Annotated in this window: 109 protein-coding genes, 3 tRNA genes and 1 pseudogene (1 of these 113 only partly in view); 60 read left to right on the top strand and 53 right to left on the bottom strand. The window is 67.0% G+C overall.

Annotation, left to right across the window (positions count from 1 at the left end):
- The 12 genes from GIY56_RS02490 to mdh form a co-directional block, all read right to left on the bottom strand.
- Positions 1-209: the 5' portion of an MAPEG family protein gene (locus tag GIY56_RS02490; protein ID WP_154763222.1), read on the bottom strand. It extends 181 nt beyond the left edge of the window; 209 of the gene's 390 nt are visible here — the first part of the coding sequence; the start codon lies at positions 207-209; its stop codon lies beyond the left edge, outside the window.
- Entirely contained in the window at positions 209-463 is a 255-nt protein-coding gene (locus GIY56_RS02485) for a hypothetical protein (protein ID WP_154763221.1), read from the bottom strand. The genes GIY56_RS02490 and GIY56_RS02485 overlap by 1 nt, the downstream gene beginning before the upstream one ends.
- Before the next feature lie 55 nt (positions 464-518).
- Entirely contained in the window at positions 519-2,132 is a 1,614-nt protein-coding gene (odhB, locus tag GIY56_RS02480; protein WP_154763220.1) for a 2-oxoglutarate dehydrogenase complex dihydrolipoyllysine-residue succinyltransferase, read from the bottom strand.
- 4 nt (positions 2,133-2,136) lie between these two features.
- Positions 2,137-5,103 (bottom strand): 2-oxoglutarate dehydrogenase E1 component, encoded by a 2,967-nt coding sequence (locus GIY56_RS02475; protein ID WP_154763219.1) that lies wholly within the window; start codon positions 5,101-5,103, stop codon positions 2,137-2,139.
- 41 nt (positions 5,104-5,144) lie between these two features.
- The gene (locus GIY56_RS02470; protein WP_196053520.1) at positions 5,145-5,582 is read right to left on the bottom strand and encodes a hypothetical protein; all 438 of its coding nucleotides are present in this window, start codon (positions 5,580-5,582) and stop codon (positions 5,145-5,147) included.
- Positions 5,583-5,619: 37 nt separating this feature from the next.
- A complete protein-coding gene (locus tag GIY56_RS02465; RefSeq protein ID WP_154763217.1) occupies positions 5,620-6,015 on the bottom strand; it encodes a hypothetical protein in 396 nt (131 codons plus the stop codon).
- 63 nt (positions 6,016-6,078) lie between these two features.
- A complete protein-coding gene (locus tag GIY56_RS02460; protein ID WP_154763216.1) occupies positions 6,079-6,426 on the bottom strand; it encodes a hypothetical protein in 348 nt (115 codons plus the stop codon).
- A 72-nt stretch (positions 6,427-6,498) separates the two neighbouring features.
- Positions 6,499-7,383 carry a succinate--CoA ligase subunit alpha gene (sucD, locus tag GIY56_RS02455; protein WP_154763215.1) on the bottom strand — a complete coding sequence of 295 codons (885 nt, stop codon included), beginning with the start codon at positions 7,381-7,383 and terminating at the stop codon, positions 6,499-6,501.
- A gap of 27 nt (positions 7,384-7,410) precedes the next feature.
- Positions 7,411-7,728, bottom strand: coding sequence for a hypothetical protein (locus GIY56_RS02450; protein WP_154763214.1), 318 nt, complete (start codon positions 7,726-7,728; stop codon positions 7,411-7,413).
- 32 nt (positions 7,729-7,760) lie between these two features.
- The gene (gene sucC, locus GIY56_RS02445) at positions 7,761-8,954 is read right to left on the bottom strand and encodes an ADP-forming succinate--CoA ligase subunit beta (protein ID WP_154763213.1); all 1,194 of its coding nucleotides are present in this window, start codon (positions 8,952-8,954) and stop codon (positions 7,761-7,763) included.
- Positions 8,955-9,126: 172 nt separating this feature from the next.
- Entirely contained in the window at positions 9,127-9,462 is a 336-nt protein-coding gene (locus GIY56_RS02440; protein ID WP_154763212.1) for a hypothetical protein, read from the bottom strand.
- A gap of 113 nt (positions 9,463-9,575) precedes the next feature.
- Positions 9,576-10,538 carry a malate dehydrogenase gene (mdh, locus tag GIY56_RS02435; RefSeq protein ID WP_154763211.1) on the bottom strand — a complete coding sequence of 321 codons (963 nt, stop codon included), beginning with the start codon at positions 10,536-10,538 and terminating at the stop codon, positions 9,576-9,578.
- Between the two features lie 138 nt (positions 10,539-10,676).
- Between mdh and GIY56_RS02430 the strand changes: the two genes are divergently transcribed.
- The 12 genes from GIY56_RS02430 to GIY56_RS02375 all read left to right on the top strand — a co-directional run bounded on the left by GIY56_RS02430 (position 10,677) and on the right by GIY56_RS02375 (position 19,325).
- On the top strand, positions 10,677-11,423 hold the full coding sequence (locus tag GIY56_RS02430; protein WP_328288410.1) for a sulfite exporter TauE/SafE family protein: 747 nt from the start codon (positions 10,677-10,679) through the stop codon (positions 11,421-11,423).
- Between the two features lie 81 nt (positions 11,424-11,504).
- Positions 11,505-12,347, top strand: a complete 843-nt coding sequence (locus GIY56_RS02425) for an HpcH/HpaI aldolase/citrate lyase family protein (RefSeq protein ID WP_154763210.1) — start codon at positions 11,505-11,507, stop codon at positions 12,345-12,347.
- 42 nt (positions 12,348-12,389) lie between these two features.
- Positions 12,390-12,938, top strand: a complete 549-nt coding sequence (locus GIY56_RS02420) for an NnrU family protein (RefSeq protein ID WP_154763209.1) — start codon at positions 12,390-12,392, stop codon at positions 12,936-12,938.
- A 1-nt stretch (position 12,939) separates the two neighbouring features.
- Positions 12,940-13,146, top strand: coding sequence for a DUF1737 domain-containing protein (locus tag GIY56_RS02415; protein ID WP_328288409.1), 207 nt, complete (start codon positions 12,940-12,942; stop codon positions 13,144-13,146).
- Positions 13,143-14,177: a MaoC family dehydratase gene (locus GIY56_RS02410; RefSeq protein ID WP_154763208.1), complete on the top strand. Its 1,035-nt coding sequence runs from the start codon at positions 13,143-13,145 to the stop codon at positions 14,175-14,177. The genes GIY56_RS02415 and GIY56_RS02410 overlap by 4 nt, the downstream gene beginning before the upstream one ends.
- 216 nt (positions 14,178-14,393) lie before the next feature.
- Positions 14,394-14,786, top strand: coding sequence for a succinate dehydrogenase, cytochrome b556 subunit (sdhC, locus tag GIY56_RS02405; RefSeq protein WP_154763207.1), 393 nt, complete (start codon positions 14,394-14,396; stop codon positions 14,784-14,786).
- Positions 14,787-14,799: 13 nt separating this feature from the next.
- Positions 14,800-15,186 (top strand): succinate dehydrogenase, hydrophobic membrane anchor protein, encoded by a 387-nt coding sequence (locus GIY56_RS02400; RefSeq protein ID WP_154763206.1) that lies wholly within the window; start codon positions 14,800-14,802, stop codon positions 15,184-15,186.
- Between the two features lie 8 nt (positions 15,187-15,194).
- A complete protein-coding gene (gene sdhA, locus GIY56_RS02395) occupies positions 15,195-16,997 on the top strand; it encodes a succinate dehydrogenase flavoprotein subunit (protein ID WP_154763205.1) in 1,803 nt (600 codons plus the stop codon).
- The gene (locus tag GIY56_RS02390) at positions 16,997-17,362 is read left to right on the top strand and encodes a hypothetical protein (protein ID WP_196053519.1); all 366 of its coding nucleotides are present in this window, start codon (positions 16,997-16,999) and stop codon (positions 17,360-17,362) included. The genes sdhA and GIY56_RS02390 overlap by 1 nt, the downstream gene beginning before the upstream one ends.
- Before the next feature lie 25 nt (positions 17,363-17,387).
- Complete coding sequence (locus GIY56_RS02385; RefSeq protein ID WP_230312225.1) at positions 17,388-17,687, top strand: hypothetical protein; 300 nt, start codon at positions 17,388-17,390, stop codon at positions 17,685-17,687.
- Between the two features lie 3 nt (positions 17,688-17,690).
- A complete protein-coding gene (locus GIY56_RS02380; protein ID WP_154763204.1) occupies positions 17,691-18,533 on the top strand; it encodes a hypothetical protein in 843 nt (280 codons plus the stop codon).
- Between the two features lie 12 nt (positions 18,534-18,545).
- Complete coding sequence (locus GIY56_RS02375; RefSeq protein ID WP_154763203.1) at positions 18,546-19,325, top strand: succinate dehydrogenase iron-sulfur subunit; 780 nt, start codon at positions 18,546-18,548, stop codon at positions 19,323-19,325.
- A 154-nt stretch (positions 19,326-19,479) separates the two neighbouring features.
- On the opposite strand, the gene glyS is transcribed toward GIY56_RS02375, so the two are convergent.
- Genes glyS through GIY56_RS02360 form a run of 3 tightly spaced genes read right to left on the bottom strand, consistent with a single transcriptional unit; the run spans position 19,480 to position 23,191 of the window.
- Positions 19,480-21,813, bottom strand: a complete 2,334-nt coding sequence (glyS, locus tag GIY56_RS02370; protein WP_154763202.1) for a glycine--tRNA ligase subunit beta — start codon at positions 21,811-21,813, stop codon at positions 19,480-19,482.
- Positions 21,813-22,277 carry a DUF6446 family protein gene (locus GIY56_RS02365; RefSeq protein WP_154763201.1) on the bottom strand — a complete coding sequence of 155 codons (465 nt, stop codon included), beginning with the start codon at positions 22,275-22,277 and terminating at the stop codon, positions 21,813-21,815. The genes glyS and GIY56_RS02365 overlap by 1 nt, the downstream gene beginning before the upstream one ends.
- Positions 22,274-23,191 (bottom strand): glycine--tRNA ligase subunit alpha, encoded by a 918-nt coding sequence (locus tag GIY56_RS02360; RefSeq protein WP_154763200.1) that lies wholly within the window; start codon positions 23,189-23,191, stop codon positions 22,274-22,276. Before GIY56_RS02360 ends, GIY56_RS02365 begins: the two co-directional genes overlap by 4 nt.
- 93 nt (positions 23,192-23,284) lie before the next feature.
- Here GIY56_RS02360 and GIY56_RS02355 point away from each other — a divergent pair, with 93 nt between their 5' ends.
- Together GIY56_RS02355 and GIY56_RS02350 are read left to right on the top strand one after the other, a co-directional pair.
- Entirely contained in the window at positions 23,285-24,601 is a 1,317-nt protein-coding gene (locus GIY56_RS02355; RefSeq protein ID WP_154763199.1) for a peptidoglycan-binding domain-containing protein, read from the top strand.
- Positions 24,598-25,113, top strand: coding sequence for a GNAT family N-acetyltransferase (locus GIY56_RS02350; RefSeq protein WP_154763198.1), 516 nt, complete (start codon positions 24,598-24,600; stop codon positions 25,111-25,113). The genes GIY56_RS02355 and GIY56_RS02350 overlap by 4 nt, the downstream gene beginning before the upstream one ends.
- Here the strand turns inward: GIY56_RS02350 and GIY56_RS02345 are convergent.
- Positions 25,110-26,561: a TrkH family potassium uptake protein gene (locus GIY56_RS02345; RefSeq protein WP_154763197.1), complete on the bottom strand. Its 1,452-nt coding sequence runs from the start codon at positions 26,559-26,561 to the stop codon at positions 25,110-25,112. The two genes, GIY56_RS02350 and GIY56_RS02345, sit on opposite strands and share 4 nt — an antisense overlap.
- Before the next feature lie 32 nt (positions 26,562-26,593).
- The gene (locus tag GIY56_RS02340) at positions 26,594-28,081 is read right to left on the bottom strand and encodes an MFS transporter (protein WP_154763196.1); all 1,488 of its coding nucleotides are present in this window, start codon (positions 28,079-28,081) and stop codon (positions 26,594-26,596) included.
- An 82-nt stretch (positions 28,082-28,163) separates the two neighbouring features.
- Between GIY56_RS02340 and GIY56_RS02335 the strand changes: the two genes are divergently transcribed.
- Positions 28,164-28,721 (top strand): TetR/AcrR family transcriptional regulator, encoded by a 558-nt coding sequence (locus GIY56_RS02335; RefSeq protein ID WP_154763195.1) that lies wholly within the window; start codon positions 28,164-28,166, stop codon positions 28,719-28,721.
- A 225-nt stretch (positions 28,722-28,946) separates the two neighbouring features.
- Here the strand turns inward: GIY56_RS02335 and ccmE are convergent, their stop codons facing one another.
- The 3 genes from ccmE to GIY56_RS02320 all read right to left on the bottom strand — a co-directional run bounded on the left by ccmE (position 28,947) and on the right by GIY56_RS02320 (position 33,706).
- Positions 28,947-29,396 carry a cytochrome c maturation protein CcmE gene (ccmE, locus tag GIY56_RS02330; RefSeq protein ID WP_154763194.1) on the bottom strand — a complete coding sequence of 150 codons (450 nt, stop codon included), beginning with the start codon at positions 29,394-29,396 and terminating at the stop codon, positions 28,947-28,949.
- Positions 29,397-29,415: 19 nt separating this feature from the next.
- Positions 29,416-30,228 carry a glutamate racemase gene (locus tag GIY56_RS02325; RefSeq protein WP_154763193.1) on the bottom strand — a complete coding sequence of 271 codons (813 nt, stop codon included), beginning with the start codon at positions 30,226-30,228 and terminating at the stop codon, positions 29,416-29,418.
- An 88-nt stretch (positions 30,229-30,316) separates the two neighbouring features.
- Positions 30,317-33,706, bottom strand: coding sequence for an indolepyruvate ferredoxin oxidoreductase family protein (locus GIY56_RS02320; protein WP_154763192.1), 3,390 nt, complete (start codon positions 33,704-33,706; stop codon positions 30,317-30,319).
- A gap of 150 nt (positions 33,707-33,856) precedes the next feature.
- On the opposite strand from GIY56_RS02320, the gene GIY56_RS02315 reads away from it, so the two are divergent.
- From GIY56_RS02315 to GIY56_RS02270, 10 genes are all read left to right on the top strand, one after another.
- On the top strand, positions 33,857-34,762 hold the full coding sequence (locus GIY56_RS02315; protein ID WP_154763191.1) for a LysR family transcriptional regulator: 906 nt from the start codon (positions 33,857-33,859) through the stop codon (positions 34,760-34,762).
- A 288-nt stretch (positions 34,763-35,050) separates the two neighbouring features.
- Positions 35,051-37,231: a phosphoribosylformylglycinamidine synthase subunit PurL gene (purL, locus tag GIY56_RS02310; RefSeq protein ID WP_154763190.1), complete on the top strand. Its 2,181-nt coding sequence runs from the start codon at positions 35,051-35,053 to the stop codon at positions 37,229-37,231.
- Complete coding sequence (locus GIY56_RS02305) at positions 37,228-38,367, top strand: bifunctional 2-C-methyl-D-erythritol 4-phosphate cytidylyltransferase/2-C-methyl-D-erythritol 2,4-cyclodiphosphate synthase (protein ID WP_154763189.1); 1,140 nt, start codon at positions 37,228-37,230, stop codon at positions 38,365-38,367. Before purL ends, GIY56_RS02305 begins: the two co-directional genes overlap by 4 nt.
- A 4-nt stretch (positions 38,368-38,371) precedes the next feature.
- Positions 38,372-38,860 carry a phosphatidylglycerophosphatase A family protein gene (locus GIY56_RS02300; RefSeq protein WP_154763188.1) on the top strand — a complete coding sequence of 163 codons (489 nt, stop codon included), beginning with the start codon at positions 38,372-38,374 and terminating at the stop codon, positions 38,858-38,860.
- On the top strand, positions 38,857-39,327 hold the full coding sequence (locus GIY56_RS02295) for a CinA family protein (protein WP_154763187.1): 471 nt from the start codon (positions 38,857-38,859) through the stop codon (positions 39,325-39,327). Before GIY56_RS02300 ends, GIY56_RS02295 begins: the two co-directional genes overlap by 4 nt.
- 75 nt (positions 39,328-39,402) lie before the next feature.
- Positions 39,403-40,014, top strand: a complete 612-nt coding sequence (locus GIY56_RS02290) for a holin-associated N-acetylmuramidase (RefSeq protein ID WP_154763186.1) — start codon at positions 39,403-39,405, stop codon at positions 40,012-40,014.
- Positions 40,005-40,526, top strand: a complete 522-nt coding sequence (locus tag GIY56_RS02285) for a holin family protein (RefSeq protein WP_154763185.1) — start codon at positions 40,005-40,007, stop codon at positions 40,524-40,526. The genes GIY56_RS02290 and GIY56_RS02285 overlap by 10 nt, the downstream gene beginning before the upstream one ends.
- 101 nt (positions 40,527-40,627) lie before the next feature.
- A complete protein-coding gene (locus GIY56_RS02280) occupies positions 40,628-42,589 on the top strand; it encodes a heme lyase CcmF/NrfE family subunit (protein WP_154763184.1) in 1,962 nt (653 codons plus the stop codon).
- Positions 42,586-43,041, top strand: coding sequence for a cytochrome c-type biogenesis protein (locus GIY56_RS02275; protein WP_154763183.1), 456 nt, complete (start codon positions 42,586-42,588; stop codon positions 43,039-43,041). The genes GIY56_RS02280 and GIY56_RS02275 overlap by 4 nt, the downstream gene beginning before the upstream one ends.
- Before the next feature lie 60 nt (positions 43,042-43,101).
- Positions 43,102-43,872: an enoyl-CoA hydratase-related protein gene (locus GIY56_RS02270; RefSeq protein WP_154763182.1), complete on the top strand. Its 771-nt coding sequence runs from the start codon at positions 43,102-43,104 to the stop codon at positions 43,870-43,872.
- Between the two features lie 2 nt (positions 43,873-43,874).
- Here the strand turns inward: GIY56_RS02270 and GIY56_RS02265 are convergent, their stop codons facing one another.
- The 3 genes from GIY56_RS02265 to GIY56_RS02255 all read right to left on the bottom strand — a co-directional run bounded on the left by GIY56_RS02265 (position 43,875) and on the right by GIY56_RS02255 (position 46,451).
- Positions 43,875-44,612 (bottom strand): NUDIX hydrolase, encoded by a 738-nt coding sequence (locus tag GIY56_RS02265; protein WP_196053518.1) that lies wholly within the window; start codon positions 44,610-44,612, stop codon positions 43,875-43,877.
- On the bottom strand, positions 44,558-44,968 hold the full coding sequence (locus tag GIY56_RS02260; protein WP_154763181.1) for a DUF983 domain-containing protein: 411 nt from the start codon (positions 44,966-44,968) through the stop codon (positions 44,558-44,560). Before GIY56_RS02260 ends, GIY56_RS02265 begins: the two co-directional genes overlap by 55 nt.
- Before the next feature lie 97 nt (positions 44,969-45,065).
- On the bottom strand, positions 45,066-46,451 hold the full coding sequence (locus GIY56_RS02255; protein ID WP_154763180.1) for a diguanylate cyclase: 1,386 nt from the start codon (positions 46,449-46,451) through the stop codon (positions 45,066-45,068).
- Between the two features lie 100 nt (positions 46,452-46,551).
- Here GIY56_RS02255 and GIY56_RS02250 point away from each other — a divergent pair, with 100 nt between their 5' ends.
- Genes GIY56_RS02250 through GIY56_RS02240 form a run of 3 tightly spaced genes read left to right on the top strand, consistent with a single transcriptional unit; the run spans position 46,552 to position 48,407 of the window.
- Positions 46,552-46,839: a DUF3572 domain-containing protein gene (locus tag GIY56_RS02250; RefSeq protein WP_154763179.1), complete on the top strand. Its 288-nt coding sequence runs from the start codon at positions 46,552-46,554 to the stop codon at positions 46,837-46,839.
- 51 nt (positions 46,840-46,890) lie between these two features.
- Positions 46,891-47,403 (top strand): heme NO-binding domain-containing protein, encoded by a 513-nt coding sequence (locus tag GIY56_RS02245; protein WP_154763178.1) that lies wholly within the window; start codon positions 46,891-46,893, stop codon positions 47,401-47,403.
- The gene (locus tag GIY56_RS02240; RefSeq protein ID WP_154763177.1) at positions 47,400-48,407 is read left to right on the top strand and encodes a GGDEF domain-containing protein; all 1,008 of its coding nucleotides are present in this window, start codon (positions 47,400-47,402) and stop codon (positions 48,405-48,407) included. Before GIY56_RS02245 ends, GIY56_RS02240 begins: the two co-directional genes overlap by 4 nt.
- Here the strand turns inward: GIY56_RS02240 and tpiA are convergent.
- The 3 genes from tpiA to GIY56_RS02225 all read right to left on the bottom strand — a co-directional run bounded on the left by tpiA (position 48,382) and on the right by GIY56_RS02225 (position 50,069).
- Entirely contained in the window at positions 48,382-49,125 is a 744-nt protein-coding gene (gene tpiA, locus GIY56_RS02235; protein ID WP_154763176.1) for a triose-phosphate isomerase, read from the bottom strand. The two genes, GIY56_RS02240 and tpiA, sit on opposite strands and share 26 nt — an antisense overlap.
- An 82-nt stretch (positions 49,126-49,207) precedes the next feature.
- Positions 49,208-49,579 (bottom strand): HesB/IscA family protein, encoded by a 372-nt coding sequence (locus tag GIY56_RS02230; RefSeq protein WP_154763175.1) that lies wholly within the window; start codon positions 49,577-49,579, stop codon positions 49,208-49,210.
- Between the two features lie 136 nt (positions 49,580-49,715).
- Entirely contained in the window at positions 49,716-50,069 is a 354-nt protein-coding gene (locus GIY56_RS02225; protein ID WP_154763174.1) for an SUF system Fe-S cluster assembly protein, read from the bottom strand.
- A 123-nt stretch (positions 50,070-50,192) separates the two neighbouring features.
- Between GIY56_RS02225 and tgt the strand changes: the two genes are divergently transcribed.
- The 3 genes from tgt to GIY56_RS02210 all read left to right on the top strand — a co-directional run bounded on the left by tgt (position 50,193) and on the right by GIY56_RS02210 (position 53,590).
- Positions 50,193-51,323, top strand: a complete 1,131-nt coding sequence (gene tgt / locus GIY56_RS02220; RefSeq protein WP_154763173.1) for a tRNA guanosine(34) transglycosylase Tgt — start codon at positions 50,193-50,195, stop codon at positions 51,321-51,323.
- Between the two features lie 108 nt (positions 51,324-51,431).
- Positions 51,432-52,601, top strand: a complete 1,170-nt coding sequence (gene rnd, locus GIY56_RS02215) for a ribonuclease D (protein WP_328288423.1) — start codon at positions 51,432-51,434, stop codon at positions 52,599-52,601.
- A 5-nt stretch (positions 52,602-52,606) separates the two neighbouring features.
- The gene (locus GIY56_RS02210; protein WP_154763171.1) at positions 52,607-53,590 is read left to right on the top strand and encodes a GNAT family N-acetyltransferase; all 984 of its coding nucleotides are present in this window, start codon (positions 52,607-52,609) and stop codon (positions 53,588-53,590) included.
- On the opposite strand, the gene GIY56_RS02205 is transcribed toward GIY56_RS02210, so the two are convergent.
- Positions 53,587-54,396 carry a PAS domain-containing protein gene (locus GIY56_RS02205; RefSeq protein ID WP_154763170.1) on the bottom strand — a complete coding sequence of 270 codons (810 nt, stop codon included), beginning with the start codon at positions 54,394-54,396 and terminating at the stop codon, positions 53,587-53,589. The two genes, GIY56_RS02210 and GIY56_RS02205, sit on opposite strands and share 4 nt — an antisense overlap.
- A 177-nt stretch (positions 54,397-54,573) precedes the next feature.
- Between GIY56_RS02205 and gmk the strand changes: the two genes are divergently transcribed.
- The 10 genes from gmk (at position 54,574) to GIY56_RS02155 (ending at position 64,280) form a co-directional block, all read left to right on the top strand.
- Positions 54,574-55,203: a guanylate kinase gene (gmk, locus tag GIY56_RS02200; RefSeq protein ID WP_154763169.1), complete on the top strand. Its 630-nt coding sequence runs from the start codon at positions 54,574-54,576 to the stop codon at positions 55,201-55,203.
- Positions 55,200-55,721: a gamma carbonic anhydrase family protein gene (locus GIY56_RS02195; RefSeq protein ID WP_154763168.1), complete on the top strand. Its 522-nt coding sequence runs from the start codon at positions 55,200-55,202 to the stop codon at positions 55,719-55,721. The genes gmk and GIY56_RS02195 overlap by 4 nt, the downstream gene beginning before the upstream one ends.
- Positions 55,718-56,830 (top strand): sensor histidine kinase, encoded by a 1,113-nt coding sequence (locus GIY56_RS02190; RefSeq protein ID WP_154763167.1) that lies wholly within the window; start codon positions 55,718-55,720, stop codon positions 56,828-56,830. The genes GIY56_RS02195 and GIY56_RS02190 overlap by 4 nt, the downstream gene beginning before the upstream one ends.
- Positions 56,831-56,896: 66 nt before the next feature.
- A complete protein-coding gene (gene rpiA / locus GIY56_RS02185) occupies positions 56,897-57,658 on the top strand; it encodes a ribose-5-phosphate isomerase RpiA (RefSeq protein ID WP_154763166.1) in 762 nt (253 codons plus the stop codon).
- On the top strand, positions 57,655-59,052 hold the full coding sequence (gene gorA / locus GIY56_RS02180) for a glutathione-disulfide reductase (protein WP_154763165.1): 1,398 nt from the start codon (positions 57,655-57,657) through the stop codon (positions 59,050-59,052). Before rpiA ends, gorA begins: the two co-directional genes overlap by 4 nt.
- 105 nt (positions 59,053-59,157) lie before the next feature.
- Positions 59,158-60,366: an FtsH protease activity modulator HflK gene (hflK, locus tag GIY56_RS02175; RefSeq protein WP_154763164.1), complete on the top strand. Its 1,209-nt coding sequence runs from the start codon at positions 59,158-59,160 to the stop codon at positions 60,364-60,366.
- Positions 60,367-60,380: 14 nt separating this feature from the next.
- Complete coding sequence (hflC, locus tag GIY56_RS02170) at positions 60,381-61,568, top strand: protease modulator HflC (RefSeq protein ID WP_328288422.1); 1,188 nt, start codon at positions 60,381-60,383, stop codon at positions 61,566-61,568.
- Between the two features lie 172 nt (positions 61,569-61,740).
- On the top strand, positions 61,741-63,297 hold the full coding sequence (locus GIY56_RS02165) for a Do family serine endopeptidase (protein ID WP_154763162.1): 1,557 nt from the start codon (positions 61,741-61,743) through the stop codon (positions 63,295-63,297).
- 76 nt (positions 63,298-63,373) lie between these two features.
- Positions 63,374-63,886, top strand: a complete 513-nt coding sequence (locus GIY56_RS02160; protein WP_154763161.1) for a 2'-5' RNA ligase family protein — start codon at positions 63,374-63,376, stop codon at positions 63,884-63,886.
- 70 nt (positions 63,887-63,956) lie between these two features.
- A complete protein-coding gene (locus tag GIY56_RS02155; RefSeq protein ID WP_154763160.1) occupies positions 63,957-64,280 on the top strand; it encodes a 2Fe-2S iron-sulfur cluster-binding protein in 324 nt (107 codons plus the stop codon).
- Here the strand turns inward: GIY56_RS02155 and hisA are convergent, their stop codons facing one another.
- Positions 64,281-64,997, bottom strand: a complete 717-nt coding sequence (gene hisA / locus GIY56_RS02150; RefSeq protein ID WP_154763159.1) for a 1-(5-phosphoribosyl)-5-[(5-phosphoribosylamino)methylideneamino]imidazole-4-carboxamide isomerase — start codon at positions 64,995-64,997, stop codon at positions 64,281-64,283.
- Positions 64,998-65,134: 137 nt separating this feature from the next.
- Between hisA and GIY56_RS02145 the strand changes: the two genes are divergently transcribed.
- Together GIY56_RS02145 and GIY56_RS02140 are read left to right on the top strand one after the other, a co-directional pair.
- Positions 65,135-65,518: a DUF2147 domain-containing protein gene (locus GIY56_RS02145; protein ID WP_154763158.1), complete on the top strand. Its 384-nt coding sequence runs from the start codon at positions 65,135-65,137 to the stop codon at positions 65,516-65,518.
- Positions 65,519-65,672: 154 nt separating this feature from the next.
- Entirely contained in the window at positions 65,673-66,464 is a 792-nt protein-coding gene (locus GIY56_RS02140; protein ID WP_230312223.1) for a M48 family metallopeptidase, read from the top strand.
- A 36-nt stretch (positions 66,465-66,500) separates the two neighbouring features.
- Here GIY56_RS02140 and GIY56_RS02135 read toward each other — a convergent pair whose 3' ends face one another.
- The 3 genes from GIY56_RS02135 to GIY56_RS02125 form a co-directional block, all read right to left on the bottom strand.
- Positions 66,501-67,664, bottom strand: a complete 1,164-nt coding sequence (locus tag GIY56_RS02135; RefSeq protein WP_154763156.1) for an NAD-dependent epimerase/dehydratase family protein — start codon at positions 67,662-67,664, stop codon at positions 66,501-66,503.
- Between the two features lie 106 nt (positions 67,665-67,770).
- Positions 67,771-68,436 (bottom strand): ABC transporter ATP-binding protein, encoded by a 666-nt coding sequence (locus GIY56_RS02130; RefSeq protein WP_154763155.1) that lies wholly within the window; start codon positions 68,434-68,436, stop codon positions 67,771-67,773.
- The gene (locus GIY56_RS02125) at positions 68,433-69,854 is read right to left on the bottom strand and encodes a hypothetical protein (protein WP_154763154.1); all 1,422 of its coding nucleotides are present in this window, start codon (positions 69,852-69,854) and stop codon (positions 68,433-68,435) included. Before GIY56_RS02125 ends, GIY56_RS02130 begins: the two co-directional genes overlap by 4 nt.
- Positions 69,855-69,966: 112 nt before the next feature.
- On the opposite strand from GIY56_RS02125, the gene GIY56_RS02120 reads away from it, so the two are divergent.
- On the top strand, positions 69,967-70,806 hold the full coding sequence (locus tag GIY56_RS02120) for an ABC transporter permease (protein ID WP_154763153.1): 840 nt from the start codon (positions 69,967-69,969) through the stop codon (positions 70,804-70,806).
- Here the strand turns inward: GIY56_RS02120 and choV are convergent, their stop codons facing one another.
- Genes choV through choX form a run of 3 tightly spaced genes read right to left on the bottom strand, consistent with a single transcriptional unit; the run spans position 70,807 to position 73,670 of the window.
- A complete protein-coding gene (choV, locus tag GIY56_RS02115; RefSeq protein WP_154763152.1) occupies positions 70,807-71,835 on the bottom strand; it encodes a choline ABC transporter ATP-binding protein in 1,029 nt (342 codons plus the stop codon). It abuts the gene before it with no gap.
- A complete protein-coding gene (gene choW / locus GIY56_RS02110) occupies positions 71,832-72,680 on the bottom strand; it encodes a choline ABC transporter permease subunit (protein ID WP_154763151.1) in 849 nt (282 codons plus the stop codon). Before choW ends, choV begins: the two co-directional genes overlap by 4 nt.
- 48 nt (positions 72,681-72,728) lie before the next feature.
- A complete protein-coding gene (gene choX, locus GIY56_RS02105; RefSeq protein ID WP_154763150.1) occupies positions 72,729-73,670 on the bottom strand; it encodes a choline ABC transporter substrate-binding protein in 942 nt (313 codons plus the stop codon).
- A gap of 85 nt (positions 73,671-73,755) precedes the next feature.
- On the opposite strand from choX, the gene betI reads away from it, so the two are divergent.
- The 3 genes from betI to betA are packed head-to-tail and all read left to right on the top strand — an operon-like array spanning position 73,756 to position 77,392.
- The gene (betI, locus tag GIY56_RS02100; RefSeq protein ID WP_154763149.1) at positions 73,756-74,322 is read left to right on the top strand and encodes a choline-binding transcriptional repressor BetI; all 567 of its coding nucleotides are present in this window, start codon (positions 73,756-73,758) and stop codon (positions 74,320-74,322) included.
- Positions 74,319-75,764, top strand: a complete 1,446-nt coding sequence (gene betB, locus GIY56_RS02095; RefSeq protein WP_154763148.1) for a betaine-aldehyde dehydrogenase — start codon at positions 74,319-74,321, stop codon at positions 75,762-75,764. Before betI ends, betB begins: the two co-directional genes overlap by 4 nt.
- A gap of 11 nt (positions 75,765-75,775) precedes the next feature.
- Positions 75,776-77,392 (top strand): choline dehydrogenase, encoded by a 1,617-nt coding sequence (betA, locus tag GIY56_RS02090; RefSeq protein ID WP_154763147.1) that lies wholly within the window; start codon positions 75,776-75,778, stop codon positions 77,390-77,392.
- Between the two features lie 59 nt (positions 77,393-77,451).
- Here betA and GIY56_RS02085 read toward each other — a convergent pair whose 3' ends face one another.
- Positions 77,452-78,192, bottom strand: a complete 741-nt coding sequence (locus GIY56_RS02085) for a DsbA family protein (protein ID WP_154763146.1) — start codon at positions 78,190-78,192, stop codon at positions 77,452-77,454.
- Between the two features lie 154 nt (positions 78,193-78,346).
- Here GIY56_RS02085 and GIY56_RS02080 point away from each other — a divergent pair, with 154 nt between their 5' ends.
- From GIY56_RS02080 to GIY56_RS02050, 8 genes and pseudogenes are all read left to right on the top strand, one after another.
- Positions 78,347-79,483 (top strand): pyridoxal phosphate-dependent aminotransferase, encoded by a 1,137-nt coding sequence (locus GIY56_RS02080; RefSeq protein WP_154763145.1) that lies wholly within the window; start codon positions 78,347-78,349, stop codon positions 79,481-79,483.
- A complete protein-coding gene (locus tag GIY56_RS02075) occupies positions 79,480-80,676 on the top strand; it encodes an N-acetylmuramoyl-L-alanine amidase (RefSeq protein WP_154763144.1) in 1,197 nt (398 codons plus the stop codon). Before GIY56_RS02080 ends, GIY56_RS02075 begins: the two co-directional genes overlap by 4 nt.
- 81 nt (positions 80,677-80,757) lie before the next feature.
- Complete coding sequence (locus GIY56_RS02070; RefSeq protein WP_154763143.1) at positions 80,758-83,307, top strand: penicillin-binding protein 1A; 2,550 nt, start codon at positions 80,758-80,760, stop codon at positions 83,305-83,307.
- A 110-nt stretch (positions 83,308-83,417) separates the two neighbouring features.
- Positions 83,418-84,545, top strand: coding sequence for a peptide chain release factor 2 (gene prfB / locus GIY56_RS02065; RefSeq protein ID WP_154763142.1), 1,128 nt, complete (start codon positions 83,418-83,420; stop codon positions 84,543-84,545).
- A gap of 60 nt (positions 84,546-84,605) precedes the next feature.
- Positions 84,606-85,673: a patatin-like phospholipase family protein gene (locus GIY56_RS02060; protein WP_154763141.1), complete on the top strand. Its 1,068-nt coding sequence runs from the start codon at positions 84,606-84,608 to the stop codon at positions 85,671-85,673.
- A gap of 55 nt (positions 85,674-85,728) precedes the next feature.
- Positions 85,729-85,804 (top strand) — tRNA-Val (locus tag GIY56_RS02055).
- Between the two features lie 66 nt (positions 85,805-85,870).
- Positions 85,871-86,047: pseudogene (locus tag GIY56_RS18915) on the top strand (DUF6538 domain-containing protein); the annotation flags it as partial.
- A gap of 27 nt (positions 86,048-86,074) precedes the next feature.
- A complete protein-coding gene (locus tag GIY56_RS02050) occupies positions 86,075-87,502 on the top strand; it encodes a site-specific integrase (RefSeq protein WP_196053517.1) in 1,428 nt (475 codons plus the stop codon).
- A 48-nt stretch (positions 87,503-87,550) separates the two neighbouring features.
- Here the strand turns inward: GIY56_RS02050 and GIY56_RS02045 are convergent, their stop codons facing one another.
- The 5 genes from GIY56_RS02045 to GIY56_RS02025 form a co-directional block, all read right to left on the bottom strand.
- The gene (locus GIY56_RS02045; RefSeq protein ID WP_154763139.1) at positions 87,551-88,045 is read right to left on the bottom strand and encodes a hypothetical protein; all 495 of its coding nucleotides are present in this window, start codon (positions 88,043-88,045) and stop codon (positions 87,551-87,553) included.
- 1 nt (position 88,046) lies between these two features.
- Entirely contained in the window at positions 88,047-88,934 is an 888-nt protein-coding gene (locus GIY56_RS02040) for a hypothetical protein (protein ID WP_154763138.1), read from the bottom strand.
- 730 nt (positions 88,935-89,664) lie between these two features.
- Entirely contained in the window at positions 89,665-91,014 is a 1,350-nt protein-coding gene (locus GIY56_RS02035) for a hypothetical protein (RefSeq protein ID WP_154763137.1), read from the bottom strand.
- Positions 91,011-91,670: a recombinase family protein gene (locus tag GIY56_RS02030; protein WP_154763136.1), complete on the bottom strand. Its 660-nt coding sequence runs from the start codon at positions 91,668-91,670 to the stop codon at positions 91,011-91,013. Before GIY56_RS02030 ends, GIY56_RS02035 begins: the two co-directional genes overlap by 4 nt.
- A gap of 287 nt (positions 91,671-91,957) precedes the next feature.
- Positions 91,958-92,341, bottom strand: coding sequence for a hypothetical protein (locus GIY56_RS02025; RefSeq protein WP_154763135.1), 384 nt, complete (start codon positions 92,339-92,341; stop codon positions 91,958-91,960).
- A 402-nt stretch (positions 92,342-92,743) separates the two neighbouring features.
- On the opposite strand from GIY56_RS02025, the gene GIY56_RS02020 reads away from it, so the two are divergent.
- Positions 92,744-92,819: transfer RNA gene (locus GIY56_RS02020), tRNA-Ala, on the top strand.
- A gap of 132 nt (positions 92,820-92,951) precedes the next feature.
- Here GIY56_RS02020 and lon read toward each other — a convergent pair.
- Together lon and GIY56_RS02010 are read right to left on the bottom strand one after the other, a co-directional pair.
- On the bottom strand, positions 92,952-95,369 hold the full coding sequence (lon, locus tag GIY56_RS02015) for an endopeptidase La (RefSeq protein ID WP_154763134.1): 2,418 nt from the start codon (positions 95,367-95,369) through the stop codon (positions 92,952-92,954).
- A 151-nt stretch (positions 95,370-95,520) separates the two neighbouring features.
- Positions 95,521-96,864 (bottom strand): ATP-binding protein, encoded by a 1,344-nt coding sequence (locus tag GIY56_RS02010; protein WP_154763133.1) that lies wholly within the window; start codon positions 96,862-96,864, stop codon positions 95,521-95,523.
- Positions 96,865-96,898: 34 nt separating this feature from the next.
- On the opposite strand from GIY56_RS02010, the gene GIY56_RS02005 reads away from it, so the two are divergent.
- The 3 genes from GIY56_RS02005 (at position 96,899) to GIY56_RS01995 (ending at position 99,473) form a co-directional block, all read left to right on the top strand.
- On the top strand, positions 96,899-97,759 hold the full coding sequence (locus GIY56_RS02005; RefSeq protein WP_154763132.1) for an MBL fold metallo-hydrolase: 861 nt from the start codon (positions 96,899-96,901) through the stop codon (positions 97,757-97,759).
- Between the two features lie 59 nt (positions 97,760-97,818).
- A tRNA-Asn gene (locus GIY56_RS02000) sits at positions 97,819-97,893 on the top strand.
- 521 nt (positions 97,894-98,414) lie between these two features.
- Positions 98,415-99,473, top strand: coding sequence for a DUF475 domain-containing protein (locus GIY56_RS01995; RefSeq protein ID WP_154763131.1), 1,059 nt, complete (start codon positions 98,415-98,417; stop codon positions 99,471-99,473).
- Positions 99,474-99,622: 149 nt separating this feature from the next.
- Here GIY56_RS01995 and GIY56_RS01990 read toward each other — a convergent pair whose 3' ends face one another.
- The 9 genes from GIY56_RS01990 to GIY56_RS01950 all read right to left on the bottom strand — a co-directional run bounded on the left by GIY56_RS01990 (position 99,623) and on the right by GIY56_RS01950 (position 109,474).
- A complete protein-coding gene (locus GIY56_RS01990; RefSeq protein WP_154763130.1) occupies positions 99,623-99,904 on the bottom strand; it encodes a protealysin inhibitor emfourin in 282 nt (93 codons plus the stop codon).
- 35 nt (positions 99,905-99,939) lie between these two features.
- A complete protein-coding gene (locus GIY56_RS01985; protein ID WP_154763129.1) occupies positions 99,940-101,040 on the bottom strand; it encodes a M4 family metallopeptidase in 1,101 nt (366 codons plus the stop codon).
- A 67-nt stretch (positions 101,041-101,107) separates the two neighbouring features.
- The gene (locus tag GIY56_RS01980) at positions 101,108-102,091 is read right to left on the bottom strand and encodes a DUF808 domain-containing protein (protein WP_154763128.1); all 984 of its coding nucleotides are present in this window, start codon (positions 102,089-102,091) and stop codon (positions 101,108-101,110) included.
- Between the two features lie 77 nt (positions 102,092-102,168).
- Positions 102,169-103,125, bottom strand: a complete 957-nt coding sequence (locus tag GIY56_RS01975; protein ID WP_230312222.1) for a Bug family tripartite tricarboxylate transporter substrate binding protein — start codon at positions 103,123-103,125, stop codon at positions 102,169-102,171.
- Between the two features lie 18 nt (positions 103,126-103,143).
- On the bottom strand, positions 103,144-104,652 hold the full coding sequence (locus tag GIY56_RS01970) for a tripartite tricarboxylate transporter permease (RefSeq protein ID WP_154763126.1): 1,509 nt from the start codon (positions 104,650-104,652) through the stop codon (positions 103,144-103,146).
- A gap of 10 nt (positions 104,653-104,662) precedes the next feature.
- Positions 104,663-105,127, bottom strand: a complete 465-nt coding sequence (locus GIY56_RS01965; RefSeq protein ID WP_154763125.1) for a tripartite tricarboxylate transporter TctB family protein — start codon at positions 105,125-105,127, stop codon at positions 104,663-104,665.
- 51 nt (positions 105,128-105,178) lie between these two features.
- Complete coding sequence (locus GIY56_RS01960) at positions 105,179-106,153, bottom strand: tripartite tricarboxylate transporter substrate-binding protein (RefSeq protein ID WP_154763124.1); 975 nt, start codon at positions 106,151-106,153, stop codon at positions 105,179-105,181.
- Between the two features lie 151 nt (positions 106,154-106,304).
- A complete protein-coding gene (locus GIY56_RS01955; RefSeq protein WP_230312220.1) occupies positions 106,305-108,257 on the bottom strand; it encodes a MacB family efflux pump subunit in 1,953 nt (650 codons plus the stop codon).
- On the bottom strand, positions 108,257-109,474 hold the full coding sequence (locus GIY56_RS01950; RefSeq protein WP_196053516.1) for an efflux RND transporter periplasmic adaptor subunit: 1,218 nt from the start codon (positions 109,472-109,474) through the stop codon (positions 108,257-108,259). Before GIY56_RS01950 ends, GIY56_RS01955 begins: the two co-directional genes overlap by 1 nt.
- A 379-nt stretch (positions 109,475-109,853) precedes the next feature.
- Between GIY56_RS01950 and GIY56_RS01945 the strand changes: the two genes are divergently transcribed.
- Positions 109,854-110,084 carry a hypothetical protein gene (locus GIY56_RS01945; RefSeq protein ID WP_154763122.1) on the top strand — a complete coding sequence of 77 codons (231 nt, stop codon included), beginning with the start codon at positions 109,854-109,856 and terminating at the stop codon, positions 110,082-110,084.
- Between the two features lie 110 nt (positions 110,085-110,194).
- Here GIY56_RS01945 and xylB read toward each other — a convergent pair whose 3' ends face one another.
- Together xylB and GIY56_RS01935 are read right to left on the bottom strand one after the other, a co-directional pair.
- Positions 110,195-111,646: a xylulokinase gene (gene xylB / locus GIY56_RS01940; protein ID WP_154763121.1), complete on the bottom strand. Its 1,452-nt coding sequence runs from the start codon at positions 111,644-111,646 to the stop codon at positions 110,195-110,197.
- Between the two features lie 49 nt (positions 111,647-111,695).
- Positions 111,696-112,391: an HAD family hydrolase gene (locus tag GIY56_RS01935; RefSeq protein WP_154763120.1), complete on the bottom strand. Its 696-nt coding sequence runs from the start codon at positions 112,389-112,391 to the stop codon at positions 111,696-111,698.
- Positions 112,392-112,484: the final 93 nt, after the last annotated feature.

The following is a 112,484-nucleotide window of genomic DNA, read 5'->3' as shown; positions in this document are numbered from 1 at the left end:
ACGGCCAGCGTGAACAGGATCAGCCCCTCGAAATGGTTGTTCAGCGCCCGTTGCAGCCGGCCCGCGGTGCCCTTCAGCGGGGGAACATTGTCGCGCGGACCCATGGCGACCTTGGGACCGACCTGAAGGTTGGCGGTGATGGAAAAGGCCGCGAACTGGACGGCCTGCAACAGGCCCGCAAGCGCCAGGACGGTCAGTTCGGTGGTCATCATGCGGTTTCGACAAAATGATGGCTGGCGGCAGTCACCCCGGCCTGGCTGTTGAACACCCCGGCCGCGCCTTCGAGATAAGCCCGTGCAGCCCTGGCGTCGCTGACGCTGAACAGCGCCCAGGCCGAGCCGGCGTTCTCTCGCCACAGCTGCAGCAGGGACAGGCCATTGGCGCCGCGATCCTCGGCATCGGCGTCGAAGGCTGCCTTGAAGGCGGGATAGTCGTTCACGCTGTAATGGGCGATCAGTTGCATGGCCTGTCCTTTCCGAAAGGATGGCACCGCCGTGCGGGCGGCGGTGCCGGCGATCCTACAAATCCATCAGCAGGCGGCGCGGGTCCTCCAGCGCCTCCTTGACGCGCACGAGGAAGGTCACCGCGCCCTTGCCGTCCACGATCCGGTGGTCATAGGACAGCGCCAGATACATCATCGGGCGGATGACGATCTGCCCGCCCACGACCATCGGGCGGTCTTGGATCTTGTGCATCCCCAGGATCCCCGACTGCGGCGGGTTCAGGATGGGCGAGGACATCAAGGATCCGTAAACCCCGCCGTTCGAGATGGTGAAGGTGCCGCCCTGCATTTCCTGCATGGTCAGCTTGCCGTCGCGGCCCTTGGCGCCCAGTTCGGCGATTTCCTTCTCGATCGCGGCAAAGCCCTTTTGGTCGGCATCGCGCACGACCGGGACGACCAAGCCGGAGGGCGTGCCCACGGCCACGCCCATGTTGACATAGTTCTTGTACACCACGTCGGTGCCGTCGATTTCCGCGTTGACCTCGGGCACCTCTTTCAGGGCATGGCAGCAGGCCTTCACGAAGAAGGACATGAAGCCCAGCTTGACCTTGTGCTTCTTCTCGAAGGCGTCCTTGTATTCGTTGCGCAGACCCATGATGCCGGACATGTCGGCCTCGTTATAGGTCGTCAGCATCGCCGCCGTGTTCTGCGCGTCCTTCAGGCGCCGCGCGATGGTCTGGCGCAGGCGGGTCATCTTGACGCGCTCCTCGCGGGCGGCGTCCTGGGCCGGGCGGGTGGCTGCGGGGGTCGGGGCGGGGGCGGGCTTCGGCGCGGGCTGCGCGCGGGCCACGTCCTCCTTCATCACGCGGCCGTCGCGGCCCGAACCCGTCACCTGGTCGCGGCTGACGCCCTTTTCGGCCATGGCCTTGCGGGCCGAGGGCGCGTCCTCGACATCCGTGCGCAGCTTCTGGTCCTCGGGACCGGCGCCGGGCGATCCGACCTGGCCCGCCGTGACGCCATCCTCTCCGCCCGAGGCCGAGCCGACCGGGGTCTCGGCGTTGCCATAGGCGCCCTTGTGATCGGCCGCGCCGCTGGCGGGCTGCGCGGGCGAGGAACCCGCCGTGCCGGCAGCGCCCTCGACGATGATCGCAAGGCGCGCCTTGGCGTCCACGGTCGCGCCTTCCTCGGCCAGGATATCGGCCAGGACGCCCGCGGCAGGACTGGGCACCTCGACCGAGACCTTGTCGGTTTCCAGCTCGCACAGCATCTCGTCCACGGCCACGCTGTCGCCCGGCTTCTTGAACCAGGTGGCGACGGTCGCCTCGGTCACGCTTTCGCCAAGCGCGGGCACCATCACGTCCACGGATTTGCCGCTCATGTTCTTCTGTCCTTCCGGGGTCTTCTGGGCCGACGGGGGCGCGGCCTGCGGTTGTTCTTTGGGGGTATCAACGCCGGCCTCGGTGATCTGGGCCAGCAGGGCGTCGGGACCGACCGTCTCGCCTTCCAGGGCGACGATCTGGGCCAGGGTGCCCGCCGCGGGGCTTGGCACCTCGACCGTGACCTTGTCGGTTTCCAGCTCGCACAGCATCTCGTCCACCGCGACCGCGTCACCCGGTTTCTTGAACCAGGTGGCGACGGTCGCTTCGGTGACGGATTCGCCCAGGGGCGGCACGCGGACTTCGGTGGGCATCGACTTATCCTTCAAGCGACAAGGCCTCGTTCACCAGCGCCTCCTGTTCGGCCTTGTGGCGCGATCCAAGGCCCGTGGCGACCGACGCGGCGGCATTGCGGCCGACATAGCGGGCGCGATTGTGGCGCGCGCCCAGCCGGTCCAGCGACCATTCCAGGTAAGGCTCGACAAAGCTCCACCCGCCCTGGTTCTTGGGTTCCTCCTGGCACCAGATGATTTCCGCGTCCTTGAAGCGGGCCAGTTCCCTGACCATCGACTGCGCCGGGAAGGGATAGAACTGTTCCAGGCGCATCAGGTAGATGTCGTCGATCCCGGCCTCGTCCCGCGCCTTCAGCAGGTCGTAATACACCTTGCCCGAACAGATCACCACGCGGCGGATGCGGTGGTCGGGGACCAGCGTGATCTCGGAGGCGCCGCGCTGCGCATCGTCCCACAGCACGCGGTGGAAGGTCGAACCGGTCTGGAAATCCTCGGCCTTGCTGACGGCGCGCGGATGGCGCAGCAGCGATTTCGGCGTCATCAGCACCAGCGGCTTGCGGAACCGGCGGTGCATCTGGCGGCGCAGGATGTGGAAATAGTTGGCGGGCGTCGTGCAGTTGGCGACGATCCAGTTGTCCTCGGCGCACATCTGCAAAAAGCGTTCCAGGCGGGCCGAGCTATGCTCCGGTCCCTGGCCCTCGAACCCGTGGGGCAGCAGCATCACCAGGCCCGACATGCGCAGCCATTTCTTCTCGCCGGACGAGATGAACTGGTCGAACATGATCTGCGCGCCGTTGGCAAAGTCGCCGAACTGGGCTTCCCACAGCACCAGGGCATTGGGTTCGGCCAGCGAATAGCCGTATTCAAAGCCCAGCACCGCGTATTCCGACAGCATCGAATCGATGACCTCGTAATGCGCCTGGCCTTCCGCGATGTGGTTCAGGGGGTAATAGCGATCCTCGGTCTTCTGGTCGATGAAGGCCGAATGACGCTGGCTGAAGGTGCCGCGCGTGCTGTCCTGGCCCGCCAGGCGCACCGTCTTGCCCTCTACCAGCAGCGAGCCGAAGGCCAGCGCCTCGCCCGTGGCCCAGTCGAAGCCCTCGCCCGTCTCGAACATCTGGCGCTTGGCGTCCAGAAGGCGGCCCACGGTCTTGTGCAGGGTGTGGCCTTCGGGAACCGTGGTCAGCGCGCGGCCGATCTGGGCCATCACCGACGGCTCGATCCCGGTTTCGCCGGACACGTATTCGGCGCCCTCGCGGTCCAGGCCCGACCACTTGCCGTCCAGCCAGTCGGCCTTGTTCGGCTTGAAGGCCTTGCCCACCTCAAACTCCTCGTTCAGGTGGTTCTGGAAGGCGGCCTTCATGTCCTCGATCTCGCCCTCGGGGATCAGGCCGTCGGCGACCAGGCGTTCGGTGTAAAGTTGCAGCGTGGTCTTGTGGCCCTTGATGCGGTTGTACATCGCCGGGTTGGTGAACATCGGCTCGTCGCCTTCGTTGTGACCGAAGCGGCGATAGCAGAAGATGTCCAGCACCACGTCCTTGTGGAACTTCTGGCGGAACTCGGTCGCGACCTTGGCGGCATGGACCACGGCCTCAGGGTCGTCGCCGTTCACGTGGAAGATCGGCGCCTCGACCATCAGGGCGATGTCGGTCGGATAGGGCGAGGTGCGGCTGAAATGCGGCGCGGTGGTGAAGCCGATCTGGTTGTTCACCACAATATGGATGCAGCCGCCGGTGCGATGGCCGCGGATCCCCGACAGTTGCAGGCATTCGGCCACGACGCCTTGGCCCGCGAAGGCCGCGTCGCCATGCAGCAGGATCGGCAGGACCGAGGTCCGGTCATGCGTGTCGCCCAGTTGGTCGGATTTCGCCCGCGCCTTGCCCAGCACGACCGGGTTCACGGCCTCGAGATGCGAGGGGTTGGCGGTCAGCGACAGGTGGACGGAATTGCCGTCGAATTCCCGGTCGCTGGACGCGCCCAGGTGGTATTTCACGTCGCCGGATCCGTCCACGTCCTCGGGCTTGAAGCTGCCGCCCTGGAATTCGTGGAAGATCGCGCGATAGGGTTTCGACAGCACGTTGGCCAGCACCGACAACCGGCCCCGGTGCGGCATCCCGATGACGATTTCCCTGATCCCCAAGGCGCCGCCGCGCTTGATGATCTGTTCCATCGCCGGGATCAGCGCCTCGCCCCCGTCAAGGCCGAACCGCTTGGTGCCCATGTATTTCACGTGCAGGAACTTCTCGAATCCCTCGGCCTCGACCAGCTTGTTCAGGATGGCGCGGCGGCCTTCGCGGGTGAACTGGATTTCCTTGCCGTACCCCTCGATCCGTTCCTTCAGCCAACCGGCTTCCTCGGGGTTGGAAATATGCATGAACTGGATCGCGAAGGTGCCGCAATAGGTCCGCTGCATCAGGTCGGTGATCTGGCGGATGGATGCGATCTCCAGCCCCAGCACGTTGTCGATGAAGATCGGCCGGTCCATGTCGCCGGGACCGAAGCCATAGGTTTCGGGGTTCAGCTCGCCATGGTCGGGCACGTCGCGCAAGCCAAGGGGATCCAGGTTCGCGTGCAGGTGGCCCCGGATGCGATAGGCCCGGATCAGCATCAGCGCACGGATCGAATCCAGCACCGCCTGGCGCATCTTCTCCTCGGTCAGGCTGACGCCCTTTTCCTCGGCCTTGGCGGCGATCTTCTTCATCGCGGCGGCGGCCTCGGTCTTGGACGCCATCGGCCATTCGCCGGTCAGGGCGGCGGTGTTCTCGTCCGAGGGAACCGGCGGCCAGTCGGCGCGCTTCCAGCTGGCGCCGCTGGCCTCGCGCGCGGCGTCCTCTCCGGCATCGCCCAGGCTGCGGAAGAAGGCGTCCCATGCGGCATCGAACGCGCCCGGGTTCTGCGCCCACTGGCCATAGAGCTGTTCGATATAGGCGGCGTTGTGACCCTGCAGGAAGGACGAGTCGTGGAAGTCGGCGTTGTTGGGTTGGTCGGTCATGGGATCTCGCGTCCTTGACGCAATGGGGGATGGGTGCGGCGTCAGGCGGCGCTGCAGGTGACGATCATCATCTGGACGCCGGGCATGGCGCTGCCCGCGCCCGGCTTGTTGGTGCGGCTGTCTTCCAGGCCGCGGCCCGCCCCGCGGCAAAGCTGCGCGGGCGCGGCGTCGATCTTCGCGGCGTCGGTCTGGGCGGGGCGGAACAGCACGGTGAAGCGGCTGTCGGCATCGCCCGTCACGGAAATCAGCGAGGCCTGGTGCAGCCCGGTGCGGCCATCGACCGGCCCGCTGGGGGCGGCAGGGGCGGCGGGCGCGGCAACGGGCGGTGCTGTGGGCGCCACCGGCGCGACCACGCGCGGCGCGACAGGGACCGGGACCGGCGGGGCGGCAGGGACCTGCGGCGCGGGGGCCGCGACGGGTGCCATGCAGCCCGTCAGCGCGCAGACGGCAAGAAGGGCCGACAGGCGGGACAGGGTCACGATGGGGGTGGGTGGTGTTCTGGATGTCATGACCGCCTCAGGCACAGATGATGTCGATGATGGCCGCGCCGGGATCGGCCGTGGGATCGAGGCGCGGCAAACGCTCGATCCGGGCGACGCGCCGCCGCTCCAGCCCGCAAAGCGCGCGGGCCGCGCCCTGGTCGGCGCCCACAGGCGCGCCGGCCGGGTGATAGATCAGCCGCCAGCCGAAATCCCGCCGGGCCACGGTGCGGACCGACTCGGGGGGCAGGGTGCTGGCCTGGTGCAGGTCCGTCATGGCGGGGATGCCGCCGCGCAGGATGTCGTCGGTGGGCGCGCGCCCGCAGGCGGTCAGCGCCATCAGGGACACCAGCGACAAGGGCGCGATGCAGCGGCGGACGCGGGCGGAAACCCGGTCCGTCGGAAAGCTTGCGGCGCGTTGCGGCTGGTTCACGTCATTCCCCTGGTCTTGCCAGTGCCCCCATAGGTAGGCCGGGGGCACGGCTTTTCAAATGCGTCACGAACAGGTGACGGTCATGCGCTGCACGCCGCTGCCGAATTGCGGCGCCGTGGTGTCCACCGGAGTCGCGCTGAACACGGTCGATGCGGTGTTGGCGCAGATCGTGCGCGGCGCATCCGCCAGTTGTTCGGCGGTGACGCCTTCCTCGCGATAGAAGACCACATACTGGTTGTCGGTGCGCGTCACGCCCAGGACCGCATCGGCGGGCAGGCCGGTCGCCGCCCCCAACGCCTGGGTATCGACCGGGCTGGTCGTGACGGTGGTTTCCACGCGCGTGATCGGTTCGGGCGCGCAGGCCCCCAGCACGACAGTCGAGGCGATGATGGTCGCGGAAAGCATCTTCATCTTCATTCTCCTGTGGTTACAGAGCGTTCGCTCTCGCTGGGGAAACGCGCGCGCCTTGGGCCGGGTTCAGTGTCAGCCCTTGATGGCCTTCAGCACGGCCTCTCCCAATCCCGCCGGGCTGTCGGCCACGACGATGCCCGCGCGCTTCATCGCCTCGATCTTGGACTCCGCGTCGCCCTTGCCGCCCGAGACGATGGCCCCCGCATGGCCCATCCGCCGGCCCGGAGGGGCGGTGCGGCCCGCGATGAAGCCTGCGGTGGGCTTCCAGACGCCCTTCTTCTTCTGCTCGGCCAGGAACTCGGCCGCTTCTTCCTCGGCCGAACCGCCGATCTCGCCGATCATGATGATGGATTCGGTCTCGGGGTCGTCCAGGAACATGCGCAGCACGTCGATATGCTCCATCCCCTTGATCGGGTCGCCGCCGATGCCCACCGCGCTGGACTGGCCCAAGCCCACGTCCGAGGTCTGCTTGACCGCCTCATAGGTCAGCGTCCCGGACCGGCTGACCACGCCGACCGAGCCGCGGCGGAAGATGCTGCCCGGCATGATGCCGATCTTGCATTCGTCGGGCGTCATGATGCCGGGGCAGTTCGGCCCGATCAGGCGCGAGTTCGACCCCTGCAAGGCGCGCTTGACGCGCATCATGTCCAGCACCGGAATGCCTTCGGTGATGCAGACGATCAGCGGGATTTCCGCGTCGATGGCTTCCAGGATCGAATCCGCCGCGAAGGGGGGCGGCACATAGATCGCGCTGGCATTGGCCCCGGTTTTCGCCACGGCCTCGTGGACCGAGTTGAAGACTGGCAGGCCCAGATGCTCGCTGCCGCCCTTGCCGGGCGTCACGCCGCCGGCCATCCGCGTGCCATAGGCGATCGCCTGTTCGGTGTGGAAGGTGCCCTGGGATCCGGTGATCCCCTGGCAAATGACTTTGGTGTCTTTGTTGACGAGAACGGCCATAAAGCGGCTACTCCTTGGAAATTGCATCTAGCCTGCGCGCAAGGCGCGGCATCGGATATAAGCAAGACGGGCGGCCAGTGCGGGCCAGATCCCCAGGATGGGCAAAAGGAACGGTGCCGCATGGCGCCGTGTGGGCAAGGGAAGATCGGGATAGCGGCCGATAAGGGCCAGGAACCAGAGCAGCAGGACGGTCAATGCAAGCAGCAGCGAAAGCAGGCGCACGGCGTTCCAGCGACCCAGCAGCGCCGGAATGGCGATAACCATCCCGGTTGCGAAGATCGACAGCGCCGACCAGACCGCAAGCACCACGAAAGCCCACAGGCTCAACATCAGGATATCGGCCATTTGGGATCCGCACCCCCGCCCCGGTCACACGATTACCCCTTCACCGCCTTCACGATCTTCTCCGCCGCGTCCGACAGGTCGTCCGCCGCGATCACGTTCAGGCCGGACTTCGCGATGATGTCCTTGCCCAGATCCACGTTCGTGCCCTCAAGCCGCACGACCAGCGGAACCTGCAACCCGACCTCCTTCACCGCGGCGATGATGCCTTCCGCGATGATGTCGCAGCGCATGATGCCGCCGAAGATGTTGACCAGGATGCCTTTGACGTTCGGATCCGAGGTGATGATCTTGAAGGCTTCCGTCACCTTTTCCTTGGTCGCGCCGCCGCCCACGTCCAGGAAGTTCGCGGGTTCCGCGCCGTAAAGCTTGATGATGTCCATCGTGGCCATCGCCAGGCCCGCGCCGTTCACCATGCAGCCGATCTCGCCATCCAGGGCGATATAGTTTAGGTCGAACTTCGACGCGGCCAGTTCCTTGGGGTCTTCTTCGGTTTCGTCGCGCAGGGCCATGATGTCGGGCTGACGATAGAGCGCGTTGTTGTCGAAGCCCATCTTCGCGTCCAGGCACTTGATCTGGCCTTCGGGGGTGACGATCAGGGGGTTGATCTCCAGCATCTCCATGTCGCGCTCGATGAACATGCGATACAGGTTTTTCACCAGCGCCACGCATTGCTTGACCTGGCTACCCTCCAGGCCCAGGGCGAAGGCCACGCGGCGGCCGTGGAAATCGGACAGGCCGGATGCGGGATCGACGCTGAAGTTGACGATCTTTTCGGGCGTGTGGGCGGCCACTTCCTCGATGTCCATGCCGCCTTCGGTCGAGGCGACGAAGCTGACGCGAGAGGTCTGGCGGTCCACCAGCAGGGCCAGATACAGTTCGCGCGCGATGTCGGAACCGTCCTCGATATAGATGCGGTTGACCTGCTTGCCCGACGGGCCGGTCTGGTGGGTGACAAGGGTGCGGCCCAGCATCTGGCGGGTCAGTTCCTCGGCTTCCTCGACCGACTTGGCCAGGCGGACGCCGCCCTTTTCACCGGCCTCGGCCTCCTTGAAGCTGCCCTTGCCGCGGCCGCCGGCATGGATCTGGGCCTTGACCACCCACAGAGGGCCGTCCATCTCGCTGGCGCAGGTCTTGGCCTCGTCCGCCTTCATCACGATCCGGCCGTCGCTGACCGGCGCGCCGTACTGACGCAGCAGCGCCTTGGCCTGGTATTCGTGGATATTCATCCTGACCCCCTTTTTCGGTTCGACAGATTTGCCGGGGGTCTTGCCACAACCGCAAGCAGCCGGGAAACGATTTTCCCGTAAAATGCCGGAAAGCCGCAAGAAGTCGCGGATTGTGATCACGGCTGGAAATGCCGTGATCACAAAGCCGGAAACGACAGGATTCGCTTAACGATCAGCCTGCCACGCGGGAACACTCGAAGCTGTCGCCGGTGCTTTGGGACAGCCAGACGATCCGGTTGTCGTTCTGCGACTGCACCTGGATCACCGCGCCGTCGGCCAGCGTCATGGTCGTCACGCGGTTCTGGGTCGAGAAGCTGCGGATCCTGATCGGGGCCGCGTCGTTCGAGGGCAGATAGGATGTGGGCGTAAAGGTCATGGTCGTGATGCCGCAATCCCAGCTGCCCATGAAGGGCAGTTGATCCGTGGGGCGGGGGGATGTGGGCGGGGCCTGGCAGGCGGTCAGCAGCAGCAGGGGCAAAAGGGCAGCAGGCAGGACGGTCCGGTTCATGGTCGCCTCCGGTTCATGGAACGGGGCGATGATAAAACGAAAGCCGAAAAACGCATAACATCAAATGCAAAGGCGCGCCCCGGGGGACGCGCCTTGCCATTCTGCGGGACGGATCAGGCCAGCGAGGCGTCAATGCCCTTGCAGGCCTCGACCAGGCCCTTCACCGCATCGACCGACTTGGTGAACATCGCCTGTTCGTCGCCGTCCAGGGTGATGTCGATGACCTTTTCCACGCCGCCCGCGCCGATCACGGTGGGCACGCCCACATACATGCCGTTCAGGCCATAGGCGCCGTCCACATAGGCCGCGCAGGGCAGGACGCGCTTCTGGTCCTTGAGATAGGCTTCCGCCATCTCGATCGCGCTGGTCGCGGGGGCATAGAAGGCGCTGCCGGTCTTCAGCAGCCCGACGATTTCCGCGCCGCCGTCCCGGGTGCGCTGCACGATCTGGTCCAGCTTGTCCTGCGTGGTCCAGCCCATCTTGACCAGATCGGGCAGCGGGATGCCCCCCACGGTCGAATAACGCACCAGCGGCACCATGGTGTCGCCATGGCCGCCCAGCACGAAGGCGGTCACGTCCTTCATCGAGACGCCGAATTCCAGCGACAGGAAGTGGCGGAAGCGCGCCGAGTCCAGCACGCCCGCCATGCCGCAGACCTTTTCGTGCGGCAGGCCGGAAAACTCGCGCAGCGCCCAGACCATCGCGTCCAGCGGGTTGGTGATGCAGATGACGAAGGCGTCGGGCGCGTGCCTGGCGATGCCCTCGCCCACCGACTTCATGACCTTGAGGTTGATGCCCAGAAGGTCGTCGCGGCTCATCCCGGGCTTGCGCGGCACGCCGGCGGTGACGATGCAGACATCGGCGCCCGCGATGTCGGCGTAATCGTTTGTGCCTTTCAGCGCGGCGTCAAAGCCCTCGGACGGGCCGGATTCGGCGATGTCCAGTGCCTTGCCCTGGGGCGTGCCCTCGGCGATGTCGAACAGGACAACGTCGCCCAGTTCCTTCATCGCGGCCAGATGCGCCAGCGTGCCGCCGATCTGCCCCGCACCGATCAGTGCGATTTTGGGTCGGGCCATGGATAACCTCCGATCAATGGGATGATTGTTGCGGGGTTGGTTACGGGGTCGCGGATGAAATCGCAAGCCACTGTTGGCGCTGACACTTGCCAAAGGCGGCAGGGGGACGCATTCCTGCCGGACGGACAGGGGGTGGCGATGCCGGATTTGACCGTTTGGGGATGGGTTCTGGCGGCGATCGCGGCGGCCTCGGTCGGGGTGGCCAAGGGCGGGCTGGCGATGGTGGGGATGATCTCGGTTCCGGTGCTGTCGCTGGTCATGTCGCCGGTCCAGGCGGCGGGGCTGATGCTGCCCATCTACGTGGTGTCCGACATCGGCGGGCTGATCGCCTTTCGCCGTCATTTCGACATGCGGGTGCTGGCGACCGCGCTGCCCGGCGCCATTGCCGGGATCGGCATCGGCTGGGCCGGGGCGCATGTGGTGCCGGCGGAGGGCGTGACCTTCATCGTCGGCGCGGTCGGGCTGATCTTCGCGCTGAACGCGCTGATGCGGCCTCAGCTGTCGGGCGGGCAACGCCAGCCCTCGGCCGCGCGCGGGACGTTCTGGGGGGTGCTGTCGGGATACACCAGCTTCGTCAGCCATGCCGGCGCGCCGCCGTGGCAGGTTTACGTGCAGCCGCTGCGGCTATCCGCGCTGACCTATGCCGGAACGACGACCTGGTTCTTTGCCGTCTGCAACTGGGTCAAGCTGGTCCCCTATGCCGCGCTTGGGCAGTTGTCGCCCGGCAACCTGAAGGCCGCCGCCGTGCTGATGCCGGTCGCGCTGGTGGCGGTCTGGGCCGGGCTGCGGCTGGTCAGGATCATCCCCGAGGCGCTGTTCTACAAGCTGATCACCTGGGGCCTGCTGGCCGTGTCGCTGCGGCTGATCTGGCAGGCCGTGGCGTGACGCCGCAGCGCAGCAATTTTGCGCTTGCCAAATCTGACATCAGCGGGCAGCGTCACGCAAGATTGTTGCGAGGAGGATCTGATGGCGCGCCCTTATCGTTCGGTTCTGTATATCCCTGCCGCCAATGCGCGGGCGATGGAAAAGGCGCAGACGCTGCCCGCCGACGCGATCATCTTCGATCTGGAGGATGCGGTGGCGCCGGGCGAAAAGGTCGCCGCGCGCGATGCCCTGGCGGCGGCGCTGGCAAATGATTACGGCGCTCGGGCAAGGATCGTGCGGATCAACGGGCTGGCGACCGAATGGGGCGCGGAGGATGCGCGGTTCTGCGCGACCCTGCCCGCGGATGCCGTGCTGATCCCCAAGGTGGACAGCGCCGCCGCCCTGGACCAGGTGGCCGCGCTGATCCCTGACACGCCCCTGTGGGCGATGATGGAAACGCCGCTGGGGATGCTGAACGCTGCCGCCATCGCCGCCCATCCCCGGCTGGAGGGGATGGTGATGGGCACCAACGACCTGGCCAAGGAACTCAACAGCCGCTTCCGCCCTGACCGGCTGCCGATGCAGGCGGGGCTTGGCCTGTGCCTGCTGGCCGCCAAGGCTTACGGCAAGGTGATCGTGGACGGCGTGTTCAACGCCTTCAAGGACGAAGACGGCTTGCGCGCCGAATGCGAACAGGGCCGCGACATGGGCTTTGACGGCAAGACGCTGATCCACCCCGCCCAGCTTGCCGTTGCCAACGCGGCCTTCGCGCCGACCGAGGCCGAGATCGACCTCGCCCGCCGCCAGATCGACGCCTTCCAGGCCGCCGCCGCCGAGGGCAAGGGCGTGGCCGTCGTGGACGGCAAGATCGTGGAAAACCTGCATGTCGAGACCGCGCGCAAGACGCTGGACCGGGCCAAGGCGATTGCGGCGGTGGCCGGATAAGGGCAGGGTGCCGCCCATGACATCCAGCGAAAGGAAAGCCAGATGGTTCTGCTGATTTCGGGCGTGGCCCTGTGGTGGGCGGCGCATCTGTTCAAGCGCGTGGCCCCTGGACCCCGCGCCGCCCTGGGCGACAAGGGCAAGGGGCTGGTCGCGGTCCTGCTGATCGTCTCGGTGTTCCTGATGGCGCGGGGCTATGGGCAGGCCGACGGCCCGTTCTGGTGGGGACCGTCGCCCGCGCTTGTGGGCATCAACAACCTGCTGGTTCTGCTGGCCTTTTACCTTTACGCCGCCGACGGCATGGGCACGCGCGTCACGGCCTGGATCCATCATCCGCAGCTGACCGGGTTTTCGCTGTGGGCCTTTGCCCACCTGCTGACGAACGGCGACCTGCCGTCGTTCATCCTGTTCGGCGGGCTGCTGGCCTGGGCGCTGGTCGAGATCGTGTTGCTGAACCGCGCCGGCGCCTGGAAACGGCGGACCGGCCCGTTCCCCGTCCGCAAGGAAATCATGGCCGCCGCGGGCGCGGTCGTCGTCACCCTGGTCGTGGGCCTGATCCACGGCTGGATCGGACCCTGGCCCTTCGGAGGCTGACGTGACCACCCTTTACCGCTGCATCACCGAGGACGACACCTCGCAGTTCTGCCACCGCGTCAGCGAGGCGCTGTCCAAGGGCTGGTCCCTGCACGGCAGCCCCTCGATGGCCTTTGATCCCGTCAAGGGCGTGATGCGGATGGGCCAGGCCGTCACCAAGCAGATCGAGGCCGACTATCATCCCGACATGAAGCTGGGGCAACAATGACCAAGACCGATCCGGGCCGCTTCTTCGAGGATTACCGCCTGGGCCAGGTGATCCGCCACGCCGTTCCCCGCACCGTGGCCGAGGGGGAAAGGGCGCTTTATCACGCGCTTTATCCCGCGCGCCATGCGCTGTATTCCAGCGACGAATTCGCGACGAACTGCGGGCTGGAGGGCAGTCCGATGGACGACCTGCTGGCCTTTCATGTCGTGTTCGGCAAGACGGTGCCGGATGTCAGCCTGAACGCGGTGGCGAACCTGGGCTATGCGCAGGGCCGCTGGCTGGCGCCGGTCTGGCCGGGCGACACGCTGCGGTCGGAATCGCAGGTGATCGGGCTGAAGCAGAACTCGAACGGCACGTCGGGCGTGGTCTGGGTGCGCACCCAGGGGCTGAACCAGATGGACGAGCCGGTGCTGGATTACGTCCGCTGGGTGATGGTGCGCAAGCGCGACGCGGACGCGCCCGCGCCGGAAACCGTGGTGCCGGATCTGGCCCCGGTCGTGGCACCCGGCGATCTGGTGATCCCCGAAGGGCTGGATTTCTCGGACTACGACTTCGACCTGGCGGGCGAGCCGCATCGCTGGGGCGATTACCAGATCGGCGAGAAGATCGACCATGTGGACGGCGTGACCATCGAGGAAGCCGAGCACATGCTGGCGACCCGCCTGTGGCAGAACACCGCCAAGGTCCATTTCGACGCCACCAACCGCGACGATGGGCGGCGGCTGATCTATGGCGGGCATGTCATCAGCATGGCCCGCGCGCTGTCCTTCAACGGGCTTGCCAACGCGCAGATGATCGTCGCGCTGAATGCGGGCGCCCATGCCAACCCGTGCTTCGCGGGCGACACCGTGCGCGCCTGGTCCGAGGTTCTGGACAAGGCGGACACGGACGCGCCGGGCGTGGGCGCGATCCGGCTGCGGCTGGTCGCGACCAAGGGCGACAGCGCGGCCTTGGCCTTGAAGGACAACGAAGGCCGCTACCTGCCCGAGGTACTGCTGGATCTGGACTGCTGGGCGCTGATGCCGGAGTGACCCCCGAGTCGCCCTCTCGCATCCGCAGCATGGGTTGTGATCACGGCTTTGCAGGTCGTGATCACAAAGTCTGCGTTGGGCGGAAAATCCGCCGGAACTCTGTTGTATGCCGATGACAGAGGAAACAAATCACGACAGTAACGCGTCAATCGCCAGCCCGCGAGGCCAGCCGTGCCTGCGCCGGGTCGAGCCAACCGTTTGAAGGAGCGCCGCATCATGGCCGATGTGAACCGGGGCAACCGGCCGCTTTCCCCCCATATGCAAGTCTATCGCCTGCCCATGGCGGCCGTGACCTCGATCATGACGCGGATCACGGGGCACGCGCTTGTCGCGGGCATCCTGCTGCTGGTCTGGTGGCTGGTGGCCGCCGTCAGCGGGCCGCGCGCCTTTGCCGCCGCCGACTGGGTGGTGCGGTCCTGGATCGGCTTCATCGTGCTGACCGGATCGGCCTGGGCGCTGTGGTTCCACACGCTGGCGGGCATCCGGCACCTGTTCTACGACGCGGGCCAGTTGCTGCGGATCGAGGAGGCCGAGCGTGCAAGCTGGGCCATCATCATCGGGTCCGTGGTGCTGACGCTGCTGTCCCTGATCCTGTTCTTCTTCGCATAAGGGCAAGGCAACCATGCGCTATATCACCCCCCGCAAGGCGGCCATGGGCCTGGGTTCCGCCCACAGCGGTACCGCCGACCACTGGTTCCTGACCGTCACGTCCTGCGCCCTCGTGCTGCTGGTCCCGGCCTTCATGCTGGTGATCGCCAACGCGATCGGCCTGCCGCATCCCGAACTGGTGGCCTATTTCGGCCGTCCCTATCCGGCGCTGATCACGGCGCTGTTCATCGTCGTGGGCATGGCCCATTTCATCCGGGGCACCCGGATCATGATCGACGACTATTTCCAACACACGGCGCGCAAGGTGGCGATCATCGTCTCGGTGGTCTTTTCCTGGGCGGTCATCGCGGCGGCAATCTTTGCCCTGGCCAAGATGACCCTTGTCACCGTCGCGATCTGAGGGGCATCATGGCAGCTTACGACATTCATACGCATGATTACGACGTGGTCGTGGTGGGCGCGGGCGGTGCGGGCCTGCGCGCGACGCTGGGCATGGCCGAACAGGGGCTGCGCACGGCCTGCGTGACCAAGGTGTTCCCCACGCGGTCGCACACCGTCGCGGCGCAGGGCGGCATCGCGGCGTCGCTGTCGAACATGGGACCGGACAGCTGGCAATGGCACATGTACGACACCGTCAAGGGGTCCGACTGGCTGGGCGACACCGACGCCATGGAATACCTGGCGCGCGAAGCGCCCAAGGCCGTCTATGAGCTGGAACATTACGGCGTGCCGTTTTCCCGGACCGAGGAAGGCAAGATCTACCAGCGGCCCTTCGGCGGCCACACCACCGAATACGGCGAAGGCCCCCCCGTGCAGCGCACCTGCGCCGCCGCCGACCGCACCGGCCACGCGATCCTGCACACGCTTTACGGCCAGTCGCTGAAGAACAACGCGGAATTCTTCATCGAATACTTCGCCATCGACCTGATCGTCACGGACGGCGCCTGCACCGGCGTCGTCTGCTGGAAGCTGGACGATGGCACGATCCATGTCTTCAACGCCAAGATGGTGGTGCTGGCGACCGGCGGCTATGGCCGCGCCTATTTCAGCGCGACAAGCGCCCATACCTGCACCGGCGACGGCGGCGGCATGGTGGCGCGCGCGGGCCTGCCTTTGCAGGACATGGAATTCGTGCAGTTCCACCCGACCGGCATCTACGGCTCGGGCTGCCTGATCACCGAGGGCGCGCGGGGCGAGGGGGGCTATCTGACGAACTCCGAAGGCGAGCGGTTCATGGAACGCTACGCGCCCACCTACAAGGATCTGGCGTCGCGTGACGTGGTGTCCCGCTGCATCACCATCGAGATCCGCGAAGGCCGCGGGGTGGGTCCCGACAAGGACCACATGTATCTGAACCTGATGCATCTGCCGCCCGAGGCCCTGGCCGAACGGCTGCCCGGCATCAGCGAATCGGCCAAGATCTTTGCAGGCGTCGATGTGACCAAGCAGCCGATCCCGATCCTGCCCACGGTCCATTACAACATGGGCGGCATCCCCACGAACTATTGGGGCGAGGTTCTGGCGCCCACTACTGATGACCCCGACGCGATCTTTCCCGGCCTTATGGCCGTGGGCGAGGCGGGCTGCGCGTCCGTCCATGGCGCGAACCGGCTGGGGTCGAACAGCCTGATCGACCTTGTGGTGTTCGGCCGCGCCGCCGCGATCCGCGCAGGCCAGGTGATCGACCGCGAAGGGCATATCCCCGAAACGAACCAGGCCCAGGTGGACAAGGCGCTGTCCCGTTTCGACGGCTTGCGCCATGCCAACGGCACGATGGGCACGGCGGAACTGCGGCTGGAGATGCAGCGCACCATGCAGGCCGACGCGGCGGTGTTCCGCACCGACAAGACTCTGGCCGAGGGCGCCGAGAAGATGACCGCCATCGCGTCCAAGATGGACGACATCCGCGTCACCGACCGGGGCCTGATCTGGAACAGCGACCTGATGGAAACGCTGGAGCTGACCAACCTGATGCCGAACGCCCTGGCGACCATCGTCGCGGCCGAGGCGAGGAAGGAAAGCCGGGGCGCCCATGCCCACGAGGACTGGCCCGAGCGGGACGACGCCAACTGGCGCAAGCACTCGCTTGCATGGGTGGACGGAAACGCGGTTAAACTGGATTACCGCCCCGTTCATCTGGACCCCCTGACGACGGAAGCAGATGGCGGGATCGACCTGAAGAAGATTGCTCCGAAAAAGAGGGTTTACTGATGCGTTTCCAGACTTTCGCCGCCCTTGGCCTTGCCGCCGCCACGCTGGCGGGCTGCGTGGCGCCCGTGCCGCCTGCGACGACCGTCACCACCCCGCCCGCCGTCGTCACCGCGCCGACGGTGCTGGACGCGGCCTCGCGACAGGTGGCCCGGACGGTGATCAACGCGGAAATGGAAAAGCGCCTGCCCGGCGCCAATGTCGCGCCCTATACCGATTGCGTGGTCAACAACGCCACCACGGCGGAACTGATCGACATCGCCCAGGCCTCGCGCGCAGGCGTGACGGGCACGGCGGACAGCGTGGCGGCGATCGTCTCGCGGCCCGCCACCACGCAGTGCATCGCCGCTGCGGCACGCACGGCGTGACATGATGCGCGCGCGGGCGGGAGTGATGGTCGCGATACCGCTGCTGGCGGCCTTGTCCGCCTGCGGCCCGGTGCCGGTCGAGCAGGCCGAAGTGACCTGCCTGCGCGACGCCGAACTGGCCGTGCGCCCGCGCACCAATGTCGCGGTGGGCATCGGCACCGGCTTTGACGGCGACACGCGCGGCTTCGGCAGCGTGTCGGTGGATCTGTCGGGCGATTACCTGATGGGGCGCGATCCCGCGCAGGTTTATGACCGCTGCGTGCAGCGCCGGTCGGGCCAGCCGCCGCGCCGCCCGCTGGCGGACCAGCCGGGCTGGACGGGCTGAACCATGGCGGGCACGGGACGGAAAGGGCAGGGGGCGCGGCGCCTGATCGTTCATCTGGGCGTTCAGAAGACCGGCAGCACCTCGATCCAGCGGCATCTGCGCCGCAATGCCGACGCGCTGTCCGGGCATCTGGTCGTCCGCACGCCCGAGGAGGGATCGCCCATGCGCCCCCTGGGCCGGGCGGCCATCGGCTTCAGCCTGAACCCGTCGGACGACGGGGCCAAGGCCCTGCGGCTGGCCTTTCGCGAGGTGCTGGACACGCTGCCTGCGAACGACATTCCCGCCTTGATCAGCCACGAGAACCTGGCGGGCGCCATGCCCGGCAATGGTGGCGAGACGCGGCTTTATCCGGCCCTGCCGCAGATCGCCGCGCTGCTGCTGGCCGAGGCGCGCGATTTCGCCCCGGACTTCGTGATCTACACCCGCAACCAGAAGTCGTGGCGCCCCTCGGTCTGGGCGCAGGCGGTGCGGACCGACGGTTATCAGCGCAGCCTGCTTGAATTCGAGGCCGAGACTGCCGATCTTCCAGGCTGGGGCGACCTGATCCGCCGCCTGGGGACCGAGGTCGGCGGGCGCCTGACCCGCTTCAAGCTGGAGGACGAGGCCGACCCCCTGCGTCCCGGCCGCCAGCTTCTGCGCCATGCCGGTCTGGACGACGCGCGGATCGACGCGCTGGAGCCGCTGGACGGGCCGACCAACGGCCGCCTGAGCGAGGGCGCCACCGAATTCCTGCGCAGGCTGAACGGCCTTGCGCTTCATCCCCATGCGCGTGGCCGGATCGCCGACCTTGTGGCGCGCAACGAACATCTGTTCACGGCCACCGCGCCGTCCGAAGGCACTTCCTGAGAGGAGCACCCAATGGTCCAGTTCACCCTGCCCAAGAACAGCCAGATCCGGGTCGGCAAGACCTGGCCCCGCCCCGAGGGCGCGGCCAACGTCCGCAAGTTCACGATCTATCGCTGGGATCCGAACACCGGCGAAAACCCGCGCCTGGACACCTATTTCGTCGACACCGACAAATGCGGGCCGATGATCCTGGACGCGCTGATCAAGATCAAGAACGACATCGACCCGACGCTGTCCTTCCGCCGGTCCTGCCGTGAGGGGATCTGCGGATCCTGCGCGATGAACATCGACGGTGGCAACCACCTGGCCTGCATCTACGGCATCGACGAGGTGAAGGGCGACATTTCCATCTATCCCCTGCCGCACATGCCGGTGGTCAAGGATCTGGTCCCGGATCTGACGCATTTCTATGCCCAGCACGCTTCGGTGAACCCCTACCTGATCACCAAGTCGCCCACGCCCGGCAAGGAATGGAAGCAGTCCATCGAGGACCGCAAGAAGCTGGACGGGCTTTACGAGTGCATCCTCTGCGCCTCCTGTTCCACCGCCTGCCCGTCCTATTGGTGGAACGGCGACCGTTACCTTGGCCCCGCCGCGCTGTTGAATGCCTATCGCTGGATTATCGACAGCCGCGACGAGGCGACGGGCGAGCGGCTGGACGAGTTGGAGGATCCCTTCAAGCTCTATCGCTGCCACACGATCATGAACTGCACCAACACCTGCCCCAAGGGGCTGAACCCGGCCAAGGCGATCGCGTCGATCAAGCACATGATGGTTGACCGGATGGTGTGATTTTGCGTCCCGCGACAGCCGGGGGCCAGCCCCCGGACCCCGGGATATTTGTGCAAAGGTGAAAAGGGCTGGAGGGTTGTCCTCTGGCCCTTTCGCCTGCGCTTCGCGCGTTCGTCACTGAAAAAGGTTCACTGGACCTTTTTCCGGGCGTTCCTCAGCCTTCGACCTTGGTGAAATCCGCGATCTGCTGGCCTGCGGCGCGGATGCGGTGCAGCAGGTTCAGGCGGTTGCGGCGCACGATTTGGTGGTCGGTGTTGACCTGCACCGTGTCGAAGAAGGCGTCGATGGGGGAGCGCAGGCGCGCGATGGCGGTCATGGCGGCGGGGAAGTCTTCCGCCGCGATGGCCTGCTTGATCGCGGGTTCCGCGGTGTCGAGGGCGGCGAACAGGGCGCGTTCCTCCTTGGTTTCCGCGAACTTCACGTCCGCGCCGAAGCTGTATTCGACGCCGTCCTTGTCCTCGGCCTGCGCCAGGATGTTCCCGGCGCGCTTGAGGCCCTGGGTCAGGTTCCGGCCATCCTCGGTTTGCAGCATGGCGTTCAGCGCGGTGGCGCGACGCGCGACCAGCACGAGGTCGTCGTTGCCGAGCTGCGCCAGCACGGCGTCGATGATGTCGTGGCGGATGCCCTGGTCGCGGAGATGGACCTTGAGGCGGTCGTGGAGGAAGGAGAGGAGGTCGGCAGGAGCCGCAGCAAGGCGTGCAAGCACGTTGTCACGATGTGCAACTGCTTCTTCAGCCTCGGCCTTCAGCGTCATAAGTTCGGCTTCAGCATCGCTTCGCGAAGCCAACCCGGAGCCAAGAAGCGTGGGATGCCAGTTCAGATCTGCAAGTTTGCGTTCTAAGGAATCAACCTTGGCGCTTTCATTCTGACCAAGGGTTTGCGCAGGTGGAATAAACTCTCGCAAAATGGTTTGCTCAACTACCTCTTTCGTCGAAAGTCTAACTTTATTTCCCAGCACCAGCCGAATAACCCCCAATGCCGCCCGACGCAGCGCATAGGGATCCTTCGACCCTGTGGGCTTCTCATCAATTGCCCAAAACCCCGTCAGCGTATCGATCTTGTCAGCCAAAGCCACTGCCACCGACACCGGCGCAGTCGGCACATCATCCGACGGGCCAAGCGGCGAGTAGTGGTCGCGGGCGGCGTCGGCCACAGCCTCGGGTTGGCCTGCGGCAAGCGCGTAATATCGGCCCATGGTGCCTTGCAGTTCGGGGAACTCGCCCACCATGGCGCTGCGCAGGTCCAGTTTCGCCAAGCGCGCGGCCTGTTCGGCCTGGTCCGCATCGGCGCCGACCAGAGGCGCGATCTCTCGCGCCAAGGCGGCGATGCGCTCGATCCGGTCAGCCTGGCTGCCCAGCTTGTTGTGGAACGTCACCGATTTCAGACCTTCGGCCCAAGCCCCCATCCCCGCCTTCGCCTCGCGCAGGTCGTTTTCCCAGAAGAACGCCGCGTCCGACAGGCGCGCTGCCAGAACCCGCTGGTTCCCGGCCAGGATCGTCGCGCCGTCGTCCGGGGTCTCGATGTTGGCGACGGTGACGAAGCCTTCGATGCGGCCGGTCTTGGGGTTTCGGGCCGAGAAGAACTTCTGGTGTTCCTTCATCGAGGTTTGCAGGACCTCGGGCGGCAGGTCCAGGAAACGCTGCTCGATCACGCCCATCAGGGGGACGGGCCATTCGACGAGGCCGGCGACCTCGGACAGCAGGGTGTCGTCGGGGACGATCTGCCAGCCGCGCGCGAAGGCGAGGTTTTCGGCGCCCTGGCGGATGGCTTCCTCGCGCTCGTGGCTGTCGAGAATCACATGGGCGCGGCGGAGTTTCGCGGCATAGTCGTCAAAGCCCGTGACGGTGAAGGCGTCGGGGGACAGGAAGCGGTGGCCGCGCGTGGTGTTGCCCGCCGCGATGCCCTCGACGGTCAGGGGGACGACGGTGGCGCCCGCCTCGTCCGACAGCAGGCAGAGGATGGAGTGCAGCGGGCGCACCCAGCGGAGCGACCCCGCGCCCCACCGCATCGACTTGGGCCAGGGGAAGTTGCGGATGGTGGCGTCCAGCACCTCGGCCACGATCTCGGCGGCCGGGCGGCCGGGATACTCAAAACCAGCAAATAGGAAGCGCTTTCCTTTTTGCTCCCCTACTCTCACAAGTACATAGTCGCTAGTTAAAACATTTCCGTCTCGTAGTGATTGGATCCGCTCAGCATACCATTTCGGCTCTGCTTCAAATCCTGCGCCACGTAGAAATCCGATAATTGCTTCGTCTCTGCCGTCAATCGGCGGCCCCTTTTTTTCCTCTCGGAGAACTGCACTCTGTGCCGTTAGTCCCTCGATTGCCAGGGTCAGGCGGCGGGGGGTGCTGAAGGCACCGGCGGACGCATAGGTCAGTCCGGCGTTCACCAGGCCGTCGGTCACAAGCTTCTTCAGATCCTCGCGGGCGCGGGCCTGCATCCGGGCGGGGATTTCCTCGGAGAACAGTTCGATCAGCAAGTCGGGCATCAGTCCATCACTCCGCGTTCCGGGGTCTTGTCGTTGTATTGGTGCCAGCCATAGACGCGGCCGTCGGGATAGATCGCCAGCACGCGGTCCACGTCGGGGCGGATCTCGGCCTGGCCCAGGACGGCGCGCGCCGCGCCCGAGGCGAGATCCGTTGTCAACTGCCCGTGGTCGAAGCAGTCGAACCAGCCGGGCGCGCCCAAGGGCGTCGCGCCGTCGAAGGGGACGGGGTCGGCGGGCTGTTCGGACAGCACCGCGCAGGCCCGCCAGCGCAGGGGCGAGCTGTCGGCGTCGATGCCCTGGAAGTCGGTCACCGGGACCGTGGCGGGGCCGGCGGCGGTCTGCACGATCATCGTGTCAGTGGCGGGGATGCGGTCGTAGAAATGGTATTCCTGCAGATACCACATGCCGCCGCCCGCGACCGCGCCGATGACCAGCAACCCGATGCCGACGATCTTGCCGTTCATGCCTGGGCCGCGTCCGTGGTCACGAACAGGTCGGCGCAGGCTTTCGCCAGCGCGCGCACCCGGCCGATATAGGCCTGCCGTTCCGTGACCGAGATCACCCCGCGCGCGTCCAGCAGGTTGAAGATGTGGCTGGCCTTGATCGCCTGGTCATAGGCCGGGTGCGCCATGGGGATCGTGCGGCCCGCGCCGTCCACCGGGTCGGCGGACAGGATGCGGGCGCATTCGGCCTCGGCGTCCTTGAAGTGCTGGAACAGGGTGTCGGTGTCGGCCACGTCGAAGTTCCAGCGGGAATATTCGCGCTCGGTCTGGCGGAAGATGTCGCCATAGGTCAGCGGGATCGGTGCCTCGGGGTCGTTGAAGGGCATGTCCATCACATGTTCCACCCCCAGGACATACATCGCCAGACGCTCCAGCCCATAGGTCAGCTCGCCCGACACCGGGCGGCAGTCGTGGCCGCCGACCTGCTGGAAATAGGTGAACTGGCTGACCTCCATCCCGTCGCACCAGACCTCCCACCCAAGGCCCCATGCGCCGAGGGTCGGGGACTCCCAGTCGTCCTCGACGAAGCGGACATCGTGGATCATGGGGTCCAGGCCGATGGCACGCAGGCTGCCCAGATACAGATCCTGCAGGTTCGCGGGGCTTGGCTTGATGATCACCTGATACTGGTAATAATGCTGCAGGCGGTTGGGGTTCTCGCCATAGCGCCCGTCGGTCGGGCGGCGCGAGGGCTGGACATAGGCGGCAGCCCAGGACCGCCCGCCCAGGGCGCGCAGCGTGGTGGCGGGGTGAAAGGTGCCCGCGCCGACCTCCATGTCATAGGGTTGCAGGACGGCGCAGCCCTGGGCGGCCCAGTAATTCTGCAACCGCAGGATGATTTCCTGGAAGCTGCGGGGTCGGTTGGGGCTGGTCATCGGGGCCGTCCTTTGCATAGATCAGCACATGCTTGCGCGCCTTCTAGGCGGGGCGGGGAACAGGGTCAATAAAGGCCAACAAGGGGGACGGGGATGCGGCGTTGGGCTTTGGTGGTGATGGCGGCAGGGTTGCCGCTGGCGGGCTTTGCACAGGATGCCGTCATCCGCATCGAATCCAAGCACGATGCCGAGGCGGCAGGGGCCGCCGCCCGCTGGGCCGGCCAGTTCAACGACGTGGTGACGTTCCCCCTGCCGCGCGGCTGGACCGCCATCGCCATCGGTCCCCTGACGCCCGAGGAGGCGGGCGCGCGGATCGAGGCGCTGAAGAAGGCAGGGCAGATCCCGCAAGACAGCTTCGTTACCGTGCCGGAAGGCGACGTGGTGCTGACACCTGTGGGCGATCCGGCGTCCCAGGCCGATGCGCCGGTTGCCGAGGTTGCCGAACCCGCCGCCCTGCCGCCCGATCTGCCCGCGCCGGGCGCCTATCTGCGCCTGCAATCGGTGCAGGCGCGCGCGGAGGCCGACGCCGCCCTGGCCGAATGGCGCAAGACCTTCCCCGAGGCCGGGCTGGCGCAGCTTCCGAACGGCTGGTTCGGGGTGGTGCTGGGACCTGTGGACCGCGCCGCCGCCGATGCCTGGCTGGATGTCTTCAAGGACGGCGATCTGGTCCCCGACGACGCCTTCGTGTCGGATGCCGCCGAGCTTGGATCGGTGATTGAGGCGGGCGAGGCCCCCGACCTGCCCGCGCCGCCCACGGCGCCCGCCGAGATGCCGCCGCTGGATCAGGTGCAGCGCGCGCTGCGATGGGCGGGCGTTTATGATGGCGAGATCGACGGCAAGACCGGTCCCCGCACCCGCGACGCGATCAAGGCCGCGATCCTGGCGAACCGCCTGCCGCCCGATCCCGGCGCGGCCATGCGCGAGTTGATCGCCCGCCGCGATGCCTGGCGGGCCGAGGTCGGGCTGGTGACGCTGGAGGACGCGGCCACGGGCCTGTCGGTCCTGGCGCCCATGGACCGGCTGCAATTCGACCGGACCGAACGCGCGCTGTCGATCTATGGCCCCAGGGACGGGTCGGGCGCGGCGCTGATCCTGTTCAGCCAGCCCGGCGGGCAACAGGAACTGCTGGATCTGTCGGGGCTGGTGACGGCCCTTGGCTGGGTGCCGCAGCCCGTCCGCGACATCAAGCCCGGCCATGTCCTGCTGGAAGGCGCGAACGACGCCCATGTCGGCCGCGCCGAAGGCTGGGTCCGCGACGGCCGGGCCGAGGGGTTTGTCCTGATCTGGCCCGCGGCGGACGCGCAGGGTCAGGCGCGGATCGCGGCCGAGATGTCGGACAGCTTTGCGCGCAAGGGTCCGGGGGCGAATGAGGGGGCGACAGGCAAAGCGGCCATGCCGACCCAGCCTTGAGTGGCGATGGAAAGACTGGCCCGTCCGGTCTTCCGGCGGCTGCAAGGATCGCGCCAGCCGATCCTCGCGACGCTGCGGCCCGTGATTGCCTGCGCCAGTATTACGACGAACTCGCGCGGCGGTTTCCGCAGGGATTTGACGTGTCCCTGTCCCGTGATCCCGAGGCGGACGACATGGTGCCGCCGCGCGGGGTGTTTCTGATCGCATGGTCGGGCGATCTGCCGATAGGCTGCGCCGGACTGAAGGGGCTTGGCCGGGGCGAGGCCGAGGTCAAGCGTGTCTGGGTCGCGCCGGCTGCGCGCGGCCATGGCCTATCCCGGCGCCTGATGGACGAGATCGAGGCACGGGCCGTGGACCTTGGCATTCATCGGCTGATGCTGGACACCAACAGCACCCTGGCCGAAGCGGTGGCCCTTTATCGCAAGACCGGCTGGACACGGATCGACCGCTTCAACGACGATCCTTACCCGGACATGTTTTTTGAAAAGCAACTCCAGATGCGCCGCCCCTAACCCCGCCAGAACCGCGGGATCAGCAGGACCAGGACCGACACCAGCTCCAGCCGGCCCAGATACATGCCCAGGATCATCAGCCACTTGGCCGCTTCGGGAAAGCGGACGACGGAACCGTTGGCGGTGATCTCGGGTCCCCAGACGGGACCGATGTTGGCGATGGCGGTCCAGGCGGCGGTCAGCGCGGTGCGGGGGTGCAGGCCGGTCAGCGACAGGCCCACGATCAGCAACCCGAAGGTCAGCATGAACAGCGTGAAGAAGGCCATGACCGAATCGATCACGTCCTGATCCAGCGGGCGGCCCTCGTAGCGCAGGGCATAGACGCGGTGCGGCGAATGCATCCGGCGCAGCTGCGCGCGCACGGCCTGGAACAGCACCAGATAGCGGAACACCTTGACCGAGCAGGCGGTCGATCCCGTGCAGCCGCCGATCAGGCCGCAGATGATCAGCACCGCGATGGGCAGGTGGCCCCATTCCAGGACATTGGCCGAAAAGAACCCGGTGCCCGAAAAGGTGGACACGGTGTTGAACACGGTTTCCCGCAGGATGTCGAAGACATTGCCCGGGTGCCGCAGGACCATCAACCGATAGGCCACGATAATCGCGCAGGCATACAGGATCCAGCGCAAATAGGCGCGAACCTGCATGTCCTGCCAGATCGGCGTGAAATGCCCGCGCATTCCCTGGACCAGCCGGATGAAGGGCAGGGACGCCAGCACCATGAAGACCGACGCCGCCCATTCCAGCGGACCCAGGAAGGCCCCGAAGCTGGCGTCATAGTTGGAAAAGCCCCCGGTGGACACCGTGCCGAAGGCCTGCACGATGGCGTCGAACCCGTTCATGCCCAAGAGCAGATAGGTCACGGTGCAGAAACCCGTCAGCATGACGTAGATGCGCGTCATCTCGGCCGCGATCTCGCCCGCGCGGGGCATGATCTTGCCCAGGGTGTCGAAGCCCTCGGACCGGAAGAACTGCATCCCGCCGACCTTCATGACCGGCAGGAACACCATCGCCACGACGACGATCCCCAGGCCGCCGATCCAGTGCAGGATGGCGCGCCACAGATGCGTGCCGCGCGGCAGGATGTCCAGTTCCGGGAAGGCCGTGGTGCCGGTGGTGGTGACGCCCGACATGGCCTCGAAATAGGCGTCCGTGAAGCCGGCATGGGGCTGGCCCAGCATGAAGGGCAGGGCGCCGAACAGGGGCAGCACCGCCCAGAGGCCGGAGGTCAGCAGGAACGCCTGGTGGATCGACAGGCTGCGGTAATCGCCCCAGGTCGCGACCGAGACCAGCGTGCCGGCCACCATCGTCAGCACGCCACATTGCAGGAAGATTTCCCAATGCGGATTGCCGTGCCACCAGTCCACCAGCATGGGCGCCAGCATCGCAACCCCCAGGGTCACGATGATCTTGCCGATCGGATGGGCCACGGGGCGAATGTCGATCATGGCCTTGTGCTTGCCCCGCCCCCGGGCAGGCGTCAAGCGCCCTGCTGAACCGCCTTGCCCGCACGGTCGATCCGGCCCACCCAGAACGCCGCCCCCAGCAGCGTCAGCCCCGCCGTCAGCGCGACCACGCCCGTGGCCCGGTCGAAGGCGGCATTGGCGATGTCCAGCAAGCGGCCGGCCTGGGGCGCGGGCAGGGTCGCGGCCAGGGCCAGGGCGCCGTCGAGCGAATCCGTGGCCTCAGGTCCCCAACCGCCCGCGGCGGCAAGGTTGGCGCTGTAGATCCCGGCCATCAGGCTGCCCAGCATGGCGATGCCAAGCGCGCCGCCCAGTTCATAGGACACTTCCTCGACCGAGGCCGCCATGCCCGCGCGGTCAGTGGGCGCGTTCAGCATGATGGCGGACGATGCCGCCGTCATGGCCGCGCCGATGCCCGCGCCCATCAGGGTAAAGCTCAGAAGCTCGACCCCCCGATGGCCGAAGCCCGCCGCGTAGATCAGGATGCCCGCCCCGCTGATCCCCAGGGTCGCAGCCAGCAGGCGGCCCGCGCCCAGGCGGCCCAGCATCAGGCCCGCGACCGGCCCGGCGACGAAGGACGCCAGCGGAATGGGCAGGACGAACAGCCCGGCTTGCAGCGGCGACAGCCCTTGGACCAGTTGCAGGCGCTGCGTGATGGCAAGCTGCACCCCCAGCAGGGCCGCGGCCGAGACGACCGCGCCGATCACGCCCCCCGCAAAGCGCGGATCGCGGAACAGCGTCAGGTCGATCATCGGGTTGGCCTGGCGGCGCAGGCGGCGGAAGAACAGCGTCAGCGCGGCCAGGCCCACCCCGGCGGACAGGACCAGCACCCATCCCGACGGATCGGGCCTGGCGATTTCCTTGATGGCCAGCGTCACGCCGACCAGGCCCACCAGGATTTGCAGCGATCCCGCCGGGTCGAAGGGGTGATGCCCGTGGCCCTTCCCTGCGGGCACGAAGGCGGCCGTCATCGCCAGCGCCGCCAGCACCACCGGCAGGTTGACCAAAAACACCGCGCCCCAATGGAAATGTTCCAGCAGCGCGCCGCCGATCACCGGCCCAAGCGCGGCCCCGCCCGACGCGACCGCCGCCCAGATGCCGATGGCAAAGGCACGCTGGTCGGGATCCTCGAAGGTGTGGCGGATGATCGACAGGGTCGCGGGCATCATCGCCGCCGCGCCCACGGCCAGCAGGGCGCGCGCCGCGATCAGCAGGGCGGACGAGGGCGCGAACCCCGCCGCCAGCGAGGCCGCGCCAAAGATCACCAGCCCGATCATGAACATCCGCCGGTGGCCGTAACGGTCGCCAAGCGCCCCCGCGCCGGGCAGCAGCCCCGCCACGACCAGCGAATAGGCATTGACGATCCACAGCTTTTCCGTGGCCGAGGCCCCCAGGTCGCGCGTCAGCGTCGGCAGCGCGGTATAAAGCACCGTCATGTCGATGACGATCAGGAACAGCGCGCTGGAAACGACGGCCAGGACAAGCCAGGGGGAACGGGCGGGCATGGTTCACCTGAAATTGCGGCGCGACCCGGTGGCGAGTCGCCGGGGATCAGTTTAAATACGATCGTATGGAAATGGAGGCCTCATGGCAAGACCGCGCAGTATCGACCGCGAGAAGCTGCTGGACGCGGCCGAGGATCTGGTCCGCAACCGGGGCGCGGCCGCGCTGACCATCGACGCGCTGGCCCGCGCCTGCGGGATCACCAAGGGGGGCGTGCAATATGCCTTCGGGACCAAGGACGACATCATCGACGCGATGTTCGCGCGGTGGAACCGGGATTATGACGCGAAATTCGCGGCGGTGGCCGGGCCGGACGCGGACGGGGTGCAGCGGATCCGCGCGCATCTGGCGGCCACGCGAGAGGCGGACGAGGTGTCGATGACCAAGGCCGCCAGCCTGATGGCCGGGCTGATGCAGACGCCGGAGCATCTGGGTTCGACCCAGGAGTGGTATCGGGACCGGCTGACGGGACTGGATGCGCATACGCCCGAGGGCCGCCGCGCCCGGTTGGCGTTCCTGGCCTGCGAGGGGGCGTTCCTGCTGCATTTCCTGCGCTTCATGCCGCTGGAAGATGCGGAATGGCAGGAGGTGTTTGGGGATATCGCGGGATTGCTGGAGGGCGCGCGCCCCCTCGACGGTTGACTGGCGAAGGCCATCGCCTTCGCCACGCGCTGCGGGCGACGTTGAACCGGACGGGCCTCAAAGGCCCGGCCAGCGCCCGCCCCGCCCCAGGCGGGCGCTTCACGCCCACCAGGTCGGGCGCTGGCCTCTCGTGGTCACACGCTCGATCCGTCTCTGATGGCACTGTCATGCGAAGGGCGGGGGAAACGCAATGCGTTTCCTTTTCCCGCCCTGGCAATGTCGCCCTTAGCTGTTCGGATCCTGGTACACGCCGCTTTCCTTCAGCGTGTCCACCACCTCTTTCGGCATGTATGTCTCGTCATGCTTGGCCAGCAGGTCGCGGGCCTCGAAGCGGCCGTCGCGATAGTATCCCTTGGCGATGGTGCCTTGGCCCTCGGTGAACAGATCCGGGCGCGGGTCGCGGCCGACATAGCTGACGGGGACTTCCACCGTGCCGTCGGTGATGACGAAATCGAACTGGACCCCGTCGCGGTTGACGATGGAGCCTTCCTTGACCAAGCCGCCCAGCTGGAAATATTCGTCCGGTTCCGGCGCGGCCTCGACCACCTGCGCGGGCGAGCGGTACAGGTTGATGCCGTCGCGGAAGCCATAGCCGATCAGGCCGACCGCGATCAGCAGCGCCACGGCGGCCGCGACGATCACCTGGATGCGGCGGCGTTTCTTCAGGGATTTCATGCCTGCCATGGATGTGACCTCATGCTGCCTCGAAGTGGATCGGACGGCGCAGGAATTGCGTAGCCTTGCTGGACACGCGCACCGGATCGCCTGTCGTCAGGTTCTTCGATTCCGTGCCCGATCCCAGGAATTCGGGCCTGCGTTGCAGATAATCAGCCAGGCTTTCCGCCACCAGCCCCGCCTGGCTGAAAACCTTGACATCGGGACCGAGCGCCTTCTGGAACGCGTCCTGGACCAGCGGATAATGGGTGCAGCCCAGCACCGCGGCCTCGGGGTGGGGCATCCGGCGCAGCAACGCCTCGACATGGGACGCCACAAGCGCCTCGGCCAGGATTTCGTCGCCCATTTCAATGGCATCGACCACGCCGCCGCAGGGCTGCGCCTCGACATCGACGCCCACGGCGCGGAAGGCCAGTTCCCGCTGAAAGGCGCGGCTGGCGACCGTGGCCGGGGTGGCGAACAGGGCCACGTGCTTGACCGCGACTTCCCGGGGCGGCGAATTGTCGCCCCAGCGGCGTTCGGTCAGCGCCTCGATCAGGGGCACGAAGACGCCCAGCACGCGCTTGTCCGATGGCAGCCATGTTTCCTGCATCCGCTTCAGCGCGGCGGCGGATGCGGTGTTGCAGGCCAGGATCACCAGGTCGCAGCCTTCGGCCCACAGCCGCTCGACGCCCGCGCAGGTCAGGTCGAAGATGTCGTCCGCGGTGCGGGTGCCATAGGGGGTGTGGGCGTTGTCGCCCAGATAGACCAGCGGCAGGTCGGGCAGGCGCGCGGCGATGGCCTCATGGACCGTCAGCCCGCCAAGACCCGAATCGAAAACGCCTACCGCCATTGATGCCACCCTTTTCCTGTCGCGAGGCGCTTTTTACGGCGCATCGCGCATCTTGGAAATGACCTAGATCAGGTCGCCCGCCGAACCGTCATTCGGCGGCCTGCTGCAAGGGCGCCTGGCCGCTGCGGAACTGCGCCAGCAACTCCGTTCGCCGGATGGCGGCCGCCGCCTCGGCCTGGGCCTTGACCGGGCCATAGCCGCGCACGGTCAGGGGCAGTTCGGCCAGCTCGATGGCTATGGGCATGGAGGCGTCGGTGACATTCGCCAGAACCTCGCGCATGTCGGCCTCGTACTCGCGGATGGCGGCGCGTTCGTGGCGGCGTTCCGCCATGTAGCCGAAGGGATCGAAGGGCGTGCCGCGCAGGACCTTCATGCGCGCCAGAACCTTGAAGCCCGTCAGCATCCATTCGCCGTATTCGCGTTTCCTCGGACGCCCGTCCGCCCCCTTGCCGCCCAGCATCGGCGGGGCGAGGTGCAAGGTCAGCTTCGTGTCCCCGTCCCATTGTTGCGCGATCTGTTCGGCGGTGGTCAGGTGCAGCCGCGCGACCTCGTATTCGTCCTTGTAGGCCAAGAGCTTGTAATACCCGCGCGCGACGCTTTCGCGCAGGGGGGCAGGGGCCGCGTCCACCAGCTTGCGGAAGCGTTTCGCCAGCCGCTTGTTCTGGTAACCGACCAGTCGCGCCTCGCGATAGGCGATGGGGTCGGGGGGCAGTTGCGTCACCTCGGCGGGCCTTGCCGTCTGATCCGGGAAGGCCATGGCCCAGCGGCCGATCTGGAAGGCCCGCTGGTTTTCCGCGACCTTGGCGCCGTTCAGTTCGATCGCCTGCATGATCGCCTCCAGCGACAAGGGCAGCAGCCCCTGCTGCCAGGCGGCGCCCAGCACCAGCATGTTGGAATAGATCGAATCGCCCAGCATCCGCAGCGCCAGATCGTTGGCGTCGAAGAAGGCCACGCGGTCGCGCAGCCGCGCTTGCAGCGAGACCTTCAACTGGTCGGACGGCACGCGGAAATCGCGAAGGCGGGTGAAATCGCCGGTGATGATCTCGTGATCGTTGACGACAGCGCCGGTGCGGCCTGTGGTCATCAGCCCGATGGTCTTGGCCCCCGCCGTCACCACCAGGTCGCCGCCGATGATGCAGTCGGCCTCTCCCACCGCCACCCGGATGGCGCTGATGTCGGCGGGGCGGTTGGCGAGGCGCAGGTGGATGTGGACCGCGCCGCCCTTTTGCGCCAGGCCCGCCATTTCCATCATGCCGGCGCCCTTGCCGTCGATATGGGCGGCCTGGGCCAGCACCGCGCCCAGGGTCACGACCCCGGTGCCGCCGACGCCGGTGATGACGACGTTATGGGTGCCGCTGATCGCGGGCAGGGCGGGGGTTGGCAGGTCGGGGATGTCGAAGGCCTCGGCCTTGGGCTTGCGCAGCTTGCCGCCCTGGACGGTGACGAAGCTGGGGCAGAAGCCCTTGACGCAGCTGAAATCCTTGTTGCAGCTGGACTGGTCGATCTGGCGCTTGCGGCCCAGTTCCGTGTCCAGCGGCACGATGGACACGCAGTTCGACTGCACGCCGCAATCGCCGCAGCCTTCGCAAACCTCGGGGTTGATCCACACGCGGCGGTCGGGATCAGGGAAAGTGCCCTTCTTGCGGCGGCGGCGCTTTTCGGCGGCGCAGGTCTGGATATACAGGATCGCGCTGACGCCCGGCACCTCGGCCAGTTCGCGCTGCACGGCCATCAGTTCGGCGCGTTCCTCGAACCGCAGGCCCGCGGGGAACTGCTTGGGATCCACGTCTTCTTTCTCGTCATAGACGACGACCAAGGGCTTCACGCCCATCGCCACCAGTTCGGCGGCGATCTGCTGGGCGGTCAGCCCGCCTTCGTTCGGCTGGCCGCCGGTCATGGCGACGGCGTCGTTGAACAGGATCTTGTAGGTGATCGTGGTGCCCGCCGCGATGGCCGCGCGGATCGCCAGGGAACCCGAATGGTTATAGGTGCCGTCGCCCAGGTTCTGGAACACGTGCCTGGTCTTGCTGAACGGCGCCTCGCCCACCCAGTTCACGCCCTCGCCGCCCATATGGGTGAAGCCGGTGGTTTCCCGGTCCATCCATTGCACCATGTAGTGACAGCCGATCCCCGCATAGGCGCGGCTGCCGTCCGGCACCCTGGTCGAGGTGTTGTGCGGGCAGCCCGAGCAGAACCAGGGCGTACGGGTCGCGATCTCGGGGGCGTTGTCGGCGCGGCGCACTTCGGACAAACGGGTCAGGCCCGCCTTGATGTGGTCGGTGCCGCGGCCTTCCTCGATCAGGATCTCGCCGATCTTCTGGGCGATCATCACGGGGTCGAGGGCATAGCGGGTGGGGAACAGTTCGGCGCCGGTGCGGTCATGCTTCCAGCCGTGGACGCGGCGGCCGTGGCGGTTGTCAAAGATCGCCTCTTTCAGTTGCACCTCGATCAGCTTGCGCTTTTCCTCGACGCAGACGATCAGTTCCAGGTTTTCCGACCATTCCTGCATGGACTTCATGTCCAGCGGCCAGGTCTGGCCCACCTTGTAGGTGGTCAGGCCCAGGCGTTCGGCCTCGGCCTCGTCGATGCCCAGCAGGGACAGGGCATGGACCAGATCCAGCCAGTTCTTGCCCGCCGCGACGAAGCCGATCTTGGCGCCCGGCTTGCCCCAGACCTTGTGGTCGATCTTGTTGGCGCGGCTGAACGCCTCGGCCGCCCAGCGTTTGTAGTCGATCATCCGCGCCTCGGACGCGACGGGCGTGTCGTGCAGGCGGATGTTCAGCCCGCCTTCGGGCATCTGGAAATCGGGCGCGACAAAGGACAGCCGGAACGGATCGCCGTTGACGACCGAGGTCGCCTCGACCGTGTCCTTCATGGTCTTGAGGCCGGTCCAGACGCCTGCAAAGCGCGACAGCGCAAAGGCGTAAAGGCCATAGTCCAGGATTTCCTGCACGCCCGCAGGCGACAGCACCGGGATATAGCGGTCGATCATCGCCCAGTCGGACTGGTGCAGGACCGAACTGCTTTCGCCGGTGTGATCGTCGCCCATGGCCATCACGACGCCGCCATGCGGGGATGTGCCCGCCATGTTGGCGTGCCGCATCACGTCGCCCGACCGGTCCACGCCCGGCCCCTTGCCGTACCACAGCGCGAAGACGCCGTCGTATTTGCCCTCCCCGCGCAGTTCGGCCTGCTGGCTGCCCCAGATGGCGGTGGCGGCCAGATCCTCGTTCAGGCCGGGCTGGAACAGGATGTTCCGTTCGGACAGCCGCTTGCCTTCGCGCATCATCGCCAGATCGACGCCCCCCAGCGGCGACCCGCGATAGCCGGTGACGAACCCCGCCGTGTTCAGCCCCGCCGCCCTGTCGCGCGCGGCCTGCATCAGCATCAGCCGCACCAGAGCCTGCGTGCCGTTCAGCAGCACCTGGGGCTTCGTCAGGTCGAACCGGTCGGCCAACGAGAATTCCTGCTTGCTCATTCCAATGACTCCTCCACCGGCCTACAGTATAGGTCAGCTTTGCTGACCGACCAAAGGAAAAATGCAGGCTGCGGCTTTCTCTTGCCGGGGCGGGGCATTCGGGATAGGTCTGCAAAAAACGCATGGCAGACACGGCAGGATTGTAACAGCATGGACTGGGACAAGCTCAGAATCTTTCACGCCGTTGCCGACGCGGGCAGCCTGACCCATGCCGGCGACACGCTGCACCTGTCGCAATCCGCCGTCAGCCGGCAGATTCGCGCGCTGGAAGAATCGCTCGGGACGACGCTGTTCCACCGCCACGCGCGCGGCCTGATTCTGACGGAACAGGGGGAACTCCTGTTCGAGGCCACCTCGGCCATGGCGCGCAAGCTGGACACGGCCTCGGCCCGCATCCGCGACAGCGAGGAGCATGTCTTCGGCGAATTGCGCGTCACCGCCGCCGTGGGCTTCGGGACGCTGTGGCTGGCCCCCCGGCTGGTCAAGCTTTACGAGAAATATCCCGACCTCAAGATCGACCTGATGCTGGAGGAACGGCTGCTGGACCTGCCCATGCGCGAGGCCGACGTGGCCATCCGCATGAAGGAACCCAGCCAGTCCGACCTGATCCGGCGGCGGCTTCTGAACATCCGGATGCGGCTTTACGCGACCCAGGATTACCTGGACAAGGCAGGCGTTCCCCGGACCATGGCGGACCTGTCCCCGCACCGGCTGATCTGCCAGAAGCCCGACCAGCCGCAGGTCGCGGCAGGCGCGCGCCTGGTCCAGGAAATCATGGCCCAGAACATCGGCTCGACCCTGACGGTGAACAACTATTTCGGCGTGTTGCAGGCCGTTCTGGCGAACCTGGGCATCGGCGTCCTGCCGGATTACCTGACCGCCGATCACAAGCAGCTGGTCCGCGTCCTGCCCGATGTCGAATCCGGCGAGGTTCCGGTGTTCCTGGCCTATCCCGAGGAGCTGCGCCAAACCCGCCGCGTCGCCGTCTTCCGCGATTTCGTGCTGGAGGAAATCCAGGATTACCGCCGCCGGCAGAGCGAGGCGATCCTTGCCTGACCGGCCTTGCCGCCAAATCTGCAACCTTAACGTGTAACTATTCGGCAACTGCATGTCTGCTATGCTGCGGTTGCGGCATGATCCCCCTTGAACCGTTAACAACCTGCCCATAAATCGGGCTGCGAAGGCGATGGTCAGCGTAATCGCTCATCACCTTCTACCTCCCTGTTGGACTTGGGCCGGGCCTCGTGCCCGGCTTTTTTTTGCCCGCGTCCTTTGGGCGGTCCCTTCCCATGCCGCGCGTCCCGTCCTAGAAGGCGCGAAACCTCTTGGCAGGAAGGCACCACGATGCAGGAACCGACGATCACCCCCGACCTGATCGCCGCGCACGGGCTGAAGTCTGATGAATACGACCGCATCCTGGACATCATCGGCCGAGAGCCGACCTTTACCGAGCTTGGCATCTTCAGCGCCATGTGGAACGAGCATTGTTCCTATAAATCATCCAAGAAATGGCTGCGCACCCTGCCCACCACCGGTCCGCAGGTGATCTGCGGCCCCGGAGAGAACGCGGGCGTGGTGGACATCGGGGACGGGCAGGCCGTGGTCTTCAAGATGGAAAGCCACAACCATCCTAGCTACATCGAGCCGCACCAGGGCGCCGCGACCGGCGTGGGCGGCATCCTGCGCGACGTGTTCACCATGGGCGCGCGCCCCATTGCCGCCATGGACGCGCTGTCCTTCGGCCGCCCCGAGCATCCCAAGACCCCGCATCTGGTCAAGGGCGTGGTCGAAGGCATCGGCGCCTATGGCAATGCCTTCGGCGTCCCAAACGTGGGCGGGGAAGTCCGCTTCCACCGCAGCTATGACGGCAACTGCCTGGTCAATGCCTTTGCCGCAGGCCTGGCCGATGCAGACAAGATCTTCTATTCGGCGGCGTCCGGCATCGGGATGCCGGTCGTCTATCTGGGCGCCAAGACCGGCCGCGACGGGGTGGGCGGCGCGACCATGGCCAGCGCCGAGTTCGACGACACCATCGAGGAAAAGCGCCCCACGGTTCAGGTGGGCGACCCTTTCACCGAGAAATGCCTGCTGGAAGCCTGCCTTGAGCTGATGCAGACGGATTCCGTCATCTCCATCCAGGACATGGGCGCGGCGGGCCTGACCTGTTCCGCCGTCGAGATGGGCGACAAGGGCGGGCTTGGCATCAAGCTGATCCTGGACGCCGTGCCGCAGCGCGAAACCGGCATGACGGCATACGAGATGATGCTGTCGGAATCCCAGGAACGGATGCTGATGGTTCTCAAGCCCGAGAAGGAGGCCGAGGCCCGCGCCATCTTCGAGAAGTGGGATCTGGACTTCGCCATCGTGGGCGAGACGATTGCCGAGGACCGCTTCCTGATCCTGCACGGGAACGAGGTCAAGGCCGACCTGCCGCTGTCCAAGCTGTCCTCCTCCGCCCCGGAATACGACCGCCCCTGGGTGGAAACGCCTGCCGCCGGACCTGCGCCCGATCTACCAGCGATCACCCCGATCCAAGCCTTGCGGGCGCTGATCGGCAGTCCGTCCTACGCCCACAAGGGTTGGGTTTGGGAACAATACGACACCCAGGTCGGCGCCGACACGATCCGCCGCCCGGGCCAGGGCGCGGGCGTGGTCCGCGTCCACGGCACGAACAAGGCGCTGGCCTTCACCAGCGACGTGACGCCGCGATACGTCAAGGCCAACCCCTATGAGGGCGGCAAGCAGGCCGTGGCCGAGGCTTACCGCAACCTGTCCGCCGTGGGCGCGCGGCCCTTGGCCACGACCGACAACCTCAACTTCGGCAACCCCGAAAAGCCCGAGATCATGGGCCAGCTGGTGGGCGCCATCAAGGGCATCGGCGCGGCCTGCGCGGCGCTGGATTTCCCCATCGTGTCGGGCAACGTGTCGCTGTATAACGAGACCGACGGCAAGGGCATCCTGCCCACCCCCACCATCGGCGGGGTGGGCCTGATCGATGACCTGTCGAACCTGATCGCGGGCCTGCCGTCCGAAGGCGACGTGGCGATCCTGATCGGGGAAACGCGCGGCCACCTGGGCCAGTCGGCCCTTGTCGCCGAGGCCTTCGGGATCGAGGAAGGCGACGCGCCCCCTGTCGATCTGGCGGCGGAACGCAAGCACGGCGAATTCCTGCGCGCCAACCGCGCCCATGTCAAATCCGCGACCGACCTGTCCGACGGCGGCCTGGCCCTTGCCGCCTTCGAGATGGCCGAGGCGGCGGGCATCGGCATCCGCCTGGATTCGGGCGACATCGCGCAACTGTTCGGAGAGGATCAGGCCCGCTATCTGGTCGCCTGCGATGCGGCGGGCGCGGACGCCCTGCTGAAGGCCGCCGATGCCGCGGGCGTTCCTGCGGTTCAGGTCGGCGTTTTCGGTGGCCTGGCCGTGCAGATGGGCAGTGATGCGGGCGATCTGGCGGACCTGTCGCGGCTCTATCGCACCGCCTTCGCGCAGGCGATCCGGGGCGACATGCCGGACCACGCATGACGGTCAAGGCTCCGGCAGGTTACGCCGCCATCGTCACCGCAGCAGGCCGCGGCACCCGCGCGGGCGGCGAGCCGAAGCAATGGCGCGATCTGGCAGGCCGCAGCGTCCTGGCCCGGTCGCTGGACGCCTTCGCGGGCTTCGACCGCGTGGTGCTGGTGGTCCACCCTGACGACATGGGCCGCGCCATCCGCGATTTCGCAGGGGGCGTGACAATCGTCACGGGGGGCGAGACCCGCGCCGCCAGCGTCAGGGCCGGGCTGCAGGCCCTGGAAGGCCAGGCCACCCATGTCCTGATCCACGACGGCGCGCGGCCCCTGGTCAGCGAGGCGGTGATCCAGGGCGTCATCGACGCGCTGCAAGCGGGCGCGCCCGCCGCCGCCCCGGCGCTGCCCGTGACCGACGCGCTGTGGCGGGGGCAGGGCACCGTCACCGGCATTGCCCCCCGCGACGGGTTGTTCCGCGCGCAAACCCCGCAGGGTTTTGCCTTGGACCAAATATCCAATGCGCACCGCCTCCACCCGGACAACGCCGCCGACGATGTGGAACTGGCCCTTGCGGCCGGGATCCCGGTTGCGATCACCCCGGGGTCCGCCGACAATCTGAAGATCACCTTTCCCGCCGATTTCGCGCGGGCCGAACGGATATTGGGGACCGCAATGGATATTCGCCTTGGCAACGGCTACGACGTTCATGCCTTCGGGCCGGGCGATCACGTTTGGCTGTGCGGCGTCAAGATCGCGCATGAGGCCGGTCTGGTCGGCCATTCCGACGCCGATGTGGGGATGCACGCCCTGACCGACGCGATCTATGGCGCGCTGGCCGAGGGCGACATCGGCCGCCATTTCCCGCCCAGCGACCCGCAATGGAAAGGCGCCGACAGTGCCATCTTCCTGGCGCACGCCGCCGATCTGGCCCGCAGCCGCGGCTTCACGCTCGGCAACGCCGACGTGACGCTGGTCTGCGAGGCCCCGAAGATCGGTCCCCACGCGCAGGCCATGCAGGCCCGCCTGGCCGCCATCATGGACGTTGACCCCGCCCGCATCAGCGTCAAGGCCACCACCTCGGAACGGCTGGGCTTCACCGGGCGGCGCGAAGGCATCGCTGCCATCGCCACCGCCCTGCTGATGAAGGCCTGACCCCATGATCGCCATGATTACCACCGTCTTCGGCATCGGCCACCTGCGCCCCGCGCCCGGCACCTGGGGATCCGCCGCCGCCGTCCTGCTGGCGGTCCTGGTCTATCAGGCCGGGGGCGCGCTGCTGATCCCTCTGGGCGCAGTCCTCGCCGCCCTGATCGGCTTCTGGGCCGTGCCGCAGGCCCTGCGCATGACCACCGACGAAGACCCGTCCTGGATCGTCATCGACGAGGTGGCGGGCCAATGGCTCGCCATGTCCTTCACCGTGATCCCGCTGTGGCGACACGGGATCTCGATCCTGGACGCCTGGCCGGGCTTCGTGGTGCCCTTCCTGCTGTTCCGCCTGTTCGACATCTGGAAGCCCTGGCTGGTGGGCCGCGCCGACCGGCAGGGCGGGGCCGTGGGGGTGATGATGGACGACCTCTGGGCCGGGCTGTTCGCGGGCATCGGCTCGGTCATCCTGGCCGGGATTTACCATGGGTTGCTGCAATGACCCTTGCCTCTGACGTGCTGGACGCCGCCCGCGCGCGCGGGGTGATGATCGCCACCGCCGAGAGCTGCACCGGCGGGCTGATCGCGGGGGCGCTGACCGAGGTGCCGGGATCCTCGGACGCCGTGGACCGGGGCTTCGTCACCTATTCCAACGCCGCCAAGCGGCAGATGCTGGGCGTCCGCGCCGAGACGCTGGATGCACATGGCGCCGTCAGCGAACAGGTCGCGGCGGAAATGGCATCCGGCGCCCTGCGCCATTCTGACGCGGGCATCGCGGTTTCCGTCACCGGCATCGCCGGTCCCGGCGGGTCCGAGCACAAGCCCGAGGGCCGCGTCTGCTTCGCCGTCGCCCAACCCTTCGGCACCCGCACCGAAACCGTCGAATTCGGTGCCATCGGGCGCCGCCAGGTCCGCGCCGCGACCGTGGACCATGCGCTGCAGATGCTGCTGGACGCGTTGCGCCCATAGCAACGCGCGGCGGGTTAACAGCCTCTTAATGCGGCCCCGCCACCCTTGTGCCTCATTTGCAGGACGGGGGTATCCATGCCAAGCGTTGAAGACATCGCGGCCCAGATCGTCGCACGGGAAGGCGGCTACGTGAACGATCCCGACGATCCGGGCGGGGCCACGAATTACGGCGTCACCGTGGGCACGATGAAGTCCCTGGGCCTGGACCTGAACGGGGACGGACGCGTGGATGCCGCCGACGTGCGGATGCTGACCCGCGCGCAGGCCCAGCAGATCTTCGTGGACCATTACTTCCGCCGCCCGCGCTTGGCCGAATTGCCCGACGCCGTGCAGGCCAGCGTCTTCGACATGTATGTGAACGCGGGCACCAATGCGGTGAAGATCCTGCAACGGCTGGTCGCGCGCATGGGCTTTGCGGCATCCGCCGATGGCGTGGTCGGCCCGCGGACCATCGCGGCGGCCCATGACGCGGCGGCGGCGGCGCCGGATCATTTCGCCGACGCCTATGGGATCGCGCGGCGCAATTACTACTATGCCCTGGCCGATCAGCGCCCCGCCAGCCGCAAATATGCCCGTGCCAAGTCTGGCGGCAAGGGCGGCTGGATCACCCGGGCCGAGGAGTTCATCAGCCCCCGTTACCACCTGACCGAGGCCGAGCATCGCGAAAGGACCGCCAGATGGGCATGATCGACCGCTTCATCGGGTTGGGCCAGGGCGTCACCGCCCTTGGCAGCGCCGCCACCGGCATGGCCGAGGTCTTCACCCAGAACGCCACCCGCAAGATGGAGCTTGAGGAGGAGGCCTATGCCCGCGCCATCGGCGAGCTTGGCCAGGAATTCGCCACGGTTCGGCCGGGCTTCTTTGACAGCTTCGTCAACGGCTTGAACCGCCTTCCCCGGCCGCTTCTGGCCCTGGGCACCATCGGCCTGTTCGTCTATGCCATGGCCGAGCCGGAGGGCTTTGGCCTGCGCATGATGGGCTTGCAGCAGGTGCCCGAACCCTTGTGGTGGCTGCTGGGCGCCATTGTCGGCTTCTACTTCGGCGCGCGCGAGGCGCATCATTTCCGCCACCGCGTCTGGCCCGCAAGCCAGGTGCAGGCCAGCGTGACCACGACGCAGAACCTCGCGGCGGTCCAGCCGAACGACGATTTCGCCGACAATGCCGCCCTGCGCGACTGGATGGCGAGCCTGCGCGAATAGGCCGCACGCGCCGACACGCAAAACTGATGGTACCGGCCAAGGAGGGACTTTTCCCCCCTTTGGCATGGCCCTATGTTGGGCGGAACCCAAAGGATCCCGCCATGATTGCAGAATTCGGCCATTTCGCCCTGATCCTCGCCTTTGCGGTGGCGCTGTTCCAGATGGTGGTGCCGATGGTCGGGGCATCGAAAGGCTGGGGGGGATGGATGGACAGCGCCCGCCCCGCCGCCGTGGCGCAGTTCCTGCTGGTGGGGCTTGCCTTTGCGGCGCTGACGGTGGGTTTCGTCACCTCGGACTTCTCGCTGAAGCTGGTCTACGAGAATTCGCATACCGCCAAGCCCATGCTTTACAAGATCAGCGGGGTCTGGGGGAACCACGAAGGGTCGATGCTGCTGTGGGTGCTGATCCTGTCGCTGTTCGGGGCAACGGCCGCGGCCTTCGGCGACAACCTGCCGCCCGCGCTGCGGGCGCGCGTCTTGGCGGTGCAGGCCTCCATCGGGGCGGCGTTTTACGCCTTCATCATCTTCACCTCGAACCCGTTCCTGCGGCTGGCAAGCCCGCCCTTCGACGGGCGCGACCTGAACCCGCTGCTGCAGGATCCGGGCCTCGCGTTCCATCCGCCGTTCCTTTACCTCGGCTATGTCGGCCTCTCGATGGCGTTCAGCTTCGCCGTCGCCGCCCTGATCGAGGGGCGCGTGGACGCCGCCTGGGCGCGGTGGGTGCGGCCCTGGACGCTGGCCGCCTGGATGTTCCTGACGGTCGGCATCGCGCTGGGTTCCTGGTGGGCCTATTACGAGCTTGGCTGGGGCGGCTTCTGGTTCTGGGATCCGGTGGAAAACGCCAGCTTCATGCCCTGGCTGCTGGCCGCCGCCCTGCTGCATTCCGCCATCGTGGTCGAAAAGCGAGAGGCGCTGAAAAGCTGGACGATCCTGCTGGCGATCATGGCCTTTGGATTTTCCATGATCGGCACGTTCATCGTCCGCTCGGGCGTCATCACGTCCGTCCACAGCTTCGCCAGCGATCCGGCGCGGGGCGTGTTCATCCTGGGCATCCTGGTCGTGTTCACCGGCGGGGCGCTGACGCTTTATGCTGCGCGGGCGGGGCAGATGACGGCCAAGGGGATCTTCGCGCCCGTGTCGCGCGAAGGGGCGCTGGTCCTGAACAACGTGCTGTTGGCGGTCGCGGCCTTCGTGGTCTTCATCGGCACGATGTGGCCGTTGATCGCGGAACTGCTGTGGGACCGCAAGCTGTCGGTGGGCGCGCCCTTCTTCAACAAGGCCTTCACGCCCTTCATGATCGCGCTGGCCATCGCGCTGCCCCTGGGGTCGATCCTGCCGTGGAAGCGCGCGACCCTGGGCCGGGCGATGCGGCCCCTGTGGCCCGCCCTGGGCCTGGCGGCGGCAGTCATGGCGCTGGTCTGGGCCGTGTCCACCGGGCGGTCGGCCATGGCCGTCATCGGCGCGGGCTTGGGCGCCTGGATCATCTTCGGCGCCGCCGCCGAACTGGTCCACCGCACCGGCCAGTCGGGCCTGTCGCGCCTGTTGCGCCTGCCGCGCGCCGATTGGGGCAAGGCCACGGCGCACGCGGGCCTGGGCGTCACCTTCATCGGCATCGCGCTGCTGACCGCCTGGCAGGTCGAGGACATCCGCGTGGCCCAGGTCGGCCAGCCGTTTCGGGTGGCCGACTACGACATCACGCTTGCCAGCGTGGAGGAGGTCGAGGGGCCGAACTACATCTCGACCACGGCCACGATGGAGGTCGCGCGGAACGGCCGCCCCGTCGCCACCCTGCATCCTGAAAAGCGCGTCTATCCCGTCCAGGCCATGCCCACGACCGAGGCCGCCATCGACAACGGCATCTTCCGCGACATCTATCTGGTGATCGGCGACGCGCAGGCGGATGGCGGATGGGCAGTGCGCATCTACATCAAGCCCTTTGCCAACTGGATCTGGGCAGGCGCCCTGCTGATGGCGCTTGGCGGGATCGTCAGCCTGTCCGACCGCCGTTACCGCGTGGCTGCGGGCGCCCGACGCGCGCCGGCCAAGGCGGTGCCTGCGGAATGAGACGGCTTGTCCTTCTGATCGCCCTGCTGCTGCCTATGGCGTCTTTCGCCGTGCAGCCGAATGAGGTTCTGCCGGATGCCGCGCAAGAGGCACGGGCGCGCGAGATCTCGCAAAAGCTGCGCTGCCCGGTTTGCCAGGGCGAGAACATCGACGAATCGAACGCGCCGATCAGCCGCGACCTGCGGCTGTATGTGCGCGAACGGATCGTGGCGGGCGACAGCAACGATCAGGTGATCGACGCGGTAGTGGACCGTTTCGGCGAATTCGTGCTGTTCGAGCCGCGCGCCCGGGGCGGCAACCTGGTGCTGTGGCTGGCGGGGCCTTTCATGCTGCTGGTCGCGCTGCTGGGGGCCTGGCGCTTCCTGCGCAATCGCGCGACAGCCCGCCCCGAGGAGGCGCAGGCACTGAGCCAGGCTGAGCGTGACCGCCTGGACCAGATCATGCGCGACTGACGCCGGGTCGCGCTTTCCCCCGGGCCGTTTTGCGTCATGATGCCCCGCAAGGGGGACATCATGATCTATGAAACCATTGAATTCGCTGTCAGCGATGGCGTCGCCACGCTGACCCTGAACCGCCCGCAGGTGATGAACGCGCTGAGCAGCCGGATGCGGGCCGAGATCACGGATGCCGTCCAGACCTTGCCGTCCGAGGCGCGCTGCCTGGTCATCACCGGGGCGGGGCGCGGCTTCTGTTCGGGCCAGGATCTGACCGACCGGGCCGCCGCCGCCGATCTGGAAGGCACGCTGCGCGACGAATACGAACCCATGCTGCGCGCGATCCGCGCCTGCCGCGCGCCGGTGATCGCGGCGGTCAATGGCGTGGCGGCGGGAGCGGGGGCGAACCTGGCGCTTGCCGCGGACGTGGTGATCGCCGCCGAAAGCGCGACCTTCATCCAGGCCTTTGCACGGATCGGCCTGGTCCCCGACGCGGGCGGCACGTTCGTCATTCCGCGCGCCGTGGGGATGGCGCGGGCCATGGGCGCCATGCTGTTCGCCGAACCCGTCAGCGCCCGCCAGGCCGCCGATTGGGGGTTGATCTGGGAGGCGCTGCCGGACGACCGCTTTGTCGATGGCGTTGCCGCCCGCGCCCGGCAACTGGCGCAAGGCCCGACCGCCGCCTATCTGGCGATCCGGCAAGCCGTGCAGGCATCCACCCAGAACGACCTGGACGCGCAGCTTGCGCTGGAGGCGCGGCTGCAAGGCGCGGCGGGGCGGACGGCGGATTTCGTCGAAGGCGTGACGGCCTTCCTGGAAAAGCGCCCGGCGCGGTTCACCGGGCGCTGATCTCAGGCGATCTGCGCGAAGCGCGGGGCCGGGGTGCGGTTGTCGAAGAACGGCACCGTGTCCGGCACCGGCAGGGGCGCGTCGGGGGGCAGGCCCGCCACCAGGTCGGCCAGTTCGGCCAGCACCACCTCGGTGATGAAGGGCAGGTCCAGGGCGCGGGCATCAGCCAAGGGCACCCAGTGCAGGTGGGAAAGCTCGTCGCAGGCGCGGCTGAAATCGTCGGGATCGGTGGCAAGGCTGGCGGCATCGGCCAGGAAGAAATGCGCATCGAACCGGCGCGGGCGGCCCGGCGGCGTGATCGCGCGGAACAGATAGGTCAGGCTTGATGCATCGGGGCAAAGGCCCGCCTCGGCAAAGCCCGGCCAATCGCTGCGGCCGGGGCGGCCGATCAGCTGGCCGGTTTCCTCGGCCAATTCGCGCAGGGCGGCGGCGGCAATCGCGTCGGGATCGGGGATGGATCCGGGCCGGGGCTGCTGGAGAAGGCGGCCGCGATGCGGCTCGGGCAGCGGCGCGGCCAGCGGCGCGGTGGCATCAGTGGCATCGACGGCGCCGCCGGGAAAGACGTATTTCGACGGCATGAAGACCGCCCCCGCGCCGCGCATCCCCATCAGCACGGACACGCCCGCGCCCGTCCTGCGCAGCAGGATGATCGTCGCGGCGTCACGGATGGGCGGGCCGTCCTGCGTCACGAGGCGGCCGAAGGGCCAGGGGTGCCGAAGCCATGCATCCGCCGCGCCCATTGCAGCCCGACCATCGCCCCCTTGATGCGCGGCAACAGCAGCAGCGACAGGATGATCGCGCCCGCGCCGAAGGTCCAGATCATCGTCATGGCCGAAGGCCGCCAGGCGATGAAGCAGGCCAGCAGCAAGGGCGCGCCCAGATGCGAGACCAGCAGGATGGTCAGATAGGCCGGGCCGTCGTCGGCGCGCTGGTGATGCAGCGCCTCGTTGCAGGCGGGGCAATGATCGGCGACCTTCAGGAAGGACCGGAACAGCCTGCCCTTGCCGCAGGCCGGGCAGCGGCCCATGGCCCCGCGCAGCATGGCCTGCCCGGTCGGGCGTTCGGACGAATCGCCGGGGGCGAGGTTTCGGGACATGGCAATCTCCGGGGCGGTGCGGAACCAATGTAGGCGCTGCCCTTCCGTCCTGCCAGTCCCGGGATCGGCAAAAGGCTGCATCCTTGGTCGCGGATCGTCAGTGGACGGGCTGCATCGGCGCCATCAGCACGCGGTTGCGGCCCAGCGATTTCGCCGCGATCATCGCCCGGTCGGCCCGCTCCAGCGCGATCTCGGCCAGCACCTCGGGGCGGCTGACGTGAAAGGGTGCCTGTTCCAGCGCGACGCCGATCGACACCGTGGCCTGCACCTGCCCCCCGCCCGAGACGCGGGGCAGCAGCGTCGGGCGCATCTCGACGGCGCGGCGGATGTCCTCGGCCATGCGGAAGGCCTCGGACCCGGTGGTGTCGGGCAGCACGACCAGGAACTCCTCTCCGCCCAGGCGGGCGGTCAGGCCCCGGGTCGCGACGATCCCCTCGACCCGGCGGGCGATGTCGCACAAGACCGCGTCGCCCGCGGCATGGCCGAAATTGTCGTTGATCGTCTTAAAGCGGTCCAGATCCAGCGCCATCACCGCGAAGGCGGACTGGTGCCGCATGGCGCATTGCGCGATCTCGACCAGGTGCGGATGCGCATAGCGGCGGTTGTAAAGGCCGGTCAGCGGATCGGTCATCGCCCAGGCCATGTTGCGCTTCATCTCCTCGCGCCGGCTGTCGGCCCGGCGCTTGCGGTCCAGCTGGTTGCGCAGCGCCAGGGCCGCGATCTCGGCATTGTTGTCGCCGCCGGGATCCAGCGGCAGCACCTCGCTTGCGCCCAGATCCAGCGCGATGGCGCACAGATCCTCGCGCTCGGGCGCGACCAGGACCGCAAATCCCGCTTCCTTGGATCCGTTGCGCGAGCGCAGTTCCGACAACAACCGCAGCCCGTCGCCCTTGCGGTCGATGTCGGCGGCGATGATGTAGAGATCCGCGCCGTCGCCGTGGGACGCGGCACTCAGCGTCTCGTCGGGGCTGGAGATGGCGAAACGGCAGTTCAGGCGGGGCTGCAGGATATGGCGCCAACGCTGCGCCCGCCCGGGCTGGTCGGCCACCAGGACGACATTGCCCGAGGGCGCATGGGCAAAGCCGGGCGCGGCCTCGGCCATGGCGAAGCTCGACGCGTCGCCGGTTTCCGAATCGCGCAACAGGCCGCGCACGCGGGCCAGCAGCATCTGCTCCTCGACCTGCGGATCCAGCACGGCCGAGGCCCCGGCCTCCAGCGCCTCGATCCGGCGCTGGCCATCGGCAAGCGCCAGAACGGGCGTCCGGGGGCGTTCCACCGACACGAGGCGGAAGAATTCGGCCAGCGGCAGGCCGAAGAAACCCGGTCCAAGCAGAACCAGGTCGGGACGCCCCGACCGCAGTTGCGACACCAGGTCCTCGGGGGTCGCGGCCGACAGGACATCATAGCACGCCCCCGACAGCCTGACCTTGAGGGTGATCCGGCTTGTCGCGCTGCTTTCTGCAATGAGGATACGCGCAGTCATGAATGACGCCCCTTCCGACGACCTTTCCGAAGAATGTCATTGATTCCTTAACAAAGCGTTTCCAAACAGTCGGTGAGCGAGTCGGAACAGGGACCGGGCGATGACGTATAAGCGAGAATCCGCGCAGGAGCTGGCGACATCCGCCTTTCTCTACCTGGCCGGGCGGCCCGATCTGGTCGAGGCGTTCCTGGGCGCGACGGGCCTTCAGCCACAGGATCTGCGCCAGGTGGCGACCAGCCCCGAGATGGCGCTGCATGTGCTGGACTACCTGCTGGAAGACGACGGGCGGGTCATGGAGGCGGCGGCCGAGCTGGGGGTCGCGCCGGGCGACCTGATGCAGGCGAGGACCGCCCTGGCCGGTCCCGGCAGCTATGGCTGGCAGATCTGAGTTTGCGATTTGTTCACCTTTCGCGTCTAGACAGGGCGCCGGAGGTGACACATGCACGACCTGGTCAACCGCGCGATCGAGAAGTTCCTGCAGGAGGAATCCGTCCCCGGGGTCGAGGCGGGCCTGCTGCCCCCCGCCCTGATGCTGCAGGCTGCGGCAGATCAGCTGGGCAAGCCCCCGGACGAACTGATCGAGGATCTGGGGGCCTGGCTGGTGCGGCAGGACGAAATCTGGCGTCTCCTGCGGTTCTGCGGCAGCGATTTCCTGGACTTCCTGCTGCGGCTGGACGAATTGCCCGAACGAATCCGCCTGATCACCGACGACGTTGAGGTGCCCGAGATCGCGCTGTCGCGCAGCGCGGACGGCCTGGTCTGGGTCACGATCTCGGACGGGTCGCCCGTCTGGACGGCGCTTCTCAGCGGCTTGCTGCGGGCAATGGCCGACGATTACGGCACGCTGTGCGTCATCACCCGCAGCGCGGACGGGATCGCCATCGACGTGTCGGACGCGGCCTTTGCCGAGGCGCGGACCTTTCGGCTGTCGGCCAGGGCCGTCCCCGCATGACCCGCGCCCTGACACTGGGGCAGGCGGCGCTGGACCGGCTGATGCCCATGCATCTGTGCCTGGCCGAGAACGGCGTGATCCATTTCGCCGGGCCGACCATGCAGAAGCTGGTGCCGCCCGGCGCGCAGGTGGTCGAGGACATCTTCGTCGAGGCCAAGGGCACCGAGACCGGCTGCGTGATGACGCAGATCCGGGCCGCCGATCCGGCCAGGCGATTGTCCCTGCGGCTGCGCCACCACCGCCAGATGGTGCTGCGCGGCCATGTCGTGGCGCCGGGCTTCGGCGGGCTGCTGCTGAACTTCGGCTTCGGGGTGTCGCTGTCCGATGCCGTCGCGACCTTCGGCCTGACCGAGAACGACTTCGCGCCCACGGAACTGGCGCTGGAACTGATGTTCCTTCAGGAAGCCAACCGCGCCATCCAGGGGGAACTGGCGCGCTTCAACCGCCATCTCATGCTGGCCCGCCAGGATGCCGAGCGAGAGGCTCATACCGATCCCCTGACGGGCATCCTGAATCGGCGCGGGCTGCTGGCCGCGATGCGCGGCGCCCTGGATTCCCGCAGCGGGCAGGGTTTCGCGCTGGTGCATCTGGATCTGGACAACTTCAAGCCTGTGAACGACCGGCTGGGCCACGGCGCGGGCGACCGGCTGTTGTTCGATGTGGCAAGGGTGCTGGGACGCGCGGTGCGGGCGCATGATCATGTCGCCCGGATCGGCGGCGACGAATTCGTGCTGATCCTGGGCGGATCCTGGACCTGCCAGGCGCTGACGGCCATCGGCACCCGGATCATCCGGGGAATCGAGGAGATCTCGCCCGAGGGATGCGGGATCTCGGCCAGCCTGGGGATCGTGCTGTCGGCAGGCTATGGTCCCGACGACACCGACCGGATGCTGCATGACGCCGATGTGGCGCTCTATCGGTCCAAGCGCGCGGGGAAGGGCCGCGTGTCCATCGCGCCCCTGCCGCTGGGTTGCACCCCTAGGCCGCTGCCAGGGCCGCAATGATCGCGCCGAAGTCATCGGCCTTGAGGCTGGCCCCGCCGACCAGGGCGCCGTCCACATGGGGGATGGCAAAGATCTCGGCCGCATTGCCCGGCTTGACGCTGCCGCCGTAAAGCAGCCGCACCTGCGCGGCATCCGCGACCTTGCCGGCCAGGCGTTCGCGCATCAGGCCATGAACCTCGGCGATCTGGCCGGTGGTGGGGGTGCGCCCGGTGCCGATGGCCCAGACCGGCTCATAGGCGATGACGGTGTTGGCCGCCGTCGCCCCATCCGGGATGGATCCGTCAAGCTGCGCGGCGATCACGTCCAGCGTTTCCCCGGCATCGCGCTGCGCCTCGGTCTCGCCCACGCAGATGATCGCGGTCAGCCCGGCAGCATGGGCGGCCGCCGCCTTGGCCGCGACCGCCACATCCGTTTCCCCGTGATCGGCGCGGCGTTCGGAATGGCCCAGGATCACGTAAGCCGCACCCACATCCTTCAACTGCGCCGCCGCGATGTCGCCCGTATGCGCCCCCGAGGCCTTGGCATGGCAATCCTGCCCGCCAAGCGCAATGGCATCGCCGACACGCGCCTTCATGGGATGCAGCAGAACGGCAGGCGGACAGATCAGGACCTCGCAGCCGGGGACGGGGTGGGCCGCGATCAGGGTGTCGATCTCGGCCAGGGCGGCCCGATTGCCGTTCATCTTCCAGTTGCCAGCGGCCAGTTTGCGCGGTGCCATGCCATTCCTCCAAAGCTTTGCCCGTGGCTTAGGATGACAAAAGGCGCTGCACAATCATGATAACGCCGCAACCAGCCGGGAATCATCCGGCGGCGCGGCTGCCTTCCAGCGGCTCGAACCGCACGGATTCGCCGCAACCGCAGGCATCGGTGACGTTGGGGTTGCGGAACCTGAAGCCGGATTCCAGCACGCCGTTCTCGAAGTCGATCTCGGTCCCGAACAGGAACATCTGGGCCTTGGGGGCGATCACCACGCGCGCATCGCCCTGCTCGACCACCTCCTCGTTCGGCCCGGCGGCCTCGACCAGATCCATGGTGTATTCCATCCCCGCGCAGCCGCCCTTCTTCAACCCGATCCGCAGGCCGAAGGCGTTCTTGCCGCTCATCAGCCGGGCGATCTGGCGTTCGGCGGCGGGCGTGATGGTGACCGGAACCGATCCGGGAATGGCAAACATGGGCGCGTTCCTTCTGTTCGCTTCAAAGATAATCGCGCGACCTGCCCCTATCAAGGCGCAGGCTCCTTTGCCTTGGCTCAAATATCCTCGGGGGGTCCGGGGGGCGAAGCGCCCCCGGCCACCGCCGCCGGCAAGCCTACATGAAGCCCAGTTCCAGCCGCGCCTCGTCGGACATCATGTCCATGCCCCATTGCGGCTGAAAGGTCATTTCCACATCGACCTGCTTGACGCCCGGAATGGCCTCGACCGCGTCGGCGACCCAGGCCGGCATCTCGCCCGCGACGGGGCAGCCCGGGGCGGTCAGGGTCATGATGACGCGAACCTCGTTCCGGTCGTTGATGCCGATGGTATAGATCAGCCCCAGATCGAAGATGTTGACCGGGATTTCCGGGTCATAGACGGTCTTGCAGGCCTCCACCACGCTGTCATACAGCGGATGGTCGGTGGTCGAGGGCGCGATCAGCGGGGCGCCTTCCTGCAACTCGGTCATGGCGTGTTCCTGTCAAATCCGTTCTTCATATAGTCAACCCCCCGGCTTCCGTCCAGAGCGGGGCGGATTGCGATCCCCGCCCGCATTGGCTAGACACGCCCGGTTCCAGCGACAGGTCCCCCGATGAGCGAGCGTTTCCACTTCACCTTGCAGGCGACCGACGGCCGCGCCCGCACCGGCACCATCCACACCCCCCGTGGCGAGATCCGCACGCCCGCCTTCATGCCCGTGGGCACCGCCGCCACCGTCAAGGCGATGCTGCCCGAATCGGTGCGCGCGACGGGCGCCGACATCCTGCTGGGCAACACCTATCACCTGATGCTGCGCCCCGGCGCGGAACGGATCGCGCGTCTTGGGGGCCTGCACCGCTTCATGAACTGGGACCGGCCGATCCTGACCGATTCGGGGGGGTTCCAGGTCATGTCGCTGGCCGCCCTGCGCAAGCTGACCGAGGACGGCGTCACCTTCTCGTCCCATATCGACGGATCCCGGCACCTGCTGTCGCCCGAAACCAGCATGGAGATCCAGCGCCTGCTGGGCAGCGACATCGTGATGTGCTTCGACGAATGCCCGGCGCTTCCGGCGACCGAGGACGCCGTGGCGAAATCCATGCGCCTGTCGATGCGGTGGGCGCAGCGGTCGCGCGACGCCTTTGGCGACCGCCCCGGCCACGCGCTGTTCGGCATCATGCAGGGCGGCGTCACGCCCGACCTGCGCGAGGAATCGGCAAGCGCGCTGACATCCATCGGCTTCGACGGCTATGCCATCGGCGGCCTTGCCGTGGGCGAGGGGCAGGAGGCGATGTTCGGCGTCCTGGATTACGCCCCCGGTTTCCTGCCCGCCGACAAGCCGCGCTATCTGATGGGCGTGGGCAAGCCCGACGACATCGTGGGCGCGGTGCAGCGGGGCGTGGACATGATGGATTGCGTGCTGCCCTCGCGGTCGGGCCGCACCGGCCAGGCCTGGACGCGGCGCGGCCCGGTCGCCATCAAGAACGCGCGCCATGCCGACGACCCCCGCCCGCTGGACGAACATTGCACCTGCCCGGCCTGCACCGGCTACAGCCGCGCCTATCTGCACCATGTCTTCCGCGCGGGCGAGATGATCAGCGGAATGCTGCTGACCTGGCACAACCTGCATTATTTCCAGGAATTGATGGCAGGCCTGCGCGGCGCGATCGCCCAAGGCCGGCTGGACGATTTCGTGGCCGATTTTCATGCAATGCGGGCGCAGGGCGACATCCCCCCGCCGTGATCCGTCAACTTCGTTGACCAAAGACACTTTTCATCGGCCCGTCTTGCCCCTATCCGTTGCAGATTGGCGGACGAACCGCCCGGTTTGAAAGACTTCATGAGCGACGACATCATCACCATCACCCGGACCGAGGATCTTGCCCGCTTCTGCGAGACCGCGAAATCGGCACCCTATGTCACGGTCGATACCGAATTCCTGCGCGAACGGACCTATTGGTCCAAGCTGTGCCTGATCCAGCTGGCCCTGCCGCCCGCATCCACCCCCAAGGCTCCGGGGGGCGAGGCCGTGCTGGTCGATCCCCTGGCCGAGGGGTTGTCGCTGGAGCCGCTTTACGACCTGTTCCGCCACAAAGGCACCGTGAAGGTCTTTCACGCCGCCCGCCAGGATCTGGAGATCTTCTTCCACGACGCGGGCCTGTTCCCCGTGCCGCTGTTCGACACGCAGGTCGCCGCCATGGTCTGCGGCTTTGGCGAGCAGGTCGGCTATGAAACCCTGGTGCGCAAGATCGCGCGGGCCAACCTGGACAAGTCCTCGCGCTTCACCGACTGGTCGCGCCGTCCCTTGTCGGACGCGCAGGCGGCCTATGCCCTGGCCGACGTGACCCATCTGCGCGTCATCTACGAATTCCTGGCGGCGGAACTGCACAAGAACAACCGCGAAAGCTGGCTGGCCGAGGAAATCGCGGTCCTGGAAGATCCCGAAACCTATATCACCCGCCCCGAGGAAGCCTGGCTCAAGGTGCGCACCCGCACCAATTCGCCCCGCTTCCTGGCGATCCTGCGCGAACTGGCGCGCTTCCGCGAGGCCTATGCCCAGGAACGCGACATCCCCCGGTCGCGGGTCTTCAAGGATGACGCGATGATCGAGCTTGCCTCGACCAAGCCCCTGACCGAGGCCGACCTGGGCCGGTCCCGCCTGCTGCTGCGGGAAGCCCGCAAGGGCGAGATCGCGAACGGCATCCTGGTCGCCGTCAAGGCGGGCCTTGAGGCGAAGGATCTGCCGCAGCCCAGGGACGAGGAACCGGGCAAGCCCGGCAATGCCGCCTTGTCGGACCTGCTGCGCGTGCTTCTGAAGGCCAAGGCCGATGCGTCGGGGGTGGCGCCCAAGCTGATCGCATCCTCGGCCGAACTGGACGCCATCGCCTCGGGCGACCGCGACCTGCCCGCGCTGAAGGGCTGGCGGGCCGAGGTGTTCGGACAGGACGCCCTGCGCCTGGCGGCGGGGGAAATCGCGCTGTCGGCCAAGGGCGGCGCGGTGCGCGTCGTTCCGGTCGGCTAGGGCCGATGAGCGCGCGGCTGGCCCTGACCCGTCCGTGGCCCGAAGACGCCCCCGCCATTGCCGAGGCGCTGTCGGACTGGCAGGTGGCCCGATGGCTGACCGCCGTGCCCTGGCCCTATCGCCCGGCGGATGCGGCGGCCTTCATCAACGATGCGGGCCTGGACGAATACGCCGTGCGGCAGGACGGCCGGCTGGTCGGCATGGTGCGCGCCTCGGGCAGTTTCGGCATCTGGATGGCGCCTTTCGCGCAGGGGCAGGGGCTGGCCGAACGCGCCGCGGTGCTGGCGCTGTCGCGCCGCTTCCGGGGCGGCGCCGCCTTTGTCGAGGCGAACCACCTGGAGGACAACACCGCGTCCGCCGCGTTGCTGGCGCGGCTTGGCTTTCGGCCCACGGGCCAGGTGCTGCTGTGGTCAGAGCCGCAGCAGCGCCAGTTGCCCGGCCTGTCGCTGCGCCTGACGCGCGAGGATTTCGCCCGCCGCCACGCGGTCGCGCTGGCGACGCCCCGCCTGCTGATCGAACCTTTCCGCCCCGCCGACCTGCCCGACCTGCACCGCATCGCAACCCTGCCCGCCGTCGCCGCGAACCTGCTGCTGTTCCACCCGGCCATGACGCCCGACGACATGGCGCCGCTGTTCCAGTCGGACGGGCTGCTGCCCCCCATGCGCCTGACCGTGCGGCATGGCGGCAGGGTGGCCGGTTCCATCGGCATCAGCGCGGGCGATCCGCCGCGCATCTTCTATTTCCTGGATCCTGTCCTGTCGGGCCAGGGATTGGGCGAGGAGATGGGCCGCGCCTTCCTGGCCGAGATCACCGCCCGCTTCGACCCGCCCGAACTGCTGGCGGACGTGTTCCTGGACAACCAGCCGTCGCGGCGGTTGCTGAAGAACCTGGGCTTCCAGCGCGACCTGGACCAGATGCTGTCCTCGCTGGGCCGCAGCCAGCCCGCGCCCGCCGCGATCTATCGCTGGCGCAGGCGTCCGCAGCCCTAGGTCTGGCTTGCGCCCGTGGACAAGGGGGCCTGCGGCAGCGTGATCACCTTGAACGTGGCCCGGCGCGATTCGGGACTGTCGGTCCGCCGGGCCGGGCGTTCGTCCGTGGCCAGCGTCAGCGGCCGCAGCGGCGTCCCTTCGCGCCCGCCGGGGCGGCGGTCCCCCTCGAAGCTGGAAGGCGAGGGGGGCAGCGTCTTGCCGCCCTTCAGGATCGGGATCACCTCGTCACGGGTCAGGTCGAACCGGCGCGGGGCCACGCCGATCTGCCCTTCGGCGATGATGCAGCCCAGGGCGCGGGTCACGTCGCCCAGATCCGAGGTCAAGGGCAGCAGCAGCATCCGCGCCGACAGTTCGGGCCGCGCGTAATCGGCCTTGGCGTGCAGCGTCATCTGCGCCAGCTGGGGCGCGCGGAACACCGATTCCAGCACGTCGGACAGGCGCCCGCGCGAACCGGGATTGGCCAGCGAACAGAAGGCCATGCCGCGCACCTCCATCCCCATCAGGTCGATCAGGTGCTGCCCGGCCAGGCGAAAGCGCGCGGCACCCGGCGCGATGCGTTCCAGGATGAAGGCGTAATCCAGCGCGCGCCGGATGCCCTGGGGCTGGATGTCGGACCGCGCAGGCACCGCCCTGCCGCGCCGCAGGCCGTCCCAATAGGCCCGCACGTCGCCCAGGATCCGGGCAGGCTGCATGGGATTGAAGTCCGCAAGGTGCAAGATCTGGCCCGTCCGATCCGCCACGGGCGGATGCGACGCTGCGTCGTCCTGGCAGTTCGACAATGTCGTACCCTCGTTACCGATACGCATCCAGACACACGGATGCATTGTTACTCCAAGGGCATGATAAACATAAGTTCGCCACCTGCCGAGTCGTTTTCCTAACGAATGGTTAAATGGCCATGGATGATCCGCGCGGTTGCCAAGGTCTTGACCACCCGGCACCGCTGGTCCATCCCGCCGTCACGCCATCAAGGAAAGACGCCCATGGACCGGACCGGCCTGCTGATCATCCTGTCATCGCCCTCGGGCGCGGGGAAATCGACGCTGGCCCGGCGGCTGATGGACTGGGATCCCTCGTTGCGCTTTTCGGTATCCGCCACCACGCGCCCGCCTCGCCCGGGCGAGGTCGAAGGGCAGCATTACTATTTCACCACCCCCGGCGCCTTCCGCCAGATGGTGGAACAAGGCCAGATGCTTGAATATGCCGAGGTTTTCGGCAACCTGTACGGCAGCCCGCGCGCCCCGGTCGAGGCCGCGATGCGCGACGGGCGCGACACGCTGTTCGACGTGGACTGGCAGGGCGGCCAGCAGATCCGCGCCTCCGCCCTGGGGGGCCATGTGGTGTCGATCTTCGTGCTGCCGCCGTCCCTGCCGGAACTGGAACGCCGCCTGCGCGCGCGCGGCCAGGACAGCGACGCGGTGATCGCGGGGCGGATGGAGAAAAGCCGGGCCGAGATCAGCCACTGGGCCGAATACGACTACGTCCTGGTCAACGACGACCTGGACCAGACCGAAGGGCAACTGCGCGCCATCCTGACCGCCGAACGCCTGCGCCGCGACCGGCAGGGCGGCCTTGGCCGCTTCGTCAAGCACCTGATGGAGGAACACGCATGATCTGGGAACTGGACGGCCACGCCCCGCGCATCGCCCCTGATGCCTGGGTCGCGCCCGATGCGCAACTGATGGGCAACGTGGTGCTGGAAGAAGGCGCCTCGGTCTGGTGGGGCGCGGTGCTGCGCGGCGACAACGAGGAGATCCGGGTGGGATCCGGCAGCAATGTGCAGGATCTGTGCGTCCTGCACACCGATCCGGGCTGTCCGCTGGTGATCGGCGCGGATTGCACGATCGGCCATCGCGCGATCCTGCATGGCTGCATCATCGGCGACGGCGCGCTGGTCGGCATGGGCGCCACCATCCTGAACGGCGCGCGCATCGGCGCGGGCGCCCTGATCGGCGCGGGCGCGCTGATCGCCGAGAACAAGGAGATCCCGCCCGGCGCCCTGGTCATGGGCGCGCCCGGCAAGGTCGTGCGGATGCTGGACGATGACGCGCGGGCCGGGCTGCTGCGGTCCGCCGAACGCTATCGCGCCAATGCCGCGCGGTTTCGCGCCGGGTTGCGGCAGGCCGGATGACCGAAGGCGCGCATCGCCCGGCCTCGGACCTGCTGGAAGGCGTGCCCGTCCCCATGCTGGCCGTCGATGGCCGGGCGCGCACCATCGGCGCCAACCGCGCAGCGGTCGCGCTGTTCGGGGGGTCTGACCTGCTGAACCGGCCCTTCGTGACGATCCTGCGCCATCCAGGCGTCGTGGCGGCGGTGGATTGGGTGCTGGATCCCGACCGTCATCCCGCGCCGATGCCCGACCCCTCGCTGCCCCCGCCCATCGAGGGCGTGGTCCGGTTGGGCGCGGTGATCCTGGCCGACGGGCGCGACATCGCGGCGGACATCACGGTGGCCCGGCTACCCTCGGCCCTGGGGCGGGGGGCGACGGTCGCCGTGCTGGACCGTTCCGTGGCCGAGGAAGCCGAACAGATGCGCCGCGATTTCGTGGCAAACGTCAGCCACGAGCTGAAGACGCCGCTGACCGCGATGATCGGCTTCATCGAAACCCTGCGCGGCCCGGCCCGCGACGACGCCCGCGCCCGCGACCGCTTCCTGGACATCATGGAGCGCGAGGCCGCCCGCATGAACCGCCTGGTCAGCGACCTGCTGTCCCTGAGCCGCGTCCAGGCCGAGGAACGCCGCCGCCCCCTTGGCCAGGTGGATCTGCCGCTGCTGCTGCGCGGCGTGCTGGCCACGATGGACCAGGGCGCGCGGGCGGCGGGCGTCGCCGTGGAAACCCGGGGCATCGCCGGCAGCCAGCGCGTGCCGGGCGATCCCGACCAGCTGGTGCAGGTCTTCCAGAACCTGATCGAGAACGCGCTGAAATACGGCGGCCAAGGGGGCTACCTGGGCATTTCCATGCGCCGGATCGACCACGAGCCGCTGCTGCGCGGCCCCGCCTGGGCGGTCGAGATCCGCGACCGGGGCGAGGGGATCGAGGGGATGCACCTTCCCCGCCTGACCGAGCGTTTCTACCGCGTGGACGCGCACCGGTCCCGCGCGCAGGGCGGCACCGGCCTGGGCCTGGCCATCGTCAAGCATATCGTGAACCGCCACCGGGGCCGGCTGCGCATCGACAGCGCGCGCGGGCAGGGCAGCGCCTTCACGGTGATCTTGCCGGAAAGCGCCAGCCGGGGTTAGGGTTTGCCGGTGGCGGGCCTGCGTTCCCTGACCTATAACCCTTGCAACCCACGACGGAGGCCGCCGATGACCCAGACACCCCAACCCGATCCCGCCAAGCTGGCCGCCGCGCGCGAAGCCGTGGCCCTGGTGCGGGACGGCATGAAGCTGGGCCTGGGCACAGGATCGACCGCCAGCGTCATGGTCCGCGAACTGGCCGCCCGCGCGCGCGCCGAGGGGCTGTCGCTGCGCTGCGCCGCGACCTCCAGGGCCACCTGCGAACTGGCCGAAAGCCTGGGGCTGTCCATCGAAAGCCTGGACCGGATCGGCTGGCTGGACATGACCATCGACGGCGCCGACGAGGTCGATCCCGACCTGCACCTGATCAAGGGCGGCGGCGGCGCGCATCTGCGCGAAAAGATCGTGGCGGCGGCCAGCAAGCGGATGGTGGTCATCGCCGACCCGGCCAAGGTGGTTGAACAGCTGGGCGCCTTTCCCCTGCCGGTCGAGGTCGTGCAGTTCGGGTTCGAGACCACCCGCACCCTGATCCGCCGCGCCCTTGACGACCTGTCCCTGGGCGACCGCGAGGTGCTGCACCGCCTGAAGGGCAGCGAGCCCTGGGTCACGGACGAAGGCAACTGGATCCTGGACCTGCACCTGCAATCCATCCCCGATCCCCTCGCGCTGGCCCGCGCCCTGTCGGCCATTCCCGGCGTCGTGGAACACGGGCTGTTTTTGGGCATGTGCCACCTTGCGATCATCGGCAAGCCCGACGGCACGGTTGTCCGGCTGGACCGCAATGCCGATATCGATGCCGACATGCTGGCGGGCGAGGGGGACCAGCCATGAGCTTCGACTATGACCTGTTCGTGATTGGCGGCGGCTCGGGCGGGGTCCGGGCGGCGCGGGTCGCGGCGGGCGAACACGGCGCGCGCGTGGCGCTGGCCGAGGAAAGCCGCATGGGCGGCACCTGCGTCATCCGGGGCTGCGTGCCCAAGAAGCTGATGATCTTCGCATCCCAAGCCGGGCTGCTGGCTGATGAAATGCGCGGCTATGGCTGGGACGGGGCGCAGGCGGGGCGCTTTGACTGGGAGGTGTTCCGGCACAAGATGGACGCCGAACTGACCCGGCTGGAGCTGATCTATACCGCGAACCTGACGAAAGCCGGGGTCGAGATCTTCCACCAGCGCGCCACCCTTGTCGATCACCACACGGTCGCCCTGGCCGACGGCACCCGCAAGACTGCCAAGCACATCCTGATCGCCGTCGGCGGACGCCCCGCGCTGCCCGGCATCCCGGGCGAGGAATTGGGCCTGGTGTCGGACGACCTGTTCACCATGGACAGCCTGCCGCGCCGGGTGCTGCTGGTCGGCGGCGGCTATATCGCCTGCGAATTCGCCACCATTCTGGCAGGCCTGGGCTGCGACACGGTGCAGGTCTATCGCGGCGATGCGGTACTGCGCGGCTTCGACCGGCAGGCCCGCGACATGGCGACCCTGCAACTGAGCGACATCGGCATCGACCTGCGGCTGAACGTCAACCTGACGGGGCTGGAACGGAACGGCGACCGCATCGGTGTCACCTTCGGCGACACCAGCCGCGAGGACTTCGACGCGGTGTTCTGGGCCACGGGCCGCGCGCCCTATACGGCCAAGTTGGGGCTGGAGAACACTGGCGTCCACCTGCGCGCGAACGGCGCGATCGCCGTGGACGAATGGTCGCAAACGGCGGTCCCGTCGATCTTCGCCGTGGGCGACGTGACCGACCGGGTGAACCTGACCCCGGTCGCGATCCGCGAAGGCCACGCCTTTGCCGACACGGTCTTCGGCGGGCGGGCGCGCAAGGCCAGCCACGTGAATGTCGCCAGCGCCGCCTATCTGCGCCCGCACGAGGCCGCGTCCGTCGGGCTGACCGAGGAACAGGCGCAGGCGCGCGGCGACGTGGATGTCTATGCCACGGTGTTCCGGCCCATGCGGTCGATGTTCGCGGGCAGCAATGCCAGGGTGATGATGAAGCTGCTGGTGGATCCCGAAACCGACCGCGTGCTGGGCTGCCACATCTTCGGCCCCGACGCCGGAGAGATGATCCAGCTGGCCGCCATCCCCATCACCATGGGCGCGACCAAGGCCGATTTCGACGCGACCATGGCGGTCCACCCCACGGCGGCCGAGGAACTGGTGACGATGCGCCAGCCTGTCCGGCGGCACCGGCTGGAGATTCCTGCACAGGCTGCAACTGCCTGACAATTGCGACAGATCGGCGCGGACAGGGGGCGTCCGGGTTGACATTTCCCCCGGTGGCACCAGTTTTCAAGCAACGGAATTCCGAAGAAGAAAGAAGGACCACTGATGGCAAGTCATGGCCCATGGGGCGGCGGAAACGGCGGAGGAGATGACGAGGATCGCGGCAAGCAGCCCTCGAACCGCCCCTGGGGACAACAGCAGCCACCGAAAGGCCCGCAGCGGCCCGGCGGCCCCCAGCAGATGCCCGAGATCGAGGAGCTGATGAAGAAGGGCCAGGAACGCCTGCGCGTGCTGATGGGCGGGCGCGGCAGCGGTCCCGGCCCGAACGGCGGCGGGGGGCGCCGCCCGTCCGGTCCCGGCTTCCAGATGAACCGCACCACGCTGACCATCGGCGGGCTGGTGCTGGTGGCGCTGTGGGCCTTTGCCAGCTTCTACCGCGTCCAGACCAACGAAAAGAGCGTCGAGTTCCTGTTCGGCCGCGCCGTCGCCGTGGGGTCCGAGGGCCTGAACTTCGCCCCCTGGCCCGTCATCACCGCCGAGGTCATCCCCGTCACCAACGAACGCGTGACCGAGATCGGCACCGGGCGCGAGGGCGAGATGGACAACGGCCTGATGCTGACCCGCGACCAGAACATCGTGGACATGGAATACCAGGTCGTCTGGAACATCTCGGACCCCGAGAAATTCCTGTTCAACCTGGCCGACCCCGCCGACACGATGCGCGCGGTGGCGGAATCGTCCATGCGCGACATCATCGCCCGCAGCGAACTGGCGCCGATCCTGAACCGCGACCGGGGCACGATCGCCAACGACCTGCAAACATCGGTCCAGGAAACGCTGGACGCCTATGAGGCCGGGATCAGCGTGGTCCGCGTCAACCTGGACCGCGCCGACCCCCCGGCCGAGGTTATCGACGCCTTCCGCGAGGTGCAGGCCGCCCAGCAGGAACGCGACCGGCTGGAAAAAGAGGCCGACGCCTATGCCAACCGCGTCCTGGCGCAGGCCCGCGGCGACGCCGCGCAGGCCCTGGAACAGGCCGAGGCCTATCGCGCCCAGGCGGTGAACACCGCCCAGGGCGAGGCCGCGCGCTTCAATTCCATCTACGAGGAATACGTGAAGGCTCCCGACGTGACCCGCCGCCGGATGTATCTGGAAACCATGGAAAACGTCCTGGGCAACGTGGACAAGGTCATCATCGGCGAGGGCATGGACGGGCAGGGGACGGGCGTGGTGCCCTTCCTGCCGCTGGACCAGTTGCGCCGCGGGGGCGGCGCCAACACCAATGCCGGCACGAATACCGGAGGAAACAACTGATGGCCGCGCGTCGCATAACCCTGTCCACGCTGGCCATCCCGCTGCTGATCGCGGTGGCGGTGCTTGTCGCCTCGTCCCTGTTCATCGTGGATGAACGCGAAAAGGCCCTGGTGCTGCGCCTTGGCCGCGTGGTCGATGTCAAGGAAGAACCGGGCCTGGGCTTCAAGCTGCCGTTCCTCGACAATGTCGAGAAATACGACGGCCGCATCCTGGGCCTGCCCACCGTTCCGCTGGAGGTCACGCCGCTGGACGACCGCCGGCTGATCGTGGACGCCTTCGCCCGCTGGCGCATCACCGACGTGGTCCGCTTCCGCCAGGCCGTCGGCGCGGGCGGCATCCAGGGAGCGCAGGGCCGTCTGGAACCCATCGTGCGCAACGCCATCCGCGAGGTGCTGGGCACGGTCCCGTCCACCAGCGTGCTGTCGGACGACCGCACCGCGCTGATGAACCAGATCCGGGACGAGGCGCGCGCAAACTCGGAAGGCCTGGGGGTCGAGATCATCGACGTGCGCTTGACCCGCACCGACCTGCCCGAGCAGAACCTGAACGCGACCTATGCCCGGATGCGCGCCGAACGCCAGCGCGAGGCCGCCGACGAGATCGCCCGGGGCGGCGAGGCCGCGCAGCGCGTGCGCGCCGCCGCAGACCGCACCGTGACGGAACTGACATCCGAGGCGCAGAAGCGGGCCGAGATCGCCCGAGGCGAGGCCGATGCGCAGCGCAATGCGATCTATGCCGACGCCTTCGGCCGCGACCCGGAGTTCTTCGCCTTCACGCGGTCGATGACCTCGTACGAACGGGCGCTCAAGGGCGAGAACAGCGCGATGGTGTTGCAGCCGACCGGCGAGTTCTTCAGCTATCTGCGCGACGACGGTTCCAGCCGGGCGAACCCCTCGCCCACGCCGGTGCCTGCGGGCAATTCGGCGGCCGAAGTGCTGGCCCCGGCTGCTGCCGGGGACGAGGAAGGCTTGGTCACGCCCACCGTGACCGACCGCGAAGGGAACCGCCTGGGCGAAAGCGCGGGCGTCACCCTGACCCCCGTGCCGGAAATGCTGACCACGCCCCCGCAGGAAACGAACGGCGTCGTGGCCCCCGCCGCACAGGCCGGGGACACCGCGCCCCCCGCCGCGCCGCAATCCGACGACCTTGAACCCGCGCCGCAGGACGGCGTGGCAGAGCCGGTCTCGCAGGCGCAAGAATGAGACGACGCAAGGGGCGGATGGCAGCATCCGCCCTTTCTGCAATGAATGTCACGATCAGTTCACTGCCCGAGAGCGTGGTTTATTTGCACCGCCGCCCTATTTCTTCTTCATATCCCCAGGTCCCCGGCCCATGTCGCGACCAGGGCATCCTGCGAAAGATGAGGACATCCGCATGAAGACGCTTTCTCCTCGGCACCTCCTGACCGCCTCGGCACTGGCCGTGACCGTCGGCCTTGGCCTTGCTGCCGCCCAAGACGCGCCGCAGCCCGACATCTCGCCCGAGGCGAGCCAGCAGGCGCAAGAGGCGGCGAACAACAACGAACCGCTGTCGGCGCCCGCGACGGCCTCAAGCCAGGTCATGCCCGACAGCTTTGCCGATCTGGTCCAGCAGGTCGCGCCCGCCGTCGTGAACATCACCACCAGCGCCGTGGTCGCCCAGCCGACCGGGGGCGAGGGCGGGCCGATGTTCCCCGAAGGCAGCCCGTTTTCCGACCTGTTCCGCGACTTCGGGATCCCCGGGATGCCGGGGCAGGAAGGCCAGGGCAGCCCGCGGATGCCGCAGCGGTCGAACGCATTGGGGTCCGGCTTCGTCATTTCGGCCGACGGCTTCATCGTCACGAACAACCACGTGATCGAGGGCGCGGACGAGATCGAGATCGAGTTCTATTCCGGCGAGACCCTGCCCGCCAAGGTGATCGGCACGGATCCGAACACCGACGTGGCGCTGCTGAAGGTCGAAAGCCCGGACCCGCTGCCCTTCGTGGAATTCGGCAATTCGGACGAGGCGCGGGTGGGCGATTGGGTGCTGGCGCTTGGCAACCCGCTGGGGCAGGGCTTCTCGGCCAGCTCGGGGATCGTGTCGGCGCGCAACCGCGAATTGTCGGGCACCTATGACGACTATCTGCAGACCGATGCGGCGATCAACCGCGGCAACTCGGGCGGGCCGCTGTTCAACCTGCAGGGCGAGGTCGTGGGCGTGAACACCGCGATCCTGTCGCCCAACGGCGGGTCCATCGGCATCGGCTTTTCCATGGCGTCGAACGTGGTGTCGACCGTCGTGGACCAGCTGCGCGAATTCGGCGAAACCCGGCGCGGCTGGCTGGGCGTCAAGATCCAGGACGTGACCCCCGACATGGCCGAGGCGCTTGGCCTGGCCGCCGAATCCGGCGCGATGGTGACGGACGTTCCCGAAGGCCCCGCGAAAGAGGCCGGGATGCGCGCCGGCGACGTGATCACCAGCTTTGCCGGATCGCCGGTCGAGGACACCCGCAGCCTGGTCCGCCGCGTGGCCGAGGCGCCTGCGGGCGAGCCGGTCGAGGTGGTGGTGCAGCGGACGGACGGTCCCGTGACGCTGTCCGTGACGCTGGGCCGGCGCGAGACGGCGGAAGGCGCGGGCGATACGCCGCAGGCCGGAGGCAATGCCGCGCCCGAGGACATCCTGGGCATGTCGCTGTCCGTCCTGACGCCCGAGATGGCGCAGGAGATGGGTCTTGAAGGCGACATGAAGGGCTTGGTCGTGCGCGAGGTCGATCCGGCCAGCGAAGCCGCCGAAAAGGGCCTGGCCCCCGGCGACATCATCACCGAGGCGGGCCAGCAGCCCGTGGCCTCGATCGCCGACCTGAATGCCCGCATCGACGAGACGCGCGAGGCGGGCCGCAAGTCGCTGCTGGTCCTGGTGCGCCGCGACGGAGAGCCGCGCTTCGTGGCGCTGCCGGTGGGCGAACGCTGATCCTGGCCTGCGGCATCAAGGGGGCGGTCCTGCGGGGCCGCCCCTTTTCATTGCAAGTCCCTGGGGCAATCCGGCCATGCCTGACGACGCACCGCTGATCCTGACCGTCCGGTTCGACGAGGCCAGCTTTGCCCATTTCCAGGCCATGCGGCAGCGCCATTTCCCGCCCGCGCGCAACCATATCCCGGCGCATCTGACGCTGTTTCACCACCTGCCGGGCGACCGCATCGGCTGGATCGCGCAGGAACTGGACCGGATGGCCCGGGACACCGCGCCGGTCGCGGGCCGCGTGTCGGGGTTGCGGTTCCTGGGCAAGGGCGTGGCCTATGACCTCGACTGCCCGGAGATCGAGCGGGTGCGGGCCGTGCTGTCCGGCATCTTCGCCGATCACCTGACCCCGCAGGACCGCCAGCGCATCCGGCCGCATGTGACGATCCAGAACAAGGTCGCCCCGGCGGAGGCCCGCAGGCTGTTCGACGACCTGTCCGCAGGCTTCCGGCCCTTTCCCTTCACGGCGACCGGGTTCCTGTTGTGGCGCTATCGCGGCGGGCCATGGGACCCGGCCGGCCGGTTTCCCTTTGCCGGATGACAGGCCGCGCCCCTTTTCTTTGCGGGTGCGATGGCCTATCTGCCCCCTGCACAGCAAAGGACGCACAGCCATGGCCCGCATCACCTATATCGAGCATAACGGAACCCGCCACGAGGTGGACGTGAAGCCCGGCATGACGGTGATGGAAGGCGCGCGCGACAACGGCGTGCCCGGCATCGACGCCGATTGCGGCGGCGCCTGCGCCTGTTCGACCTGCCATGTTTATGTCGATCCCGCTTGGGTGGACCGGCTTCCCGCGCGCGACCCGATGGAGGAGGACATGCTGGACTTCGCCTATCAGCCCGATCCCGAACGCTCGCGCCTGACCTGCCAGATCAAGGTGACGGATGCGCTGGACGGCTTGGTCGTCCAGATGCCCGAACGCCAGATCTGACTATTTCAGCAGCGCCAGCGCCTGCCCCAGGTCGATCGCCCCGTCATACAGCGCCCGTCCCGAGATCGCGCCCGCGATCACCTGCGTGTCCTTGAGCGCGCGCAGGTCATCCAGCGACGACACTCCGCCCGATGCGATGACGGGGATGCTGACTGCGCGGGCCAGTCCTTCCGTCGCGGCGATGTTCGGGCCTTGCATCGCGCCGTCGCGGTCGATGTCGGTATAGATGATCGCGGCCACGCCCGCGTCCTGGAACTGCCGGGCCAGGTCGGTCGCCATCACCTGCGTTTCCGTGGCCCAGCCACGGGTGGCGACCCGGCCCCCGCGCGCGTCGATGCCCACCGCGATCCGCCCCGGGAAGGCGGCGGCGGCTTGGCGAACCAGGTCGGGGTCTTCCACCGCCACCGTGCCCAGGATCACGCGCGACAGGCCCTTGGCCAGCCAGCCCTCGATGGTCGCCATGTCGCGGATGCCGCCGCCCAGTTGCGCCGGAATGTCGATGGCGGCCAGGATCGCCTCGACCGCCGGGGCGTTCACCGGATGGCCCGCGAAGGCGCCGTTCAGATCCACCAGGTGCAGCCATTCCGCCCCCGCGTCCTGAAAGGCGCGCGCCTGCGCCGCCGGGTCGGTGCCGAAGACGGTCGCGGCCTCCATCTCGCCGCGCAGCAGGCGGACGCAGTTGCCGTCCTTCAGGTCGATGGCGGGGTAAAGGATCATGGCACGCTCCGGTGTTCGCAGGTTGCGCATCCTTTGCCACGGGGACGCGCGGAACGGAAGGGCGCCGCGACCTCACGTCACCCTTGCCAGACAGGGGTGGCCTGCGCAGCATCCCGCCTATCCTTGAGGAGGGAACCATGCGCCACATCATCATCGCCGCCATTCTTGCCCTGGTTGGCACCGCAGCCGCTGCCGACCCCATCGAGGGCGTCTGGCAGACCCAGCCGGACGAGGGGGCCTTTGCCCATATCACCATCGCCCCCTGCGGCGGGGCCTTCTGCGGCACGATCACCCGGACCTTCCAGGGCCAGTCGGAGTTCCAGTCGCCGAACCTGGGCCGCCAGATCGTCATCGACATGGCCCCCCAGGGCGGCGGCGATTACGCGGGCAAGGTGTGGCGCCCGGCCAACGACAAGATCTACAACGGCAAGGCCAGCGTGCAGGGCGACCGGATGAGCCTGTCGGGCTGCGTCGCGGGCGGGCTGATCTGCAAGAGCCAGACCTGGGCGCGGGTGCGGTAGGGGGCTGCACCGCCCTGCTTGCGCAATTCCAAGAAGTTTAAGCAATCCGTCTTTGATTTCAGCCGCTTGCGCAGATAGGAAGCGGCTGGATGTTCATGAACGGATTGCCTTGATGAAGATGTTGCGCGGTGTTGGTATCCCTCTGACGGTCGGCATGGCTGGTCTTCTGTCCGGCTGCGGCACCAGCTATGATCTGCCGGGCGTGGATGATGCGGTGAACGCCCGCGCCAATGCGATGTTTGCCCAAGCGAAAGCCGCGCCGCCCCGCGCGGCCGCCACCCCTGCCGCAGGCGCGGCGCGGTTTCAGCGCGTGGCCTCCCGCGTCCAGCCGGTGGCCGAGCGATTGTGCAACGCCGAACTGGCCGAAAAAGGCGCCGATTGCCGCGTGCAGTTGGGGCTTGACATGCAAAGGACCGACCGGAACGCCTATTTCACCTATGCGGGACCAGGAAACGGCAACCCGGTGATCCGCTTCACCGTCCCGATGCTGCAGGACGTTGAAAGTGACGATGAGGTGGCGTTCATCATGGGGCATGAATATGGCCACCTGATCGGCCAGCATATCGTCAAGCAGCAACAGCAGGCTGTCGCGGGCGCCCTGATCCTGGGGGCCATCACGGCCTATGGCAACGCCCAGGCCGCATCCGCCGGGCAAAGCTATGATCCCAATGCCGTCAGCCGGAACATGGAGATCGGCGCCGCCGTCGGCAGCAAGGCCTATTCCCAGACCTACGAATTGGAAAGCGACATGCTGGGCACGCGCATTGCCATGGCCGCAGGCTATGACCCTGTGAAGGGCGCGCAGTTCTTTGCCCGGGACGAAGCCGCGCGGTCACGGAACGGGCAGCTTTCCTTCTGGGGAACGCATCCCGCGGATTCCAGGCGCCTGGCAGTGGTGCTGGCGACCGTGGATCAGGTCAAGGCCGGACCGGCCGACAGGGAATAAGCAAACGCACCCGCCGGATGGGGATGCGCCAGCGCCTTAGGCCGTCCGCCATTGCGACACGCAGGGGATCTTGTCCCGGTCGCAGCGGTCGGCGTATTTGCGGGCGATTTCCTGGACCTCGGCCAAAAGGCCGTCCTCCAGCTTGATCGGCTCCAGCCCCAGGCCGAGGAAGCGGTCGTTGGCGACGTGCAGGTCGTTCTCGTCGGCCTCGTTGCGGGGATTTTTCAGGAAGGCGACCTCGACCCCGGTCTGGTCGGCGATCATCCGGGCCAGGTCGCGGACGCGGTGGGTTTCGGTCATCTGGTTCAGGATGCTGACCCGGTCGCCGCGCACGGGCGGGTTCATCAGCGCCAGCTCGATGCAGCGGCAGGTGTCCTGGATATGGATGAAGGCGCGGGTCTGGCCGCCCGTGCCATGCACCGTCAGCGGATAGCCGATGGCCGCCTGCATCAGGAAGCGGTTCAGCACCGTGCCGTAATCGCCGTCATAGTCGAAGCGGTTGATGAGCCGGTCGTCCATCCGGGTCTCGCTGGTCTGGGTGCCCCAGACGATGCCCTGGTGCAGGTCGGTGATCCGCACGCCGTCGTTCTTGTTGTAGTAAAAGAAGAACAGCTGATCCTGGGTCTTGGTCATGTGATAGATCGACCCGGGGTTCGCGGGATACAGGATCTCCTGCCGGTGGGGACCGTTCTCGGTTTCGACCAGCACGTCCAGGTATCCTTCGGGGATCTTCATCCCCGCCGTGCCGTATCCATAGACACCCATGGTGCCCAGATGGACCAGGTGGATGTCCTGGCCGGACTCGACGATGGCGGCCAGCACGTCGTTGGTGGCGTTGAGGTTGTTGTTGACCGTATACCGCTTGTGCCAGCTGGACTTCATCGAATAGGGCGCGGCACGCTGCTCGGCGAAATGGATCACCGCGTCGGGCCGTTCGTCGCGCAACAGGGTTAGCAGGCGGTGGTAATGCTTGCCCACGGTGAAGTTTTCCACGCGGATCGTGTGGTTGGTCAGTTCGTGCCACGCCCGCACGCGTTCGCCCAAGGGGCGGATCGGGGTCAGGCTGCTGACTTCCAGTTCAACGTCGATCTTGCGGCGCGACAGGTTGTCCACGATGATCACGTCATGGCCGCGCGCCGAAAGGTGCAGCGCGGTGGGCCAGCCGCAGAAACCGTCTCCGCCCAGAACGATGATTTTCATGAACCTGCCTTCGATGACCGTTTTGCCGCCTTTTAAAGGGGCGAACCGGCGGATGCCATAGCTGCCACGCCCCTGACATGCGGCCGTTGCAATCCGCAGCCCCCGGTCAGGCGGCGGGCCGCTGCATGTTGGCGTTATGCGCCTGGATGGCGTCTTCCAGGTCGTGGTAATAGCTGAGCTGGCCGTTCTCCAGCACCGCGCCCGCCTGGCAGATTTCACGCAGCGTCTGCATGGAATGGGACACCACTACGGCGCCCGCCGCCTTCATGCGGGCGTTGAAGACGTGGTTCGACTTGGCGCGGAACGCCGCATCCCCCACGGCCGAGACCTCGTCCACCAGATAGGTGTCGAAGGGAACCGCCATCGAGACGCCAAAGGCCAGCCTGGCCTTCATGCCCGCCGAATAGGTGCGGAAGGGCAGGTGGAAATGCTGGCCAAGCTCGGCGAACTCCTCGACGAAGTCGCGCATCTCGTCGGTGTCGATGCCATAAACGCGGGCCACGAAGCGGCAGTTCTGCTCGCCCGTCAACTCGCCGTTGAACGACCCGGCAAAACCCACGGGCCAGCTGATCGTGCCGGTGGACAGGATCTGCCCCGAGGTGGGCAGCATCGCGCCCGAGATCATCCGCAACAGCGAGGACTTGCCCGCCCCGTTGCGGCCCAGCAGGGCCACGGACACACCCGTGGGAAAGGTCGCGTTCAGGTTGTCGGCCACGACCTTGCGCCGCCCGTTCAGCTTGTAGACCTTGGTCAGGTTCTCCAGCCGGATCATCGCCGGTCGCGCAGGCTGTAGAAGGTCAGCACGCCCACCACCCAGATCAGCAGCAGGAAGCCGCCCATGATCGGCAGCAGCTTCATGCGCTTGGGGAATTCCGAATCCTGGGCCAGCGTCGGCTTGACATAGGCGGCCAGGTAGCGCGTCTGGCGCGCCGCCTCTGCCCGGGCGACATCATAGGCGGCCATGGCCGCGACATAGGTCTGTTCGGCGAACTGGCGGTCCACCGTCAGGCTTTCGAACTGGCCGACCACCTCGGACAGCGCCTCTCCGGTCGCGGTTTCCGAACCGAACTTCTGGCGCTCCGACGCGATCTGTTCCCGGATCACGTCGATGCGCAACTGCGTCTGCTCGATCCGGGGGTCGTTTTCCTGGGCATTGGCCTGCAGCAGCCCAAGCGCCACGAGCTGTTCGGCCAGCTGCGCCTGAAGGGTGCTGACGACGCCGACCTGGCCCGCGACATCGGCGGTGGGATCGACAAGCTGGTGGCGGTTGCGGAACTCGGTCATGGCCTGGCGGGCGGACCGCAGGCGTTCCAGCGCCTCGTCCAGGTCGTGGCGGGCATAGCGCAGCGCATCCTCGCGGGCGATGTCGTTCAGATCGTTCACCAGGACCGTGCTTTCGTCATAGATGGCCTGGGCGATCTTTTGCGCATCCTGCGCATCGAAGGCCAGCACGCGCAGGTCGATCATCCCCTCGTCGTAATAGACGCGGACCTTGCGTTCCCATTCCCCCAGCAGATCTTCCAGCGAATCGTTGCCGGTATAGGCGAAGATCGGATCGTTCTCGGGCCTGGACCAGATGGCGCGCAGGTCCAGCTTGTCGTCGATCCGCTGGACCAGGTCATGGCTCTGGATGAACTTGTAGAGGATGTCCGTGTCGCTTCCCGTGCTGGAGGTGGTGCCGACCAGCGAGCTGAGGCCGCCCAGCAGTTCGCTGGACACGGGACCGGATTCGGACCGCACCGTGAAGCCCATGTAGGAGGCATACTGATCCTCGGCCCGGGCATAAAGATACCAGGCGCTGACCAGCAGCGGCAGCAGCACGACCAGCAGGAAGCTGGCGGCCACCCCGATGTGGCGCCGCTTGAGGCGGGCCAGGCTTGCCGTCGGCTTGACGGGGGGCAGGGCGGCCGGTTTCGGCGGCACGGGCCGTCCGGGGCCGCCAGGGACCGGGCGTGCCGGCTGCGCGCCGGGACCGCCGGCGGGGCGGGCCTGCCCGGGTCCGGGAACCGGCTGTGCCCCGGCGGGCCGCACGGCCTGCACGGGCGCGGCTGCGGCGGGCTGGCCGGCCGGCCTGGGCGGCGTCGCCTGCGCCAGTCCCTTTTGCGCAAAGGGCGGTGCGGCGACGCCTGGCTGGGCGGGATTGGGGCGGGGCATGTCGGCGTGAACCGGCTTGTCGTTCGGGACGGTCATTGCACGGCCACTCGCCTGCTGTTGATCTGTTGCCAAGTGTCATACATAAACCGCTCAAACAGTTCCAGCGTCCTGACAGGGGCGTGAACAGGCAAGCGGCGGGTCACAGCCAATGTCCAAGATCACCTTTCCCTCGCCCGCGGCGAACCCCGCCCCGTCCGAGACGCTGCGCCTGTCGCACCGGCACCGGTCCTTTTCCAGCCTGCGGGCGGTCAGCGCCCTTGTCCTGCGCGAGATGTCCACGACCAACGGCCGGTCCGCGGGCGGATACCTGTGGGCCGTGGCCGAGCCTGTGGCGGGCATCGTGCTTCTGACGATGATCTTCTCGATCCTGTTGGCAAAGCCGCCGATCGGCACGAACTTTCCGATCTTCTATGCCACGGGGATGGTGCCCTTCCTGTTCTACATGGCGATGTCCGCCAAGGTCTCGCAATCCGTCATCTATTCCAAGGCCTTGCTGGCCTATCCCGCCGTGACCTTCATGGACGCGCTGCTGGCCCGGATGATCATGAACGCCATCACGCAACTGCTGGTGGCTTACCTGATCTTCGCGGCGCTGCTGATGTTCCAGGAAACCCGGACCGACCCCCAGGCCGGAGGGATCGCCTTGTCCCTGCTCATGGCCTTTGCCTTCGGCGTGGCGGTGGGCGTGGTCAACTGTTTCCTGAACGAGGCCTTCCCCTGGTGGCAGCAGGTCTGGGCGATCCTGAACCGGCCCTTGTTCCTGATCTCTTGCGTGCTGTTCGTTTATGACGACATCCCCTCGCCCTTCGCGGATTACCTTTGGTACAATCCGCTGGTCCACATCGTCGGGCAGATGCGCAAGTCGTTCTATCCCTCGTACCCCGGGGATTATGTCAGCCCCGCCTATGTCCTGGGCGTTTCGCTGCTGGTCTATGCCCTGGGGCTGGCGCTGCTGATCCGCTATCACCGCGACCTGCAGAACAGCTGATCACCCCCGCGGGTCGATCAGCCGGGCCAGCACCGCGTCCCGGGTGATGAAGCCGCCGCCCTGGACGGGCAGGGCGTGCCGGTCGGCCAGAAGGCCCATGACCTGGCGCACCGGCATGTCGCGCGGGACGGGTTCCCCCCCCATGCCTTCCGCCGTCTCGCCCGGCTGGGCGACATCGGCGGCGGTCAGCACGCCCAGCGGGTTCATGTGAGCCACGAAATCGGCGACATAGTCGTTGATCGGGTTGGCGATGATGTCGCGCGCGGTGCCGATCTGGACGATGCGGCCGCCCTCCATCAGGGCGATGCGGTTGCCCAGCTTGAAGGCCTCGTCCAGGTCGTGGCTGACGAAGATGATCGTGCGCTGCGTCCTGGCCTGCAGTTCCAGCAACTCGTCCTGCAGGCGCGAGCGGATCAGCGGGTCCAGCGCGCTGAACGGTTCGTCCATCAGCAGGATCGGTGCCTGGGTCGCGAAGGCGCGGGCCAGGCCCACGCGCTGCTGCATCCCGCCCGACAGGTCGCCCACCTTGCGTTCGGCCCATTCGGTCAGGCCCACGGTGTCCAGCTGGTGATCCACCTGCGCGCGGCGGTCGGCCACGGACATTCCGGCCAGTTCCAGCCCCAGGCCAACGTTTTCGCGCACCGTGCGCCAGGGCAGCAGGCCGAACTGCTGGAACACCATCGCCACATGGCGCAGGCGGATGTCGCGCAAGGCCCGCTTGCCCGCCCCGCTGACCGAGATCATGCCGTGGCCGTCCCAAACCCGGACCTCGCCCCGGCAGACATGGTTCAGCGCGTTGACCGCGCGCAGCAGCGTGGACTTGCCGGACCCCGACAGGCCCATCAGCACCAGGATCTCTCCCTGACGGACGTTCAGGGAACAATCGTGGACGCCCAGCACCTGGCCGGTCGCGGCACGGATTTCGCCGCGCTCCTTGCCCTGGTCCATCAGGGGCAGGGCGGTCTCGGGGCGGTCGCCGAAGACGATGCAGACCCCGTCGAACTCGACGGCATTGGGAATGGTGTTCATCTGCGCCCCTCCATCCGCAGCATCCGGTCCAGAAGGATCGCCACCACGACGATCACGAAGCCCGATTCAAACCCCAGCGAGGTGTTCACGCTGTTCAGCGCCCGGACCACCGGCACCCCCAGGCCTGCTGCGCCCACCAGGGCCGCGATCACGACCATGGACAGCGACAGCATGATCGTCTGGTTCAGCCCGGCCATGATCTGCGGCAGCGCGCTTGGCAGCTCGACCTTCCACAGCAACTGGCGCGGGGTCGCGCCAAAGGCCGTCGCGGCCTCGACCAGGGCGGGCGGAGTCGATGCGATGCCAAGCTGGGTCAGGCGGATCGGCGCGGGCAGCACGAAGATCACGGTCGCCAGCAGGCCCGGCACCATGCCGATGCCGAAGAAGACGATCGCCGGGATCAGGTAAACGAAGGTCGGCAGCGTCTGCATCAGGTCCAGCACGGGCCGCATCCAGGCATACAGGCGCGGGCGATGCGCGGCGGCGATGCCCACCGGCACGCCGATCGCCATGCAGACCAGGCAGGCCCCCAGCACCAGGGTCAGCGACTGCATCATCTCGTCCCAATAGCCCTGGTTCAGGACGAACAGCAGGCCCAGGGCGACCAGAAGGCAGGTCTTCCAGTTGCGCTGCAAGGCCCAGGTCAGCGCCACGGCCAGCAGGATGAACAGCAGCGGATGCGGGGCTTCCAGCGCGGCCAGGATGCGGCCGATCAGCCACTCCAACACGCCCGCGATGATGTTGAACAGCCCCGCGGCGTTGGCGTTCAGCCAGTCGAAGGCAGACTTGGCCGTCCGCCCGACGGGGATCTTGTTGTCGGTCACAAGCGCCGTCAGCTGCTCCATGCGGTTTTCCCCTGGTCCTGGTGTCGTGGCATCGGTCGGCGGCGGTGCTTAGTCGGACAAGGCGTCGCTCAGGGCGGATGCCGCGTCGTTGCCGTCGAATGTCGTGACGCCGTCCAGCCAAGGGGTCGCGGCGTCGGGATTGGCCGTCAGCCAGTCCTTCGCGGCCTCCATCGGATCTTGCCCGTCGTTCAGGATCTTGCCCATCACCTCGTTTTCCATGGACAGGGTGAATTCCAGGTTCTGCAGGAACTTGCCCACGTTCGGGCATTCGGCGACGTAACCGTGGCGGGTGTTGGTGCGCACCTCGGCCCCGCCCAGGTCGGGACCGAAGATCTCGTCCCCGCCGGTCAGATAGGTCATCTCGAACTGGGCGTTCATCGGATGGGGTTCCCACCCCAGGAAGACGACCGGCTGGCCCGCCGCATCGGCCCGGGCGACCTGCGCCAGCATCCCCTGTTCGCTGGATTCGACCACCTCGAAGGTGCCCAGGCCGAACTTGTCGTTCGCCACCATCTCCAGCAGCAGGCGGTTGCCGTCGTTGCCGGGTTCGATCCCGTAGATCTGGCCTTCCAGCGCGTCCTTGTGTTCGGCGATCTTGCCGAAATCGGTGATCCCCAGGTCCGCGCCCGCCTTGTTGGTGGCCAGCGTGTATTTCGCGCCCGTCAGGTTGGTGCGCACCGTGTCCACCGTGCCCGCGTCGCGATAGGGGGCGATGTCGGCCTCCATCGTGGGCATCCAGTTGCCCAGGAAGATGTCCACGTCGTCGGTGGACAGCGCGGTATAGGTGACGGGCACCGACAGAAGCTTGGTTTCCGTCTCGTACCCCAAGGCCTGCAACACCGTCGAGGCGATGGCCGTGGTCGCGGTGATGTCGGTCCAGCCCACGTCGGACAGCACCACCTGGCGGCAATCCTCCGGCTCGGCTGCAAGGGCGGGTCCGGCAAGTGCCGTGCCGATCACCACGGAAAGGGTCAGGCTTTTGCGGATCATGCGAGGCTCCCTGTTCTTGATTGGTCAGTCAATTAAAGTTACACAGGCTTCAAATAGCAACCATCTTCTGCGAACAGGTGCCACCTTGCCCAAGATTGGGGCCGAGCCTATCCGAAAAGCCGCGCTAATCAACGCCACGATCTTCGAGGTGGGGCGCGCGGGGTCTCTGGATGTCACCGTGGCGCAGATCGCCCGGCGCGCCGGCATGTCGCCCGCGCTGGCGCATCACTATTTCGGGTCCAAGGACCAGATGTTCCTGGCGGCGATGCGCTACATCCTGCGGAACTATGGCCGGTCGGTCGCGGACCGCCTGCCGGGCCACGGCAAGCGCGGGCGTCTGGATGCCATCGTGCAGGCCAGCTTCGCGCCGCAGAACTTTCAGCGCGAGACGGTCAGCGCCTGGATCAACTTTTACGCATTGGCGCTGATCAACCCCGAGGCCGGGCGGCTGCTGCGCGTTTATCACTGCCGGCTGCGGTCGAACCTGATGGTGGCGCTGCGGCCCCTGGCTGCCGATCCGGCACGCATTGCCGAAACTTTGGGCGCCCTGATCGACGGCGTCTATCTGCGTGCCGTGCTGACCCCGGGCGGCATCCATGCCGCTGTCGCCGAGAAGCTGGTTTTCGATTACCTGGACGAGGCCCTGTCATGACCCGTAACGCCCAACCTGCCGCCAGCCTGTTCATCGACGGGACCTTCGTGGAAGGCGAGGGCGCCGCGCTGCCCGTCCTTTACCCCTATACCGGCGAGGAAATCGCGTCCCTGCGCGAGGCGTCCGCGAATCAGGTGGCGCTGGCCTGCCGGTCGGCGGCCCGCGCGCAACCCGCCTGGGCCGCCATGGCCCCCACTGAGCGGGGCCGCGTGCTGTCCCGCGCCGCCGCCATCATCCGCGAGCGGAATCAGGAATTGTCCCGGCTGGAAACGCTGGACACGGGCAAGCCGATCCAGGAAACGCTGGTGGCCGACTGGGCATCCGGCGCGGCGGCGCTGGAATATTTCGGCGGTCTGGCGGCAACCGTGACCGGCCAGATGATCCCGCTGGGCCGCGATTGGGCCTATACCCGGCGCGAACCCTTGGGCGTCTGCGCGGGCATCGGGGCCTGGAACTATCCCAGCCAGATCGCCTGCTGGAAGGCCGCGCCTGCCTTGGCGATGGGCAATGCCATGGTCTTCAAGCCGTCCGAGGAAACCCCGCTGGGCGCGCTGAAGCTGGCCGAGATCCTGATCGAGGCCGGTGCCCCGCCGGGCATCTTCAACGTCGTGCAAGGGCGCGGCGCGGTCGGCGCGGCGCTTGTCACCGATCCCCATGTCGCCAAGGTGTCCTTGACCGGATCGGTCCCCACAGGCCGCCGAGTCTATGCCGCCGCCGCCGAAGGGATGCGCCACGTCACGATGGAGCTTGGCGGCAAGTCGCCCCTGATCGTCTTCGACGATGCCAGTCTGGAGGACGCGGTGGGCGCGGCGATCATGGCGAACTTCTATTCCTCGGGGCAGATCTGTTCCAATGGCACGCGGGTGTTCCTGCAACGGGGGATTGCCGCGCGGTTCCTGGACCGCCTGTCCGAACGTCTGGCGACGATTCGCACAGGCGATCCGCTGGACCCGGAAACCCAGTTCGGCCCGATCATCAACGGCACGCAAGCCGCCAAGATCCGCGCAGCCATCACGGCGGGCCAGGATGCGGGCGCGCGGCTGGTCTGCGGCGGCGCGGGCGAGGGGGCCTTCGTCCCGCCCACCGTCTTTGCCGACGCCACCGACGACATGGCGATCACCCGCGACGAAATCTTCGGCCCGGTGATGACCACGCTGACCTTCGCCGACGAACCTGAGGCCGTGGCCCGCGCCAACGCCACCGGCTTCGGCCTGGCGGCGGGGGTCTTCACGCAGGATCTGACCCGCGCCCACCGCGTGGTCGCGGCGCTCGAGGCGGGCACCTGCTGGATCAACGCCTACAACCTCACGCCCGTGGAAATGCCTTTCGGCGGGGTCAAGCTGTCGGGCTTGGGACGCGAGAACGGCACCGCCGCGATCGAGCATTATTCGCAACTCAAGACCGTCTATGTCGGCATGGGCGCCGTCGAGGCGCCGTATTAAGGGGACCAGCCATGACTGCTGATTACGTCATCGTCGGCGCCGGTTCCGCCGGTTGCGCCCTGGCCTATCGCCTGACCGAGGCAGGCCACAGCGTCACGCTGATCGAATACGGCGGCAGCGACATCGGCATCTTCATCCAGATGCCCGGCGCGCTGTCCTATCCGATGAACATGCCGCGCTATGACTGGGGATTCGCCAGCCAGCCGGAACCGCATCTGGGCGGGCGCAGGCTGGCCACGCCGCGCGGCAAGGTGCTGGGCGGGTCGTCGTCGATCAACGGCATGGTCTTCGTGCGCGGCCACCGCAAGGACTACGATTACTGGCGCGACAGCGGCGCGGCAGGCTGGGGTTATGCCGACGTGCTGCCCTATTTCAAGCGGATGGAAACCTGGCACGGCGGCGCATCCGAATGGCGCGGCACCGACGGCCCGCTGCACGTGACGCGCGGCAAGCGCCGCAACCCGCTGTTCGACGCCTTCATCGAGGCCGGGCAGCAGGCCGGCTGGCCCTATACGCCCGACTACAACGGCGAAAACCAGGAAGGCTTCGGCCCGATGGAGGCCACGATCTGGAAGGGTCGCCGCTGGTCCGCCGCCAACGCCTATCTGCGCCCGGCGCTGAAGACCGGGCGGCTGACGCTGATCCGCGCCCTGGCCCGCCGCATCCTGTTCCAGGACAAGCGCGCCCATGCCGTCGAGATCGAGCGCAAGGGCCGGATCGAGACGATCCGCGCGACCCGCGAGATCATCGTCTCGGCCAGCTCGATCAACACGCCGAAGCTTCTGATGCTGTCGGGCATCGGTCCTGCCGACCACCTGCAAGGCCACGGCATCGCGCCGCTGGCCGACCGTCCCGGGGTGGGGGCGAACCTGCAAGACCACCTTGAAATCTACATGCAATACAAGGCGCTGAAGCCGATCACGCTTTACACCTATTACAACCTTCTGGGCAAAAGCCGGGTCGGCGTGGAATGGCTGCTGCAAAAGACCGGGCTTGGCGCGTCGAACCAGTTCGAAAGCTGCGGCTTCGTCCGGTCCTCGGACGCGGTGGATTACCCCGACATCCAGTATCACTTCCTGCCGCTGGCCGTGCGCTATGACGGCAAGGCGGCGGCGCAGGGCCACGGGTTCCAGGCCCATGTCGGCCCGATGCGGTCGAAATCGCGCGGCACCGTGCGCCTGGCCTCAGGCGACCCGGCGGCCGCGCCCGAGATCCGCTTCAACTACATGTCGCACCCCGACGACTGGGCCGAATTCCGCGCCTGCGTGCGGCTGACGCGGAAAATCTTCGACCAGCCTGCCTTCGCGGAATACCGGGGCGACGAAATCCAGCCCGGCGCGCATGTCCAGACGGACGACCAGATCGACGCCTTCATCCGCGACCACGCCGAATCGGCCTATCACCCCTGCGGCACCGCGCGCATGGGCGCGGCCAGCGACCCGATGGCCGTGGTCGATCCCGACCTGCGGGTGATCGGCGTCGAAGGCCTGCGCGTAGCCGACAGTTCCATCTTCCCGCGCATCACCAACGGCAACCTGAACGGCCCATCCATCATGGTCGGCGAAAAGGCCGCCGACCACATCCTGGGCCGCGCGGCGCGATCCGACGACCGCATGGCCGCCGAATAGCCGCTTCTTCTTCACTCAAATATCCCCGCCGGAGGCTCCTGCCCCTGCCACAAGGCGCGTCAGCCGTTCCCCTCGCGCGCCGCGGCCACGACAGGTTCCAGCCCATCCGCCGGCATCCCGCGCAGCAGCGTGTCGCCGATGACGAAGGTCGGCGTGCCCATGATCCCCATGCGTTCCGCCAGTTGCCGGTTCTCGCGCAGGACGGCGGACACGGATTCGGTGTTCATGGTGTTCAGTACCTCGTCGCCGTCCACGCCGATGTCGGAGGCGATCGCCTTCAGCGCCTCGGGCGAGGGGGCGCCGCGCAGCGCCATCAGTTCGTCATGCGCCTGGACGTAAGCCTCGTCCCCGCCGATCTGCTTGACCGCGACCGCGAACCGGGCGGATGTCTCGCTGTCAGGGCCAAGGATCGGAAATTCCTTCAGGATCACCCGGACATTGCCGTCGCTTTCGACCAGATCATGAACCTGATCGTTGAACTTGCGGCAATAGCCGCAGCGATAGTCGATGAATTCCACCATCGTCACGTCGCCGTCCGGGTTGCCGCCGACCCAGCTGTGGCCGTCGTCGAAGATGGCGTCGCGGTTCGATGCGACCAGGGCCACGTCGCCCTGGGCCTCGGTGGCGGCGCGGCGTTCCTCCAGGACGTTGATGGATTCGACCAGAACCTCGGGGTTGGCCATCAGGTATTCGCGCACGGCATTGCCGAAGGCGGCCTTTTCGGCGTCCGACATGGCGTCGATGTCGAAGGCCAGGGCGGGGGTCGCGGTCAGAAGCAGCGCGGCGATCAGGCGTTTCATCGAAATCCTCGTTGTCGGGTTGCCCCCAGCTTGCCGCGCGCAGGCGGGCTTGGCAAGGAACCGGCTGACAAAGCTGCGTGACCGGGGGCTTTCCGCGCGCGCACCACAGGCGTAAGACAGGGGAAAAAGACAAAAGGCCCCAAGGATGAGCAGCATGAGGAAATCCCTTCGCGGACAGGTCGATCCCTTCATCGTCATGGACGTGATGGAGGCCGCCGCCCGCGCCGAAGCGAAGGGGCGCCACATCATCCACATGGAGGTCGGCCAGCCCTCGACCCCCGCGCCCGAAGGCGCGCGCCGGGCGCTTGCCGCCGCGCTGGAACAGCCGCTGGGCTATACCGTGGCGCTTGGCCTGCCCGCGCTGCGCCAGGGGATCGCGGATCTGTATCGCCGCTGGTATGGGGTGGACCTGGACCCGGCCCGCGTGGTGGTGACGCCCGGCAGCAGCGGTGCCTTCATCCTGGCGTTTTCGGCGCTGTTCGACGCGGGCGACCGGGTGGCGATGGGCTATCCCGGATACCCCAGCTATCGCCAGATCCTGCGGGCCATGTCGCTGGAACCCGTGGGGATCCCGACCCGCCCCGAGGACCGCTATCAACCGCGCCCTGCCGATCTGCCCGACGGCTGCGCCGGGCTGATCCTCGCCTCGCCCGGCAACCCGTCGGGCACGGTGCTGCGCGCGGACGAATTGCGCGCGCTGTCCGATGCCGCGCAGGCCAAGGGGATGGCACTGATTTCCGATGAAATCTACCATGGCCTGTCATACGCCGACCGCTGCCATTCCGCGCTGGAGGTGACGGACGAGGTCTTCGTCATCAACAGCTTCAGCAAGTATTTTTCCATGACCGGCTGGCGGGTCGGCTGGATGGTGGTGCCGCCCGATCATGTCCGCACGGTGGAACGCCTGGCCCAGAACCTGTTCATCTGCCCGCCCCATGCCAGCCAGGTCGCGGCCCTTGCGGCGCTGGATTGCACCGGGGAAGCCGACGCGAACCTGGCCGTCTATGCCGAAAACCGCCGGCTGATGCTGGACGGCCTGCCCCGCGCGGGCTTTCATCGCATCGCGCCGCCCGAGGGGGCCTTCTACATCTATGCCGACGTGTCGGACCTGACCGACAATTCGTTGAACTTCGCGGCCGAGATCCTTGAAAAGGCAGGTGTCGCCGTCACGCCGGGGCTGGACTTCGATCCCGAACGCGGGGCGCGGACGCTGCGCTTTTCCTATGCCCGCGCGACGGCCGACATCGCCGAAGGGCTGCGCCGCCTGGCGGAGTTCATGGCCGCGCGATGAGATGGTGGCTTCTGATCCTGACGCTGCTGTCGCTGCCAGCAGGGGCCGAGGAACCCGCACGTCTGGATCCGGGCGCATCGGCATTGGTCGCGACCGGGCGCGGTTGGGGCGGGCCAAGGCCGCTCGAACTGCGGCTGGCCCTGACCCGGGCCGTGCCTTACCGCGTCTTCCTGATCGGCGATCCGGCGCGGCTGGTCGTGGACCTGCAAGGGGCGGACCTGGGACTGGCGCGGCCCGGGGATCTGTTCGGCGCCGATCTGGTCCCCGCGATCCGTTGGGGCAAGAACGGCGAGGGCTGGTCGCGCATCGTGGTCGAACTGCCCGGCCCTTACCGCATCGACCGCGCGGGCCAGAGCGCGCGGGCGCCGCTGTCCCAGATCACGGTGGCGCTGGCGCCGGTCGCGCCCCAGGACTTCGCGCCCGACCGCTCGGCCACCGCGGCCTTGCGCGACCTGCCCGAACCCGCCAGCATTCCGCCGCCCGCGCCCGACTACCGCTTCACCGTGGTGCTGGATCCGGGCCATGGCGGGTTCGATCCCGGCGCGCTGGCCGAGGGCGAAAGCGAGGCCAACCTGGTCCTGGTCTTTGCGTTGGAACTGCGCGCGGCCCTGCAGGCGCGGGGCGTCGATGTGCAACTGACGCGGGGGGACGACAGCTTCGTGTCGCTGGAACGGCGCATGACCGCCGCGCGGGCTGCGCGGGCGGATCTGTTCATCTCGCTGCACGCGGACGCGCTGCCGGAAGGGCAGGCGGCGGGCGCCACGGTCTATGTCTGGAACCCCGACGCCGACAGCCGCGCGGACGAACAGCTGGTGCTGCGCCATGGTCCCGACGACCTGGTGGCGGGGCTGGACCTGACGGGCCAGGACGACGCGCTGACGGGCGTGCTGATGGATTTCGCCCGCACCGACACGCAGCCGCGATCGCGCAACTTTGCCGACTGGCTGGTGTCGCGCATGTCGCTGATGGGCATCGGGATGCACGGGCGGCCCGTGCAAAGGGCGACCTATTCGGTGCTGAAATCGCCCGACATCCCTTCGGTCCTGCTGGAACTGGGCTTCATCTCGGACCAGGACGACCGGGCGAACCTGCTTGATCCGCAATGGCGCGGGCGCATGGTGCAGGTGGTGGCCGAGGCCGTCACCGGCTGGGCGCGGGACGAGGCCGCGCGGGCCACGATGCTGCGTCAATAAGGGCGCCATCGCCCAGTGTTGTTTTGACCGGGGCAGGGAGCGCCGTTATAGACGGGGCCACGTCCTCGAAAGGCCCCATCCTTGCTGCGCCCCATCCTGTCCTTTTTCGGTGCCATCTTCTCGTGGTTCGTCACCGCCAGCTTTTTCATCGCGCTGACGCTGGGCGCGATCTTCTGGATCTATTCGCGCGACCTGCCCAGCCACGAGACCCTGGCCCAATACACGCCCAAGACCATCAGCCGGATCTATTCGGGCGAGGGGCGCCTGATCGACGAATTCGCCGAGGAACGCCGCCTGTTCGTCCCGGGCGAGGAAATCCCCGACCTGGTGAAACACGCCTTCATCAGCGCCGAGGACAAGAATTTCTACAGCCACCCCGGCTATGACATCCGCGGCATCGTGGGTGCCGCCTGGCAGGCGGTGGCGTCGCGCGGATCGTCCGTGCGCGGGGCGTCCACCATCACGCAACAGGTGATGAAGAACTTCCTGCTGTCGTCGGACCGCAGCGTGGAGCGCAAGGTCAAGGAACTGATCCTGGCGTCCCGGCTGGAGCGCACGCTGTCCAAGGACCAGATCCTGGAACTGTACCTGAACGAGATCTTCCTGGGCCAGAACAGCTTCGGCGTGGCCGCCGCCGCCCAGACCTATTTCAACAAGTCCCTGACCGAGCTTGCCCCGCACGAGGCCGCGATGCTGGCCGCCATGCCGCAGGCGCCGGGCCGTTATCACCCCGTCACCGCCAAGGACCGCGTGACGGAACGGCGCAACTATGTCCTGCGGGAAATGTGGCAGAACGGCTATATCGACGAGGCGACCTATCAGGCCGAGGCGAAGCTGCCGCTGAAATCGGTGCAGAACGGCGATTACCCCGCCTTCCGGCAGCAACTGCCACCGCGCGACTACTTCACCGACGAAATCCGCCGCCAGCTGTCGGCGCAGTTCGGGAACGAGGAATTCTTCGGCGGCGGCCTGACCATCCGCGCGACCGTCACGCCCGACCTGCAGGCGGCGGCGGCGGATGCGCTGCGCGAAGCGCTGGAGGATTACGACCGCGGCACCGGCGTCTGGCGCGGCACCCGCCAGACGATCCCCGCCGAGCAACTGGCGGACGAGGCCGCCTGGCGCGGCGCCCTGTGGCAGGCGCAAGTCCCGCGCGACATCCCCGGCTGGCATCCCGCCGTCGTGCTGGAGGTGGGCGAAACCGACGCCCGCATCGGCATCGAGGGGATCGAGGAAGACGCCGACGGCCACTGGATCCCCGCCGCCGACGTGCAATGGGCGAGGAAGCGCGGTCCCGACGGCAGGCTTGGCCCCCGCGCGCGCGTGGCGGGCGATCTGCTGGCCGTGGGCGACGTGGTGCTGGTCCGCGCGATGACGCAGGACGGCGATGGCAGCTTCATCCGCTGGACCCTGCGCCAGGTGCCTGAAATCCAGGGCGGCTTCATGGCCATGGACGTGAACACCGGCCGGGTGATGGCGATGCAGGGGGGGTTCAGCTACCAATCCTCGGTCTTCAACCGGGCCACGCAGGCGCAGCGCCAGCCGGGGTCGTCCTTCAAGCCCTTCGTCTATGCCGCCGCGCTGGACAACAACTATACCCCCGCCACCATCGTCGTGGACGAACCGATCAGCATCAACACGCCCTATGGGCTGTGGGAACCCAAGAACTCCAGCGGCAAGCATTACGGCCCAACGCCCCTGCGCACCGGCATCGAGATGTCCAGGAACCTGATGACCATCCGCATCGCCCAGGACATCGGGATGGAACGCGTGGCCGAATATGCCGAACGCTTCGGCGTCTATGACGACCTCAAGCCCTTCCTGGCCAATGCCTTGGGCGCGCAGGAAACCACGCTGTTCAAGATGGTCGCGGCCTATGCGATGTTCGCCAATGGGGGCGAACGCGTGGAACCCACGCTGGTGGACCGCGTGCAGGACCGGCGCGGGCGCACGATCTATCGTCACGACCGGCGCGTGTGCGAGACCTGCGGCCAGCAGGCGCTGCCGGCGGGGCAGGGACCGGTGATCGACACCAACCGCGAACGGGTGATGGACGCGGTGACGGCCTATCAGCTGACCTCGATGCTGGAAGGGGCGGTGGAACGCGGATCGGGCAGCGGGGTGGACCTGCCGGTGCCGATCGCGGGCAAGACGGGGACCACCAATGATGCCAAGGACGTGTGGTTCATCGGCTATTCCTCCAACATCGTCGCGGGCTGTTACCTGGGCTATGACCAGCCGCGCAGCCTGGGCGAGAATGCCTATGGCGGGACGCTGTGCGTGCCGGTCTTCAACGCCTTCATGCGCAAGGCGGTGGCGGAATTCGGCGGCACGGAATTCGCGGTCCCGCCGGGCGGCTATTGGGTCAAGATCGACCGCACCACCGGCCAGCGCCTGTCGGACGACGCGTCCGGCCCGAATGTCGTGGCCGAGTATTTCCGCGACGGCACCGACCCCGATTGGGGATCGCCGCGGATCGTGTCGGGCTTCGGCGACGGCGATGTGATCCTGCCATGGGAGGCGGGCGCGGGCGCCGGGTCGGGCACCGCCATCACCACCTCGACCGGGGAACGCAAGGTCATCCCGCGCCAGACCGATTTCGGCACCATGTCCTCGGGCGGGCTTTACTGATCGGGGTGGTCGTCCCGATGCTGCAGGCTGCAGCACCGGCCCTGGCCCTTGCCCCACGGCCTCGCGCGCGGTATCACCCCTGACCTGACGCCAGCCTTGAGGATCCGCCCATGCGCGCCGAGACGCAGTCCACCATCGAATCCATCCGCAAGTCGCTGACCCTGCTGGGCCAGCGGATGGATTGGCAGACCGCGCCCCATCGGCTGGAGGAGATGAACGCCATGATCGAGGCGGGCGACCTGTGGTCAGACCCCGCCCGCGCGCAAAAGCTGATGCGCGAACGCCAGGCGCTGCTGGACGCCATCGAGACCTATCGCCGCATCGACGGGGATCTGTCGGCCAATGCCGAGATGATCGACCTGGCCGAGGAGGAGGGCGACACCGACCTGGTGGCCGAGGCCGAGGCGAACCTGAAGTCGCTGGCGGAACTCGCCGCGCAAAAGGAACTCGAGGCGCTTCTGAACGGAGAGGCCGACGGCAACGACACCTTCCTGGAAATCAACGCGGGCGCGGGCGGCACGGAAAGCTGCGATTGGGCGTCCATGCTGGCGCGCATGTATGTCCGCTGGGCCGAGAAAAAGGGCTACGAGGTCGAGTTGCTGTCGGAAACCTCGGGCGACGAGGCGGGCATCCGCAGCGCGGCCTACAAGATCAGCGGGCACAACGCCTATGGCTGGCTGAAATCGGAATCGGGCGTGCACCGGCTGGTCCGCATCTCGCCCTATGACAGCGCGGCGCGGCGGCACACGTCGTTCAGTTCCGTCTGGGTCTATCCCGTCGTGGATGACAATATCGAGATCGACATCCCCGACCGCGACATCCGCATCGACACATACCGGTCGTCCGGCGCGGGCGGGCAGCACGTCAACACCACCGACTCGGCCGTGCGCATCACCCACCTGCCCACGAACATCGTCGTCACGTCCTCGGAAAAATCGCAGCACCAGAACCGCGCCAACGCCATGGCCGCGCTGAAGGCGCGCCTGTACCAGTTGGAACTGGACAAGCGGAATGCCGAGATCAACGCCCAGCACGCCGCCAAGGGCGATGCCGGCTGGGGCAACCAGATCCGCTCCTATGTCCTGCACCCCTACCAGATGGTCAAGGACCTGCGCACGGGCGAGGAAACCAGCGACACCCAGGGCGTGCTGGACGGCGACCTGGACGCCTTCATGGCGGCGACCCTGGCCCTGGATGTCGCGGGCAAATCCCGGGCCGAGGCCAACGCCGCCGACTGATCCGCCGCTGGACCCGCCCGGCTTTGCCGTTATGCTGCACCTGCAGAAACGGGGGCGGCGATGGATGAAAAGCACATCAACCTGGCCTTGCAGGGCGGCGGCGCGCATGGGGCCTTTTCCTGGGGCGTCCTGGACCGCCTGCTCGAGGAAGACTGGCTGACGATCCATGCCATCAGCGGCACCTCGGCAGGGGCCTTGAACGGGGCGGCGCTGAAGGCCGGGCTGTCGCGGCACCAAGGGTTGCCGGGACGCCGGGCCGCGCGCCAGAACCTCGATTACCTGTGGGCACAGGTCGGGCAGATCAGCGACAACCGGGTCGTGCGCTGGATGCATTCGCTGGTGCCGACGCCCCGGGGAATGGAGCGCCTGGCCGAACTGTTCTCGCCCGCCGCCTGGCTGGACAACCTGACGCGGATCTTCAGCCCCTATGATTACGGCCCGTTCTACGTCAATCCGCTTGGCTCGGTGCTGCGCGAACTGCCCTATCCCGACTTCAGCAACACGCGCGGGCCGCAGCTGTTCGTGGCGGCCACGAATGTGCGCACGGGCCGCATCCGGGTCTTCACCAATGCGGCCGCCACGCCGGACGCGGTAATGGCCTCGGCCTGCCTGCCCAACCTGTTCCGCGCGGTCGAGATCCCCGATCCCGACACCGGGCAGATGGAGGCTTTCTGGGACGGCGGCTTCACCGGCAATCCGGCGATGTTCCCGCTGTATGACCAGCGGCTGCCGCGCGACATCGTGATCGTGAACATCAACCCGCTGCTGCGCGACGGCATCCCCCGCACCCCGGTCGAGATCGCGGACCGCGTGAACGAGGTCAGCTTCAACGCGTCGCTCATGTCCGACCTGCGCGCCATCAACTTCGTCAAGCGGCTGTTTGCCGAGGACCGCTTGCAGAACCGGGCGATGAAGAACCCGCTGGTCCACATGATCCTGGACGACGTGCTGATGAACGACCTGAACGCCCGGTCCAAGCTGACGCCCGCGCCGGGCCTGCTGGCGCGGATGAAGCTGGCCGGCCAGACCGCCGCCGACACCTTCCTGCGCGATCATGCCGATGCCCTGAACAAGCGCGACACGGTCGATCTGCCGGCGCTGTTCGCGGGATCGGGCATCATCGGCTAGCCGCCCAAATCGGCACTGGCCAAGGCCTGCGGCGGACGCTAGAAGGCAACCCGGCGGGCGGTTAGCTCAGTTGGTAGAGCGCCTCGTTTACACCGAGGATGTCGGGGGTTCGAGTCCCTCACCGCCCACCATTTCCATGAACATCAAAGCCGTAGATGCTGCTTCCCTGCTAGTGCGCCACCACAGTGAGCCACAGGATGCGCCTTGCCGCCTATTTGAGCCGGTCCCGACATGGGGTCTTTTACTTCCGCTGGCCGATCCCGCAGCGCCTTCACCCTTCCCGGAAGCGCAGCCATGTGCGCCTTTCGCTGCGGACAAGGTGCCCGGCCACGGCGCAGCGGCTGTCTCGTGCGCTGGTGCTGGCTGGACAATCTAGGATTGAAGCGGCATGTGCCCAAGCCATGAAATACGTAGACATCAGACAGCATGTGCTGGATCACTTCCGGGGAATGCTGGATCGGTTCAAGGACGGTGTGGACGACAGCGGGCCACTTGGTCCCGTCCGCTATGCGGCGCTGGAAACGACACAGGGCCTTGCTGACAGCGATCTGGATACTTGGGCAGGCTTGATCCATCCCGAAGGGCCAGATGGCCTTGTGCAAGCGTTCTGCGCCCAGCGCGGCATTCCGGCTGCCGATCTATCTGCCCAGCATCGGGCTTGGCTGCTGGATGCATTGCGGAAAGGACATCATGCCTTCGCCAAGGCGGCGCTGGGGCATGTCGATGCACTGGAACGGTTCGATTTGGATATGCCGCCCGGCAATGCGGCGGGTGCTGGCACTGCCGACGATGATGCTGCCAGCGGTCAAACCCAGATAAGCTATCAGGAAGTTGTGGATCAGTACTTCGCCGAAGTGGCACGTTCGGGCGGGGTCGCGGTTAAGACGGATGCCGACAAGCGCGCGGCCTTGAACCTGCTGGCAGAGATTACAGGCGACAAGACCGTGGCGGCAATCACCAAGGCCGACGCGCAGCAGGCCAAGCAGGTGCTTATGCAGTATCCCGCTAACCGTCAGAAGAACCGCATCACAAGAGGGAAGCCGCTAAGTGAAGTGCTAGACTTGCCCGGTGTTCCCAAGATCGCAGCCAAGACCCTGAACAGCTATCTAAGCAATATGGAAACCTTCATGGGCTGGGCTGTCAGGAACGGCCATGCAGACGCCAATCACTTCGCGGGGATGCAGGTCAAGGTGCAGCGGGCCAAGGCCGATCAACGCGACCCGTTCACCGATGCGCAGCTAGCCCGGCTGTATGAGCATCTGATCGACAACCCCATGAACTTGGTCAAGACGGATGCCGCTAAGTGGGGCAGCTTGGTCGGCATGTTCACGGGTATGCGGTTGAATGAGATCGCCCAGCTTGAGACTGCCGACATCAAGCAGGTTGACGGGGTATGGGTTATCGACGTGTCAGATGTTGGCGAGGGGAACCGGAAGCGGCTCAAAACTGCCGCCGCTGATCGCCGGGTGCCGCTGCATGACCGTCTGATCGCGACAGGGTTCCTCGACTTCGTGGAAGCCCAGCGCGACGCAAGGCAGGAGCGGCTATTCCCTGCACTGTCCTTCTGCCCCAAGAACGGCTATGGCCGGGCAATCGGGCGCTGGTTCAACAATACGCTGCTGCCAAAGCTAGGCATGAAGTCTAAGACCCTAGTGTTCCACAGCTTCCGACATACCATGAACACCAGACTGTATCAGGCGGATGTGCCGGAAGCGCAGATCAAAGCCATCATCGGACATGAACAACAGGGCGTGTCCACGGGCACGTATCTGAAAGATGGCTTCCGGCCTGCGCAACTCAAGGCGGCAATCGACAGGTTCGAGTTCTAGGGGTCGGCGCTGGTCGCCTGCATGTCCAGGTATCGTCGCGGCCTGCGATCAGATGTCCCATCCCTTCGGCTTGCGCTTCTCGGGGGCAGGCGGGTTGCCGATCTCGATCACGGTTGACCCGTCTGGCCGATGCACGATCCCGGTCGGCGTCAGGCCCCGTTCCTGAATTAGCCGCAGGGTGTCCGCGATCCACTTTGGGCTGGCCTTGGCACGGCGGCGGGGCTGCGGCACGGGAACCGCCACAGCCTGCCCATGAGCGCGGACTAAGGCGAGAACGGCTTGTAGTAGGTCGCCGGTAGGGTCAGGCGCAGCCGCGCCGATCTGCCCGCCGCATTTGGCGCAGTGCGCGTCGCCCGATTGCCCGGCATGGTCTGATGGTTCGGCAAAGGCCGCTGCGACAACCTGCATGACTTCGGCGTCAGTGAGGGCAGGGAGCCTGTCGGTAGTCAGGGGAAAGCCCATCCGTTCTAGCGCAGTCTCGGTTTCAGTCAGGTCGGGGGCTGCGGTTGCCGGGTTGGGTTTGCCGTTCCAATGCTGTTTCATATCACGATGCCTCTGGAAGATCCTGTGCGGGCCATACAGCGGCCCTGACGCTTTGCGGTAGGTGGATAGCGGCGGGATGCCTTATGGGCACCACAGGCGCAGCAGCGCGGCGCTGTAGAAGGGCCAGCCCGCAGTCAGCCGCACGGCGATAGAATAACTGCCGCAGGACACGCTGATGAAAGAACCACAGGCTGCATTCGATTGAGCCGAACCAGACGGCATCATGCAGGCGCGGGTTCGGGATGCGCCAGCCTGCCCGCATGTCCCAGAACTGCATCCCGGCTGAAAAGTCCAGCCCGCCCACATCGCCCCGCAATTCCGGGTGTGGCTGGTTCTCGATACGGGCCATGAGTTCGTCGCCGGGCATTTGGCAGAGTTCCTGCCAGCTTGTTCCTAAGTGAACCATCAGGACAGCCGCGACCCTCTCAACTGTGCCTTTGGGGTGTTCGTGCCGGAAGGTCTGCCAGTCTTGCTCGGACCATTGCCGGTCGGGTGCGCTGTTGGCGCGCGTCTTGGATCGGGCGGGGATGCAGGCCCGGAGCCGCTGGCGTGGAATAACCCCTTGCCGCGCTGCATGGGACAGCACCAGATGCAGAACCATCCGCCCGGCTGCTGGGCTGCTGCATGTCTGAACGATGCAGTGCAACTCATGCGCATCCAGCTTCCGCACGTCGATCCATCCGAGGCAGCCAGCAAGCCTGTTTGCTTCTGCCTGGAGTTCAGCCAATCGTGCAGCGGATGTGCGCCGGGGTGGTTCACCATGCAACTGATACTGCCGGATGCAGCGGGCAAGGGAATAGGGAAGCCCTTGCAGAACTTCCCTGACTTCCCCCGGCAGAAGTCCTTTACGTGTCAGCGCAGTCGGATATGCCGGGGAATAGGTGGGCAAGTTACTGCGCAAGTGATCTATGCTTATTGGCGCAGCAGGTTTCATTTCAACAACTGACATTGAACTACCTATTGCTGCTGAATTGATGTTTCTTGCAGCCGTCTTTGGCTGTTGGAATGGTGATAGCTAAGTGATTTGGTCTGCACAATAGACAAAATGCGGTTAACTGCTGCCTTGCAATCCAATTCAGGGGTGCAATCCCGTTAATTCGTTGGGATTGAAATGCGGGATTGTACCTTTATTTGCTGATGCTTGGCTAATGGCTAACCGGGTGCGTTAACCCTTATCTTGGCTAACCTAAATATTTTTGCATGGCTGATCTGGAATGCTGGGGTGGCGCATAGGAAGTACCGTTATGGTGACGCCCAGGATGAACACTTATCGGGGCAGGGTGGGGCTGGAGCAAGCAGCCCCCCCCACCATCCCTCTACCATATACCATACCGGGGACGTTAAGGGATCGGTGCTGTGTCGGCGCAGTCAGCAGCCAAAGACGACAGATCAGCCGCAGACAGGCCGGGTTGATCCGGGCGCAGGATGCCGGTCTGATTGGCGCTGGCAAAGAAGATAGATTGCCCCGGCTAAGGATGTGCCGTCAGCCCGCCACATTGGGTCACAGACAGGCGCTTGCGGCCCTGTTGGGCCAGCAAATCCTATGATCTAGCAGGGGGGGCATCCGGCCAAATCCTTAACGTCCCCGGTATGGTAATGGGTGGGCGTAGTGGTGGTTCTTACTCAACTCGAACCGGCGGGGTCTGGCCGTATCGTTGCCTGAACACTGCCTGCATGACATCAAGCAGTTCGTCCCGCCGATCCTCTTGGATAATCACGCTGTCATGGATGGGCAGTGCCGGGATGCCTTGGTCAGCGAAGTGCAGCAGGATCGCTTCCATGAGATCGCTGTCGATGCGCTGGAGCCTTCGCCCTGTTCCCGAGCCGAATGCGTCTTGCAGATCAGGGAAGGCATCCCGGATCATCTGCTGAAACTCGGGCTTGCTGATCCCATAGGGTGACAGGTCAAAGTCGCGCGGTTCTTGCGTCCCCCGGTCTGCATTCAGCATTGCATTGAATGTCCGCTTCACTGCCTTCCGCCAGTCCCGGTCTTTCCCATTGGATAGATCAGTGACGGCTGAATAAGGATCGGCTGGAATGTCTATCTTGCGTTCAGCAAACAAGATGGCGGGATGCAGGCCGGAGTAATCCGCTTCAATTGTTCGATGCCCATTGATTAGAATGCCGGGCCGAATGCGTTTGCGGACATACTGCCACCATCCGCCATAAAAGCGCCCGCCTAAATCAAATGACCCATAGTTGAAAACGCGGTAGAGCGTCTGGCCCTGTTCGATCAGGCTGTAATCGTCTGGGCGGTCTGGGTCGTAATCACCGTCAATCGAGATCGCCTGGACAGTGGTGATGTGCGCGATGGAAAGAACAGCGTTGATCCGTGCCAGGTTATCTCGCATCCGCTGCATCTTTGCTGTGTCCTTGTAAGGGCAAAGCCTTGCCCTGCGATTGGCAGTGCCCTTGTCCTTGAGCCTGACTGTCTCGCGGGCATCGGATACACGGAACTCGCCTGCACGTTCGGCTTCTTCTCTCTTAGGATGCGGGGTTAACTCTAACAGTGCGGTTTCCGTTAGCCGGTACCGGGCAACCTGACTGCCGCCAGCGTGGTTAAATGCGGCTGCCGTCTCTATAATGGTTCCTGTCTCAAGCAACTTGTCTCTGGCATCCGTGAACGCCCGCTCTGTCATGAACTCGGGCCGATAGCGCGCTGCACTATTCAGCGCATCATGTCCCGTGCCGATACCAACTGACAGCCGGGCGTCATGCTTTGCTGCACGTACTAGGTTCAGCAGGATCACTTGCAGGCAACTTGCTACGTTACTCTGCACGTCCTTGCGTATCCGCTGCCTGCTGCCGGTCCAAAGCTGCATGGCGGGTGCTGCCAGATTGCGCGCAATGGCCTGAATGCCGGGGTTATCCGTTTCCAACCATGGATCAAACGCCCAGGAATAGTCCCCCTGCGGTTCCAAGCTGGCAGGGTCAATGCCAAACTGGCGGAGAATGTCGTCAGGCATCATGCCCCCAGCCGATCAAGGACGCGCTTCACCTGTGAAGGCTGCCATGATCCGCCGCGCGCGGTCGGTACCCCGGCGCTGTTCAGATGGTCCGCTATTTCTTGCAGCGGCTTTCCTGCCTCTCGCAGTGGTATCACTATGCCTGCCACCTTCTGCGCCCTAGCTGCGGCGTTCGCTTGTATAGCCGCGTTGCGCTGCATGGTCTTGTCCCGCAGTCCGCCCAGCTTAACGCCCCGTGCTTTCGCCTCGGCCAGTGCTGCCGTGGTCCGCAGGCTGATGAACTCGCGTTCTTGTTCAGCAAGTGCCGCGTATATGTGAAGCTGGAACTTGTCGGCATGGGGCATGGAAGCAACCCGCAGCCGCATCTTCGGATCATCCATCAGCGTGGCGATGAACGATACCTTGCGGGACAGGCGGTCCAGCTTGGCGACAAGCAGTTCCGCCCCTGTGCTGCGGACTAGTGCTAGCGCCTCTTGTAACTGTGGGCGATCTGCGGTCTTGCCGGACAGCACGTCAACGCACTCCGCTATCACTTCGTAGGGCGTATCGCTGTAGGTATCAAGGAACAGGCGGATGTCCCGGTCCTGTGCATCCAGTCCTAGCCCGCTTTCACCTTGGCTGACTGTGCTGACGCGCTTGTAAATCACATACCGCTTCATGCTGCTGCCCCTGCTGGCGGGCACAATCGGCCCATGCGGCAGCCTTAGCACAGGCTCATTTCAAATGTCAACGTAGGTTGTGGTTGTTATAGATGATGTGTTGGCATGGTCGGGTTAACCTGTCTGCCTAACGTAGCGTCCTGGCAACGGATCAGGCTAGGGCAGGGTGGCTTGCATCCGGCGCTGCCCTGCTGGTGCTGATCCTGGCAAGTGGGGGCCATGGGGGAAGTGCAGCGGCGCAGTGGAGATAGATGCCCCCACGAAAAAATGTGTCGGATTTTTATGGCCTAGTTGCCCTCATCCAATCGGGATAGGACGCACTCCGCTTGGCGTTTAATCGCCGCCTGCTTGTGATCTTCTAGACCAAATCCCATGCGGAGGACCGTTGACCGTGCGATAGCAAGGTCCATTGCAATCTGTGTAGATAGAGCAATGTCATGCCGATCATGCTTGGCGTCGATGGTAGGTGCAGCCCGCGTAACAAAGTCCACGGCGACTAGTGAAGCAAGTTCATCGTCACCACCCAATGCTAGGATTGTCGCAGCACAGTCAATCTGATGATCTATGTCGCTCTGACGGATCATGTCCGCATACAGCTTTCCTGACTGCGCTGATACCGTCAGGGGGGCACCAGCAACCAATAGCATCAAAAACACGCACATTTTGTTCATCGTTCGCAAGCCTTTACGTAGTATCTTGGTAACGATGCAGCAACGCTACCCAGCACGACAATAGGAAGCTGCGAACTCTATGAAAATCGCAGGCACTTGCTCACCACAGCCACAGGTGCGACACACAGGTGCGACACAACGCAACCCGCGCACATGGCAGCGAACGCAATATCAACGGCTTGACTGGTTGGTGGGCAGTCCCTCACCGCCCACCATTTCCGCGGTCTCGTCATTCCTGATCAGCGCTGCATTCCGAAGCGGATCGGTATTTTCCCATGTTTTTCGATGTCTCCCTGCGACATCACAAACTTCCTGCAGGCAGGACATTTTCCGCTTGCAGCCCGCCGCGCGCCACCCTATAGACCCCGCACGCGACGTTGAAAGACGAAGCAGACCTCCGGTGGGGCCATAGCTCAGTTGGTAGAGCGCTTGAATGGCATTCAAGAGGTCAGGGGTTCGACTCCCCTTGGCTCCACCAAGAATTCCTTACATCATCGAAACGATGACCTGCCCGATGACGGTGCGGGTCCGGTTTTCCCGGCCTTGCCGATCTTCGCGCGTGGTGCCTTGGCCAAAAGAAAAGGGCCGGCGGAACCGGCCCTTTTGATCCTCAATGAGCGACCGCGCTTCCGGCGGATCGTTCTTCCCGCGAGGAGGCGGCGCGGGCGGCTTCGGCCGCCTCCTCGGCGGCCTCGTCCCATTCCACCGGTTCGGGCATCCGCACCAGGGCGTGCTTGAGGACCTCGCGGACATTGCTGACCGGGATGATGGTCAGGCCGGTCTTCACGTTGTCGGGGATCTCGGCCAGATCCTTTTCGTTGTCGGCCGGGATCATCACCGTCTTGATGCCCCCGCGCAGCGCCGCCAGCAGCTTTTCCTTTAAGCCGCCGATGGCCAGCACGTTGCCGCGCAGCGTCACCTCGCCGGTCATGGCGACATCCTTGCGCACCGGGATGCCGGTCATCACCGACACGACCGAAGTCACCATGGCGACGCCTGCCGACGGGCCGTCCTTGGGCGTCGCGCCCTCCGGCACATGGACGTGGATGTCGCGCTTGTCGAATTCCGGGGGCTTCACCCCGATTTCCGGCGAGATCGAGCGCACGAAGCTGGAGGCCGCGTCGATCGATTCCTTCATCACGTCGCCCAGTTTCCCGGTCGTCTTCATCCGGCCCTTGCCCGGCAGGCGCAGCGCCTCGATCTGCAGCAGATCGCCCCCGACCGAAGTCCAGGCCAGGCCCGTCACCACGCCGACCTGATCCTCTTTCTCGGCCAGGCCATAGCGGTGGCGGCGCACGCCCAGGTATTCCTCGGCCTTGGCGGCATCGACCGTCACGGACTTGACCTGACCCTTGAGGATCTCGGTCACGGCCTTGCGGGCCAGCTTGGCGATCTCGCGCTCCAGCGAACGGACCCCAGCTTCCCGTGTGTAATAGCGGATCACGTGGGTCAGCGCGTCATCCGTCACCTCGAACTCGCCCTTGCGCAATCCGTTCGCCGCGATCTGCTTGGGCAGCAGGTGCTGGCGCGCGATCTCGCGCTTTTCGTCCTCGGTATAGCCGGACAGGCTGATGATCTCCATCCGGTCGAGCAGCGGCCCCGGCATGTTGTAGCTGTTGGCCGTGGTCACGAACATCACGTTCGACAGGTCATATTCCACTTCCAGATAGTGGTCCACGAAGGTCGCGTTCTGTTCGGGATCCAGCACCTCCAGCATGGCACTCGCCGGATCGCCCCGGAAGTCCTGGCCCATCTTGTCGATCTCGTCCAGCAGGATCAGCGGGTTGGTGGTCTTAGCCTTTTTCAGGGCCTGGATGATCTTGCCCGGCATGGACCCGATATAGGTCCGCCGGTGGCCGCGGATCTCGGATTCGTCACGCACGCCGCCCAGCGAGATGCGGATGAATTCGCGCCCCGTGGCCTTGGCCACGCTGCGCCCAAGCGAGGTCTTGCCGACGCCCGGAGGGCCGACGAGGCACAGGATCGGGCCTTTCAGCTTCTGGCTGCGGGTCTGCACGGCCAGGTATTCGACGATGCGTTCCTTGACCTTTTCCAGGCCATAGTGGTCGGCGTCCAGCACCTTTTCGGCGGCGACCAGATCCTTGCGGGTGCGAGACTTGACGCCCCAGGGCAGGGCCAGCAGCCAGTCGAGGTAATTGCGCGACACCGTCGCCTCGGCCGACATGGGGGACATCGACTTCAGCTTCTTCAGCTCGGCCTCGGCCTTTTCACGGGCTTCCTTGCTGAACTTGGTCCGGGCGATCTTTTCCTCAAGCTCGGCGATCTCGTTCTGGCCGTCCTCGCCGTCGCCCAGCTCCTTCTGAATGGCCTTCATCTGCTCATTCAGGTAGTACTCGCGCTGCGTCTTTTCCATCTGGGTCTTGACGCGGGACTTGATCTTCTTCTCGACCTGCAGGACGGACATTTCGCCCTGCATTGCGGCATAGACCTTTTCCAGCCGGTCGGCCACGTCCAGCGTGTCCAGCAGATCCTGCTTGCGGTCCAGTGCGATGCCCATGTGCCCGGCGACAAGGTCGGCCAGCTTGCCGGGTTCCTTCGCCTCGGCCACGGCGGTCACGACCTCCTCGGGGATGTTCTTGCGGACCTTGACGTAACGCTCGAACTCCTCGGCCACGGTGCGGACAAGGGCGGTCACGGCGGCGGCCTCGCCCGGCGTTTCGGCCAGCACGATAGCGGTCGCCTCGAAATGATCCTCGTTCGGGACGAAGCCGGTGATCTGCACGCGCTCGCGCCCTTCGACCAGCACCTTGACGGTGCCGTCGGGCAGCTTCAGCAGTTGCAGCACGTTGGCCAGCACGCCCGCGCGGTAGATGCCGTCTTCGGTGGGTTCATCGACCGAGGCGTCCTTTTGCGCGGCCAGCAGGATCGGGCTGTCCGATTCCATCACCGCTTCCAGCGCGCGGACCGATTTTTCGCGACCCACGAACAGCGGAACGATCATGTGGGGAAAGACCACGATGTCGCGCAAAGGCAGCACCGGATAGGTCGAAGCAGCGAATTCGTTCATTATGCGTTCCTTTCTGCCCGAAGCCGTGGCCCCGTCATGGCGACACACGGCCCCTGCGTTTCGTCAATCTAGGGCTGTAGGGTGCCGCGTTCAATATGACGCAGAGAATACCATCCATTTCCTGCGCGCGCGGGCCGGCCACACCGGATCGTCATCGCGGGATGACGATTTCCGCCCGCAGTCCGCCAAGCCGCTGCCCCCGGCCAAGCCGCAATTGCCCGCCATGGGCGCGCGCCACGTCCGCCGCGATGGCCAGCCCCAACCCCGCACCCCCGCCGCCGTTGCGGTTGCGCGAGGAATCCAGCCGGGTGAAGGGGCGCATCGCGGCCTCCATCGCGTCGTCAGGAATGCCGGGGCCGTCGTCCTCGATCCCGATGCGCAGGCTGCGCGGACCCAGGGTCGCGTCCAGTTCGGCGCGGGTGCCATGGCGAGCGGCATTGCCCAGCAGGTTTTCCAGCGCCCGGCGCAGCATGTCGCGGCGGAAGGTCGCCCGGCCCTGGGGGTCGCCCTCCAGCCCCCGCAGCACCACCTGCTGGCCGGCGCGCCGCGCATCGGCCACCACGCTGTCCACGAAATCCGACACCGGCGTCGGTTCCGGCGCGCTGTCCTGCGCCTCGTCCCGGGCATAGTCCAGGAAGGCATCGACCATGCGGTTCATCTCGGCGATGTCGGCCTCCATCGCGCGCAGGTCGTCGTCCTCGGGGGGCAGGTCGGGCGACATCATCGACAGGCCCAGCCTCAGGCGCGTCAACGGTGTGCGCAGGTCGTGGCTGATCCCCGACAGCATCATCTTGCGCTGTTCGTTCTGGCGTTCCAGCCGGTTGCGCATGTCCAGGAAGGCCGCGCCCGCGCTGCGCACCTCGGACGCGCCCGAGGGGCGATAGGGCACGATCCGGCCCTTGCCATAGTCCTCGGCGGCCTCGGCCAGCCGCCGGATCGGGCGCAGCTGGTTACGCAGGAACACCGTCGCGATCCCCGTCATCAGCAGCGAGGTGAAGACCATCAGCACCAGCAGCTGATGCGGGTTGGACGCGCTGACCCGGCGGCGGTCGAAGGACAGCATGTAAGGCCCGGCGGCGCCGTCGATGGTCACGATCACCCGCTTGTCGTCGCGCGCCAGGTCGATGGCGCGGATGGCGGGAAGATGGGTCCGCAGTTCCTCGATCACCACGCGGCCGGAAAAGTCATAGAACAGCCGCTGGTCGCCCCCGGCCTCGGTTTCGGGGGCGCCGATGGCGATGCCAAGGGGGACGGCGATTTCCCGGCCCGCGTCGCGCTGCCCGCCGGCGCGGTCGATCCGGGCGGCGACAAAGGCCAGTTCGCGCGCCATGCTGGTGGTCATCTGCCGGGTCACGCCCTCGAAATGGCGTTGCAGGAACATGACGCTGACGACCAGCGTCACCACGACGGTGGGCAAGAACAGGATCAGCGCCGCGCGGCCGTAAAGCCCGCGCGGGAAAAAGCCCTTGAGCCAGCCTTCCGTGTGGTTCGCCATGGAAACCCCTGTCAGTCGTGCTAAGGCTAGCGGCATGGACGGACAGACGAAAGACCTGCTGCGGATCCTTGCCCCCAACCCGTCGCCCTTGACGGGACCGGGGACCAACACCTTCCTGCTGGGCCGTGACCAGGTGGCGGTGATCGACCCCGGTCCGGACGATCCCGGCCACCTGGATGCGATCATCCGGGCAGGGCAGGGGCGGATCAGCCACATCCTGGTCACCCACGCGCATCGCGACCACAGCGCCGGCGTGCAGGCGCTGGCCCGGGCGACCGGCGCGCCGGTGCTGGCCTTCGGCGATGCGCTGGCGGGCCGCTCGCCCCTGATGCAGCGCCTTGCCGGCGGCGCCACCGGCGGGGGCGAGGGGCTGGACCTGGCCTTCGCCCCCGACATGACCCTGCGCGACGGCGACGTGATCGAGGCTTCGGACTGGCGCCTGACCGCGCTGCACACGCCCGGCCATTCCGGCGGCCATCTGAGCTTTCAATGGGGCGAGCGGATCTTCTGCGGCGACGTGGTGATGGGCTGGTCCTCGACGATCATCTCGCCCCCCGACGGCGACCTGGCGGATTACCTGCGCACGCTGGACCGTCTTGCGCAGATCGCGCCCGTCGGCCTGCTGCCCGCGCATGGAGACCCGATCGAGGATCCGCTGCGACGCCTGGCGGAACTGGCCGCCCACCGCCGCGAACGCACCGCCCAGATCCTTGCCGCCCTGCGGGATGGTCCGGCGGACGCGGCCACCCTGGCCCGGCGCCTTTATGACGTGCCGCCCGTCCTGCTGCCCGCCGCCACCCGCAACGTCCTGGCGCATCTGCTGGCCTTGGCCGACCTTGGCGCCGTGGCGCCGGTGGGCGAATTGCACGGTGGCGCGGAATTCCTGATTTTGTGAAAAAACGTCATGCTTCCCTCTGGACGCCCCCGGATGGCATTGCTATACGGCCCCCGTGTTCCGGCGTAGCTCAGCGGTAGAGCAGTTGACTGTTAATCAATTGGTCGTAGGTTCGATCCCTACCGCCGGAGCCATAGATCTTGCTCATTCCGCTACGCTCGCGGGCAAGATGATGACTGATCCCCATGAAGTCAGCGACCTTCCTCAAATGCTTGGTTGAGCATCCGTCCGTGCGGACCCGACGACAGGTTTGACCTGGCGTCGAAGGTGGGTCGGATGGAGGGGATGCCAGTCGGCCATGGCCCTCCCCCCTTTGGAGACCAGCGATTTCCGCCCGACGGGGGGTTGTTCATGCCCCATCACGCCGCTTCGGGTGAGGCCGCCACAGCCGGGGTTGATGCGCTGACCCGGGTGTCCCCTTCTCCTGCCCATCGATGGCCCTGTCCTCCGGGGCAGGATGCGGATCCTGGCGTGCCGGCCCATTCCCCCATGATCCAGCGGTGGCCCGTCTTGCGGGCACGGGACCGATGGCCGAGGACAACGCCTGGACCCGGCCCTGGGAAGGCCCGCCCCCTCGCCAGCCGAAAAGGCGCAAAGGCCCTTGTCGGCTTGGGACCATCCGCCTATTGGGGCGACACCGAACAGGAGGAAAATCATGCGCTCGTCCCTGTCCTATTTGCGCTGGCCGCTGATCGTCACTGTTGTGGGCATCGCCCTGGCGGCATGGCTGGGCTATCGGTTCACTGGAAACATGACCGGCGTCATATCCTTTTTCATGATCGCGGTGGTGCTGGCGATCCTGGAAATCTCGCTGTCCTTCGACAACGCCATCGTCAACGCCAACAAGCTGAAGGAAATGACGCCCGCCTGGCAGCGTCGCTTCCTGACCTGGGGGATCCTGATCGCCGTCTTCGGGATGCGGATCGTGTTCCCGCTGCTGATCGTGGTGGTCGCCGCCCATATCGGTCCCATTGCCGCGATCCGGCTGGCGGCGGAAGATCCCAAGGCCTATTCGGAACTGATCAAGGAAGCGCACCTGCCCATCGCGGCCTTCGGCGGCGCCTTCCTGATGCTGGTCGCGCTGAGCTTCTTCTTCGACCAGTCCAAGGACGTGGACTGGATCGGCAAGATCGAACGCGCCCTGCGCCGTGCCGGATCGGTGCGCGGGATGGAGGTGGGCTTCGTGCTGGTCATCATCCTGCTGTTCGTCTGGCTGCTGCCCGTGCGCGACGAGCAATTGTTCATGTACAGCGCCATGTGGGGCATCGTGACCTTTCTGGCCGTGGACGCCCTGGGTCACATCCTGGACCGCTGGGGCCAGTCGCAGGACGCCCTGCGCGGCACCGCGCAGGTGGGCTTGGGCGGGTTTTTGTATCTGGAGGTGCTGGACGCCTCCTTCAGCTTCGACGGCGTGATCGGGGCCTTCGCGCTGACGCAGAACCTGTTCCTGATCGCCATCGGCCTGGGGATCGGCGCCATGTACGTGCGGTCCATGACCGTGATGCTGGTCGAACGCGGCACCCTGGCCGAGTTCCGGTATCTGGAACACGGCGCTTTCTGGTCGATCCTGATCCTGTCGATCATCATGTTCGGCCAGACCATGTGGCACCTGCCCGAGGTCGTGACCGGCCTGCTGGGCGCGGTGTTCATCGGCGCGGCGTTCGTCAACTCGATCATGTGGAACCGCCGCCACAAGGGCGAGGCGCATCACTGACGGCTGACGCCGCCGGGGGTTTCACACCCCCGCTTGGGCCTGCCGGCCCCTTCCTCGCTGAAAAAGGTCCACTGGACCTTTTTCCGGGCGCTCGGAAGCCCGTGGGATATTCGTGCAAAGGTGAAGGGGCGCGGCCTTGGTCGCGCTTTCTACATCTGGTCGATCAGATCCAGCATTTCGGGCGGGATCTGCGCCTCGCGCAGGGTGAAGCTGTGGGTCCCGCGGTCTTCGGTCACGGTGATGCGATAGGTCATCCGGTCGGCGCAATTGGTGCAGGGCCGGCTTGCAAGGCGGGCAAGCTGGTCCGGCTCGAACGCGTCGCACAGATCCTGGCGCATCCGTTCGGGCTGGTCGGACACGTCGATGGTCTTGCGCAGGCTGGCGGCCGTGATGCCGCCAAAGCCGCCCTGCGCCGCGATTTCGATGATCATGGCGACGATCCCCCGGTGATGGGGGAAATCTAGGCCTAGATCGCGATTCCGACAAGCTTCCAGGCGCGGCGCAGCATCACGGTCTCGATGCTGCCCCGGCTGGTCAGCTCGATGGCGGCATCCATCGTCTGGTCCGCCCAGTCCGAAAAGCTGGCCATCGGGTTGTTCAGCGTTTGCAGCGCGCGGTACCAGACCCGGCCCGGCAGTTCCCACGCGCGGCCGCCCAGATAGGCGCAGAACAGGTAAAAGGCGTGGTTCGGGATCCCCGAGTTGATATGCACCCCGCCGTTGTCGTCGCTGGTCGCCACGAAGTGGTCCATGTGCCAGGGCTGCGGATCCTGGCCCAGCAGGTCGTCGGAATAGGCGGTGCCCGGCGCCTTCATGCTGCGCAGCGCCGCGCCGTTGATCCCGGGACCCAGGATGCCGCGGCCCACCAGCCAGTCGGCCTGATGCACCTCTTGCCCCAGGGCGCGCTGCAGGGCCAGCGAACCGAACACGTCGGCAATGCTTTCGTTCAGCGCGCCCGACTGGTTTTCATAGATCAGCCCGCCGGAATGCTGGATGACGCCATGGGCCATCTCGTGCCCGATGACCGACAGTTCCAGGAAGGTGCGGAACACCTTGCCGTCGCCCGTGCCATAGGCCATCTGCGTGCCGTTCCAGAAGGCGTTGTTGTAATCGCGGCGGTGGTGGACGGTGGCTACCAGCGGCATCCCCTCGCCATCCAGCGAGTTGCGGCCGTATTCCTCGGCGAACAGCGAAAAGACCTGGCCCGCCGCGTCATAGGCGGTGTCGGCGTCCGGGATGCCGGTCGGGCCGTCGCCTTCGGACCGGACCAGCTTGCCGGGCAGGGCGGCGCGGAACTGGCCGTCATGGATGCGGCGGTCGGGGCAGCACAACCCCTCGGCCGGAGAGACGGCGGTCGCGGCATAGGCGCCGCTGATGGGATGGGCCGGGGGCAGGCCCGCGCGGGTCAGTTCGTCGCGTTCGTCGCGCAGCTTCTCGGTTTGCTTCAGCAGGGTCCGCGCCATTTCCGCCGTCTTGGCGTCGCCCCGCAGGGCCAGCACGCGCAGCATGTAGGGCGGCACGATGCAGGTGATCGGATGGTGATGCGAACAGTGGAGTAAAAAGCACATGAGGCGAATCCCGTTCTGGAAACTCGCCTGATGTTAGCACGGGTTCAGCAGGAACAAAATGAGAACATCACGCACCCCGCAGCCGTGCCATCAGCGGCGCGACGGTGGCCTGCAGCAGCGGGTTGATGACGTAATGGGCCACCGGGATCAGGATCAGGCCCAGGACCAGCCCGAAGATGCCGTCGAAGAACGCGGTCACGGCCCAGGCTGTCAGGCCGGGGGCCTGCGGGACGGCGTGGGCGGCGGCCTCGGCCTGGTGGTGGACCCAGTCATAGGGGGCGGACCAGCCCAGTTCCGCCAGCCCGTGCAGCACGATCTGCCCGCCGACCCAGATCATCGCGGCGGTGCCGACAACCGTCAGGACCTTCATGAAGCGGGGCATGACCTTGACGATGCCCCGCCCCAGGGCCGAGGACAGGCCGTTTTGTCGCCTTGCCAGATGCACGCCCGCATCGTCGGCCTTCACGATCAGGGCGACAAAGCCATAGACGGCTGCGGTGATGCCCACCGCGACCACCGCCAGGATCAGCGCCCGCATCATCAGCGTGTCCGAGGCCGGGATGGTTGCCAGGGCGATGGTCATGATCTCGGCCGAGAGGATGAAGTCGGTCTTGATCGCGCCCGCCACGCGCGCTTCTTCCAGCGCCGCGCCGTCGCCGTCGGGGTGGGTGTGTTCCTCGCTGTCGTGCTTGTCGCCATAGCCAAGCGCATGGGCGACCTTTTCCGCGCCTTCGAAGCACAGATAGGCGCCCCCCAGCATCAGCAGGGGCGATATGGCCCAGGGCGCGAAGGACGACAACAGCAGCGCGACCGGCAGCAGGATCACCAGCTTGTTGAACAGCGACCCGCGCGCGATCTTCCAGACGATGGGGATTTCGCGGCTGGCGTCGAACCCGTGGACGTATTTGGGCGTCACCGCCGCGTCGTCGATCACCGCGCCCGCCGCCTTGGCCCCGGCCTTGACCGCCTGGCCCGCCACGTCGTCGATGGACGCCGCCGCGACCTTGGAAATGGACGCCACATCGTCCAGAAGTGCCAGAAGTCCGCTCATCCATCCCCCGTCGGCTGTATCCGGCGCGATCCTTGGCGCGGATCACGCCGAAAGCAACCCCTGCGGGTCGATCTGGTTCACTCCATGGTGACGTTTGCGTCCCGCACGACCGGTTCCCATTTCGCCATCTCGGCCTTGACGTGTTCGGCCAGTTCCGCAGGCGTCGAGGCGACGATGGTGGCGGAGAACTCGGCCATGCGTCCCGCGACTGCCGGGTCGGCCATGGTGGCCTTTGCTGCGGCGGCAAGAGCCTCGATGGCCTCGGGCGGGGTGCCTGCGGGGGCGAAGAGGGCGTTCCAGGAATAGGTCTCGTATCCCGGCAGGGTCTCAGAGATGGCGGGCACGTCGGGGAAGGAGGGCGCGCGCTGCGCCGTGGTCACGCCAAGCGCGCGCAGCTTGCCGCTGCTGATGTGGCCGGACGCGGACGGCAGGTTGTCGAAGATGATCGGCACCTGGTTGCCCAGAACATCGGTCAGCGCGGGGCCAGACCCTTTGTAGGGGATGTGGTCGATCTGGACCCCCGCCATGGCCTTGAACAGCTCGCCCGACAGGTGCAGCGGGGTGCCGTTGCCCGAGGACGCATAGGCCAGCGGTTCCTTTTTCGCGAGGTCGATCAGCTCCTGCACGGTGTTGACCGGCAGTTCCGGGTTCACCGCCAGCACGTTCGGCACCAGCACCAGCAGCGACACGGGTGCGAAATCCGCCACCGGGTCATAGGGCTTTTGCTTCAGGATCAGCGGGTTCAGCGCGTGCGTGGCGACCGTGCCCATTAGGATCGTATAGCCGTCGGGTTCGGCCTGGGCCACCTGTTGCGCGCCCAAGCTGCCGCCCGCGCCGCCGACGTTCTGGACGACGACCTGTTGGCCCAGTTCCTGGGACATGCGTTCCGCGACGATGCGGCCCACCACATCGGTGGACCCGCCGGCGGCGAAGGGGATCACCAGGGTGATGGAACGGTCGGGGTATTCGGCGGCGGCGGTCCCGGCCAGGCTAAGGGCCAGGGCGGTTCCCAGCAGGATGCGGCGGGTGATCATGGGCAATCCTTTCATGGTTCAGGCGTCGCTTTCGGTGAAGACCTCGTCCCGGCGCTTGCGGATCTGGGGCAGGAAGACCAGCACCAGGACGGCCAGCGACAGGACCAGCAGGCCCGCGCTGATGGGGCGGGTGACGAAGGTGGTGGGATCGCCGCGCGACAGGATCATGGCCCGGCGCAGGTTCTCCTCCAGCAGCGGACCCAGGACGAAGCCCAGCAGCAAGGGCGCGGGTTCGCAGCGCAGCTTGGACATGACGTAGCCGAGCAGGCCGAAGAAGGCGACGGCGAACAGGTCGTAAGGGTTCGAGTTGACCGAATAGACCCCGATCGAACACATCGCCATGATGATCGGGAACAGCACGAAGTAAGGCACGGTCAGCAGCTTCACCCACAGCCCGATCAGGGGCAGGTTCAGCACCACCAGCATCAGGTTGCCGATCCACATCGACGCGATGATGCCCCAGAACAGCTGCGGCTGTTCGCTGACCACGTTCGGCCCCGGCACGATGCCCTGGATGATCATCGCCCCGATCATCAGCGCCATCACCGGGTTCGCGGGGATCCCCAGCGTCAGCAGCGGGATGAAGCTCGTCTGCGCGCCCGCGTTGTTGGCGGATTCAGGCCCCGCGACACCGGCCAGCGCGCCCTTGCCGAACTCCTCGGGGTGCTTGGACAGCTTCTTTTCCACCGTGTAGCTGGCGAAGGCCGCCAGGATCGCGCCGCCGCCGGGCAGGATGCCCAGGACCGAGCCGACAGCCGTGCCGCGCAGCACGGGGCCGACCATCTGGCGGAACTCGTCGCGCGAGGGGAACAGGCGGGTGATGTTCTTCGTCATCACCTGCCGGTCGTGTTCATCCTCCAGGTTACGCAGGATTTCCGCGATGCCGAAGACGCCCACGGCGACGGCCACGAAGTTCAGCCCGTCCGCGAACTGGGTCATGCCCATCGTGAAGCGCGGCGCGCCGGTATAGACATCGGTGCCGACCATGCCCAGCAGCAGGCCCAGCACCACCATCGCCAGCGCCTTCAGCACCGAGCCGTGCGCCAGGGCCACCGACATCACCAGGCCCATGACCATCAGGCTGAAATATTCCGCCGCGCCGAACTTCAGCGCGATGGCGGTCAGGGGCGGGGCGAAGATCGCCACCAGGAAGGTCGCCACGCTGCCCGCGAAGAACGACCCCAACGCCGCGACAGCCAGCGCCGTGCCGGCGCGTCCCTGCCGCGCCATCTGGTATCCGTCGATGGCGGTGACGGCGGAACTGCTTTCGCCCGGCATGTTGATCAGGATCGCCGTGGTCGATCCGCCGTATTGCGCGCCGTAATAGATCCCCGCCAGCATGATCAGCGAGGACACCGGTTCCAGCTGGAAGGTGATGGGCAGCAGCATGGCGATGGTGGCGGTGGCGCCGATGCCGGGCAGCACGCCGATCAGCGTGCCCAGCAGCACCCCGATCAGGCAGAACATCAAGTTCTGCAACGAGGACGCGACGCCGAAGCCAAGCGCGAGGTTGGAAAGCAGGTCCATGCGCGCCCCTCTACAACGGCAGCCAGGGGCCGAAGCGCCGGAAGGGCAGCCCCAGGCCATAGGAGAAGATCAGCGTGGACAGGATCGTCACCGCCACGGCCAGCACCAGCGCGGGCAGCGGGCGCATCCGCACGGACGCCTGCGTGGCGATCAGCGTGGTCACGAACAGTGCGGGGACAAACCCCAGGCCGCGCACCGTCAGGCCGAAGAAGATCGGCGCGGGCAGGATGAACCCGATGCCCCGCCAGGCGATGCGCCCGAAGGGTTCGTCATCGGCGCGCCCGAAGGCCTTGAACAGGATCACCGCGCCCAGGACGAACAGCAGGCCTGACAGGACCATCGGGAAATAGCCCGGTCCCATCCGGGTCGAGGTTCCCATGTCCAGCCCCAGGCCTTGCCAGCCGAAAAAGGCGGCGATGGCCATGAACAGCAGGCCTGCCGCGATGTCGGTGCCGTCTTTCGGTTTCGTGGACATGATCCCCCCTTGCCGCATGGCCCGCCGCCGGAATGGCGGCGGGCGCCTGGATCAGTCGGCGTAAACGCCCGCCGCCTCGATCACCGGCTTCCAGCGGGCGATTTCCGCTTCCAGCTTGGCCTTCAAAGCCTCGGGCGTGGCGTCCTCGGCGCTGGAGGGCGCGGTGCCCAGGTCGGCCATGGCCTGCGCCACGCCTTCGTCGGCAAGCGCCTTTTGCAGCGATTGGGACAGGCGCTGGTTGATCTCGGGCGCGGTGCCCTTGGGGGTATAGATGCCGTGCCAGATGCCGAACTGCATCGCCTCGAACCCGGATTCGGCCGCCGTCGGCAGGTCGGGGAACAAGGGCAGGCGTTCGGGCGTGGTCACGGCATAGGCCTTGATCGTGCCCGCCTTGATCTGCTGGGTGGTGTTGGTGGTCTGGTCGCACATGATGTCCACCTGGCCGCCCAGCAGGTCGGTCATCGCGGGGCCGGTGCCTTTATACGGCACCGTGACCAGCGGCGCCTCCAGCGCCTGCATCAGCAGCATCCCGCACAGGTGGCTGGCCGCGCCGATGCCCGCATTGGCCAGCGTCAGCGAATCGGCGTTGGCCTTGACGTATTCCACGAAGGCCGGGAAATCGGCAGGCTCGAAATCGGCCCGCGCGGTCACGACCATCGGCACCTCGGTGACAAGGCCCACGTATTCGAAGGCGTCCAGCGTGTCATAGGCCAGGTTGCGATACAGCGTGTCCGAGGTCGCCATGCCGATGTGATGCAGCAGCACCGTGTATCCGTCGGCCTCGGCATTGGCGACCTGGCCCGCGCCCAGCGTGCCGCCCGCGCCGCCCACGTTCTGGATCACGATCTGCTGGCCCAGGTCGGCGGACATGCGTTCGGCGACCAGGCGGGCCACGGTGTCGGTCGGCCCGCCCGCGGAAAAGGGCACGACCATGGTGATCTGGCGTTCGGGATAGGTTTGGGCGAAGGCAGGCGCGGTCAGGACGCTGGCCGCGAAAAGCCCGGCCATCAACTTGGATAGGGTCATGTGTCCTCCCAGACGGGTTGCGGACGGCACGCTCCTCCGTGCCGCCATGCTGGGATCAGATTGCGACAGCAATCCGGCCCGACACAAATGGTTTTTTCCGAAGCCCTTGTCGGGCCAGCCGGTTTTCCGCCGCGTCATGCGGGCGCGGCCCTCATCCCTTGGAGAGCGCCGCCACCGGATCCAGGCGCGAGGCGCTGCGGGCGGGCAGGAAGCCGAAGGTGATGCCGATCAGGGTGGAACTGACCAGCGCCGCGACCATCGCGCCGGGCGACTGGATCATGGAAAAGCTGGTGCTGAACCGGTCGAACAGCAGGCCAAAGCCCAACGCCGCCGCGATGCCCAGCACGCCGCCGATCATGCAGACCAGCACGGCCTCGATCAGGAACTGTTGCAGGATGTCGCTGCGCCGCGCGCCCACCGCCATGCGCAGCCCGATTTCCGACACCCGTTCCGTGACCGACACCAGCATGATGTTCATCACCCCGATGCCCCCCACCACAAGCGAGATCACCGCGATGGCGGAAACCAGCAGGGTCAGCGCGCCGGTGGTGCTGGTGATGGTCTGGCGGATCTCGTCGGTGTTGACGATGAAGAAATCCTGCGTGCCGTGCCGCTGCGTCAGGAATTCGGTCACGGCGGATTGCGCGGCGCCCATGTCGGCATCGTCGGCGATGCGCAGGGTCAGGCTGGACAGTGTGCCGGTCCCCAGATAGCGCGCCTGCACGGTGGTATAGGGCGCATAAAGCCGCAGGCTCTGGCTACCCCCCGGCCCGCGGGACGCGATTTCCGCCACGCCGACCACGCGCAAGAGGGCGTTGCCCGCATGGATCACCTGGCCCACGCCGCTGTCCGTGCGGTCCGCGAACAGGCTGTCGCGGGTGTTGGTGTCGATCACCGTTTCTTGCGCCATGCGGGCGATGGCGGTGGGGGAAAAGCCGCGGCCCGCGATGATCGTCGATCCGGTGACGGCAAAGTAATCCCCGCCCACGCCGCTGATCTGGGCATTGGCCTCGGTCCCGCCAAAGCGGACCGTCGCCGCGGTCGCCATCCCGGGCGTGGCCGCGGCGACGAATGGCAGGCGGGCCAGCGCCTCGGCGTCGGAGGCCACCAGCGTCTTGATCCGGCCCGACCGCATGTCGCCGAAGTCGCGGCCCGGAAAGACCTCCAGCGTGTTGGTCCCCAGACTGGAAATATTCGCCAGCACCTGCTGGCGCGAGCCTTCGCCAAGCGCCACCACCGACACGACCGAGGCGATACCGATGATGATACCCAGCATGGTCAGGAAACTGCGCAGCTTGTGGGCGCGCATCGACACCAGCGCCATGCGCAGCGCCTCCCAGAAGGCCGAGCCGGGCAGGGCGGATGCGCCGGGGGCCGCCTTGTCGCGGCGGACGGGGACGGTGCCGGGTTGATTCTGGCGGTCGGCGATGATGCGGCCGTCGCTGATCTCGATGATGCGGCGGGCGCGGGCGGCGACCTTGGGGTCGTGGGTGACGATGATGATCGTGCGCCCGTCGGCGTTCAGTTCGGACAGGATGGACAGCACGTCCTCGCCGCTCTGGCTGTCCAGCGCGCCGGTGGGTTCGTCGGCCAGGATGACGCTGGCGTCGTTCATCAGCGCGCGGGCGATGGACACGCGCTGCTGCTGGCCGCCCGACAGGGCTGCCGGGCGGTGGCCCAGCCTTGCGCCCATGCCCAGGCGGTCCAGAAGTCGCGCCGCCCGCGCCCTGCGGTCGGACGCGGCCTCGCCCCGGTAGATGGCCGGGATCTCCACGTTGCCAAGCGCGGTCAGTTCCGGCAGCAGGTGATACCGCTGGAAGATGAAGCCGAAGCGTTCGCGCCGCAGCGCGGCCAGCTGGGCGCTGTCCAGCCCGCCGATGTCCTGGCCGGCAAAGCGGTAGCTGCCGGTGCTGGGGCGGTCGAGGCAACCCAGGATGTTCATCAGCGTGGTCTTGCCCGAACCGGATGCGCCCATGATCGCCACGAACTCGCCGGGGCGGATCGACAGGTCCACGTCGCGCAGCACGGTCAGGCTGCCCTCGCCCGAAGGATAGCTGCGCCCGATGCCGGACAACCGGATGATCGGCTGGTCGTCCATGGGCATCAGCCCCGCATCCCGCGCGGCATCATCGGGTTGCGCGCCGGGCCATCGCCGTCGGCACTGCCGGTCCCGGTGACGATCTTCTCGCCCTCGGCCAGGCCTTCTGTGATCTCGGCCATGACCTTGTCGTTCAGGCCGACGCTGACCACCCGGTCCTCCAGCGCGCCGTCGCTGGCCTGCACTTGCAAGTGATAGCGGCCCTGGCCGTCGGGCGCGCCAAGCGCCATCGCCGGCACCGTCAGCACGTCTTGCGCGGTGCCCATGACGATATGCACCTCGGCCGTCATGGAGGTGCGCAAGGTGCCGTCGGGGTTCGGGACGGTGAAGCGGCCGTTGTAATAGATCGCCTCGGAGGTGGCGCTGGCGGACGACGCGCTGCTGGCACCGCTGATGCCGGGGTCGTTGACGATGCTTTCCGGGGCAGGGGCCACGGCCTCCAGCACCGCGTCATAGCGGCGGTCGGGCGCGCCCAGGGTGGTGAACCAGACCTGCTGACCCGGTTCCACCTGGCCGATATCGGCTTCCGAGATCTCGGCGAAGACCTCCATCTGCGTCAGATCGCCCAGGACCACGATGGTGGGGGCGGATTGCGCGGCGTTGACCGTCTGGCCCTGCTGGGCGGTGATCGCCAGCACCGTGCCGTCGCCGGGCGCGGTGATGCGGGTATAGGACAGGTTCGCCTGCGCCGTTTCGATCGCGACCTGGGCCTGGGCGATCTGCGCGTCCAGCGCCTCGATCTGGGCGCGGGCCACGGCCACGTCGGACACCGCCGTGTCGTATTCCAGTTGCAGGGACAGGTTGCTGCGCTGCAGTTTCTCCAACCGGTCCAGCGTGCGTTCCGCCAGATCGAGGGTCGCTTCCCGCTCGACCCGCTGGGCGCGGGCGACGGCCAGATCCGACTGCGCGGATTTGAGCGCGTTCCGCTGGTTGACCGAATCGATTTCCGCGATCAGGTCGCCCTTTTGCACGGCCTGTCCCAGTTCGACCGCGATGTTGGTGATCCGCCCCGAGGCCTGCGCGCCCACGGCCACCAGGTTGCGGGGCTTCAGCGTACCCTGGGCCAGCACCGTCACCTCGATATCGCCGCGGGTGACGGGGGTGGTGATCACGGGCGCGTCGCTGCCGCCGGTGGGCTGGCCCACGCCGACCGCCGCCGCCCCCGCTGCCAGCGCGCCGCCCATCGCCAGCGCGATCACCCCATGACGAAATCCGAACCGCATCTGCCTGTTCCTGCCTTCCCGCATCCCTTGACCCCTAGATAACGTCCGGCCCGGGGAATCCAATGCGGCGGTCCGTCCCGGGGGGCGGATTTGCAAACCAACCTGGATGTCGCGGGGGAACTGCGTGCCCTGGGCCATCCCGTGACGGTGCGGTCCCTGGTCCCGGCGGTGGTGCTGGCGGAACCGCTGTCCTTGAAGCGCGGTCCGCAACCTCGTCATCAACGCCGCGACCCATGGCTAGGGCGCCCGTGTCAGCCTGTCGCGGGGGGGGGGGCGGCCAGGCGGACCTGGTGATCGAGGGCGAAGGCCCCGCATCCCCGAGCCGCGCCTTCGAGCGGTTCTTCCGCGTGGAGGAAGCCCGCCCGGCGCGGGCCTCGGCATGGCCATCACGTGGCAGATCATCGACCAGTCGGGCGGCAAGGTGACGCTGGCGAACATGCAGCCGAACGGGCTGCGGCAGGGGGTGGTGCTGCCTGCGCGGCAGTTGAACGGTGCCGGGCGGGATCAGGAAACGCGCTGCGTTTCCTCCGCCCGCGACGCGACGGTGCCACCAAAGACGGTGCCGCTCCGCGACCACGAGAGGCCAGCGCCCGACCCGAGGGGGGCGTGAAGCGCCCGCCTGGGGGCGGGGCGGGCGCTGGCCGGGCCTTGAAGGCCCGGCGGCTCAGATTGATATGGCGCGACGTGGCGAAGGCGATGGCCTTCGCCAATCCGAGGCCGTTACTGCACCCCCCGGATCGCCGGATAGGCCGCCCGGAACGCCTCATAGGCCGCATCGAACCGGCCCCGCAGGGCGGCGTCCGGCGCGATCTCCTCGACCACGTCGGGCGCCGTCATGATGTCCTCGGCCCGGCCTGCGCCCGCCGCCGCCATGCCCAACCGGGCCGCGCCCAGGGCCGCGCCGAATTCGCCGTCGGCGGGCAGGGCCAGCGTCACGTCCAGCGTGGTCGCGATCACGCGCAGCCAGTATCGCGACCGCGCGCCGCCGCCGATGGCCATCATCCGCTCCAGCCGCGCGCCGGTGGCCTTCAGCGCCTCGTGGCTGTCGCGCAGACCGAAGGCGACGCCCTCCAGCACGGCGCGGGTCAGGTCGTCGCGCGTCGTTTCCGACCCAAGCCCCGTGAAGGCCCCGCGGATGGCCGCGTCGTTGTGCGGCGTCCGTTCGCCCGACAGATAGGGCAGGAACCGCACCGCGCCGGGCTGTTGCAGCGTGTCGCCCAAGCCCCCGGTCAGCTCCGCAGGGCGCGTCCCGGTGATCCGCGCCAGCCAGTTGAGGCTGTCCGTCGCCGACAGCATCACGCCCATCTGGTACCAGGTATCGGGCACCGCATGGCAGAAGGTGTGCAGCGCCGTGGCGGGCGCGGGGTGATACCCGTCCCGCGCCGCCACCAGCACGCCCGAGGTGCCCAGCGACACGAAGCCCTGGCCTTCGCGCATCGCGCCGATCCCGCAGGCGGCGGCGGCATTGTCGCCCGCGCCGCCCGCCACCACGACCGGCCGCGACAGCCCCCAGGCCTGCGCCAGCCCCGCGCGCAACGGACCGGCCGGGGCGGAGCCTTCGACCAGCCGGGGCATCTGGTCGCGGCGCATGTGGCCCGCCTTTAGCAACATATCCGACCAGCCGCGTGCGCCGGTGTCCAGCCAGGACGTGCCCGCCGCGTCCGACATGTCGCTGACATGATCGCCCGTCAGATACAGGTTCAGGAAAGCGGCGGGCAGCAGGACGCGGGCGGTGCGGGCGTGGTTTTCGGGTTCATGCGCGCGCAGCCATTCCAGCTTGGGCGCGGTGAAGCCCGGAAAGACGATGTTGCCCGACAGGTCGCGAAACCCGGGAGTGGCGTCCAGCCGCGCCGCCTCGGCATGGCTGCGGGTGTCGTTCCACAGGATGCAGGGGCGGATCACCCGGTCGGCTGCGTCCAGCAGCGTGGCCCCATGCATGTGCCCGGCCACGCCGATGCCACGCAGGGCCGCAAATTCGGGATGGCGGTCGCGCAGGTCCGCCACCGCGCCCTCCAGCGCCGCGATCCAGTCGGCGGGATCCTGTTCCGACCAGCCGGAATGGGGGTGGTGGACCGGATAATGCCGCTCGGTCGCCCCGACGGGCCTGCCGTCGCCGTCCACCAAGAGCGCCCGCAGGCCCGAGGTGCCAAGGTCGATTCCCAGAAAACTCATTGCCGCCCCCCTGTGGTTCGTCGCTTCTTCGCCGAAAGACCGGAAGGCGTCAAACGTCCGTGGTCTGCCGGTCCAGAAGCGCCTCCAACATCCTGTCCAGGTCGGACAGCACCGCGACGGCCCCGGCCTCGCGCAGGCGGCGGGCGTGGTCGTCGCGCATCCCGTCCAGATGGGTGCCGCCGGTAAAGCCCACGCCGCGCATCCCGGCGGCCACCGCGCCCGCGATGCCGTGGGGCGAATCCTCCATGACCGCGCAGGCGTCCGGCGCGATGCCCAGCCGTTCGGCGGCCAGCAGGAACAGGTCGGGGGCGGGCTTGCCGCGCTTGACCTGGTCGGCGCTGAAGATGTTGGCGCCGAACCGATCCGCCAGCCCGGCCACCTCCAGCGTGATGCCCAGGCGGCGGACCGAACTGCCCGTTGCGATCGCCACCGCGATCCCCTGCGCCGCCAGATCGTCCAGCAGCGCCGGGATGCCGGGGATCACGCGCAGTTCGGCGGGATAGCGGGCCAGCAGCCGTTCCTCGAAATCGCGGGCGAAGTCGGGCAGGTCGGGGCGGTCCAGCGCCTCGGCGATGTGGCGGACGATGGCCTGGATCGACATGCCCAGGAACCGCTTGCGCAACTCGTCGGGGGTGGCGTGCAGCCCCTCGGCCGTCATCATCTTGGCCAGGGTTTCCAGCGACATCGGCTCGCTGTCCACGAGGCAGCCGTCCATGTCGAAGATCACGGCGCGGATATCGGTCATGTGGCCTCTCTGGTGGCGTCTGGTGGCGTTAACAGCCGATCTCTACACGCATCGCACCCCGATGACAAACGGCGGGGCCTCGGGTAGGCAGGC

Origin of the sequence: Paracoccus lichenicola, from assembly GCF_009708075.1 — a bacterium.
Taxonomy (GTDB): domain Bacteria; phylum Pseudomonadota; class Alphaproteobacteria; order Rhodobacterales; family Rhodobacteraceae; genus Paracoccus; species Paracoccus lichenicola.
The sequence above is the reverse complement of the archived record's forward strand: the minus strand, read 5'-3'. Positions and strand labels throughout refer to the sequence as shown.

Coding starts and splice junctions, on each gene's coding strand:
- GIY56_RS02485 (WP_154763221.1), bottom strand. CDS start 463: ATGCAACTGATCGCCCATTACAGCGTGAACGACTATCCCGCCTTCAAG.
- odhB (WP_154763220.1), bottom strand. CDS start 2,132: ATGCCCACCGAAGTCCGCGTGCCGCCCCTGGGCGAATCCGTCACCGAA.
- GIY56_RS02475 (WP_154763219.1), bottom strand. CDS start 5,103: ATGACCGACCAACCCAACAACGCCGACTTCCACGACTCGTCCTTCCTG.
- GIY56_RS02460 (WP_154763216.1), bottom strand. CDS start 6,426: ATGAAGATGCTTTCCGCGACCATCATCGCCTCGACTGTCGTGCTGGGG.
- sucD (WP_154763215.1), bottom strand. CDS start 7,383: ATGGCCGTTCTCGTCAACAAAGACACCAAAGTCATTTGCCAGGGGATC.
- GIY56_RS02450 (WP_154763214.1), bottom strand. CDS start 7,728: ATGGCCGATATCCTGATGTTGAGCCTGTGGGCTTTCGTGGTGCTTGCG.
- sucC (WP_154763213.1), bottom strand. CDS start 8,954: ATGAATATCCACGAATACCAGGCCAAGGCGCTGCTGCGTCAGTACGGC.
- GIY56_RS02440 (WP_154763212.1), bottom strand. CDS start 9,462: ATGAACCGGACCGTCCTGCCTGCTGCCCTTTTGCCCCTGCTGCTGCTG.
- mdh (WP_154763211.1), bottom strand. CDS start 10,538: ATGGCCCGACCCAAAATCGCACTGATCGGTGCGGGGCAGATCGGCGGC.
- GIY56_RS02430 (WP_328288410.1), top strand. CDS start 10,677: ATGCCGGATTTGACCGTTTGGGGATGGGTTCTGGCGGCGATCGCGGCG.
- GIY56_RS02425 (WP_154763210.1), top strand. CDS start 11,505: ATGGCGCGCCCTTATCGTTCGGTTCTGTATATCCCTGCCGCCAATGCG.
- GIY56_RS02420 (WP_154763209.1), top strand. CDS start 12,390: ATGGTTCTGCTGATTTCGGGCGTGGCCCTGTGGTGGGCGGCGCATCTG.
- GIY56_RS02410 (WP_154763208.1), top strand. CDS start 13,143: ATGACCAAGACCGATCCGGGCCGCTTCTTCGAGGATTACCGCCTGGGC.
- sdhC (WP_154763207.1), top strand. CDS start 14,394: ATGGCCGATGTGAACCGGGGCAACCGGCCGCTTTCCCCCCATATGCAA.
- GIY56_RS02400 (WP_154763206.1), top strand. CDS start 14,800: ATGCGCTATATCACCCCCCGCAAGGCGGCCATGGGCCTGGGTTCCGCC.
- sdhA (WP_154763205.1), top strand. CDS start 15,195: ATGGCAGCTTACGACATTCATACGCATGATTACGACGTGGTCGTGGTG.
- GIY56_RS02390 (WP_196053519.1), top strand. CDS start 16,997: ATGCGTTTCCAGACTTTCGCCGCCCTTGGCCTTGCCGCCGCCACGCTG.
- GIY56_RS02385 (WP_230312225.1), top strand. CDS start 17,388: ATGGTCGCGATACCGCTGCTGGCGGCCTTGTCCGCCTGCGGCCCGGTG.
- GIY56_RS02380 (WP_154763204.1), top strand. CDS start 17,691: ATGGCGGGCACGGGACGGAAAGGGCAGGGGGCGCGGCGCCTGATCGTT.
- GIY56_RS02375 (WP_154763203.1), top strand. CDS start 18,546: ATGGTCCAGTTCACCCTGCCCAAGAACAGCCAGATCCGGGTCGGCAAG.
- glyS (WP_154763202.1), bottom strand. CDS start 21,813: ATGCCCGACTTGCTGATCGAACTGTTCTCCGAGGAAATCCCCGCCCGG.
- GIY56_RS02365 (WP_154763201.1), bottom strand. CDS start 22,277: ATGAACGGCAAGATCGTCGGCATCGGGTTGCTGGTCATCGGCGCGGTC.
- GIY56_RS02360 (WP_154763200.1), bottom strand. CDS start 23,191: ATGACCAGCCCCAACCGACCCCGCAGCTTCCAGGAAATCATCCTGCGG.
- GIY56_RS02355 (WP_154763199.1), top strand. CDS start 23,285: ATGCGGCGTTGGGCTTTGGTGGTGATGGCGGCAGGGTTGCCGCTGGCG.
- GIY56_RS02345 (WP_154763197.1), bottom strand. CDS start 26,561: ATGATCGACATTCGCCCCGTGGCCCATCCGATCGGCAAGATCATCGTG.
- GIY56_RS02340 (WP_154763196.1), bottom strand. CDS start 28,081: ATGCCCGCCCGTTCCCCCTGGCTTGTCCTGGCCGTCGTTTCCAGCGCG.
- GIY56_RS02335 (WP_154763195.1), top strand. CDS start 28,164: ATGGCAAGACCGCGCAGTATCGACCGCGAGAAGCTGCTGGACGCGGCC.
- ccmE (WP_154763194.1), bottom strand. CDS start 29,396: ATGAAATCCCTGAAGAAACGCCGCCGCATCCAGGTGATCGTCGCGGCC.
- GIY56_RS02325 (WP_154763193.1), bottom strand. CDS start 30,228: ATGGCGGTAGGCGTTTTCGATTCGGGTCTTGGCGGGCTGACGGTCCAT.
- GIY56_RS02320 (WP_154763192.1), bottom strand. CDS start 33,706: ATGAGCAAGCAGGAATTCTCGTTGGCCGACCGGTTCGACCTGACGAAG.
- GIY56_RS02315 (WP_154763191.1), top strand. CDS start 33,857: ATGGACTGGGACAAGCTCAGAATCTTTCACGCCGTTGCCGACGCGGGC.
- purL (WP_154763190.1), top strand. CDS start 35,051: ATGCAGGAACCGACGATCACCCCCGACCTGATCGCCGCGCACGGGCTG.
- GIY56_RS02305 (WP_154763189.1), top strand. CDS start 37,228: ATGACGGTCAAGGCTCCGGCAGGTTACGCCGCCATCGTCACCGCAGCA.
- GIY56_RS02300 (WP_154763188.1), top strand. CDS start 38,372: ATGATCGCCATGATTACCACCGTCTTCGGCATCGGCCACCTGCGCCCC.
- GIY56_RS02295 (WP_154763187.1), top strand. CDS start 38,857: ATGACCCTTGCCTCTGACGTGCTGGACGCCGCCCGCGCGCGCGGGGTG.
- GIY56_RS02290 (WP_154763186.1), top strand. CDS start 39,403: ATGCCAAGCGTTGAAGACATCGCGGCCCAGATCGTCGCACGGGAAGGC.
- GIY56_RS02285 (WP_154763185.1), top strand. CDS start 40,005: ATGGGCATGATCGACCGCTTCATCGGGTTGGGCCAGGGCGTCACCGCC.
- GIY56_RS02280 (WP_154763184.1), top strand. CDS start 40,628: ATGATTGCAGAATTCGGCCATTTCGCCCTGATCCTCGCCTTTGCGGTG.
- GIY56_RS02275 (WP_154763183.1), top strand. CDS start 42,586: ATGAGACGGCTTGTCCTTCTGATCGCCCTGCTGCTGCCTATGGCGTCT.
- GIY56_RS02270 (WP_154763182.1), top strand. CDS start 43,102: ATGATCTATGAAACCATTGAATTCGCTGTCAGCGATGGCGTCGCCACG.
- GIY56_RS02265 (WP_196053518.1), bottom strand. CDS start 44,612: ATGGGCGCGGCGGATGCATGGCTTCGGCACCCCTGGCCCTTCGGCCGC.
- GIY56_RS02260 (WP_154763181.1), bottom strand. CDS start 44,968: ATGTCCCGAAACCTCGCCCCCGGCGATTCGTCCGAACGCCCGACCGGG.
- GIY56_RS02255 (WP_154763180.1), bottom strand. CDS start 46,451: ATGACTGCGCGTATCCTCATTGCAGAAAGCAGCGCGACAAGCCGGATC.
- GIY56_RS02250 (WP_154763179.1), top strand. CDS start 46,552: ATGACGTATAAGCGAGAATCCGCGCAGGAGCTGGCGACATCCGCCTTT.
- GIY56_RS02245 (WP_154763178.1), top strand. CDS start 46,891: ATGCACGACCTGGTCAACCGCGCGATCGAGAAGTTCCTGCAGGAGGAA.
- GIY56_RS02240 (WP_154763177.1), top strand. CDS start 47,400: ATGACCCGCGCCCTGACACTGGGGCAGGCGGCGCTGGACCGGCTGATG.
- tpiA (WP_154763176.1), bottom strand. CDS start 49,125: ATGGCACCGCGCAAACTGGCCGCTGGCAACTGGAAGATGAACGGCAAT.
- GIY56_RS02230 (WP_154763175.1), bottom strand. CDS start 49,579: ATGTTTGCCATTCCCGGATCGGTTCCGGTCACCATCACGCCCGCCGCC.
- GIY56_RS02225 (WP_154763174.1), bottom strand. CDS start 50,069: ATGACCGAGTTGCAGGAAGGCGCCCCGCTGATCGCGCCCTCGACCACC.
- tgt (WP_154763173.1), top strand. CDS start 50,193: ATGAGCGAGCGTTTCCACTTCACCTTGCAGGCGACCGACGGCCGCGCC.
- GIY56_RS02210 (WP_154763171.1), top strand. CDS start 52,607: ATGAGCGCGCGGCTGGCCCTGACCCGTCCGTGGCCCGAAGACGCCCCC.
- GIY56_RS02205 (WP_154763170.1), bottom strand. CDS start 54,396: ATGCGTATCGGTAACGAGGGTACGACATTGTCGAACTGCCAGGACGAC.
- gmk (WP_154763169.1), top strand. CDS start 54,574: ATGGACCGGACCGGCCTGCTGATCATCCTGTCATCGCCCTCGGGCGCG.
- GIY56_RS02195 (WP_154763168.1), top strand. CDS start 55,200: ATGATCTGGGAACTGGACGGCCACGCCCCGCGCATCGCCCCTGATGCC.
- GIY56_RS02190 (WP_154763167.1), top strand. CDS start 55,718: ATGACCGAAGGCGCGCATCGCCCGGCCTCGGACCTGCTGGAAGGCGTG.
- rpiA (WP_154763166.1), top strand. CDS start 56,897: ATGACCCAGACACCCCAACCCGATCCCGCCAAGCTGGCCGCCGCGCGC.
- gorA (WP_154763165.1), top strand. CDS start 57,655: ATGAGCTTCGACTATGACCTGTTCGTGATTGGCGGCGGCTCGGGCGGG.
- hflK (WP_154763164.1), top strand. CDS start 59,158: ATGGCAAGTCATGGCCCATGGGGCGGCGGAAACGGCGGAGGAGATGAC.
- GIY56_RS02165 (WP_154763162.1), top strand. CDS start 61,741: ATGAAGACGCTTTCTCCTCGGCACCTCCTGACCGCCTCGGCACTGGCC.
- GIY56_RS02160 (WP_154763161.1), top strand. CDS start 63,374: ATGCCTGACGACGCACCGCTGATCCTGACCGTCCGGTTCGACGAGGCC.
- GIY56_RS02155 (WP_154763160.1), top strand. CDS start 63,957: ATGGCCCGCATCACCTATATCGAGCATAACGGAACCCGCCACGAGGTG.
- hisA (WP_154763159.1), bottom strand. CDS start 64,997: ATGATCCTTTACCCCGCCATCGACCTGAAGGACGGCAACTGCGTCCGC.
- GIY56_RS02145 (WP_154763158.1), top strand. CDS start 65,135: ATGCGCCACATCATCATCGCCGCCATTCTTGCCCTGGTTGGCACCGCA.
- GIY56_RS02140 (WP_230312223.1), top strand. CDS start 65,673: ATGGCTGGTCTTCTGTCCGGCTGCGGCACCAGCTATGATCTGCCGGGC.
- GIY56_RS02135 (WP_154763156.1), bottom strand. CDS start 67,664: ATGAAAATCATCGTTCTGGGCGGAGACGGTTTCTGCGGCTGGCCCACC.
- GIY56_RS02130 (WP_154763155.1), bottom strand. CDS start 68,436: ATGATCCGGCTGGAGAACCTGACCAAGGTCTACAAGCTGAACGGGCGG.
- GIY56_RS02125 (WP_154763154.1), bottom strand. CDS start 69,854: ATGACCGTCCCGAACGACAAGCCGGTTCACGCCGACATGCCCCGCCCC.
- GIY56_RS02120 (WP_154763153.1), top strand. CDS start 69,967: ATGTCCAAGATCACCTTTCCCTCGCCCGCGGCGAACCCCGCCCCGTCC.
- choV (WP_154763152.1), bottom strand. CDS start 71,835: ATGAACACCATTCCCAATGCCGTCGAGTTCGACGGGGTCTGCATCGTC.
- choW (WP_154763151.1), bottom strand. CDS start 72,680: ATGGAGCAGCTGACGGCGCTTGTGACCGACAACAAGATCCCCGTCGGG.
- choX (WP_154763150.1), bottom strand. CDS start 73,670: ATGATCCGCAAAAGCCTGACCCTTTCCGTGGTGATCGGCACGGCACTT.
- betB (WP_154763148.1), top strand. CDS start 74,319: ATGACCCGTAACGCCCAACCTGCCGCCAGCCTGTTCATCGACGGGACC.
- betA (WP_154763147.1), top strand. CDS start 75,776: ATGACTGCTGATTACGTCATCGTCGGCGCCGGTTCCGCCGGTTGCGCC.
- GIY56_RS02085 (WP_154763146.1), bottom strand. CDS start 78,192: ATGAAACGCCTGATCGCCGCGCTGCTTCTGACCGCGACCCCCGCCCTG.
- GIY56_RS02080 (WP_154763145.1), top strand. CDS start 78,347: ATGAGGAAATCCCTTCGCGGACAGGTCGATCCCTTCATCGTCATGGAC.
- GIY56_RS02075 (WP_154763144.1), top strand. CDS start 79,480: ATGAGATGGTGGCTTCTGATCCTGACGCTGCTGTCGCTGCCAGCAGGG.
- prfB (WP_154763142.1), top strand. CDS start 83,418: ATGCGCGCCGAGACGCAGTCCACCATCGAATCCATCCGCAAGTCGCTG.
- GIY56_RS02060 (WP_154763141.1), top strand. CDS start 84,606: ATGGATGAAAAGCACATCAACCTGGCCTTGCAGGGCGGCGGCGCGCAT.
- GIY56_RS02050 (WP_196053517.1), top strand. CDS start 86,075: ATGAAATACGTAGACATCAGACAGCATGTGCTGGATCACTTCCGGGGA.
- GIY56_RS02045 (WP_154763139.1), bottom strand. CDS start 88,045: ATGAAACAGCATTGGAACGGCAAACCCAACCCGGCAACCGCAGCCCCC.
- GIY56_RS02035 (WP_154763137.1), bottom strand. CDS start 91,014: ATGATGCCTGACGACATTCTCCGCCAGTTTGGCATTGACCCTGCCAGC.
- GIY56_RS02030 (WP_154763136.1), bottom strand. CDS start 91,670: ATGAAGCGGTATGTGATTTACAAGCGCGTCAGCACAGTCAGCCAAGGT.
- GIY56_RS02025 (WP_154763135.1), bottom strand. CDS start 92,341: ATGAACAAAATGTGCGTGTTTTTGATGCTATTGGTTGCTGGTGCCCCC.
- lon (WP_154763134.1), bottom strand. CDS start 95,369: ATGAACGAATTCGCTGCTTCGACCTATCCGGTGCTGCCTTTGCGCGAC.
- GIY56_RS02010 (WP_154763133.1), bottom strand. CDS start 96,864: ATGGCGAACCACACGGAAGGCTGGCTCAAGGGCTTTTTCCCGCGCGGG.
- GIY56_RS02005 (WP_154763132.1), top strand. CDS start 96,899: ATGGACGGACAGACGAAAGACCTGCTGCGGATCCTTGCCCCCAACCCG.
- GIY56_RS01995 (WP_154763131.1), top strand. CDS start 98,415: ATGCGCTCGTCCCTGTCCTATTTGCGCTGGCCGCTGATCGTCACTGTT.
- GIY56_RS01990 (WP_154763130.1), bottom strand. CDS start 99,904: ATGATCATCGAAATCGCGGCGCAGGGCGGCTTTGGCGGCATCACGGCC.
- GIY56_RS01985 (WP_154763129.1), bottom strand. CDS start 101,040: ATGTGCTTTTTACTCCACTGTTCGCATCACCATCCGATCACCTGCATC.
- GIY56_RS01980 (WP_154763128.1), bottom strand. CDS start 102,091: ATGAGCGGACTTCTGGCACTTCTGGACGATGTGGCGTCCATTTCCAAG.
- GIY56_RS01975 (WP_230312222.1), bottom strand. CDS start 103,125: ATGATCACCCGCCGCATCCTGCTGGGAACCGCCCTGGCCCTTAGCCTG.
- GIY56_RS01970 (WP_154763126.1), bottom strand. CDS start 104,652: ATGGACCTGCTTTCCAACCTCGCGCTTGGCTTCGGCGTCGCGTCCTCG.
- GIY56_RS01965 (WP_154763125.1), bottom strand. CDS start 105,127: ATGTCCACGAAACCGAAAGACGGCACCGACATCGCGGCAGGCCTGCTG.
- GIY56_RS01960 (WP_154763124.1), bottom strand. CDS start 106,153: ATGACCCTATCCAAGTTGATGGCCGGGCTTTTCGCGGCCAGCGTCCTG.
- GIY56_RS01955 (WP_230312220.1), bottom strand. CDS start 108,257: ATGCCCATGGACGACCAGCCGATCATCCGGTTGTCCGGCATCGGGCGC.
- GIY56_RS01950 (WP_196053516.1), bottom strand. CDS start 109,474: ATGCGGTTCGGATTTCGTCATGGGGTGATCGCGCTGGCGATGGGCGGC.
- GIY56_RS01945 (WP_154763122.1), top strand. CDS start 109,854: ATGGCCATCACGTGGCAGATCATCGACCAGTCGGGCGGCAAGGTGACG.
- xylB (WP_154763121.1), bottom strand. CDS start 111,646: ATGAGTTTTCTGGGAATCGACCTTGGCACCTCGGGCCTGCGGGCGCTC.
- GIY56_RS01935 (WP_154763120.1), bottom strand. CDS start 112,391: ATGACCGATATCCGCGCCGTGATCTTCGACATGGACGGCTGCCTCGTG.